This window comes from Colwellia sp. NW0002-52-1, from assembly GCF_057550865.1.
On sequence record NZ_BAAJLU010000008.1, the window covers coordinates 1 to 115,343 of the forward strand.

The window sequence follows — 115,343 nt, forward strand, 5'->3', positions numbered from 1 at the left end:
CAAGTATCAAAAATTTATGCTGTTTTAAGACGCTTAACTAAACCTTCACTAGCATCTTCTACTAAATCTAACACATATTGAAAACCTTTTGCGCCTCCATAGTAGGGATCAGGCACTTCTGTATCATCAAAGTTTTCAGCATAATCCAAAAACAACTGCATTTTATATTGCAGATCTTGCGGCGCTACCTTCATTAAATCTTGAATATTTTTCTCATCCATAGCCAAAATTAAATCGAATTTTTCAAAATCTTCGCTAGTGACTTTTCGAGCTTTAATTTTATCAAAAGAATACCCTCGAGCAATTCCAGCTTTTTGAGCGCGATGATCTGGCTTTTCACGCGCATGCGAACCAACAGTGCCTGCAGAATCAATAACAAGTGAAAGGCCTTGAGCTTTTTGACGAAATACCGCCTCTGCACTGGGCGACCTACATATATTACCCATGCAGACGAAGAGAACAGATTTAACGCTTTTTAAATCAGCTTGATTGATCACAGAAAAACACCTATTTTTATTTTAAAGTTTCGGTTTATAAAATAGTCATAACACATGAAACTTATTGTATTAGTTAAATTATAATTAACTGACCTAGAGAAGTAATACAACTCATCCTGATTTATTCATCAGGACTCCATCTCGAACACTGCTGTAACATAATTTAATCATAAAACTAGCAAGTGTTAAATTCAAATATATAACGGCACAAACACACACGCAATAACTGTCTTTAATAATATCGTTAACACTCTCTTTCAGATGTCGTAACCGTTATTAAGGTAATAATTAATCTTAATTAATTGCCCAAGTGCCCTGTTTTAATCCAGAATAAGGTATCTTGCTTTACATAGGCTTGATGAATACTTGAATGTGGACTTCTGATCCAAGTACCCGCAGGGTAATGCCCTAATTCATCAATAAGCTCGCCACTAATGATATAAATTTCCTCGCCAATATAATCATCATGTGAAACATATTTTTCTCCTGCCGGCAAAAAAATTAAAGCAACTTTTTCGTTTTCAAACGTATGCAAGGGTTTGATCTTTAAATTACCGCAGCCTGGCAACCATGCTTGCTGAGTTGTATCGATACAAATGCGCTGACTATCTTTAGGTGACATTTGATGTAACTTAACCAACAGTTCACAACCATTGCTGCTAAATGGCGCGTGTTCAAATCCTTTTGGGTTGCGAAAATAAGTGCCTGCTGGGTAGTCCCCTGTTTCATCAGAAAATACTCCTGAAAGCACGAAAATTTCTTCGCCTAAAGGATGACCATGTGAATTAAATTTTGCGCCCGCTTCATATTTAACAATACTGGTTGCATGACCACTTTCACGATTTTCACGCGCAAGTGGTTTTCTTAACACGCCTGGCGATGGGCTTTTCTCCCATGATTTTTTTGATGTATCGATAACAACACGTTGTTTGAAATCCATATTAAACATAGTAATTATTCTCGATTAGAGTTTAAGTATTGACAGATATAATACAAAAAATAGTTAAAGCTAAGGTTAACAAATTCAACAATAATATGGTGAAAATATAGAACATGATTTAGTTTAAAGTTAATAAGTGCCAATATTAAAGTTATGACTAGCATCAACTATTTCTGCTACATTATTATTACTGATGTATAAATATTGATAAAATTAAAAAGTCGATGAACTTTCAGTAACTTTTAAGCTATTATTTTCTTGGATATTTAAGTATTAACGTTAGATATTATATCTATTTAATTACTTACCAAGTATAAACTAAAGAAGAAGCTATATATAATTGCCTAAACGCTTACAGGCACTTTTATACGCTAAACTCGAAAAATGCCTAAAACTGTAGAGATACCCCTGATTATTATTCACTTATAAGAGTATTTAATTTTTGATATTTTCCCAATTAAGTAAAAGAATTTCTACTGCGGTCATTGCCCTAGTTTTACTGGTAATGACCTTTAGCTTTGCGGGTTTAATTCATGATATTGACAAAAAAAATATTAATAGCTTCAACAGCCCTTTTACTATCAACACTAGTTATTACATTGATAAAAGTAATAATGCTTACATTAATTCAGTAATAAGCAATACAGAATTTATCGATAGTAACTTGAGCAGTATTCCTTATGAGCTTGCACAACAAACATACTGGATTAAAATTTCCCTTCATTATCCTATTGGTACGCCAACGTTAACCGCAAAGCAGCAAACAGAAAAACATCAAGAACGAGAGCATGAACAACTTGTATTAATGGCTGAACATAGCATGTTAGAGACTTTTGTTGTTTATGAATTAGGCCCGCTTAATGCGCCGAAAGAGCTCTATTTCAAATCATCAAGTGATCAAAGAACTAGCCAATATGTATACCCTTCTGTAAATCTGCAGCTTAATCACTTTGGATATAGCGAATACTTAATAAAACTAAAAAGCTCGGGGCCACCTAATATACCCTTACAATTATTTAAACCCGATGATTTTGAGCAAAGACTGCTTTTATCTCAGCTAGTTTATGGTGCATTTATCGGCATATTGCTCATTATTGCTATTTATAATTTAGTGTTATTTTTTGCCGGCAAAGATAAAGTTTATTTATTGTATATCGGATATTTAATATCAGCTTTTGCCGTACTTTCATCCTTAACTGGCTTTGGTTACTTTCTGTTTTCAAAGCAGATAATGCATTTCCTTAATCAATACTTGATCTTTAACGACTTTATATTAATTATATTTCTCCTACTCTTTACGCTTTATTTTTTACGGTACGACAAATTAAATCATTGGGCCTTTAAAGCATCGATTGGCTTTGCCGCTATTGTTAGCGTAATTGGTTTATATTCATTATTACTTGATGAATTAACACAAACTAAACTGTTTTTTTCATTACAGCCGCTTTTCTACATTGTGGCGCTTTTTTTGATTTTTAATCGTTTAAAAGAAGATTTTTCTTGGGCGCGTTTTTACTTTTTGTCTTGGTTACCTTTATTAGTTGGCGCGGTTATTCAACCCATGGTGTTGCTAAACCAGCTTGAATATAGTTTTTTAACTGGCCATGCATTTCTTTTTGCCATTATGATTGAAGTTACTTTTATGGCTTTTGCATTAGCTGAACGTATTCGTCGCAGCGAACAAGAAAAATTAACCATCATTGCTTATCATCAAAGTAATCATTTACCCAGACAAACAAACCTAGAGCATAAAATTAATCAACTTTTAACAGAAAACTTTCAAGACTTTACTGTTATTGTGATAAAGCCTGAACAATTTCAACGTATTGAACTTTATATAGATGACCAAACTAAAGTTAAGTTTATTCAACACTTAAATCATAAACTCTCTTCTTTGTTTCGCTTCAATGATGCTGTACTGGATGTTACCGACCAGTTTGAAAAACTGTGTTACTTAGAAAACTGTAGTTTAGCCATGGTGGTTAACAATAAAGAAAACGATCAACATATAAACCTCTTCGTACGATCTATACAACAAGCAGTTCAAGATGTTTACTTAATAAAGAACCTTAAGCTTCCTTTGTCAGCATCCGTTGGTTTAGCTACGTTTTCTCAGCATGGTAGTACAAGTGCTAGTTTAATCAGTAATGCCTCAATTGCTGCTAGTAATGCAGAAATTAGCCAAAGCAAATGGGCATATTATGCTGAAAAAGACAGTAAAAATAGCCCGTCTTCAATAGAGCTTGCCATTGATTTAGAACGCGCTATTACTAATAAAGGTTTTGAATTATTTCATCAGCCGCAGATCGACTTAAAAACCAATAAAGTTTGTAGCAGTGAATGTTTAATACGATGGAATCACCCCGTATTAGGGCCTATTCTCCCCGATACCTTTATTGCTATTGCTGAAGATTTTGGTTTAATGCCTTCGTTAACATTATGGGTCGTCGAAACCGCACTGACTCAACAAGCTGAGTTAACAGAACATACGGGGTTAAACCATATGGTATCAATTAATATCAGTGGTAAAGATCTTATTCAAATTAACTTTATTGATGATATTACAAATATAATCGAACGGTGTGATATAAAAGCTGAAAAAATTATTTTCGAATTAACTGAGTCGATATCATTTGCACAAAATAGTATTGCCATCAATACAATAGAAAAACTTATTGAACTCGGCATTACCATTAGTATTGATGATTTTGGTACAGGTTATTCATCGCTATCTCAAATTAATCAACTCCCCTTTCAAGAGTTAAAAATAGACCGAGAGTTTGTTGAAGACGTTTGTAGCGACATAAAACGTAAAGTTATCGCTGAAACCGCAGTAAAAATGGCAAAAGGCTTAGGTTTAGAGGTCGTTGCAGAAGGCATAAACAGTGCCCAAGATGAAGAAGCACTGAAAGATTTTGGCTGCGATATTGGTCAAGGCTATTATTACGCTAGACCTATGCCTCATGAGCAGTACCTTGACTGGCTAAGCAAGCTTACAAACGGACAAATACCAGCCAGTTTAGAAGGTGAATATATTCCTGCAGAAAAATAGCTAAAAGGCGAATTTATGAAGCTTTAAAACAATTGATTCTCTAGGGTTTTACCATTAACAATATGGCTATAAAGCCAATTGTTTTTGATGAGAATTTTCAACAGATCAATTTCTACATTATTGGCACTTAATGCACTGTTAATTGTTAATAAATATTCTTTATCTTGAGTAATTTCTATCTTTTCGACACTCGGTATTATTGAAAGCTTTGGTATCAGATCTTGATATGCTTGTTTAACTCTTAAGGTAATGTAGCGCGTGTTAACATTGTTATCCTGGGTTTGGTGCTGCTTTAAATACCCACTTTCTAAATATAATACCCGATCACACAAACGTTCCAGTTCATTAAGATCATGCGAGCTTAAGATAAAGTTAACGTTATCTGCATGTTCAGCTACAATGGCCCGAATTTCTTTCGCATTTGCAGGATCTAGGCCTGCAGTGGCTTCATCTAGCATAACAATTTCGGGGCTACCTAATAAAGCTTGTGCTATTGTTGCTCGTTTACGCATGCCATGCGATAACTCAGCTGGCAAACTTTTAGTCGCATCTTGTAATCCCACCATATCTAAAACGCGTAATGTATCAATTTTAGCTTGCTTTGAGCTCATACCCTGTAAACGCGCATAGAAATTCAATTGCATCGCAATAGAAAACCTAGGATCTAACTGAGCATCTTGAGGCAGCGCTGATAAACGTCCAAATAAAGCAGAGTTACCTGGTGAATGTCCCAAAATATTAATGTTGCCTGATGTAGGTTGAATATAGCCACACAACAGACTAAACAAGGTGGTTTTTCCTGCGCCATTTGGCCCTACTAAAGCAACAGGTGCACCGCTTTCTAGCGAAAATTCAACATTATTAAGTGCCGTATTATTGCCATATTTTTTTGTTACTTGCTGAACATCGATAATTAAACTCATAATGAAGCTCGTTTCATAATTAAATGGCTACTAATGAGTAACACAACTGTTTGCACTAAAGGTAATAAGTACTGATTGGCAAAGTCACTACTTTGCGCTAAAACATGACTTATTTGGCCACCTGGAAATATTAAATTCAGGTAAAAATTTTGACCGAATTGATACTCAATGAACACAATCAACAATGGTCCTAAAGCAAAAAATAAAGTAACAAATACAATAGCAAGCCGTGCTGATGATACTAAAGTATTGAGTAAAGTCATGAGTGCAATAAAGGGTAATACTACAATAATTAATTGTATTGATAACTTAATACCAAGCACAACGCTTTCACTCAGCAGCGTAATATCTCGTAAACTTGCTAATAACGTTGTAGCAGCAGCCGTTAACAATATTAATATCGACATGATTAATAGTTGCCCAAAAAATCGGCCAATAATCAGCTCAGCACGTGTGGCACGCAATGTAATAAATCTTAATGTGCCGCGATGTTTGTCTGAACAAAATTGGTCGCTGCAGACCAACAAGGCAAAACTTGGAAAAAAGTATATCGCCACTAACCAATAAATGGTGTATTCAGCAACCGGCCATGCTAATAAAGCAGACAGCCCTAGCGCACCAAATAATTGATTTGCCATACTTTCAAATGAATGCGAGGTAACAATCGATGCAGCTGAACCCACAAAATAGTAAAGAATAATAAACCAGATAGCTGAAAAAGCTAATAACGCCAGTAAGCCGCGTTTAGTTTTAAATAAACGAACTATTTCAAAGGTAATAATATTAAAGAGTCTAGAAAGGTTAAAGTTCAATCGGCACCACTATTTTATAGGTTTAGTAAGTTAATAATGTCTTAAGCAATTAAGCGCAGTAAAGGGTTAGTGAAAGTACCAACCCTATACGCTTTACAAAATAACAATATAGCGAGTAAGTTAAATAACAAACTTAATACGTGGTTTTGCCTCTTTTGAGGTATCTATTTGTGGTTTACAAAATAAAAGCCTCGCTGATGGCACATTAAGCTTCTCCACTAAATGAGCCTTAAACAAATTAACACGTTGTTGTGATATTTTACTTAATAGCGCAATGTTTTCAGGTAAATGAGCTTGTGATGCATCTGTTAACGATAAATCACTCGCCGTTGCTACCGCACAAAGCTTAACATTGATGTTATCTCTATCAGCCAACATCACTGACATTTGTCGGCTAAAATCAAGTTGCTTTTCATTTAATTCAATAGCGGTTGCAGGATAAATTAAATCATTAATTCTGAGTTTAAGCGCAAACTCGCCAGCAGCCATGGCTACTTTCATAACACTGGCATAAGGCACAAAGGTGGTAATTAGGTAGTCTTTGGCGGCCGACATCGTTGCTTGCTTAACCAGTAAGGTTAATAAGCCTGACAAACCAAAAGATGGTGAGCTCGTATCACCTTTAAGTGGTAAAGACAGTTCAACATTACCATCTGAATCTTTTAACATCCCTAAAGCAACATTAAATGGCACACTTAAGCCATCTGTTATTGCACCTCTTTCATTATCATCAGCAGCTGTAAACTCTACACCTCGCAGTAAAACATCAACATCGCCATTAATTTTATTACCCGTTAAACCAGCGTCGATAGTAAGATCGAGTTGACCACTGTCAATTTCGTATTTTAATGCTTGTTTAATATAAGTAGAAATACCTGGTAAGCTCAGCTCTTTAACTTTTGCGTTTAAATTAAATTTTTGCTCTTCAGCAAAAGGCATACCGCGGCCTTTTATATCAAAGCTAGCATAAGTATCACTTTTACCTTTAATATCTAGTACTACTTCTTGCTCTGGCTTACCGGTATCAACATCTGACAGTAATAAATGGGTAATATTGACATTGCGTTCGTAATTTGGCGTAACGCTAGTGTCTTTAAAATCTATTTGGGCATCATCAACTAAGGTAAATTTGCCTAACTTAAATACTTGTTTAACGTTTGTAGCTTCCGGATTTACTACAGAAGTTTCTTTATGAGCTACTTCGACACTATCGTCTACAACGCTATTATCAATAGATTTATTATCTGTTTTTTCATTGCTACTTGGACTAGCTAGCGCAACAAGCGTCGCTAATTGTTTGTCTTTATCGAGTAAAACATTAGCCGCTAGTCCAGACAAACTTACATCGTTAATAGCGATAAACTCCGGGCTATAGTCAATATTATTGATTGATAGACCATTAAATGATGCTAAAGATGGCATATTCTGTTGATGTTTTTTCGAAAATTCACTTGCGGCAACATCTACACTTTCAACTTTTACTTTTGCTTTATTTTCTTGAAAGTTCAAAGCAATATTATTAATTGATACCTGGGTTATATCAGCTAATAAGGCTTCATTTTCAATAGTATTGGCCTTAACATCGTCGATTACTACATTAATCAAGGCATCAATGCTTATTGCCTTATTGGCTGGCATTATAAACGCTAAGTTATGCGTTTGAACCTTTTGGCTTTCAATCGACATGGTAATATTATTTTGATTAATATTAAGCTGCTCTATATTTACCAGCGCATCTTGCATATTAACTGCTGTTTGCTCTTTACTCATCGCAATAGCCAGTGGCGGGCTAAGCTCTACTTTACTATCAGCGTTCACATTTAATGCTTTAGGTAAGGTTTGAAGCGCTAACGTTTGCTGTTTAATTGCAACGGCTAAGTTTTCTTGTTCTAAATGTAATTCGTCTACCGCTATTAACAGTTGTTCAACGTTAATCAATGTTTCTGCATCTTTAAGTAAAACTTTAAACTTACTGCTATGACTCGCCTTGCCTGTTAGCGCTAAAATTTCAGGCGGTAGAAATGCTTTAAGGGTATTTAATTCAATATCTTTTGCGTCAAGTTCAACACTGATAACACCTTGTTGTTGCAACAAGCTTCCATCAACATCTAGCTTAATGGGTGAACCATTTAAATGGCTGAGCAAATTCAATTTAATATCTTGCTCATTTTGTGACAATAAAATGTTCTGTAATGAAAATGAGTCGAGTGCAATATTATGCTTGTGGGAAAAATACAACAATTCTATATTCGCATCAGACAAGTCAAAGCTCGGGACAATAATTTGATAAGGAAAGTTAGCCTTGCTCGACTCTTCTTTAGGCTCAGCTTGATCTGGTGCAGTTTCTTCGCCCATTAATTCAAATCCAGCAATATTGAGCGACGACTCGTTCATTGTCACCGGAATAAATATGCCATTAAGCGAAAATTCTGCGATATAAATTTTATCAAACAGTAGTTGATATAAATGTACCTCAGCGTTGAGACTTTGTAGCTTTAACCTTGTGTTATTTTCATCTGCTTTTACGGCTAAATCATTAATAGTTAAATGTGCAGTAAAGGGGTTATAGCGAATACTTGAGGTATCGGTTAGATACAAAGGCTTAGGTAAACCATAAGCATTAATCGCATACCTTATTATCGTTGGTGACAACAACCAAATCAGCGCATAAATAACAATAAGGCTGATCACTAAAACTTGAACTAGGCGTTTGAAATAACGACCCATACTAAATTCCTATATTTAACAAATAATATCGTAGTAAAAAAATGTTGCGTTTAACCTTAATATCACAATGTTTACATGGTTCAAAAACAAAAAAAGACTATCGTAATATTAGTACGATAGTCTATATTAATGTCCCCGAACAACTTATTCGGCTTTTAACAAATCTATAAACTGTTGTGATTGCTCTATAGCCTGACTCATTTCAGCAACTAAAGATTCAACATCACGTTTTATGGTTTTATATTCGCCTTGCAATGCTCCAATTGCTTGGGCATTTAAATTATGCTTAAGATATAAACTGTTATCTTTTAATGCCGATAAAACAGGAGACATTCTGTCTTTAGCTCGGTGCATAGACTTAATTAATCTTTGGTATGTACGCTCAGTTTCACGTAATTTTTGTTGGCTTTGTTGTTTCAAGCTATTACTTGAGTATTGTTGAATTTCATCATTCCATTCATCAAATAAAGCATCCGCAACACTTTCTATTGCGTCTATACGAGAAGTTACTTCGTCAGCTGAAGCTTGACTTGCTAAGTACTGATCGTTAACTAATTCATACTGCGCTGCTAAATCACCACCATCGTAACTTATCAATTGTGTTAATTGCTCTAAGGCTGATTTAAATTGCACTTGTGCATCTTCTTGTGATGTTTGTGCATCTTCAACTCTGTCGAGCATAATGTCGCGCTTATGTACGCCAACTTTTTCCATGGCAGAATAATAAGCTGACTGACAACCCGCTAATAGCACAAGTGAAACAACAAGAAATGAGAACTTTGAAAACACACTGTTTTGTCTTGTTAAGTTACTCATAAATTATTTCCACTGCTAAATCTTGCGGCGTCAATTATTGCCCATAAATGTGTAATTGCAGCGAAGGCAATCGGGAAAATTAACCACGAAAGACCCCAAAAAATACTCGCAAAAACAAAAAACAATAATGCTGGCAATATACGCCCTTGCACTAATTGTCCTAAGCCGGGAATAAAAAGACTGCAAATCGCGGCTAATACGTTACCGCCAGAACCTTGCTGTGCCATAAAAATCTCCTATTTGTAAAAATACTGTTCAATTTACCGAAAAGTATAGCATTAGATTAAATTGTAAGCTGCTGTTATTAGGTCTTAATATTGTAAAAAAATAAGACACTCTTTTTATTAAGTCGCTATTTACTCTCTAATATCTTTATAAATCGCTTTCGAATGTTTAAGGTTAAAACTAAGTAAATTATTTTTGCCAAATACCTGGCTCAACTTTACCCTGTAGTTGAATATCCTCAGCTTTAAATGCCATGTCTTCGTCAGTTACATTAACAATTTTTCTTTTGTTATTATAGTCTTTGGTTAATGCGACTATCGTCGGTGTTAATTGTACAATTGCAATTACATTAACTAAAGTCATTAGCCCTAAAGCGACATCAGCCATACTCCATACTTGCTTTAAGCTAGCACTTGAGCCCCAAAGCACCATGGCTAAATACATGGTGGTATATAAAGTGCGGCCAATTTTATTATCAAGCTTGAAAAAGTGTAAGTTACTTTCTGCATAGGCATAATTTGCCACAACCGATGTAAATGCGAACAAACTAATCGCCGCTGAAACAAAATACACGCCATTCTCACCTAAATGATGAGTAATCGCACTTTGTGTTACGCGAATACCCTCCATTTCGCCGGTAAAGTTTATATCTGCCAGTAAAATAATAAACGCAGTACAAGTACAAAGTACCATAGTATCTAAAAACACCCCCAACATTTGCACATAACCCTGTGTAACTGGATGGTTAGGTACTGGTCTAGCACTAGCGGCAGCATGTGGCACACTACCTGCACCCGCTTCATTAGAGTATAAACCGCGCTGAATACCATTTTTAATGGCAGCACCTAGCATACCCGCACCCGCTTCTTGTAAACCAAAAGCTGAGGTAATAATGTCGAAAAGCATCGCAGGCACGGCAGTAATATTCATTAAAGTAATAACTATGGCGATTAAAATAAAAGCAATCCCCATAAAAGGGACAATTAACTCGGCAAAACGCGCAATACGCTTAAGCCCACCCAAAACAATAGCGCCGGCCAGTATGGTAATAACCATTCCTGAATATAGGCTTGGAATATTAAACGCATGATTTAAAGAGTCGGCAATTGTATTAGCCTGCATCGCACTGAAACTAAAGCCATAGCCCAAAAATAAACACAATGAAAACAGTATGGCTAACCAACGTTGATTTAGGCCCTTTTGAATATAATAAGCTGGCCCTCCTCGGTATTCTTTATGATCATCACTTACTTTATAAAGTTGCCCTAAAACACTTTCAGCAAAGCCAGTTGCCATGCCCAATAGGGCAATTACCCACATCCAAAATATAGCGCCACTACCACCCAGTGATATAGCAACGGCAACTCCGGCCAAATTACCAGTGCCTACTCGGGCCGACAAACCTATAAACAATGCTTGTAGCGAACTAATACCCGAATTACCGTTGGTATTGTTATCTTTCTTTCCACTTTTTGTTATTACAGAAAACATATGACGAAAGTTGAGGATCTGAATTAACTTCAGCTTATAAGAAAACCAAAAGCCAGCGAATAACAATACATAAATAAGTACTTGCCCTTCACCCCATAAAACATTGTTAATACTCGATACAATTTGTTCGAAATTCATAAATACCGATCCTCATTACTTTTGCCACAGTACAAAAGAAATTTATTGGTTAATTTTTATATAAAAAGGGGAATATTTTATTAAGCTATAAACAGTATAATTAACAGCACACTAAATACAGTTATTTTTCAAATTATCACATTTTAAATAATCGAATAAACAATAGTGACACGGTATTGAAGAAAGACGTACGCAAAGTACGATAAAAGAAAAGTTGGGCATTCAACAAGGCGAACACCCAGAGTTTATTTATTAATTAATAATTATTGTTAAAGCTTTATCCCAAGTGGTTTTAATTTGTAGTTGTTGTGTTGTCTTGTCAAACCAAGCTACATTCACTTGATCAGCTAATTCTTGATGAGTTGCCACTAATTTTACCGTGTTGCCATTAGCACTAACCTTTGTCAAAGCATTTACGAAATAGTGAACCACCATATGCAACTCTCGAGTTTCGGGCATTCCAGAGAAACTACCCTCTTGTTGCAAGTTAAATAACATTTCTTTATTGCTTTGCGTCGCTTTGAAAGTCAATGTTTCAATACTACCATTACTCAAAGAATTCGGATCTTTACCATCGTCATTATACATAACCGCTGTTGATGCTTTAATTGAAGTGTCTGCGTAATAATGCAAGGTTAAGTTGTTAGTATTGTAATCTTTAGTCGATTGCACAGCATCGACCATAGGAATAAATGCTCCTCCTCGCACTAATACCGCTGTTTGCTCTAAAGGTGTCGCTATCGATACCTTTGTATTACCTTGATAGCGCTTATCGTTCCAAAAGTTAAACCACACACCTGCGGGTAAGTTTATATCAAGTTTACGTGCACCTTTATTAGTAACCGGCGTTACCAGTAAAGCATCACCATAAAAATAACTATTTTTTTCATCGATTAAACTTAGGTTATCTTCATCTTCAAAAAACATAGGTCGCATCATTGGCATGCCAGTTAAGCTGTTTTCAATGCTAAGGGAGTATATATAAGGCAATAGCTGATAACGTAACTTAACGTATTCACGTAAAATATCTTTCGTCTCAGTATCATGAAAAACAGGCTCTGGTTTGGCATTTTCTTGGGCATGAGGACGATAAATAGGTTGAAAAACCCCATACTGTAGCCAGCGAATATAAAGCTCTTTATCTATAGCACCATCGCCAGCAAAACCACCTAAATCTGAATGAATATAGCTTAAGCCAAACAGGCTCATTTGTAGGGCTAATTCTACTTGCGGTTTAAAGCCGCCCCAACTTCTATTTACATCACCTGTCCACGGCACCATGCCATAACGTTGTGAGCCAATAAAACCTGAGCGCATTAAAATAAATGGTCGTGTATCAGGTTGAAATTTTTGTAAGCGTTTAAAAACCATTTCAGCCCATTGATGACCATAAACATTATGCACTTCATCACCGGTAACGTTTTCACCATCTAAACGATGTAACCCCTTAGCTGGATGAACTTCTGGCTCGCCTAAGTCGCCCCACCAACCAGCAACACCTTGTTCCGCAAGTTTTTGGTAATATTGCCAAAACCAGTTTTGGCTTTTCTCATCAAACACATCAACTAAACCTGTATTACCGAAATAAAAATCAAATTTTTCAGGCTGTCCTTCGTTATTTTTCATTAAAGCATTATTTTCTAACGCACTTTGCCATTGGCTTGAAGTAGTTAAAATAAAGGGCTCGGTGATCATTATGGTATTAACACCTTCGGCTTTAAAATCTTTGATCATGTCAACTGGCGTTGGAAATGCCTTTTTGTCCCAAGTTAAATTACCCATGTGACCTTTAATATCAGGGCCGAACCAATATAAATCAAACACGATAGCATCAAGCGGAAAGTCTTCATCATGATACTTTTGTACAACGCCACGAGCTTCTTTTTCAGTATGATAACCAAAGCGACTAGCAATATTGCCTAAGCTCCAACGAGGTGGTAAGGGTTGTTTGCCGCTAACGTCAACCAGGTTTTCGATCAAGTTAGGATAGCTGTCACCAGCAATAATTAAATATGACGTGCGACCACCAATGGCGCTAAATTGCAATATATCTGCTTCGTCATGTGCTATATCAAGCTCACCCTTTGTTGAGTTATCAAAAACAATAATATATTTATTACTCGACATAATTGCTGGCAAACCATAATACATTTGGTTTGACTCGGTTTCATAACCATAATGTGCACGGTTATATAAAGGCATTTTTTGTCCGCGACGATCCATACCCAACACTCGCTGACCACCACCTAATATTTTTTCCTGTGGCTGTAACTTAAAACGAAAACCAAGTGTAAATCCTGCTGCGAGCTCATCATTTTTATCTTCGTCTTCAACACTAGCACTAATATTTACCTCTGAAGTTACCCCTGTCTTTACTTTAGAAATTGATGCGAGCGCTGAAGCAAGTGTTGAGCTAGAAGTAGAATCAGCAACGGGCTCTACTTTTACATTAGAAGCTATCACCTGTTGCTGCTTATTAAAAAAGCCAATTTCTTCAGCAGCGATATAATCACCATTAGGTTTTGTATAATGAATATTAAAAGGAGATTTATTGATAATTGCCACTAACGACTGGCTACTTAGCGCTAACTGTTTAGCCGACTCAACCAGCGTTAAATTTATCTTGTGTTCTGTATTTGCTACGTTAGATTTATCAATAGCAAAAGACGGTAATTGTTTAACACCCATTGGCTGATAAACCACCTCAAAAACAGACGACTTAAGCGCATTAATTTCAAGCGTAACGTCATCAGTTGTTATTTTTAAAGTATTTCCAACTAACTGATGATCAACATAATTGCGCGCTAAACTCTGCCAGCTGCAAAAAACCATGAGTAAAGCTAAACAATAAGCAACCTTAGACGCTTGTGTTGGTTTACATACGAAAATATAGTTTTTCATTATGGGTTACCCGCCTGTAGTTGAAAAACAAACGAGCCAAGTGGTGCAATATTAATGTTAATTTCAGCGCTATTATCAAGGTTGACTTTAAATGTATTTTTATTGTCATAAAGTAAATCAACTAATGGGTATTCACCTTGAGGTAATTGCCACTGTTTTACTATATCGGCGGGTAAATGCAGCGTATATTGATAGTTATTTCTTTCATCAAAATTACTAACAATAATCAACTGCTCTTGGCCTTGCCATCGTACAAAAGAAAATTGCTTATGATTGTAGTTAGTTAACAGCTGTCGGTTATGAGCATGTATGCTTTTGTAACTGCCTAGCATGGCACTGTTTTGTGCTGAAATGGTCATTAATCGCTGATAAAAATCCCTTAAACTCAACTCACTTTCAGTTAATTTTCCGCCATCAAAAAGCCCGCCATTCATCCAACGTTGATGTGCAGGTACACCAGCATAATCAAAAATACTCGTGCGACTTGGGTCGCCAAAACCTGTTTCTTCACTGCCGTCTTCACCAACTTCTTGACCAAAATATATCATGGTTGGTGAACGACTGATTAACGCAGAAGCCACCATGGCAGGTTTAGCTTTTTCAGCACTACCGGCAAAGCCTGGGCTGGCAATTCTTTGTTCGTCATGATTTTCTAAAAAGTGCAATAAATGTTGTTCTATATCACGGTATCTTTGCTGAATATTCGCTAAATCGTCAGTATTGCCATGACCTTGCATTATGTCTTTTAAACGATCATAAAAATCCACTTTATCGTATAGATAATCCATTTTTCCGAGCTGAATATAATCTCGATATTGTTTGGGGTTATAAACTTCAGCTAATATAAATGCATCTTGATTAGTCATTTTTATCGCAGAATTTAAATAACTCCAAAACTCTACCGGCACCATTTCAGCCATATCATAGCGAAAACCATCAACCCCTTTTGCTAACCAAAATTGTGTAATATCTCGAAATTTTACCCATGAATTAGGCACGTTTTTATTTTGCCAAAATTCACTATGAGCTTGCACGTTTTTAAATCGGTAAGATTCTGGTAATTTTGCAAAGCTATAACTACCGTCAGGCTTAACACCATAATTAACTTTAACCGTTTCATACCAATCATTAATATTAGGTTGGGCAGCTCTTGAACCATTACCGGTCCATTTTGCCGGTGACTCTTCAAAATTGCCATCAGCCAAAGGATGATTTTCACCGCCAAGTGGCGCGTATCCGTTAGCAGAGGTTGGCACCTTAAAGTCTTGGCCAACCACATAATAGAAGTCATTACTTGCAGAATACTCAAGCGTTTTATCATCATCTTGACCAAAATCTCGAACGCCAGCAGGTTTACCTAAAGATTGATAGTCACGAGCAATATGGTTTGGCACAATATCAATTATCACTTTCATGCCGTGTTGATGAGTTCTAGCAATTAACGCTTCAAATTCTTGCATGCGTTGGGCCGGATTATCGGCCAAATCAGGATTCACACTATAATAATCTTTTACAGAATAAGGTGATCCCGCACGACCTTTCACTACATCGGGATCATCATTTTTAATACCAAAAGCAGTATAGTCACCAATCAAGGCATGGTGCGGCACGCCGGTGTACCAAATATGGCTAACACCTAACTCTTTTATTCCCAATAGTGCCGTATCAGTAAAATCACTAAATTTACCGACACCATTCTCAGCAATAGTCCCCCAAGGCTTATTTGTAGTATTTGTATTACCAAACAACCGAGTGAATACTTGATAAACAACAGGCTTACCTGTTGAAACAGGTGTAATCACTGTCGTACATGGTGTATTAACATTGACTTTATTTGCCCTGTTCGATTCTTCGCTATCAAAAGAGCAAGCCGCGAGCAGGCTAGTAAGTATTACACTTGAAGTTGTTATCTTTAAAGTTGATGCCGGTAACAATTTATATAACCAATGAGCCATTTCAAAATCCCAAACATTAAAGCTGCCGGTTTAAATTCAACATTAAAGTGTTGGCAGCAACATAGACAATATTTCGAGAGTACACATTAAATTGCCTGCTGACCAACTGCATACGAATTCATAAAGTAATTATTTTTTTCTTGCTCGTATCATTATTTGATCAATGTTAAGTGCTGATATTAAGCTTATAAAATAAAGTTTTAGATGCATTGCATAAAATTCCAGACAAAAAAAAGCCAGTGTGATGTTTATCACACTGGCTTTTTCAAAATAATATATTTATTCGTAAGAGCGTTCTAACCAAGCAATTTGCATTTTTAGATCGTCAATTTCAGCGTTGGCGGCTATTAACTGTTGATCAATAGTTTTTGACATGCCATTAGCAGTCTCGCTAGGCTCTATTACATTTACTGTTTCTTCATGAGCCATAATGCTCTCCTCGATTACGTTGCAACACATGTATTATTACATAACAAGTTTCATTTTACTTGTAATATTTCAAAATAAATTTCATAACGAAAGAAATGCAAATAAATAAACGACAAAACGAAAGGTTAAATAGCGAAAATGAAACAAATATTTGATGAGGTTTATAGGTGTCGGTTACTTATAAGCCGATATGACGAATCTTACGATAACTTTCACAATGGCTTTCACAACAACTTTTTATATAACGTTTATGAAACTTTTATATTCGCGTTTAAAATTAATTTTTGTAATATCCCTGGTAACTATTTTATGCTCTGAACTAAGCAACAATTGATTTAAGCATCAACAGTCCCCATAAAAGTAAAACAATTTTCAGTACAAATTCTTATGCGCTTATTAAAATCAACTCAAGTTACAAATTTACACTCCAATATTGCTAATAGCTTCACTCGCAAAGCAACGCGTGCAATTGTGCTAAATGGTGAAAGTATCCTACTGCTTTATACTCAGCGATATCACGACTACAGTTTACCCGGCGGAGGTATTGATGAAGGCGAAGACAATATTACGGGGTTAATTCGTGAACTACGTGAAGAAACCGGCGCGCAAAATGTTACCAATATAAAAGCATTTGGCTGTTATGAGGAGTACCGCAATTGGTATAAAGCAGATTATGACGTTATGCACATGCTTTCTTATTGTTATACCTGCGACATAGATCAAGAGCTTTTGACACCCGAATTTGAAGCTCATGAATTACAAAATGGTATGCAACCGTTATGGATGAATATTCATAAAGCTATTGAGCACAATGAGTTGGTGATAAAAAGTAGTGACAAAAAAGGCTTGTCAATTGAGCGAGAAACTTATTTATTAAAACGTATTGTTGCAGAGTTACTTTAATTCAAAACTATCTAAACTAAGATAAAACCAGTTTACACAGTATTTAAATGTTTAAATTTGAAAATACATTAACCCCACCGCTAGCTAACGAGTTATGTAGGCAATATTAAGCCTCTATTAAAGCGTTAATGACTATGCATTCTCTTTATGTTCAAAGCCTGAAGCAAATTTAAAAACCTACCACTAAAGTTTTAAATTGCCCTACTTTGTTTTATATAGACCTAAAAAAACCAGTTAACGAATTAACTGGTTTTATATTCTACAAAGCCACTTATTTTAGGAAAGTCAGTTTAGCCAGAGTGAGCAAAAAATACTTAAGCTAAGACATTTTAAATCTCATATGACTTAAAAAAAAATTACCTAACTAATAGCTTACTTATCAGCGCGGCCCATAAACTTGCGTTCTTCGGTATTCACTTTAATCTTATCACCTGTAGAAATGTGCTCAGGTACTTGTACTGTTAAGCCAGTAGATAAAATAGCAGGCTTAGTTCTAGCTGTAGCCGAACCACCTTTAATTGACGGGTCTGTTTCGCTAATAACCAACTCAACACTTGAAGGTAAATCAATTGCTACCGGTACACCATCAACAATAATTACTTGTAAACCTTGAGTTTCTTCATTAATGAACAAAACTTCTTCAGCAATTGTCGATTGATTTAAGTTATAAGGTGTATAGTCTTCATTATCCATGAAAACATACTCTTCGCCATCAACATAAGAAAACATTGCTGCACGACGAGTTAAATCAGCAAAGCTAAGCATGTCTTCAGCTTTAAATGTTTCATCAACTTTGCCGCCAGTAACAACATCGTACATGCGCATTCTGTATAAGCTACCACCTGCGCGACCTTGCGGTACTGAACGCTCAATATCTCTAACAATCATTACTTTACCGTTATACTCGATCGCGGCATTCTTTTTTATATCACTAGCTTTTGGCATTAAAACCATCCTCATTTAATTTATGCAGGAAAAATAACATGAATAACTTATTATGCAAGATAATATCGGCTAATTTCACAGTTTATAGGGCCATTAAGTAATTTAATGCACCAGTAATAACCGCAACTTGAGCAAGTATACATATTTCATCATTTGTACTTGGGCTGTCTGGATAAACTTCTGTTGTTGTTACATAAGGTGCATTAGTTAAGCCCATACATAACCCTAATTCACGCGCAGCATAATTTATTACGCCCACTTGCGATAAAGGTACGCCAATCAATTTACCGTCATCGTCTGCAGGTGCAATATGAGTTACTTTTTCAACTGAATTAATAATAGCTTTTTGAAAATCATTTTGCGGCTTAGTGCTATCACCCACTAAATAAAAACCATCGGGAATATTCCAGTTTTTTTGCTCTATAGCATCTCTAGCCGCTAGTGCTGGTCTAAACTCACTGTTATCAGTATCTGTAGTTTCATGTAAATCAATGTGCGCTAAAAAATCAATATCTAAAGTTTTAATATATTGAAAAACCGCAGAAGACTCTTGTGCAGGGCTGTTTTCATAAAAAGAGCGATTAGGATCTACTGTTAACGGGTTCCAACGATTTATGGTTTCAAATCCCCATGGGCTAATACAAGGCAATACGACAAAATTAAAGTCAGCTTGAAATGGCTTAGCAGCTGTTTGAAGGAAACGAATAGTGCCTAAAACACCACTGGTTTCGTAACCATGAACACCGCCGGTTATCAAAATAGTGGGTTTATCGTCTTTCCATTCTAGTGATTTAAGCGCATATAAAGGATAATTTTCAGCGTCATACAGCAAACTACCATATTGCTCAATAACATAATCCTCATTTAAGCTATCTAACTGTGTAACAACAAGTTCAAAGTAACTGCGTTTTTTCTTCTGCTGCTGAAACCATATTTCTTTATCGCCTTCTGTCCACTTTTTTCCTAACTCACCAATCGGATATGCCGCTTCTGTATTCATATAACTACCTAAATAAGTATTTCGTTTTGTACAATTATAAATTCTATTATAGCGCTGAAGTATAACAATCAAATAGCTCTAATAAGATAAATATATACATGCTTAATAAATGAATAACGATGTTAAAAATAAATAAGACATCGTTTTTAAAAACGTAGCTGAATAGTTACACTTTCTTTCATCCGTAAATACAATCTTAAAAAGGGTTAATATTTTATAAACAATTCAATTTATAGCATTAAATAATCATCAAATTGCATATAAATGCTGCAATTACAATTGATTTACCCTAAAATGCTCGTTATGAAACAATTTATTAACAAATAACTCAAAAGGAACTTTATTGTGCACTTACAAAAAAAAACAGCACTACTCATAACAAGTATAGCTTTAGCCCTGGGAGTTAATGCTCAAGAGCAACCAAAAGCTGAAGATCTTGTTGGTAAAACTTATGTCGGTATTCACGGCACAAGAATGAACACTGACGATGATAGACTTACTTCAAATGGTGTTGATTTTATTAAACACGCTAATGGTATGGGTGCTGAAATAGGTTACCGTTACAGTGAAAGATCTGAATATAGACTTTCTTATACGCACCTAAACCTAACACGAGTAGGTTGGGCACCAAGTACCCCTTCTGGTTCAAATATCGCATTAAATTACCTTTTGTTTCCTAACGAAGAGAACTTTTACTTAATGGCAGGTGCAAGTGCTTTAGAAGTACTTGAAACTAAACTATCTGTTAACGTTGGTGCAGGTTACCGTCATTATATTAGTGACCGTAGTGCTATCTATTTTGAAGGTAATGGCCATTACCAATTAGATGAAGCCTATACAGATTTAAGCGCTCAAATTGGTTTTATTTACTTTTTTGGCGACACACAACAGAAAATTGTCCGCTCTGAGCCTAAAGTTGCACCAGCAAAAGCAGCACCCGTTATGGCTAAGCCACTAGATTCTGATAATGACGGTGTTATTGATAGCAAAGATCAATGTAAATCAACACCTGCTGACAATAAAGTAGACAGCAACGGTTGTACCATTTTTACTGAAGAAAATGATGCAATGCACTTACACGTTAAGTTTGATAACTCTAAAGCAGTTGTTAAGCCTGAATATTATGACAACATTAAAGCTGCTGCTGACTTTCTAAAAGCATATCCACATGTAAACTTAGAAATCAAAGGTCATACTTCTACTACTGGTCCTGCTGCTTTTAATAAAAAACTATCACAACAGCGTGCTGATGCCATTACTGTAGTATTAACTGATGAGTTTGGTATTAAAGCTTCAAGGTTAACCGCTACTGGCATGGGTGAAGAAGAACTAATTAACCCAGCAAATAACGCGCAAGCACATAAAGAAAACAGACGTATAGAAGCGAAAGTGGTTGTTAATAAAAAAGTACCTGTTAAACGCTAATAAGCTAATTAACTTACTTTAAAAATATAAAGCGCTGTATTCATTAATTGAATACAGCGCTTTTTCATTTTATCACCTAATTACATTTAAAGTTAACACTGGGCTAACACCAGGGGTTAACACTACATTGTTCAATAAACACGTTTATCAAAGCCTTCAAGCATTTAACTTACTCTACGCTTTTAACGCTTAGTGTAGATTAGAGGGCAAAAGTTCTCGCTTGCCCTCCTTTAAACTTCGCATAGAAGCTACACTTTTTTCATTTAACGTTTTAGCAGTAAATCATTATTTTTAATTAAATAATTTAGTTCCTACCCTAACTTTTATGCTAATTTAAGCTATAACAACTTATTATAAAATAAGGGTGGCATTAACAATGCCAGAAAATTTGCAAATCACTGAAATATATCAAACGCAGCTCCAGTGTTACGAATGTGCACTAACTGTAAATATGCCTATTTTAAAAGAAAAACAAAAAGCACAGTGCCCTCGCTGCGGATATACCCTGAGCGCTATTCATCGCAATGCTAACCAAAGAATTATTGCGTTTTCCATAACTGCCCTAATTTTTTTAATCGCTTCTTTACCTTTTAAGTTTCTGTCTTTTAGCGCTAACGGCTTAGAAAATCATTTTGACGCTATTACAAGCTTCTTTGTCTTAATCGAAAATGATTATCAGCTACTTGCACTGATTGAGTTTATAACTATTTTTGCCATCCCTACCGTGGTGCTATTGTCTTTAATTTATTTACTTATTCCAATGAACAAAGGGCAGCACCCCAAGTACGCACGCAAAATTTTATCCATGGTATTTGCATTAATTCCTTGGAGCATGGTTGAAATTTTTCTTATTGGTGCATTGGTCAGTTTAATTAAAATTATTTCAATGGCTGAAATTGAACTAGGTTTATCATTTTATGCGTTTATATTATTTGCTTTATCAATGACAATTGTCATTTTACATATTGATAAACGGGAACTATATCAACTGTTAGATCAAGTTGAGCAGGCTCATGAAATTAAAACGATTAAAAGCCCAATAAATACCAACAAAGATGATCCTATTTCGCATGCATTAAGTGTACAAAAAACTTGGGCACTACTGCTAACCGCAGTTATTTTATATATTCCTGCAAATATGTTCCCGATAATGACAACACACTTTTTTGGCCAAGATCAGCCTAGTACCATTATTGGCGGCGTTATATTGTTGTGGAAAAGTGGTTCGTACCCTATTGCCGTTATTGTATTTGTTGCCAGTGTTATTATTCCTGTAGCAAAAATCATAGTGTTAGCTTGGTTAAATTATAGTGTTCAAAAACAAAGTGATAGATTAAGCTTACAAAGAGTTAAACTATATCGTATGGCTGAGTTTGTAGGTCGTTGGTCAATGATCGATGTTTTTGTGGTGATTATTCTTGCCAGTTTAATTCAGCTTGGGCCAACCATGAGCATTACCCCTGGCACAGCAACATTAGCGTTTTCGGGCTTGGTTATTGTAACTATGTTGGCCGCCATGAGTTTTGAGCCGCAATTAATTTGGAATGATAGAAAAAAATATGAATGATTCACAAACATCAGACGCGACAATTAAACCGATAAAAACCGTCTCTACCATTTGGTTTATTCCATTAATTGCCATTTTTATTGGTTGTTGGATGATCTACTATCAATGGAGCAATGCTGGCCCAGAAATCACCATTAACTTTGCAACTGCTGAAGGCATGGAAGCAGGAAAAACTAAAATTAAATCCCGTAATGTTGATATTGGAGAAGTTAGCCAAATTGAATTAAATAAAAATGGTAATGGTGTTGTTGTTACCGCAAGAATAAAAAAATCAGCTGAACAGTTTTTAGTCAGCGACAGCATGTTTTGGGTGGTTTCACCGCAAATATCGCATGCAGGAATATCGGGCCTTAGTACATTAATTTCAGGCGTATACATTGAAATATCACCAGGAAAAAGTCAGAACGAGCGTTATCTATTTGACGCGCTAAATTCTCCCCCGCTTACACCAGCAGGCACACCTGGCTTGCACATAACTCTTAACAGTAACGACCAATTTGCCTACAAAAAAGGCGATCCTATTATTTATAAAGGCTTAACCGTAGGCCAGTTTGAAGACATCTACTTTAATTTTGAAGAACGTATTGTTTATTATAATGTTTTTATTAAATCTCCCTATCATCAACTCATCACCAGTAATACCAAATTTTGGGACGTTAGTGGTTTACAGTTAGATTTAAATTCTGATGGTATAACCGTTAAAACAGGCAATTTTGAAACTATGTTAACTAACGGTGTAACATTCGGCATTCCTGACGGCATGAGTTTAGGGGAAAAAATAGGTGAACGTTCATATTACGACATTTACGCGAACTATGAAGAAGCTGACGACGAACGTTATCGCCGTTCAATAGAATTTGTTGTTCTGGTTAACGACTCAATAAGAGGCCTTTCGGTTGGCGCACCAGTAGAATATAAAGGTGTTCAAATTGGTAAGGTACGCTCTACCAATTTAATTCATTCATTACCACAAGAAAAAATAATAGAAGAAGACTTTAAAATTCCTGTTCTCATTAGTTTGCAACCAGGCAGAGTTGGCATGCCCGATAATCAAAAAGGTGAGAATCTAATGAAAGCACAAAATATTCACTGGATTAAGCATGGTTTAAAAGCTGTTTTACGTACAGGTAATATTCTAACCGGAAGCCTCTTCGTAGATTTACAACACAAAAAAGAGCAAAAAGTAACCGCTATTGAAATGTATGGTGAATACCCTATTATTCCAAATAACGGAGATGAGTTTTCGCAACTTACGGCTAAAGCTGAACAATTTATTGATAATCTCAACAATATTCCACTTAAAAGTATGAGTGCTAATGCCAACACACTCATGGTAGAAGTAACCCAAACCGCCCAAGAATTACAAGAAGTAAGCCAAAGTCTCGATAATATATTAAGTCAGGCTGAACATGCACAAGTAAGTGCCGAACTCAGTAGAACATTACAAGGCATCACCGCATTAACTAAAGATTTATCTTCCGGTTCAACAGGTTATGAAGATTTACGAACTACTTTACACACATTAACCGCCACCATGAACGAGTTAAAACCTCTGTTGAATCAACTAAAACATAAACCTAATAGTTTAATTTTTAATAACGGTGAAACTACAGAGCCAACACCAACCAAATTTAACGGAGCGCAACAATGAAACAAGCATCAATAGTCACTATTTTTATAATAATACTGTTAACGGCTTGTAGTTCGGATCCACAACAAAAAACGCAGTATTATTTACTCAACAGTCCAACAAACACAAATACTGTAGATCACAGTAATGAAGATCAGCAAAATATAGTTGTTGAATTACTAGAGTTACCTGAGTACTTAAAACAACCAAGTTTGGTTTTACAACTTTCAAGTCATCAATTGCACTACTCTCATTTTCATATGTGGGCTGAGCCTTTACAAAAGAGTATTGCACAAGCCTTATTACAAGAGTTGAACCAACAAGATAGACGTTTTCATTATGTAGCTAACACAAACGTCAGTCCAAAAGCGTTAGAAAATAAGATTACCGTCGACATAACCGCATTTCATGCAACCCATCAATCACAAGCTATACTAAAAGGTACTTTTTCGATACATGATAACAATATAACCATAACCGAAAAGAACCGTACCAGTAACTTCGCGATTACATTACCGCTTAATAAAAATGGCTATGAGCACGCTGTAGAACAAATGCGTAGTAGCATTAAGCAACTAGCTGAACAAATCATTAATCAAAAAATAAAATAGATTTTTAAATGACTAACCGCGAGTTAATTACATGACACCGGCAATTAACCAACTAAAAAAGCTAAATTTAGCTTATAAGGTACATCAATATACCCACGAGACTAGTGCAAAATCTTATGGCCTTGAAGCAGCAGAGAAACTTGATGTAGATGCAGAGTTTGTTTTTAAAACTCTAGTGGTTGAAGTGGATAACAATTATTTAGCTGTAGCAGTAATACCCGTTGCAAAACAGCTCAACTTAAAAAAACTCGCCAAAACATTAAAAGCAAAAAAAATTAAAATGGCTGAAGTTAGTAAAGTACAAAATTCAACAGGTTATTTGCTTGGCGGTGTAAGTCCATTAGGTCAAAAAAAAGCCTTAAGCACGGTTTTAGATAAAAGTGCAGAAACGCTAAAGACCATATTTGTTAGTGGTGGAAAGCGTGGTTTAGAGATAGAATTAGCACCACAGTACTTAATACTATCTTTGCAAGCTAGCTATGCTGATATTATCAGTGAATAAATACGAATAAATACGAATAAATACGAATAAATACGAATAAATTTCTATAAACGCGTTTTTAGGTGGCTATGAAAACACATATTATTTTATGTATCATTATCTTTATATTTTCAGCAGAAAGTACAGCTAAGCAACCGTTTAAAGTTGTTGTCGGCCTATCTAAGCCACCTTATGTCATTCAAAAAAACACCACTGGTTTTGAGCTTGAATTAATTCAGCAGTTGTTAACTACCATAAACAAAGAGCCTGAATTTATTTTTATTCCATATGGTCGCTCTGAAAAAATGCTCGCCCTCCCCGATATTGATGCGGTAATGACAATAAATCAAAATACCTTCAAAAATAGTTTATTTATCAGCGATACCTACATAAACTATCAAAATGTGGCAATATCGTTAAAAGCACAAGAAATACAACTAAATAACATTACAGATATAGGAAATTATTCTGTCGCCTCATTTCAATCAGCCCATAAATTATTAGGTAATAAATTTGCTTTAGCCGTTGCTAAAAGCCCATTGTACTTGCAGGTTGCCGATCAAGAAAAGCAATTGGAATTACTTCAGCTAGGGCGAGTACAAGTGCTTATAATGGATATTAAAATATTTTTACATTACTTAGCAAAGCAGAAGGAAAACATTCAACTCAATGAAATAGATATTCATGCCGTTTTTCCATTAAGCCCCTACAGCGTAGCCTTTAAAAATAAAACTGATGTAAAGGCTTTTAACCAAACGTTAAAAGCCTTTAAATCGACCAGTGAATATCAAACTCTTCTTAAAAAATATAACTTTTAACGCTTTAATTTGCAGATTTCAGACTCAATAATTCAATTAAAAAGTTTGGTATGACAGTCAACTAAATGCATAAACAAGATTAATCTGAGAAAACATTGTGGGGATTTCTTGGTTAAATGTAGGGTTTATGGGGTAAATATAAGGTTAGTGTCATGTTAATTACTTAGGTTGGGTGTCATGTTAAATTATTGCTGTGTTAGTAACGTGCCTTTGTGCAAGCGGTGCCAGCGCTCAATCACTTCATTTATGCTCCATTGCTTGGCTTTTTCTTCATCAATAAATAACACCACATGATAATGATTACTCATTACCGCATAAGCACAAACGTCGATGGCAAACACTTGGCTGAGAAAGTGTAACTTCTCTTCTATCCATTCTCGGCGATGCTCAAAGCTTTGTCCTGATAAGGTATCTTCACCGCATAAAAAAGCGCGTCGAACACAACGCGCCACATTATTTGTTAGAACTAATTTACACAAAACTAGATTGCTACTAGCTCTGAAATTTTTTCCGCAATCTCTGCCATTGAATCTTCTGAAGTATCTAGCCCTGATCTGGAAGCCAGTAAAGGGCTTACATTTCGTAAAGCGTCGTATGTGGTGTTGTGCACAATAGGGATAAGTTGATTGCCAGCAAGGAGCGCTGATAACTCTTTATCTGCTACGCTTTCTTTGGGTAATCGCTCAAGCATGGCTGGAGTTACTAATACAAGTCCTATTTTAGAGTTTGCTAAGCCTTTGTCGATGGCTCGCATCATTGGTACACCAAGCCCAAGATCTTTTTCACTAAACCATACTTTAACTCCTGCTGCTTCAAGCAAGTCGTGTAGCTCTTTGGCGGATTCTTTACGGTCGCCCCACGCATGACACAAGAAAGCATCACGAAGCTCAGGTTGAGCTGCGGCACGAATTTCAACAGCATTCCGTACAGGGGTGAGAGATTGAATTTGAGCTGAAGTGTAAGATACGGAAGACCCTGACTTTGACCAACGTGGTTTTGAACTACCTCTAGAACTGCCTCCTCCGCTACTTGTATAACTACGGCCACTGCCGTACGAGGGATAAGAAGAACTATAACCACCACCGCCATAACCACGACTTTTATAGCGGCATGCAGGACAGGCTGCTGATGCGGCGGCTGAACTATGCCCTCTTACTGGTGCGGTACATCTTGCCATGAAAATTTACTCCTTAGTTGATTATTAGTTCTAACAGCTTATTAGACAGATCAAATCCGCCTTTCCACAAGCGACAAACCCATCTAATGAATATTTATTCAAATCAATATACATAACTTAATATTTACATTCAATTACTTATTATTAACCATTGAATAAACAGATGTAGAAAGGCAGATTAAATCTGCCTTTCTACAATAAAGCGGGAAATACTGAAAAACTGTATAAATACACAGTTCACTATTTAAAACAATTTTGCACTTATCAAAGCTATTTTACTCTTAAGCTAAAAATATAAATTTAGCTACGAATAAAGCCGTTAATGCCCATACACCGTTTGAGATTTCTTTATGTTTTCCGGCGCCTAACTTAAGTACGGTATAAGTTATAAAACCAAATGCAATGCCGTTGGCTATTGAGAAAGTAAACGCCATCATCACGGTTGTGGCAACTGCTGGGGCGTATTCGGTTAAGTCATCCCAATCTAAGCCTCTTAATGAGCTCATCATTAGCATGGCGACATAAATTAAGGCACCGTCAACCGCGAAGCCGGGTAGCATTTGTGCCAATGGCAAGAAGAACATACCCAAAGCAAATAGTAAGCCTACAGTCACGGCTGTTAAGCCTGTTCTTCCGCCTACAGCAACGCCAGCAGCAGACTCAACATATGAGGTAACGGGTGGGCAACCAAAAGCGGTGCCAATAACTGAAGAAATAGAGTCTGCTTTTAGTGATTTACTTAAACCAATAATTTTGCCATTTTTATCTTGTAATTTAGCGCGCTCTGCAACGCCCATTAATGTGCCTGCGGTATCAAAAATATTGACAAATAAGAAGGTAACAATAACCGGGATTAAAGCGACTTGAAACGCGCCTGCTATATCTGCTTTCCACAGAATAGGCTCTAGTGCTGAAAAGTTTGGTATAGCTAACATGCCGTTATAGCTAACAAAACCAGAGGCTGGAGCGAATGATTTAGCCGCTTCTGCTACAACAAAAAATTCTGTGGGTAGTACCCATGTCATGATAAAAGCGATTAGTGTTGTTATGGCTATACCAATGATTACTGCACCAAATACATTACGATAACTTAGTACGGTTATCAGTAAAAAGCTTAAAAAACCAAGTGCCGGTGCTTCTGGGCCGAATTCGCCAAAGCCAAAGTGTGTTAGGTCGGCGAGTGCTACAATATTATCTGGGTTAGCAACTACAATACCAGTAAAACGTAAGCCAATGAAGCCAAGAAATAAACCTACCCCAGCGGTCATCGCTAAGCGTAAACTTAACGGAATACTATCGAGCATCCATTCTCGCAGCCGAGTAACGCTCATGAGTACGAAAATAACACCTGAAAGGAAAACCGCACCTAGGGCAATTTCCCAACTATAGCCCATAGCGCCAACAACAGAAAAAGTAAAAAATGCGTTTAAGCCCATACCTGGCGCAAGCCCTACCGGCCAGTTTGCATATAGGCCCATCATAATGGTGGCTATTGCTGCACCTAAACACGTTGCTAAAAATAAGCCATCGAATGGCATGCCCGTTTTAGACATAATAATAGGATTTAAAAACATAATGTATGACATAGTTACAAAGGTAGTTAACCCTGCCATCAGTTCTGTTCTTACGTTGGTATTGTGCGAGCTTAGTTTAAAGAATCGCTCTAAAAAGTTTAGATCACGAGTTGCTGTACTGCTGGTAACGCCGACTTGATCATCCATAATATTTAATCTCTAGTTATTTAGAACTTGGTTTTTACTTTGTTATAAATAAAACCTATTTAAGGAAATTAATTAACCACTTTATGTTTAATTGTTTGCGATTAATGACTTTTTTGCTAACGATTAATTTAGCTGTTTTGTTTTAGTCGTCACTTCATCCTAAACTTAAAATAGAAAACCTGTCAATAGTGTCAAGAAGTAAGTTTTTTTGACATATTTCTTGTATAATCTGCGCGAAGCTCTTCTAGAGCTTACAATACTGGGTGATCTCTTTTCTATTTCAATACTAACATTATTAAAGTGCCGCTCAGCCTTCATCGAATTTTTAATTATTGAGTTGTTATGCTTCAACTAACACATTTTAATCGTCACACCATTAAAGGTGATATTTTTGGTGCGCTTACCTCTACCATAGTTGCACTACCTTTTGCTTTAGCTTTTGGCGTAACGTCAGGCGCGGGTGCTAGCGCGGGGATATATTGTGCCATTATTACGGGTTTGTTTGCTTCTATATTTGGTGGTACAAATCAGCAAATATCTGGGCCGAATACCGGGTTAACTATTGCAATGGTGGCCATTTTAACCAGTTTTATAGCAAAATCGCCTGAACATGGTATGGCGATGGCTTTTACTGTGGTTAGTATGGCTGGTGTATTTCAAATGCTTTTTGGTTTTTTTAAACTGGGTAAGTATTTTACGCTGATATCTTATCCGGTTATTTCAGGCTTTACTTCAGGTATTGGTATTTTGATAATTTTATCGCAAATACCGGTTTTATTTGGCAAACCATTTGCTGAGTTGTCTTTATCGACATCAACGTTAACAAGTACAAACACCTTAGTTGGTTTGGTATGTTTAGCCGTTCTTTTTGTTTGGCCTCAGAAGTTTAAGCAAATAATTCCAGCAAGTATTATTGCAGTATTAGGAGCAACAATATTTTATATATTTTCAGGTAGTGATATTCCTGTTGTTGGTGCAATTTCAAGTGAATTACCTACGTTTAACTTTCCTACTTGGCAACATGACCTAATCGGCGAGATGATAAAGTCTGCTTTGCTTATTGCCACCTTGAGCACACTAGATTCTTTAATGACTTCGCTTACCGTTGATAGTATCAGTAAAGATTTACATAACTCTGATCAAGAATTAGTTGGCCAAGGCATAGGTAATGTTATTGCTGGCTTCTTTGGTGCACTTCCTGGTGGCGGTGCAACCATGCGCACGGTAACTAACTTAAGAGCTGGCGGCACAACACCTTTGTCAGGCATTTTACATGCGCTATTTATTCTGGCTATTGTATTATGGGCAGGAGAATACACCGCTTATATTCCTGTCGCTGCACTGGCGGCAATTCTAACGCATGTAGGCATTAGTATTATTGATTGGAACTTTCTTAAACGCGTGCATCAAATTCCGTTATTTAGTGTTGCCTTAATGGTTTCAACTATGGTGATGGCGGTTATATTTGATTTAATTACTGCGGTGTTAATTTCAGCATTTATCGCTAATTTAGTTACTATTCGCCGATTATCAGAAATTCAATTGGATAACATTAAGCTCTTAACTGCAAAAGAAGCTGTGCACTTACCGGTTTATGAAAAAGCGTTATTCACTGAGTTAGATAACCAAGTGCTTTTGTTGAATATTTCTGGCCCTATTGGTTTTGGCGTAGCCAGAGGATTAAAGCAAAGTGTTTCAAAATTAGATCAGGACAAAGCCTTGCTAATTGACTTTACTGATGCGCGTTTTGTCGGCATTACGAGCACAATAGCCATTGAAGAAATTATTATGAGTTATCAAACCGAAGGGAAAAAAATATTGTTATCTAATATTTGCCAACGAGTACGTAACGACTTTAACAAATTACATTTATTTGAAAAAGTACCCCGCGAGCAAATATTTAAAAGTAGAATTGAAGCTTTGTATTATTTAAAAAACAATAGTACTTAATGCTAATTTAGCGCTATGCGAGTGTTATAAGTACTCGCATAGTTGCGATTAGGTTTTAACTGTTAAAAGTTCGATTAACGTTAGCGACTCAGTAATATGGGTGCTCAATAACTGCGTCACCCTTTTAAGATAAACACCTGTAAAATAAGTAACTTTAAAGTAAACAGCTTTAAATCAAACTGCTTTTAAGCTATCGAATACCACAGCCTTTAAGAATTATTTGCGTAAGTGAAGCGACTACAGCTTCGAAGTCGTCATCGTTCATTTCGTTTTTATCTAGTGCTGCCACAACTTGTACGTTAAAGTCGGCGTAGTGTTGGGTTGAGCTCCATATTAAAAACAACAAATGGTATGGGTTTATAGGGTCTATTAGTCCTTGCTCTACCCAAGTTTCAATCACCTTAACTTTAGTGTCTATCCAGACTTTAAAATCATTATTTAAGTAATCTTTAAGCACGGGTGCGCCGTGAATTAGCTCGCTTGCAAAAATTCTGGAGGCATCGGGGTCACTTTTGGCGTGCATAACTTTTGCTCTAATATAAGCACTGAGCACTTGCTTAGGATCGTTATCCAACGTTAGGGTGTCGTAATCCGTATTCCATACCGCGATAATATTACTGAGTAACTGTTGGTATAAGTCGGTTTTATCGGCAAAATAATAATGAATATTAGCGCGGGCAATATTGGCGCGTTCGGCTATACGTTTAATAGAAGCACCTTTGAAGCCATGTGTTACAAACTCTTTTTTAGCGGCCTCTAATATTATGGCTTTATTTTTTTGTCGAATAGTACCTTCGTTTACTTTTTCTTTACTCACTTAAATTCCTATTAACCGTTAACACTAGCACTAAATTAACGTGTAAAAATGGCAGATAACACCACCAATTAATGTTGAGGGTACTAGCTGCCACTTGATAATAAACACCGTTCGTTGACTGTTATAAAGTCTACCGTATTGTTATTTCGAATTTGCTAACCAAATAGCTAATTGCGTACGCTCTTCATCTGTCATTTCTGTTTTATTCATGAACGGCATATCTTTAGCGTCAATAACACGTGCTTTAATACGCGGTCCCCATTGTTTAATGGTATCAATATCAGAAAACACAAGCCCTGCCGGTGCTATGGTAAAAATATCATCGGTAGGGTTTTCTGCATGACAAGAACCACAACGTTGTTCAATAATTTTCGTAACTTGACTATCCGTTACTTCTTGCTTGAGTTGCTCGTCACTTATTTCCACTGAACGTGGTGCAATTGCCACAGCTAATACAACAGTAGCGACAACTGATGCCACTAAAATTAACGGTTTTTGCTTACCAAAATGGCGCAATACAAAATATTGACGAACAGCAGCTGTGATCAATACTATTGCCATTAACACTAACCAATTAGCACTATGGTTAAAGGTCATCGGGTAATGATTTGAAATCATGATAAAAATAATAGGTAACGTGGTGTAAGTGTTATGTGTAGAGCGCACTTTAGCATTTAATCCGTAAGCCGGATCTGGAGCTTTGCCCTCTTCTACTGCTTTAACAAGCGCCCGTTGCGATGGCATAATACCGAAAAATACATTACCGGCCATAATGGTGCCAATAATTGCGCCCATGTGCATATAAGCACCACGCGCACTAAATATTTGCGTTAAACCGTAAGATAATGCCGTTGCTACAACAAACAAAATCAAACCTAAAATAATGCCATGATTTCTGAGTTTTGTTCTTACCAGTAGCTCGTAAATACCTACACCAACCACAATAGAGCCAAGCCCTAATCCAATGGCTTGCCATTGCGTTAAATCAGCAACACGTTTATCAATTAAGTAAGATTGTGCGCCAACGTAAAACATTAACGACAATAACAAAAATCCGGTGATCCAAGTGGTGTAAGCTTCCCATTTAAACCAATGCAATGTGGCTGGCATTTTTGGTGGTGCAAGTTTATATTTCGCCACTTCATAAAAACCGCCACCGTGTATGGCCCATAAATCGCCGCCTATACCTTTGTCAGCTTTTTCTTGAGGTGGCGTTTCTAAATGGTTGTCTAACCATACAAAATAGAAAGATGCACCAACCCAAGCAATACCGGTAATAAGGTGGGCAAATCTAATAACTAAATTCAGCCATTCATTAATATACGGATCCATAAAATTCCTTAGTGTTCAGATTTTGTTATTGAATTATTATTGTGTTTATTAAACCCGCTCACCCATAATATGGGTTGCTTTAACATGACGTTCGTCACCTAACATGCTTAATATAAATAGTTTTTCTGACAACGTTTTACAATGTTGCATACGTCTGTCCATTAACGGTGTTGCATGATAATCCAAGAGAATAAAGTCGGCTTCTGCGCCTTTAACGAAATTACCAATAGTCCCTTCAAGATCTAAGGCAATTGCGCCGCCTAAAGTGGCTAAAAACATCGATTTAAACGGGCTAAGTTTATCGCCACGTAGTTGCTGGGTTTTATAACCTTCGTTAATGGTACTTAACATAGAAAACGTTGTGCCCGCGCCAATGTCGCTGCCTAAACCTACGTTTACATCAAATTTTTCTGCTTGTTGTAGGTTAAACAAACCACTGCCTAAAAACAGGTTAGAGCTTGGGCAAAACGCTACTGCTGAGTCTGTTTCACTTAAACGCTGACATTCACTATCGTGCAAATGCACGCCATGGGCAAAAACGCTTCTTCGGCTGAGTAAGTTACTTTTATCATAAACATCTAAATAACCATCGCTGTCTGGAAATAGTTCTTCTACCCAAGCAATTTCAGATTTATTTTCACTTAAATGGGTATGTAAATAAACACTTGGATTTTCTGCTAGTAACTGCCCTGCTTTGTTTAGTTGCTCGGTTGAACAAGTAGGGGCAAACCTTGGCGTTATGGCATATTGTAAACGGTCGGTGTTGTGCCATTTTTCAATTAATGCTTTGCTATCATCATAACCACTTTGTGCGGTGTCAGATAAATAATCAGGGCAGTTTTGGTCCATTAACACTTTGCCGCATATCATGCGTAATTTTTTCTGCTGGGCAATAGTGAAAAATGCATCGACAGATTCTTTGTGCACAGTGCCAAACACTAAAGCCGTTGTTGTGCCTGCTTCAAGTAATTGGGTTAAGAAGAATTCGGCAACTCTTTTACCGTGTTCTAGATCAGAAAATTGGCGTTCAAATGGAAAAGTATAGCTTTCTAACCATTCAAGCAGTTGTTCGCCGTATGAGGCGATCATTTCTGTTTGTGGGTAATGTACATGCGTATCAATAAAGCCAGGCATGATTAAACCATTTTCGTAATGAATAACGTCAACATCGTTATCTAGGGTGTTAAGTAACGCTTTTGCTTCGCCTACTTGTTCAACTAGGCCATCTTTAATAATGAGTAACCCGTCTTCAATATATTGATAACTGTCTTGCAAAGCTACTTTGGCTGGATCGGCCAAGAAATGCAGTAACTCTCCGCGATATACTTTCAACATTTTTTCTTACCTTATAATTTGGTTTTTAATTTATTAACTTATGCCGGTTATTCTGGCTTGTTCTAACTTTTTGCAATAACGATTGAACCATCGAGTTCTATCACATCACAGTTATCACCTTTACCGCCTCGATCGACTACTAAAAAGTCACTTTCTCCGCCCAATGCTAAACAGAAATGATGCCAAGTACCTTTATGATAATTTACACCTTGGTCAGCGTTGGCGATAAATACTTCTAGCTTGTTTATATCAAATTCGCCTGCGGGTGCAACTACCACTAAGTATGGGTTTTGGCCCATAGGAATAAACGCTTGGCTACCGTGGGGATGTCGTTCCATCATCTTAATAGCAATGGGTTGAGCTAATGGCGTTGAGCGAAATATGTTGATAATGGCGTGACCGGCATTATCACTAACATCAACTTTAGCCAGATCATGATAACGCTGAGTAAAGCCATTGTTTATTGCAAAAACATGCGCCTCAGCATTCGCTTCAATTACATCACCAAAAGCAGTAAAAGCGGCACGTGTTAATGGCTTTGGTGTAACGGTTTGAACATTTTTCGGCATAAAATTTCTCTGCTTATTTAGCTTAGCTACCACGATAAGTTGAATATCCAAAAGCGGTTAATAACAACGGAATGTGATAATGGCTGCCACTGCTGTCGAGTTCGAATACAATATCAACATATGGATAAAAGCCTTGTTCTTTATTGGCCACAAAATACGGTTTTGTTGAAAAATGCATACGATAAATACCTGCGGCTAGTACTACATCGTCAGCTAATAAGCCTGCAATTCGTCCATCAGCATTGGTAACGCCATAAGCTAATTCGGCCCAACCATCACTGGTTTGCGCAAATAGCGTAATAGGTAGGTTTTGTGCAGGTAAACCGCGAGTTGTGTCAAGTACATGGGTGGTTATTTGGCTCATAGTAATTTCTCTAAACGTAGATGGAATATTTTGCGCTGCTCTTCGGCGGCGTTCGCCAATTCAGTGCTTTTATTGTTAGGTAAACGCGCTTGTAATAACGCCAGCATTTGTGCCGCGCTTTTACCTGTTGCACACACAATAAAGATGAAACCAAACTTTGCTAAATAGTCAGCGTTACCTTTAGCAAGTGCTTCAAGTACTTCTTCTGTAGCTTCGCTAACTGAGCTTTGTTCTCCACTGGCTAGCGCTTTGGTGTTGGCATATTTAGCTCTTAAGGTAGCAACGTTTCCAATTTGTGGATGACCTTCGAATGCTTCTAAATAGTCAGCTTCTTCAAGCCCTTGCCACGCTTTATCTGCTTTACTCACCAAGTCTTGTTGATCCCTAAAAGGGCGTGCATTAACCATGCGCGCAACCCAAGTTGTAGCGGTACAACATTGCATAAAACTATGCGTGGCTTCTTCGACAGTTAAGTTATTTAATTGTGCTAAATCCATTGTTTTTCCTGTTAAATTTTTGCTGTGCATTATCATCAACTTTCTTACGTTAACGCAGGACAAAATCGCTCTTTACTATTCGTTACTCTGTTTCAAGCAGTTGCTTAAGCGCTTGCCAGTGAATACCTTGTTGCGTTTTAGGACGACTTTTATTTATTGCGTTAGCTGGAGTCTGCGGGTTTGACAGCTCAAGCTGTTGATTTAAGCGCTCGACTTTAGCTTGTTCAGCTTGATAGATATTAATAATTTCAGCCGACACAGATACCGCCACTTCCATCGGCAATTTACCACCTACTTGCGATAAACCTATTGGACAGTTCATTCTTGCTACTTGGTTTTCATCAATATCACGATGTTTATAACGCTGCTTAAATCTGCGCCATTTGGTATCAGAAGCGATTAAGCCTAAGTAATGAAAATCAGCACGTTTTAAAATAGCTTGTGATATTTCAAAATCCATTTGGTGGTTATGAGTCATCACTATAAAGTAGCTATTGGCTGGCATGCTCGCTACTTCTAGCTCGGGGGTATCACTCACCACTTTATGAACATTGTCGTATTGCTCAACATTGACAGGAAACTGCGCTTCACGGCTATCAACCCAAGTTACCTTGCAAGGTAGTTGCGCTAAAATTGGCACTAACGCTTTACCAACATGGCCAGCACCAAATAGCATAATATTAACGCCGGTAGCAGCAAAACATTCAAACAATACGCTAGTATTACCGCCACAACATTGACCTAAATTACTGCCCAATTGAAAGTGCTCAATATGTTGGCAGCTTTTACCGTTAAGCAGCATTTTTTTTGCTTGTTTAATGGCTTTATGTTCGAGGTGCCCGCCACCAATAGTGTCAAAAATGTCATCATTACTGATCACCATTTTTGTACCACTATTTCTAGGGGTTGAGCCTGAAACGCCTACCAAGGTAACTAATACATAGGCTTGGCCTTGTTTGCTCAACTTATAGCTGGCACTGCTCCAGTTTGTTGTCATCAGTAGTTACCTAAACCTGCTCACTGTCTTTCATCGCTTCAACCGCCCAAAGTACTCGCTCGGGTGTTGCTGGTGTATCTAGCGCTGGGCTTAATTTGTAATCTGACACGCTCGAAATGGCATCTTTAAGCGCAGACCATACCGAAATACCGAGCATAAATGGCGGTTCGCCTACGGCTTTCGAGTTATAAATGGTTTGCTCACGATTAGGATCGTCTGGCACTAAGTCAACGCGAAAATCGCTTGGGGTATCACTTATTGCCGGTATTTTGTAAGTTGCAGGGTTATTAGATAACAGTCTACCTTGGTCATTCCAAACCAATTCTTCGGTCGTTAACCAACCCATACCTTGAATAAATGCACCTTCAATTTGTCCAATATCTATTGCAGGATTTAACGAGTGCCCTACGTCATGCAAAATATCGGCACGTAATAATTTATATTCACCCGTTAGGGTATCAATTAATACTTCAGATACCGCCGCGCCAGTTGAATAATAAAAGAAAGGTCGACCTTTACCTGTTGCGCGATCAAAATGTATTTTTGGTGTTTTATAATAGCCTGTTGAAGATAACGATACTCGGCCCATATAGGCTTGCTGTACAAGCTCAGCAAATGAGAAGGTTTCTGCGCCTACTAACACTTGGTTGTTTTTAAAGCTAACCTCTGCTTCGCCAACATTATATTTTTCACAAGCAAAAGCAATTAAACGAGCTTTAAGGATTTTAGCCGCCGCTTGTGCCGCTTTACCGTTTAAATCAGTGCCTGACGAAGCTGCTGTTGGAGAGGTATTAGGCACTTTATCGGTACGTGTTGCCGAGACACCAACGGTATCAACATCGACTTGAAACTCTTCAGCAACAATTTGCGCTATTTTGGTAAATAAACCTTGGCCCATTTCGGTGCCGCCATGATTTAAATGAATAGTACCGTCGGTATAAATGTGAACTAAAGCCCCTGCTTGGTTTAAGTGTTGCACGGTAAATGAAATACCAAATTTAACCGGCGTTAACGCTATACCTTTCTTTAATATCGTATTTTCAATATTAAACTGGCTAATACTTTCTCTGCGGGCTTGGTAATCTGAGCTTTTCTCTAATGAAGAAATTAATTCCGCCATTTTGTTATGCTCTACCGTTTGGTGATAGTGCGTAACGTTGCGCTCGTCTTTGCCGTATAAATTAATTTTACGAATTTCTAACGGATCTTTTCTTAAATAACGGGCAATATCGTCCATGACCATTTCAATGGTCATCATACCTTGTGGGCCGCCAAAACCACGATAAGCGGTATGCGATACGGTATTTAATTTACAGCGATTTCCGGTAACTTTTGCTTGGTCTAAAAAGTAAGCGTTGTCAGAGTGGAACATGGCTCTGTCAACAATAGCATCGGACAAATCGGGTGAATAACCACAGTTGCCGTTGACTTCGATATTAATGCCTTTAATTTGACCGTTACTATCAAAACCCACGTGATAGTTATTTTCAAAAGGATGACGTTTACCTGTCATACACATATCGTCTGAGCGGCTTAACTTAAATTTAACCGGACGTTTTGTGTGGTTTGATAACAAGGCCGCTAAACATGCCCATGGCGCCGCTTGGGTTTCTTTACCACCAAAACCACCACCCATTCGACGGGTATCTACAATCACTTTATTTAATGGGATATCAAGCACTTCAGCCACTAGCTTTTGTACTTCACTTGGGTGTTGTGACGAAGAAAATATGGTCATGCCGCCATCTTCGGTGGGCTCGGCTGTTGATACTTGTCCTTCAAGATAAAAGTGCTCTTGGCCGCCAACAGAAATTTCACCTCGTAATTGATGTTCTGCTTGCTCAATGGCGCTTTCTGAGTCTCCACGCTGCATAGTAAAAGGTGGGCGGACAAAACTTTGTTTCTCCAACGCATCTTTTACGGTTAATACGGCTTCTAATTCTTCGTATTCTATTTTTGCTAATTTAACCGCGCGTCTGGCTAAGTCGTGACTGGTCGCTGCAACGGCAAATATAGGTTGGCCAATATAGTCAACTTGACCCATCGCCAATACCGGGTCGCCAGGAAATACTGGGCCAATATCGGTATGTCCGGGTACATCTTCCACCGTGATCACGGCGACAACCCCTTCGGCAGCTTTTACCGCTGATAAATCGATACTTTTAATTCGCCCGTGTGCAATAGTGCTTTGACCTGCAGCGGCATGTAATTGCCCTTGAAGGCTAGGCCTGTCATCAATATATAAAGCTTCGCCGCTAACGTGTTTATCGGCGCTTTCGTGCTTTTTAGAACGACCTACGCCACCTTGGCCGACAGCAGTAGATTCTTGGTTGATATTTTCGTTAGAGTGTTTGGTATTTATAAGACTACGCATAATTAACTACCCGAGTTTCAATCTGTTTACTTTGTAATTCTAAATAACACTTTTGAATTAAGTTTTGTGCGACTTTCAGGCGATATTTGTCAGAAGCACGTACGTCTGACATTGGCGTAAAGTCGAGTGCTAATGCTGCTTGTGCGGCCGTAACACTTTCACCATCGAAGGTTTTATTTAATAAAGCGGCTTCACATTGTTTGGCACGCATAGGAATACCCGCCATGCCACCAAAAGCGATACGAACACTGGTAATAATATTATCTTTAAGTTCGATGTTAAATGCCGCTAAAACCGCAGAAATGTCGTCATCAATGCGTTTAGATATTTTATAAACTTTCAGTACTTTATTAGCCGAAGACTTAGGAATATAAACATTTTTAATAAACTCAGACGGCGCTAATACTGTTTTTTTATAATCAACAAAGAAGTCTTCTAAAGCAATTTTTCGCTCTTGATCACCACGTTGTAAAGTAATTTCAGCACCTAAGGCGATTAAAGCTGGCGGCATATCACCAATTGGCGAGGCATTACCAATATTGCCACCTAAGGTGCCATTATTGCGAATTTGTCGTGAGCCTATTCGCTCGATCATCTCACCAAGGTCGTGATACTCCTGATGTAACATCGGGGTGAATTCACTATAAGGCACTGCAGAGCCAATAATAAATTCTTCAGCGTTATCTGAGATGGTTTTTAACTCTGCAACATCACCCAAATAAACTAGGTCATCAATGGTGGCTAAATTTTGTGTCACGGTTAAGGCTAAGTCAGTTGCGCCAGCTACCAAAGTTGCATCGGGGTTTTGCAGTAATTTATCGGCTAACTCTTTAGCGGTTTTTGGTGCAAAGTATTGATGACGACCATTTGATAACGCCGCTGACGGTAGTGTTTTAAATTCATTTAATTGCTGCACCGTTTGTTGATAGTGCTCGGCAAATGAGTCTGCTTCTGTATGTTCACTTGAGGCTATCGCCGCATCAATAATTGAACGATACCCCGTACAGCGGCATAAATTACCTGCTAATGCTTCAAGTACTTCTGCTCGATTAGGCTTGCTATTTTGTTTATGCAATGCAAATGAAGACATAACAAAACCTGGGGTACAAAAACCACATTGCGAGCCATGATTATCGACCATAGATTGTTGAACATGATGCAATTTCGCCCCTTGTTTTAGGTGTTCAACGGTAATTAATTGCTTGCCATGTAAACTGCCCACAAAACTAATGCAGGCATTGATTGATTTATAATCGAGTGCTTTGCTATCTTTCGCTAACTCAGCTACCACCACGGTACAAGCGCCACAGTCGCCAGAAGAACAGCCTTCTTTGGTGCCACTTTTAAATTGCTCTTCACGTAAATACTGAAGAACCGTTAAATTCGGATCTATGTTTTCTACGGTCACAACATCGTTGTTTAATAAAAAACGCACTGTACTTGTGGTCATATTGGGTTCCGCTTCTTGTTTTATGATTTTTTATTGTGCTTGTTTAGCATCAAATATATCAGAATAAAAACCTGACACAAGTGACAACTTATTATTTTATCTTTTAATGCTGATAATCACCATAAGCAATTACGACTTATAAGCTTTAATTCAACCGCTTAATAAGCGAAAGGCGTTCTGGCCTTTTCAATATAATAATAGGTCAAAATATCAATAAACTCTCAGATACTGCTTTAAACCAAATAAGAAAGAAGAGATTAAACGTTGAGGCTAGTACTATGGAACGAGTTTTGTCGTTAGATTTAACAGCAGAAGATTTTTGAATGCATAGGTTGGATGCAAAAGCTTTATTACTAACAATGGTTTGCTGATATAAGATGCGCACGTAATATCATGATAGCTGACGATTACATGCGCTTTAAATAACGCTTTTTAGCTAAGTAAAAAAGTAATAATTACCTTGCAGGACGTATAAAGGGCATATGTCTATTTACATCTTTATAAAGTAAATACCTAAAAGGTCCAGGGCCGCCAGCATAACAAGATTGTGGGCAAAATGCGCGTAGCCACATAAAGTCACCCGCTTCTACTTCAACCCACTCACCATTAAGGTGATAAACAGCCTTACCTTCTAATACATAAAGGCCATGTTCCATTACATGCGTTTCATCAAATGGGATAACACCACCGGGTTCAAATGTTACAATATTTACGTGCATGTCGTGACGCATATCTGATTGATCAGTAAAGCGAGTGGTTTTCCATACGCCGCCAGTGTTCGGCATTTCTATGCCTTCTACTTCGTTATCACTGGTAACAAATGGCTCGGGTGCATCAATACCTTCAACAAACTGATAGGCTTTGCGGATCCAATGAAACTTAACGTTAGCACTGCTGTTGTTTTTTAATGTCCATTTACAGCCAGGTGGTAAATACGCATAGCCACCAGTGTCTAAGTGATGATTGGTGCCTTCAATGTTTACATCCATTTCGCCTTCAACAACAAAAAGTACCCCTTCTGCCTTTTCGTCTAATTCTGGTTTTTCAGAGCCACCATTGGCGCCAACCTCAACTATATATTGAGAGAAAGTTTCTGAAAAACCACTTAATGGACGCGCGATAACCCACATACGCATGTTTTCCCAAAAAGGTAGGTAGCTAATAACAATATCTGTTAGTACGCGTTTTGGAATAATCGCATATGCTTCGGTAAAAATTGCTCGGTCTGAAATCAATTGTGTTTGTGGTGGTAATCCACCTGTTGGCGCATAGTAGGTGTGTTTAGCTGGCATGGTCTTTATTTCCTTGATGTCTGAGCGGCAATGAATTTTTTTCTGTATTCATGCAACAATGGTTCGGTATAGCCATTAGGCTGAGTTTTACCTTTAAATATTAAATCTAACGCTGCCTGAAAAGACAAACTATTGTCAAAATCGTCTGACATAGCCTGGTAAGCGCTATCGTGTGAGTTTTGTTGATCAACCACCCTTGCCATTTTTTCCAATGACGCCCTAACTTGCGTTGGTGTTAAAATGTTGTGCTCTAACCAATTACAAATATGTTGGCTGGAAATTCTTAAGGTGGCTCTGTCTTCCATTAAGCCAATATTGTTTATGTCAGGTACTTTTGACGCTCCCATGCCTAAATCAATCCATCGAACAACGTAACCAAGTAAACCTTGCGCATTGTTGTTTAATTCGTTTTCAATAACTTGTGGAGTCAAGCTGCTTATATCGCTTAGTAAGGGCACTGTTAATATATCATCAATGTTAGCGCGTGCTCTTTTGACAATTTCTTTTTGCTGTTCAAAAACGTTAACTTGATGGTAATGCATGGCATGTAAGGTTGCACCTGTAGGAGAAGGCACCCATGCGGTATTTGCACCCGATAATGGGTGAGCAACTTTAGCTTTCATCATGGCAGCCATTTCATCCGGTATTGCCCACATACCTTTACCTATTTGCGCTTTACCGGAAAAACCACAAGCTAAGCCTACATCTACATTCCAATCTTCGTAGGCGTTAATCCAAGCTTGTGCTTTCATGTTACCTTTTGGCACCATAGGACCTAATAACATACTGGTGTGTATTTCATCGCCTGTTCTATCTAAAAAGCCCGTGTTAATAAAAACCACACGGCTTTTAACCTCGCGAATACATGCCTTTAAATTTACCGTGGTGCGGCGCTCTTCATCCATTACACCAATTTTGATGGTATCTCTTTCTAAATGTAAAGCGTCTTCAACCGCATTAAAAAGCTTATTGGCAAAGGCGACTTCTTCTGGGCCATGCATTTTAGGTTTAACAATGTAGACATTGCCATTTCTGGAGTTACGGTGCAGATTGTTTTTTTGTAAATCATGCAGCGCAATTAAGGTGCTGATCATGGCATCCATGATGCCTTCTTGAATTTCCAATCCGTCTTTGTCAATCACCGCAGGGTTTGTCATTAAATGACCAACGTTGCGACAAAATAACAAGCTACGTCCGTGAAGAGTCAAACTGCCATCAGCAAGATCGTTATAGACTTTATCAGCCTTTAAAATACGTTGTGATACTTTACCCGATTTTTCAATGGTTTCGCTTAAATCGCCTTTCATTAAGCCTAGCCAGTTGCGATAGACTTGAATTTTTTCTAACGCGTCTACCGCCACTACAGAATCTTCAAAATCTTGTATCGTGGTAAGCGCCGACTCTAAGGCAATATCTTTAATACCCGCATCATCTGTTTTGCCAATGGCAGAGTTAGGGTCTATCTCAATCGCTACGCGTAAATCATGATGGGTTAATAAAATAGAGCTAGGACTGTTTTTTGCTCCTTGAAAGCCGATTAATTGTTCGCCATTTTTTAACTGGGTTGTGTTGCCGTTGCTTAATGTTACTTGAAGAGCTTTATTGTTAATCGAATAACCAATAGCTTGGTTATGAGAGCCTGAAAGTAGCGGGAAATTTTGGTCTAAAAACGCTTTGGCATAGGCAATAACTTTCTTTGCTCTGTTTGGGTTATGTGAATGCCCTTTTGTAGCGCCATCTTCCTCGCTGATAACATCGGTGCCATAAAGTGCATCATACAAGCTTCCCCATCGTGCGTTAGCCGCATTTAATGCAAAACGAGCATTAGCGGTAGGCACAACAAGTTGAGGCCCTGCTTGCAGGCACACTTCAGAGTCAGCATGTTGAGTCGTGATGGTAAAGTCTTCACCTTCTGGTACTAAGTAACCAATTTCTGTTAGGAACTTTTTATAGCTTGGCAGATCAAATTTGCCTTGATGCTTTATGTTCCACTGATCTATTTGTGCCTGCATAACATCGCGCTTTACTAATAATGCTCTATTTTCTGGCCCTAGTTCATGGGTAATATCTGATAAAGCCTGCCAAAAATCTGGCTCTGAGATATTCAAACCAGGTATTACGTCTTCTTTGATAAAGCTTGCTAGGTCATTGTTAACCTGTAACAACCCTTTTTGTAGATATTTTGTCATATGGTGAGATACTCGTTACGCTATATGTTTAAAGTTGTAGTGCCGATAATGTAAAACTAATCCTGTAAAACCAATAAATACTCTGTGATATCTATCGGTACTGGCTTTGGCAGTTACTTTAATGCCATATTAATTTGACAGTAAGTTACTATTTATTGTGAAAGCATTATTATGAAAAAATTGAGTTAACAGAGCTTATGAAGCGCCGTGGTGTTTAATCCAATGCTTTGCTATATCTTGCCTTGTGCACAGCCATACATCGTTAAACTGTTCAATGTAATCTAGAAAACGTACTAAACTTGCAAACCTACCCGGGCGTCCGATAATGCGGCAATGTAAGCCAATTGACATCATTTTCGGTGCATCAGTGCCTTCAGCATATAAGGTATCAAAAGTGTCTTTTAAATAATTAAAGAATTGGTCACCAGCATTAAAACCTTGTGGGCTTGCAAAGCGCATGTCATTTACATCAAGTGTGTAAGGTACAATTAAATGCGGCTTGTTTATGCCTTCAACAAAGTAAGGTAAGTCATCAGCGTAGCTGTCGGCGTCATATAAAAAAGAGCCTTCTTGCATCACCAGTTGTCGGGTGTTTTCGCTCATTCGACCTAAATACCAACCTTTAGGTTTTTCTCCGGTCATTTTTTGATGAATTTCAATGGCTTTTTTTAAGTGTTCACGCTCTGTTTCAATAGGCACTTTTTGATAATCAATCCAACGATAACCATGACTAGCAATTTCCCAATTAGCGTCTAGCATCGCTTGTATTGCTTCGGGGTTTCTTTGCATAGCCATGGCAACAGCGAACACAGTAACGGGCACCTTTCGCCGGGTAAATAAACGGTGTAATCGCCAGAACCCTGCTCGGCTGCCAAATTCATAAAATGATTCCATATTCATATGGCGCTCATTTTCAAAAGGCAATGCTCCAATTATTTCAGAGAGAAACGTTTCAGAGGCTTTATCTCCATGCAAGATGCAATTCTCTGCACCTTCTTCATAGTTAATAACAAATTGAACGGCTACTTTAGCTTTATTTGGCCAATTGGCCTGTGGCACTTTTTGGCCATAACCTTTCATATCTCGAGGATAGTTATTTATATTTTCTGCACTCATATATTTGTCTACTTAATCGTGTTTTTTATCATGACTGTGGAGTTTAAATACCTTGCACTTTTTAATTTATAAAATAAAACCAATATCTTACAGGAATTCCTTAGGTTATAACTTTCAAATTAAAAAATGTTAATGCTAAGCTTTTATATCTGTGCATCTACAGCTGATTTTAAAAGTTAATGGCAATATTCAATGTTTTCCCAATACCCTTGAAGGTATTTTATTGTTCGCTAGTGATAGAGCATTGCCGATAAGTAACAGGCAATGCATAAATTATTTTGGTGAGGTGATATCACTTAGCATATTGAACAAAAATTTGAGTGTCAACAATATAACACAGAAAAGTTGACACAATAGTCAGCATTATTCTAAGGACAAAATTTATTAAATAATAGCTTTTTATTATGATTTTATTATTAACTGTTTAGTCTGGTAGGCAGACAAATTAGCCATTGCTGCTAAACTTTATTTAACCTAAAAACTAACAACCCACTAACGTGGAATAGGAAAATTTAACATGGCATATGTAGATGGTTTCGTTTTGGCCGTTCCCACCGCCAATAAAGCAAGTTATTTAGCCTTGGCAAAAACAATGGCTGTTATGTTTAAAGAGCATGGTGCGTTAACTGTGGTGGAAAATTGGGGAGATGATGTTCCAGACGGTGAGACAACCTCTTTCCCTATCGCCGTAAAATGCCAGCCTGATGAGACAGTGGTATTTTCTTGGATCACTTGGTTGTCAAAAGAAGCAAGAGATTCAGGGATGAAAAAAGTAATGGCTGATCCACGCATGAGCGAAGAAAACATGACAATGCCTTTTGATGGCAAACGGATGATTTTTGGCGGCTTTGAAACTATTTTAACCTGAACTCTGGATAATGAGTACTTGATACTCAAGTGAAACAAAAGCTTAGGTGGCAAAGTAAATGCTATAGCAAGGTGAACATCACGAATAGACACCATCAATGCTTCATTTTATGCCATTTCCAAGGCAAAACGTTTATGAATAGCGCGCTATTTATCGACGTTTTAACGCAGATAATGGCTTAAAAGCGAGGATTGAGCAAGTGCTGCTTATCCAGAGCTCAGGTTATTTTAACACAATAATAAGCATAAAATGCTCAAACGCCCGTTCAAGTTACTGGGGTTTGAGCATTTAATTGATTGAGTATTTATGTGTTTAAATGAGCGGCATGAAAACGCACATGCTCTTCAATAAACGATGCTATAAAATAATAGCTGTGATCATAACCTTCATGAATTGCCAAGGTTAACGGGTAGTTGTTAATTTTAGCTGCAGCTTCAAGTGTCTCAGGCTTTAATTGCTGTTCAAGAAAGTCATCAGCCCCACCTTGATCAACCTTAGCAGGAATAAAGTTACTGGCTTTTCGCATCAACTCACTAGCATCATGGTTTTGCCATGTTGCTTGGTCTTTACCCAAATAGGCGGTAAATGCTTTTTTACCCCACGGCACATTAATTGGGTTACAAATTGGGCTAAATGCCGACATTGAGCTGTAACGCTCTGGGTTTAATAAACCAATCGTTAAAGCACCGTGTCCGCCCATTGAATGACCACTGATCGCACGTTTATTAGAAACCGGAAAAGAAGCTTCAATAATCGCAGGCAATTCATTTACTACATAATCGTACATTTGGTAATGACGATTCCAAGGCGCTTGCGTAGCATTAACATAAAAACCTGCACCTTGACCTAAATCGTAACCTTCGTCATTGGCAACATCTTCACCACGAGGGCTGGTATCTGGCGCAACAATAGCAATGCCAAGTTCTGCAGCAATACGCTGTACGCCAGCTTTATGCATAAAGTTTTCATCAGTACAGGTTAAGCCTGAAAGCCAGTAAAGCACGGGAACTTTTACGCCGCTTGATACTTGTGGAGGTAAATAAATAGCAAAACGCATAGCACAATTTAGTACGGTAGATTGATGACTATATTGTTTTTGCCAACCACCAAAACTTTTATTTACACTGACGTTTTCGATTAAATGATCAATTGTCATAAGACACCTCAAAACGTTACTCCTTTTAGCAATTTTGCCTTAGGCAAGTCTTATAAAAATAAGTTATCCGCTAAAAGGGGCAATACAAACTGTTTATAATAGTTTGTGATTATTTAGAAAAATATTACTTAACCTAAACTCTGGATAATGAGAGTTTGATACTCAAGTGAATCAAAAGTTTAGGTGGTAAAGTAAATGCTATAGCAAGTGAACATCACGAATAGACACCATCAATGTTTCATTTCATGCCATTTTCCAAGCAAAACGTTGATGAATAGCGAGCTATTTATCAACGTTTTAACGCAGAGAATGGGTTAAAATGTAGCATTGAGCAAGTGCTGCTTATCCCGAGTTCAGGTTACTTATCAAAGTGAATAACGGTGCGAATACTTTCGCCTTTATGCATTAGTTCAAACGACTCATTAATGTCTTCAAGCGCCATTGTATGGGTAATAAAGTCACTTAATTTAAATTCACCAGCTAAATAACGCTCTACGTAATCAGGTAACTCTGTACGGCCTTTTACACCACCAAATGCTGAACCGCGCCATACACGACCAGTAACCAGTTGGAACGGGCGGGTTGAAATTTCTTGCCCTGCACCAGCAACACCTATGACTACTGACTCACCCCAACCTTTATGACAACATTCTAAAGCAGAGCGCATTAAATTCACGTTACCCACACATTCGAATGAATAGTCAACACCACCGTCTGTTAGTTCAACAATCACGTCTTGAATTGGCTTATCATAATCTTTCGGGTTAATACAATCAGTAGCGCCTAACTTTCTGGCTAACTCAAATTTACTTTCGTTAATATCAATCGCGATAATACGGCCGGCTTTAGCCATAGTTGCACCAATAACCGCTGACAAACCAATACCGCCAAGACCAAAGATAGCAACGGTTGCGCCCTCTTCAACTTTTGCTGTATTCATTACAGCGCCCATGCCGGTAGTAACGCCACAACCTAATAAACACACTTCCTCTAACGGCGCATCTTTATTTACTTTCGCTAGTGATATTTCTGGCAATACTGTGTATTCAGAAAATGTTGAACAACCCATATAGTGAAATATTGGCTGACCATCTTTATAAAAACGTGTTGTGCCATCTGGCATTAAACCTTTACCTTGAGTTTCACGAATTTGTTGACACAGATTGGTTTTACCCGATAAACAAAATTTACATTCACCACATTCTGGTGTGTATAAAGGAATAACATGGTCGCCTACTTTTACGCTGGTAACGCCTTCGCCCACTTGCTCAACAATACCACCACCTTCGTGGCCTAAAATTACGGGAAAAATACCTTCTGGGTCTTCACCTGATAAAGTAAAAGCATCGGTATGACATACGCCTGAGGCAATAACTTTTACTAACACTTCACCTTTTCTTGGCAACATTACATCAACTTCTTCGATAGATAATGGCTGCTTAGGACCCCAAGCAATAGCGGCTTTAGATTTAATAAATTTATCTGACATATTCATTCTCACTTTTAAATTGAAATATTTTATTGTTAAAACACAAACATAAGATGCTTGTTATGAAACAAGTTTACTACATTAATAAAATTATAATAATGTAGCTAAAATACAATTCACTTTTACTGACAAGTAACAATGACAGTAAAAGAATTGTTTTTATTGGGTTAATTATATTAATTTCTTAGCGAATGATAATATGCTAATTTGTAATTCACTTGTACATATAGGTAATAATCATGCAATGGGAAGGTATTAGCGAATTTGTTTTTGTCGCTGAAAATGAAAGCTTTACGCTCGCTTCAAAAAAAATGGCTATATCAACGGCGCAAGTGAGTCGGCAAATTAGCGCATTAGAAAACCGACTCAACATTAAGTTATTTTATCGCACTACTCGCAAAGTATCTTTAACTGAAGAAGGTAAAGTTTTTTATCAACATTGTCGTAGTGTGCTTGATGGTTTAGATGCTGCTGAGCGTGCTGTTACCAATTTAAAATCTAAACCCCAAGGAAAAATAAAACTAACGGCACCCGTAACTTATGGTGAAAAGCAAATACTCCCATTAGTAAATAATTTTGTAAAACAATATAATGATGTTGAAGTGTCAGCGTATTTAAGCAATCGGCAAATCGATTTAGCTGAAGATGGTTACGACCTAGCCATTCGTGTTGGTAAACTCAGCGACTCGTCGATGATGGCGAAAAAACTCGGTAAGCGTGCCAATTATGTTTGTGCTGCGCCAAGCTACTTAGAAAATCATGGTATTCCACATTCTATTGCTGAACTCAGTCAGCACAGCTGCTTATTAGGCTCTTCAGATTATTGGCATTTTATTGAATTAGACAAAGAAAAAAGTATCCGTTTAAAAGCACGTTTACGCTACAACAACGGTCATTGCTTAACCGATGCAGCATTAAAAGGTTTAGGTATAGTACAACTTCCTGATTATTATGTTGAACAACATCTCAATAGTGGTGAGCTTGTTTCTTTATTAGATAATTACCGAGCGCCTGATGAAAGTATTTGGGCGGTATACCCACAAAATAGACACCTTTCACCAAGAATAAGACTGCTTGTTGATTACTTGGCTGAGCAACTGGCTTGATTCTGTATACGTTGTTTATTGGCTATTCGGTGCACTTAAAGCCTACCTAAGTACAATTGACTACAAACTAGATTAAAACGATATAATGTCAGTGCTTTTAAGGTTTACATATTTGAGTTTATTAAACAAATTTAACTAATATCTTTAGAGATAAAATTCATTATAAATTTAATTTAACTATTCATTATCAAAGAGCTACAGCAAAGGTTGTTTTTAACTTTAATTGCACGAACGTAAAAAACATAAAAAGTTTCACTCTATAATACCTACAAATAGTGTTATCCGGCATTACCACATTTAGCTTTAAAATTGGTCAAATTTAGGGTGACTGCTCGTATACCTCCGGTGTTATAATAATCGAATTACTTAACCATTATTTGCAACGTTTACGCTAGTACTCTTTTTAAAATCGTTTTTAAATATTACTTTTAGGACAATATTATGAGCATTACCACACCTACAATCGTCATAATTGGCGGAGGTGCAGGCGGACTAGAATTAGCAACACAATTAGGTCATAAACTCGGTAAAAAAAATCAAGCTGATATTTTACTTGTTGATAAAAATCGTACTCACATATGGAAGCCTTTGCTTCATGAAGTCGCCACTGGCTCTATTGACCCAGATTTAGACGGTGTTGTTTACTCTGCGCATGCCGCTAAACATTATTATCGTTTTCAACTTGGCACTTTCTGCAATATTGACCAAAGCGATAAAACAATTACGCTTGCAGCACTTCATGACGAGCTTGAACATATTATTTTGCCAGAGCGCAAAGTGAAATATGACCATCTCGTTATTGCTATTGGCAGTGTCAGTAATGACTTTAATACGCCAGGTATCAAAGAGCATTGCTATTTTTTAGATTCAAACCAACAAGCTGAACGCTTTCAACATACTTTACTCGACAGTTTTACTCGCCTTCACCAAGATGATAATCAACAGCAATCGCTCAATATTGCAATTGTAGGAGGTGGCGCAACAGGTGTTGAGCTTTCAGCTGAGCTGTACCATGTATCTGACTTACTAAAGCTATATGGTTTAACAAACATGACAGCTAAACGTCTGCATATTCATTTAATTGAAGCTGGACCACGTATTTTACCTGCCCTGCCTGAACGAATTGCTTCCAGCGCTAAACGTGAGCTATTAAAGTTAGGTGTTAACGTGCGTGAAAACACGCAAGTAAAAGCAGCGACTGAAAATGGCTTTATAACTAAAGATGATGAACATATTGATGCCAATATAATGTTATGGGCAGCAGGTGTAAAAGCGCCAGACTTTATTAAAGCAATAGGAATATTTGAATTAACTCGCAGTAATCAGATTCAAGTGAACCAGTTCTTACAAAGTAGTGTTGATGAAAATATTTTCGTTTTAGGTGATTGCTGTTCCTTTACCCAACCCGATGGTATACAAGTTCCACCGCGTGCTCAATCTGCTCACCAAATGGCGCAATGTGTAGAAAAAAACCTTATTGCGACACTAAAACAGCAACCCCTTAGCAAGTTTATTTATAGCGATCACGGTTCTTTAGTTAACCTTTCTCGTTATAGTACGGTTGGTAATTTAATGGGGAATCTAACAAGCAGCAGTTTTTTTGTTGAAGGAAAAATAGCGCGCTTTGTTTACTTATCACTCTATCGAATGCACCAACAAGCTATACACGGTAGCGCTAAAACATTGGTTTTGTGGATAAGCGAAAAAATACTGCGCGTTGTACGCCCAAAAATGAAATTACATTAGTATAAAAACAAACTTCACCTTACTTAGGTTTCATTATTAAAAAAGGTTAGTAAAGGTAAATTTACTCACCTTTTTTATATGATTGAATATAAGTAATTTATATATTATAACAATAGGTTAACATCACTTTTGTTTACAATAAAATCATTAAATTGATTAGTAAATACGGCACTTAAACCACTAAATGTGGAAATAAGCCAATAACTTGTTTGATCACATCTGTTTTTTGGCTTTTCGCTAAATACACAGCAAATATTTCTCTTTGATAAACAGGTGCACTTTCGACAATAAATAATTTACCCGCCTCAACGTGTTCAAAAGTCATTTGCCTTGGTAGGTGTGCACTGCCACCTGCTTGTAAGATATAATTTAAGGCAATACGCGGTTGACTCATAAAGTGTTTAGCTGGTGCTGCATCTTGAGATTCTCGCAAGTGTAAGGAGTTTACCGATTCACCATAATCTACCATGATATAATCTTCAGCTTGTGCATCTTCTAGGTAATCCGGATCGGTAGTGACTAAATGTAAAGGCACAGTTGATACTTTTTCTGTCACTAAATCTTCGATAAATGGCGGTTCGAATAAAAACGCAATATCTACAGTACGGTTAATCACGCTTTTTCTTAATTCCATAGGAGAATAAGTGCTGGTAAATAAACTCACCGTGTCTAAATTACGATGAATTTTTTGTAACCAGCCCTGTAAAACAATATCCCATATAGAGTTCATTGAACCGATAGCAAGCTGCATGGCATCGTGCTCAGCTACACCCACATCATGTTTAGTCTTTTGCCACATGAAGAGTAATTCATTGGCATGTTTAATTAATCGATGGCCTTCTCTGGTTAATTTTAAATGCTTATGAGTACGATCAAAAAGTAGTACGCCTAAGTCATCTTCTAGTAGCTTAATTCTGGCACTTACCGCTGACTGAGTAATAAAAAGATTTTCAGAGGCAACCCTAAAGTGTAATGTTCGACTCACTTCTAAAAACGTTGTTAATAATTCAAATTTCATAAAAACCCTCTCTAATCATTTTTTTTGATTAAACCAGTCAAAATATTGCGTTTTATTATTTTAAAGTTTGACTATACACTTTACTTACACATTTACCTCACTTTATTTATAAAAGTGAAAATAATCGGACAAATAAATATGAAAGTTGCAATTTTATCAAGAAATAAAAACCTTTACTCAACTAAACGCTTAAAAGAAGCCGGCGAAGCAATGGGCCATGAAGTTGATGTTATTGACACTTTACATTGTTATATGGATATCACTAGCAGTAACTCTAAAGTACGTTATCACGGTAAAGAGTTACCTATGTACGATGCCATTATTCCACGTATTGGTGCTTCGGTTACCTTTTACGGTACTGCTGTTGCTCGCCAATTTGAAATGATGGGGACATTCAACATTAATGAATCTGTGGCGATCAGCCGCTCACGCGATAAATTGCGCTCATTACAGTTATTGTCTCGCAAAGGTATAGGTATGCCACGTACGGGTTTTGCTAGCAAGCCTGATAACGCGAAAGACTTAATTAAAAACGTTGGTGGCGCACCTGTTGTTATTAAACTATTAGAAGGTACTCAAGGTATTGGCGTAGTTTTGGCTGATACAGCAAAAGCTGCAGAAGCGATTATCGAAGCGTTTATGGGTTTAAAAGCCAACATTTTAGTACAAGAGTTTATTAAAGAAGCTGGTGGTGCTGATATTCGTTGTTTAGTTATTGGCGGTAAAGTTGTTGCTGCAATGAAACGCCAAGGCGCTGAAGGCGAGTTCCGTTCTAATTTGCATCGCGGTGGTAGTGCTGAAGTGGTTAAATTATCAAAAGCAGAGCGTGACACGGCAATTATGGCAGCAAAAGCAATGGGTCTAAATATGTGTGGTGTTGATTTATTACGCTCACAAAATGGCCCAATGGTAATGGAAGTTAACTCTTCACCAGGCTTAGAAGGCATTGAAAAAGCAACAGGTAAAAATGTTGCCGGTATGGTTTTTGAGTTTTTAGAGAAGAATGCTAAACCACACAGCAACAAAACTCGTGGTAAAGGATAATAGGCATGAAAGATATTTTAAAAATAGGTGAGTTTGAAATATTACCCGGCGAACAGCGCAAAATTGACTTGCCTGTAGCCAAGTTATATACCGATGCTAATGTATCATTACCTGTTCATATTATTCGAGCAAAAAAGCCGGGGCCAACAATTTTTATTAGCGCCGCGGTGCATGGCGATGAATTAAATGGTATTGAAATTATTCGTCGATTAATCAGCGAGAAAAAGTTTAAGATCACTCGAGGAACTGTAATAGCGGTGCCTATGGTAAATGTTTACGGTGTTGTAAACCAAAGCCGTTACATGCCTGATCGTCGTGACTTAAACCGTTGCTTTCCTGGTTCTGCAAAAGGTTCTTTAGCAGGTCGTGTAGCACATATTTTTCTTAATGAAATAGTAAAGCATTGTGATTACGGTATTGATCTACACACAGGTGCAATTCATCGCTCAAATTTACCGCAAATTCGTGCAGATTTGTCTTGTGAAGAAACAAAAGAATTAGCTTTAGTTTTTGGTGTACCGGTAGTGTTGAATTCAAACATTATTGATGGCTCATTAAGAGAAGCAGCTGTAAAACATAAAACTAAAGTACTACTTTACGAAGCCGGCGAAGCTCTGCGTTTTGATGAATTTTCAATTCGTGCAGGCATGAAAGGCATTACAAACGTTTTGAAACATTTAGGCATGCGTAAATCTTCAACATCGCGTAAAAAGGCAGTAGAACCCTTTGTTGCTAATAGTAGTCAATGGCTAAGAGCTAATGCCAGTGGTATTGTAAATCATCGTGTTAAGTTAGGTGACCAAATTAAAAAAGGCGATGTTTTAGCTGAAATTGGTAGCCCTTATGGTGATATTTTAGACGTAGTTAAAGCGAGTAGATCAGGCATATTAATTGGTCAACAGAATATACCTTTGGTACAAGAAGGCGAAGCTATGTTTCATGTTGCGTACTTTGAAGAAGATGATAAGCATATCTCTGCGCAAATAGAGAGTGTTCAAGACAACCTTCTTCCGCAAAGTAGTATGTAAAAAGGTAACCTAATATGACAACAAAACAGAAAGCCATCATTGGACGTTTAGAAACAATTTCGCTACCTGAGTTAGCAATATCAGACATACAGGTACGAGTAGACACCGGAGCGAAAACGTCTTCGCTCCACGTTGACAATATTGTTAAATTCAAAAAAAATGGCAAAATAATGGTCAAGTTTGACTTGCACCCTGATGTTTACAATGTAGAAGAAATTGTCTCTTGTGAGTCACCAATACATGATATCAGAAGGGTGAAATCTTCAAACGGTACCTCAGAACAACGTTATGTTATCTTAACGGAAGTGCAATTGGGTGATATTAATTGGTCAATTGAAATAACCTTAACTGACCGTTCAGACATGAGCTACTTAATGTTATTTGGTAGAGAAGCTATCGGTAAAAGGTTTCTGGTTGATCCATCAAAAGTATTTGTAAGTTCTTAACTTATTACAATTTATTGAGGTGTAAATATGACATTTGAAGAAATATTAGAGCACATAACTGCATTACTAACTTTCAATGTAATTAAAGTATCGGATCAACAAATTACATTGGGTGACATACTTTTTATTCCTTTGTTAATCATTACAGGTTTGTTATTAAGTAAGTGGCTAATTAAGTTAATTAGTAAGCGTCTAAGAAAGAAAAAAACCGATCCAAATGTCATTCATTTAGTCGAGCGAATTTTATTCGTTATAGCGATAGCGGTTATTATTATTAGCATACTCGATTTTATGAATGTGCCCATTGCTGCTTTTGCGTTTTTATCTGGCGCTATTGCGATTGGTTTTGGTTTTGGTGCCCAAAATATTATCAATAACTTTATCAGTGGTTGGATATTAATGTGGGAACGCCCTATTCGTATAGGTGATTTTTTAGAAGTTGAAGATACGAAGGGTTTAGTAGAAGAAATTAACACTCGCTCAACCCGCATTAAGCGTATTGATGGTGTTCATTTATTAATTCCTAATAGTAAACTTCTTGAAAATACGGTGGTGAATTGGACCTTAGTCGACCAATTTGTTCGATGTTCAGTCAGCGTTGGTGTTGCTTATGGCTCGCCTGCGAAAAAAGTAGCAGATTTAATTATGCAAGCCACTACTGAACAAGAGGAAGCACTTACCGATCCTAAACCTTTAGTTACTTTTGACGATTTTGGCGACAATGCATTAATGTTTCAAGTAACCTTTTGGATAAGTTCACGTGCAGAAACAGGTTTAAGAGTTGCAAAAAGTAATGTCAGATTTCGTTTAGAAGAGTTATTTGAACAAAACGATATTGTAGTAGCCTACCCTCAACGCGATATTCATATTGATGGTTCATTACAATTACTAAAAGCAGAACGAAAAACAGATTGATTTATTAATTCGACAAAAAATGCCCCTGTAACAAAAAACTGTTACAGGGGCATTTTTATATTGTGTTTGATTACAGATGTTGATTAGAACAGCCCTAATGCACTTGAACCTAGTAAAGGGAAATACGTATATTTAGCACTTAATTTTACTTTTCACTTTTACTTCTACTTCTACTTCTACTTTTAAAAAAATTCAACTAATTAAACACTCTTATCACTTGATATCAATTAGTTAGCATTTAATTGCACAGCTATTTTAAAGCATCACTCGCCCGATTTTTTATTGTCGAACCACAGCTTCATAAAATCAGCTGTTAGTTTTTGTTCTATACCTAAGGCCTTTTCTGTTGGGCAAAAAATAGAAAACTCGATTTGAGTATCACCCAGATCAGACGTTGATATTTGAATATGAGGCTCTGGTCCTGCAATTTTAATATCTAATCTATTTTCTATTAATTGATTATACCTAACCGCAACTTCTTTAAACTCAATACAATACATATTGGCTTTTTCATGCAAGGTATCAATAAACACAAATGGGTTAACACTGTCATCGCGCACTATTGTAAAATGATGCATAGCATAGCGTTTTAAAAAGTTTAAGTTCTTAATAACCGTAGTAATTAACTGGCTGTTAGGTACATACAAAGTTTTACCTGTATATTGGTAATCATGTTTATTTACCTCTAGTAGGGTTAGTTTTGCCCAGTCATTTGAATGGACTTCGCCATAATGCTTACCAACCTGCACCCAATCCCCAATACGAAATGGTCGGCTTGTTAAAATATAAACAAAGCCAATGAAGCATTGAATAAACTCTCTCGTTGCCAACACAATTGCGACAATAAACGCGGCGATTGAAAAAGCAAATTTTTGTATTTCAACTGACCAAAGATTAAAAATAAAAATAATGACTAATAAAGTAAATACATTATTAACCATGTTAATTTTTAATCTTTTGCTCTTTTTAGATTTTCTTTTTATTACCTTGATTGTTAGCGCCTTAAAGCTATAAAAGGCGATAATAAACAATAGTGTAAGAATAAATTTATACTCAAGTAAAAATTTAACAACTGTATCAATGTAAAAAATAATAATAACCTTATGTTAGTTTGGCTGATATTAACTTTGGTATCGAAATACCGATTAGTTCAGTTAAGCCCATTTCTACTCTTCAAGCACTTTTTGATTAATTTTTTGTAAGTGGGATAAAGTTCCTTCAACACCTAATTTAGTAAAGCTGGCATTTATTTCTGCTTGCTTTGTTTGCAATAAACTTATGCCTTCAACTTCAATATCAAAAAAAAGCCAATTACTATCATTTGACAACATAAGTTTAACCACGGCTTTATTGGTTTTGCTCTTGCCTACAATAGTAATATCTACCATGGCCATTTTACCGCTTTTAGACAGTGTACTTTGGCCAATATTTATCACTTCATTATTATAAGCAGTTAAAAGATTACTATAGGTATTAATAAGTTGAAGAGTTAACTCTGAAACAAAAGCGGCTTTCAATTCATCTGGCACTTTAGCCATATTTTTATTGAGTACTTTGTAGGTAAAATAGCGTGTATCAACCTCAGGCAATAAATATTGACTTAAAACACCTCTGATATTGGCCTTAGTTAAAGTGCCTGTTGTTTTAAGTTTAATTAACGATGACTCAATAGCAGTAAAAACACTTTTAACTTTAACTTTCGCATTGTCTTCTGATGCAAAAACCGTTGCTGAAATTAATAATACCATCGTAATTATGACAACACTCAGTAAATTGGTGTTGAACGCCTTTTTGGTTTTCATTTTTGTGCTCAATTAATAAAATATAGTGATAATTATAATGATTAGTTTCAAGCTAGCAAACGCTTTAATTTATTTAAGTTAATCAAATTAATTCATTAATCATCGTGAGATAAATAATTTTACTGTTTATTTCAATCTGAAAAATATTCACAATAAAGTATTGGGTATCTTGCCTTACATTATTTAGCTATTTTAACGGCCATGCTCATGATAAATTTATAAATTTTTTAACCGGTTTGATCCTTGTTTCTTATGTGTTCGTATATTACGTTTAAGTAAATTAAAATAAAACAAGTACATTACCTGTACATTTTTCAAACGAAAAAAACACAATTAGTACTCTTAAACTACAATTAGAATCAAAACCTTAGGAAAAATAATATTTTTATATTATCTTAATGATATAGTTAGTTTAATTACCATTAAAAACCATCGCGGCCTGTTTATGTTTTTTATCAGGAGTAGATTGATTTATTAAATGTTTAACCACTACCTTTAGAGATTTTTAATGAACAATGAAACAACTGAAGCCACACATGCCGACATTGAACGACAAAAGTTAATTGATTCTAGCCGTTTTCATGGTGTTCATTGGCTAATCTTAGCGCTTTCATCAATATTAACCGTTGGTGCATGGTACATTGCATCAGAACAAGTTAATAAAAGAATATCTGAACGTTTTGAACGCGAATCTTTGCAAGTTGTTGAGCTTGTTAAGGAAAGAATGCAATTATACGAACACGCATTGTGGGGTGCGGTTGCATATATAGATGCCAGCGACGATGAAATAAATAATCAACAATGGCAGAACTATGCGAACAGTTTACGCATTGATAAAACCTACCCTGGTATTAATGGTTTAGGTATTATTTATAATATAACCAAAGAACAAAGATTAAGTTTTATAGAAAAACATAAAAAAGATCGCCCTGACTTTATCGTACACCCATCACATAATACCTCTGAACTTTGGCCTATTACTTTTATAGAGCCTCTGGTATCTAACAAGCAAGCTGTTGGACTTGATGTGGCGTTTGAAGGTAACAGGTATCTTGGCGTTAAAAAAGCAAGAGACACTGGCATTGCCCAGTTAACTGGCCCTATTACGTTAGTACAAGATGCTAAAAAAACGCCTGGTTTTCTTTTTTACGCACCCTTTTATAAAAAAGGTATGAGTCATAATACAGTGAGTGAACGCCAAGCTGCGATCGAAGGTGTAGCTTATGCCCCTTTTATTATGTCGAAGCTTATCTCTGGAACACTTGCAGTAGATCGACGCCATGTAAGTTTGAAAATTACCGATGCTGGCCAATCTCTCTATAGCGATATGAATAACACTCTGGCTGACAGAATTGACCCCCAACCACTATTTACTAAAATAATCGATGTAGATTTTTATGGTAGAATATGGCACGTAACCATTAACTCAAACTTAAATTTTCGACATGCTTCGGGCGCTAATCAGCCCTACTTTATCTTGGCTGGTGGTGTTGTTATTGATCTTTTATTACTCGCGCTATTTATTGTGCTGTCAAGATCTAACAAACAAGCGCTTATCTATGCTGACGAAATCACACGTGAATTAAAAATTAAAACAACCCGATTACTCAAGTCAAATCAAGATCTTGAACAATTTGCCTATGTAGCTTCTCACGACTTAAAATCACCATTAAACGCCATGAGAAAACTAGTCAGCTGGATAAGCGAGGATTGTGAAAGCATATTACCTGATAGCTCTAAAGAACATTTAAAGTTGTTGAATAATCGCAGTGAACGGATGAATAAATTATTAGACGATTTACTCGACTATGCTCGAATTGGTCGACACGAATTCAAGGCTACCCCCCTAGATTTACAATCAATCTCGAATGATATATTTAATTTATTAGATCACCCTGAAACTTTTAAACTTTCCGTTGAGAAGCAAGTTTTGCTGTTACCTAGAACACCAATAGAAGTCGTATTTCGTAATTTAATTTCAAATGCAATTAAACATCACGACAAACCTGATGGCCATATTCAAATACACTATGAAGCGGTGGACGATATGCATAAAATTAGTGTTCAAGACGACGGGCCAGGTATTCCTCGCGAACTGTTTGATAAAGCCGTTGAAATGTTTCAAACCCTACGCCCACGAGATAAAGTAGAAGGCAGCGGCATGGGGCTATCTTTATCGAAGAAAACTGTAGAGCATTACGGTGGTAGTTTAACCATAGAATCTGATGGTGTACGTGGCACTACCATAATTATTTTATGGCCAATTACATCAGAAATTAAAAATTAATTGCAAGGTAAGTGAACAAGATGAGTGAAAAGCAAAAGGAAGTAACACTACTTCTCATTGAAGATGATGACATTGATGCAATGTCAATAACTCGCGCTTTTAAAAAAATGTATATAAGCAATAAAATTATTAGAGCTAACGACGGACTTGAAGGCCTAGAGCTTTTAAGAAGTGGTGCTGTACCTTCACCCTATATTATTTTACTCGATTTACAAATGCCCCGACTCAATGGCATAGAGTTCTTAGAAGAAATAAGAGAAGATCCCAAACTTGCACAAAGTACGGTATTTGTATTAACCACCTCTAAATCCGATGAAGACATAACAGCAAGTTATAAAAAAAATATTGCAGGCTATTTTATTAAAGAGCAAGTGGGTGAAGGCTTTTTAGATATAGTAAAAATGCTTAAAGGTTACTGGAAAATAGTACACTTCCCGGAAAATTAAGTTTAAACGTTACATAAAAGGCATTAACAAGGAATTTAACACGTGAATATTTTGATAGTTGATGATGATATTGTTGATAGAGAGAGTATCAAACGCACATTAAATCAATCAACTAGCCATTTTAATTTTGTTGAAACCGAATCAGTAGACCAGGCATTAATTGTACTCTCGGAGCATACGTTTGATGTCATTTTGCTTGATTATCGCATGCCTAAACGCGATGGTATCGAACTTTTATTAGAGCTGCGTAATGTGTCGTCAGACATAAATGTTGCTGTAATAATGTTAAGTAACTCTGAAGAAACTGAATTAGCCTTAGAATGTGTTAAAGCAGGCGCTCAAGATTTTCTTTTGAAAAATGAAGTTTCAACCTCCAGATTAAAGCGCGCAATCGTTCAAGCACAAGCACGATTCGAATTAGAAAAAAAGCTGCACATTAGTTATCAAGAAACAAAAAAATTAGCCGAACATGACACATTAACAGGCTTGTATAACCGCTATTCATTTGAAGAAGCATTACAATTAAATATATTACAAAAAGCTCGAGATAATACTAAGTTAGCCTTGACACTTTTTGATTTAGATAACTTCAAATTTATTAACGACAATTACGGCCATCATGTTGGTGATGAAATATTAATACAAGTATCTCAAAGAGTTAGTGATTGTTTGCGAGGAAATGAAGTTTTTGCACGTTTAGGTGGCGACGAATTTGCAATTATTTTAAGTAACTTGCAAACCATTGATAACGCCACTCGGGTAACTAAAAGAATTCTCAACAGTCTTGACGAGCCCTTTAACATTTCAGGGGTCGTAATAAATATGACCGCGAGTATCGGCATCGCTATTTATCCCGATAGTACCTTGAATGCTAATGAATTACTTAAACATGCAGACATTGCAATGTATCGCTCTAAAAAGCTGGGTAGAAATCAGATTTGTTATTTTGAAGATGAAATGCAAGAGCAGTTTCTTCAACGTTATCAAGTAGAAGCTAATTTAATTGGCGCAGTTGTACGCAATGAGTTTGTCTTGCACTATCAACCTATATTTGAAACCGCAACATCAAATATTACGGGTTTTGAGGCCCTAATAAGATGGGAATTTCAAGACGAACTACTTTACCCTGACGACTTTATAACTATTGCAGAATGTTCTCGTGTCATTATTGACATTGGACGTTGGGTTATTGAACAAGCAATATATCAATTATCAATTTGGAATTTACGCGAAAGAAAAAACTATATAATAGCGATAAACTTATCTAGCGTGCAATTATCAGATAGAAATTTAGTGCAATTTATCAAAGATGCCCTAAGAAAGTACCATGTAAACCCAAAACTTATTGAGTTTGAACTTACCGAAACTACCTTGCTTGAAAACAGCAAACAAGCGATTACAACTTTAGAGTCTATTAGCGAGTTGGGCTGTAGTATCGCGCTAGATGATTTTGGTAGTGGGTTTTCCTCCGTTTCGCATTTACAAAACTTTCCAATTAGTACAGTGAAAATTGATAAGTCATTAATCATGGCTGCTAGAGAGGAAAAAACACAGGCATTAATTAAAGGCCTAGCTGCAATGCTTCATTCTTTAACGCTCAATATCGTAGCAGAAGGTATAGAGAACGAACAAGCTCTACAGCTTTGTCAGCAACTTAATATTCACCGGGCACAAGGTTACTATTTTTCAAAACCGTTAGATGTTAAAGGTATCGAACAACATTATTTTAAGTCTACAGCTTAACCAATAACTGATTAGGTTTTGTTGCTGCAACATTAAGTGACTTTATATTTGCATTAAGTGTTATAAAATCATAATCTGAACGTAAGCTAAAATCACATATAAACTATGCTAAGCAATTGATTTAATGTTCCAATAAGTATAAAGAAATTACTTATTTAAACTTCAATAAATAGTTATTTAAAGGAAATTATGAAAAATCGCTTTTTGAAAACTTCGGCATTGGCACTTTCTTTATTTACACTAAGCGCGCAATCATTTGCCGACTCATATTTGGTGCTTGATCAACAAGGTTTACCGGTTAAAAATGCTGTTTTAGAATTTATTAATCCGACACCAAAGCCAATATCAAAGCCAGGTGCTAAGCCTAATACGTTAATTATGGATCAGGTTGATAAACTCTTTAAGCCGGATGTTTTAGTTGTTCAACAAGGTGACTTTGTTGACTTCCCTAATAGCGATAATATTAGACATCATGTTTATTCATTCTCTTCAGTAAACCCCTTCGAATTAAAACTATACTCTGGTCGCCCTGAAGCACCATTACAATTTAACAAAGCTGGTGTAGCCGTTTTAGGCTGTAACATTCATGACTCTATGGTTGGCTATATCTACATTGCGGCTTCAAAATACGTACTAATGACCGATGAGCAAGGTAAAGCGACTTTAGAAGATGGTATTAAATACGAAAGTGTTAATGTTTGGCATTCTAGCTCAGTAACCAGTGTAAAAAATATTGCGTACGATAACTTATCTAGAAAAACAAACAGTACCGACTCGTTTGTAATTAACCTAGTTGTGGAGTTACCTGAGCCTCGTAATACATTCCAAACAATATTTAAGCCCAATAATGGCGAGTAAAGCTTCTCTACGCCAACAAATTACGCTATTAGGCGTGTCACTTGTTATCTTAACGGTAACAAGTTTACTGGCTGTTTTTATTTGGAAATCTATTTCCGCTCACAGCGAACAAATAGATCAAAGAACAACCAGCGCTGAAAATGTTCTTATAGAGTATTTAAAAGCGAAAGAAGAGTTACTTTTTACTGCATCAAAAGTATTAACAGCAGACTTTGGTTTTAAGCAAGCCGTAGCCACGCGAGATAAGGCAACCATTTCAAGTGTGTTAGAAAACCACAGCTCCCGAATTAATGCGAGTTTGATGATATTAAGTGATTTAAACGGCAGCATTATTTCATCTAGCAATCGTCAAATTAACCTTGATTCTACTATTATAGAAAATTTAACCACAACTAAACAAAATTTAAATAAAACACAATTAATGTTGCTTGATAATAAACTCTATCAACTCATAATTTTGCCTGTACAGGCACCAAGAACCATAGCTTATTCCATTATTGGTTTTCAAATAGATCAAGCTTTTGTTAACGAATTAAAGAGGCTTATGGCCATTGAGGTAAGTTTTCTCTATCAAGACGAACTTATTATTTCAACATTACAGCATCCTGACTCAGCTCATAGTAAACATTTTAAAGAAACCGATAAAAGCTGGTTATTTTTTGAAAGAAAAATTTACGAGAATAAACTCATTGTGTTTACGAATACTCAAGGAAGTGAATATATTGCCCAACTTTCTGTTGATTTAACGCCAAGCTATAATGAGCTCGATAAGTTGGTACTGATTACATTATTAATATCACTATTAATTATTAGCATTACAGCCATCGCTTGTAGTTTTATTGCTCGAAACCTTACTAAACCGTTATATCAGTTAACACGTTTAACACGTAAGTTTTCTCAAGGTAATTATGAGCACAAAGAAATGCTTTCTCAGGGCAGTTTAGAAGTTACCCACGTGTATAACAGCTTTATTAAAATGGGCCAAAAAATAGAACAACGTGAAAGTGAAATTAATTATCAAGCTAAACATGATGTTTTAACCGATGTTTATAATCGTTCAACATTACTTGATTTACTTGCAAAACAAATTGCCGGTCATGATAACTCTACCTATTCATCTTTGGTGGTTATGGTAATAAATGTTCGACATTTTAAGCGTATAAATGACAGTTTAGGCTCTGGTATTGGCGATGGCGCACTTAAGGCTATTGCTCAGCGCACTAAAAGTATTTACCCCGATAAGACATTAATGGTCGGTCGTTTTTCTGGCACTGAGTTTTGTTTGGTCATTAAACTAGCTCATGACGATAGCTATGAAGATTTAGTTGAGCACTTTTTAACTCAGTTACGTGCACCGTTACAAGTTAACAACTTGTGGTTAAATTTAAATTATCGTATTGGTACCTGTTCTTTCCCGGAACAAAGCAGTAATGCGAAAGAGGTTGTTAGAAGAACAGCAATAGCCTTGGAAGCTGCAAGATCAGAAAACACTTCTATTAGGGCTTATAAAGAAGGTGAAGATGAAGCTTACCTAGAAAGGTTGAATTTACTTGAAGAACTTAGGGAGACAATGAAACGTGATAGCGATGAGTTGTTTATGGTCTATCAACCTAAGTTAAATTTAGAAAACGGTAAAATAGAAAAAGTAGAGTCATTAATTCGTTGGATAAAGTCTGACGGCCAGTTTGTTTCGCCTGAACTGTTTATTCATTTAGCCGAGCAATCAGGACTTATTATAAAACTCACCCATTGGGTTATTAATACTGTGCTTAAGCAACAACAAGCCTGGCTTGCAAACAATATAAGGTTGAAAGTAGCAATTAATATATCAGCACAAGATATTTCTCATCCAGACTTTATCGATTATGTGTTCGAAAAAATTTCGCAATATAATATTGACCCTGACCTAATCACATTAGAAATAACAGAGCGTGATATTATGACTAATGAAGATTTAGTGGTCAGTAGACTTAAGCATTTAAAAAAAACCGGTATACAAATCTCTGTTGATGATTACGGTATAGGTCAATCTTCATTAGGTAAATTAAAACAATTACCTATTGATGAATTAAAAATTGATAAGGCATTTATACTTGAACTCGATACATCAGAAAAAGATCAATTTATTGTAAAGTCTACTATCGAGTTAAGTCATCAACTCGGCTTAAGTGTAGTAGCAGAAGGTGTTGAAAATAAAGCCTCTTTAGATATGCTTAAAACCATGAAATGTAATCACATTCAGGGTTACTTTCTTTCGCGGCCAGTTAAATCTGCAGACTTACTTCTATGGTTAAATGATTATGAATAAATTTACCTCAATATTTTACGCATGTTTTTTTACAGTTTTCTCGGTTAATTGTTTAGCTGAAGGAAAAATTCTTGCCACACCGGGAGTGTTTCAAATTGAAGGCTCGGGCGGTGGCGGTATTGTACCTTGGGCACAATTAGCCGGTTATGCTACTGAAGAAAGTATCTCAGCAAGTGCCGCTTGTAGTCGGGTAACGGTTAAAGATTTCTCTTTAGATAGTTGTGGTGTTCAAGCAAATTTTTATGACAGAATTGAATTGTCTTATGCCAAGCAAACCTTTGAGGTTAATCCTCTTAAACTAGACTTAAAACAAACTATTATTGGTGCGAAAATTAATTTATTTGGTGATTTGGTGTATACCTCAATGCCGCAAATTAGCCTAGGCATTCAATCAAAAAGTTTAAAAACAAGCGATGTTGCTTTTGCACTTGGCGCAGAAAAAGATTCTGGTACTGATGTATATATTGCCGCCAGCAAGTTGCATTTAGGTTTTATTAACGGCTATAACTGGTTGTGGAACATTACTGCAAGGCACACTAAAGCTAACCAAATAGGTTTGCTAGGCTTTGGCGGTGCTAATGAAAAAGCTAAGATTCAATTAGAAGCATCAACGGCAATTTTATTAGATAGACATTTAGCAATCGGGGTTGAATATAGGCAAAAGCCCGATAACTTAGGTTTAGGTGAAAACCATTGGAAAGATATTTTTGTTGCCTGGTTTCCAAATAAACATTTGAGCGTTACTTTAGCTTATGTTGACTTGGGAAGTATAGCCGCCATTGACAAACAAACTGGCTGGTATTTATCGACTATGTGGTATCTATAATGAAGCGTAAAATAAATAATAAAATCAAAGCTGATGTGGAAATGGGCATGCGAAAAGTAACTCAATATCTCATGTTACTGATATTACTCGGCTGTGCCGCATGCGCGTCACCTGAAAGTAGTAAAAATAATAGTAGCAATGCCAGTCTCTATCAAAAAATAGGCCAAAAGCCTGCTATTGATAACATTATCAATAATTTAGTAAATATCATAGGACAAGATAATGTTGTTTTTTCACACTTTGCTCAAAGTAATGTAACTCATTTTAAAGAAAAATTGTCGATATATTTATGTAACATAACAGACGGGCCATGCAAGTATAATGGCGATACTATGCAAGATATACATAAAGGCATGCATATCGATACTAACCAATTTAATCACTTTGTAGAGTTGTTTATCGCCGCAATGGAAGCATCAAATATTAGTTACCCAATACAAAACCAATTATTAGCAAGGCTCGCCCCGCTCAGGGAAAGCATCATAAAGATGTAAAGTGAGTCATACCAACTGAAATAAATAATCGATCATTTCTCGCTTAAAATTGGTCAGTAACTTATTACATTTGGTATTAGATATAGTGCTTTAGAATGTCATTCAATTTATCGCTAGCTTGGGTTAGCTCATGCTATCTGGCCTAACGCCAAACACAAGCTAGCGAATCAACGAATAATTCTATTATCCATCACTAACAGTATCTAGCTGACATTTTTAAATTTTTTGCTCATCATCATTCTTTTCAGCAGCATTGTTTTCAGCAACATGAGTATTTAAAGGCTTATTATCACCACTCACCATAGTCGATAATGGAAATGGTGCTGTTGCGGCTCCTGCATATAAGCTCACATGCGGAAATGGAATTTCAATGCCTTGTTGATCAAAGGCAATTTTAATCTCGGTATACATACTGTTTTTCAATGCTAGAAAGTTCTCTCGCCTCGACCAAACTGAAAATTGAATATCAATTGACGAGCTACCAAAGCCGGTTAAGATAAAAACAGGCGCTGGCTCTTCAAGGCAAATTAAATTTTTTGACGCTATATCAATTAATATTTTACGTACTTTCTCTATATCTTCTTTATAAGCAATACCAATTTTTAAATCAGCTCGACGTATTGGGTATTTGGTTAAGGTTGTTACCGCGCTTTTGATCATGCTTTCATTTGGAATACGAACAAACAAATTGTCAAAGGTACGTAACTTAACGGACAGTAAATCGATCGAAATGACCTCTCCGGTGATGTCATTTACTTTAATGACATCAGTAATAGAAAATGGGCGCTCGATCATCAAAAATAAGCCACTAATAAGATTAGAAGCCGAGGTTTGAGAAGCAAAACCAAGTGCCACAGTAAAAATACCTGCCGCGCCTAATAAAATACTAAGATCAATACCAATATTATCTAATGCTGAAACAGTCACTAAGACTAAAATGCTATAAAAAATCGACCTTTTTAAAAATAACTGCCCATGTGCGGTCATTTTATGTTTTGCTACTCTAACCACGGCTGAACTGATTAATCTTGCAATTATAAAACCTATAATAAACAGCAAAAGCGCCTTACATAGGGCAAATAATGGTGAGGCTTTAAGAAGTTCAATAAACGCTATAATATCATTCACAATATTTCTCTTTATTAAGCAAATAAACTACTAATACTTCGTATTAATATACTTTTGTCACTCGCTACTCTTGGACTGCTAACCAAAATTGACGATACCGCCTCAATTGGTGCATGTTTATCTAGGTGTAACTCAACATTATCTATATGACTACCACGATGTACCGATATTCCAGTTGTCCAGAGCTGATTTTCTTCATCGGCATATAAGTGTAATAAGGTAACGGGGACGTTAATACGCTCTATAGTTAACGATTCACTATGATTGTTAATAACGCTAATAGGTGTGATCGCTCTATGCGCCCTTTTATCTATATTTGAGAGCTGAATACGCGCCGCTGTATATTTTGCATAGCAAATTTGCCCTACTCGGGTTGACGGGCCAAACCATGAATCTGATGGTCGCCAAAAAGGTAAATCTAGCAGTTTTTCACCTTTAGGTAATAGCTTAGCCGAAAACCAAACAGGTGTACTTACATACAAACGCGCTTTTTCGCCAGCAAGTAACGTTAACGGTGTATCGGGCCTAGCCACAACAGAGCGATCGGCAAGTAAAGGTAAAACTTGTACCTTTTCTGAAGTGTTCTGTTGTAAATACCGACCAAATTTAGCTTGCTCAAAGCAACAGTTTTCTTCCAACTCACCAAAAAACATAGCTTCGTCATTTTCAATATCTGATTCTAAATTCCAGCTATTCCACTCGTTTTCAAACCGTTGTAATACTATTGACCTTTCACCCAGTCGCCAACAACGTTGTTGTTTGAGGCTGAATGAAAATTCCCCCCACCAAGCATTATCTGCCATTTTACACTTCTCTACTTTAAAGTTTTGTTAGTTTACTGACACTTATAGTGCCTGGAAACGAGGATTATTAACGAACTAGGTAAAAACACGACTTTCAATATCACAGACGTTAATAATTTAGCCCTGAGAATAAATTTAGTGGTTATAACAATCGCTTTCTATATTGATAGATTATGCTATCTTAAGTCACTTGTGTATATACCCAACACCGCTTATTAACTGGCCTTTATCGCTATTAATCTTTTATTTCTTCAAAGGAAAATTTCATGACAACTTTGCATATTGTTTTGTCAGACTTAGAAATTACTCACGCAACGCTTTCGAAAGTAACTGCGCTTCAGAATAAACTTTCAGCAAATGTTGTTTGGTATTTACATCATCATCAAAAGTTATTTGATCGACGTTATTTTACAGATGAGCTTGCTAATATCTCTAGCGGTATACAAGCAAGCCATGATGATAAAGTTCAACAAATAAAACTGAAAATCAGAAAGCACTTCCCCACCAGTAGTATTTATCACTGTAGAGAAAAGTATTGGTCAAAAGAGGTTAAAAGCAACTCACATAAACTTGACCCAATCGTTATTATTCGCTCTAAATCTGGCCTTACGTCTGCTGATAATCAACATATCAGTAAAAATAAAAGTACCGTATTTATCATCAATCAAGAAAGATGGTTTTCAGACGGAAAAGCCCTTGGTGCCATTGACCCTTTTCATGAAGATGATGAAGAAAACAAGTCTGATATTAAAGTGGTTGATTTTATGCGACGTTGGAATACGCCGGCAGAACAAGATGCCCCTTACCTGCTGCATGTTATTCATATACCCCCATTAGCGATCGAATACGAAAGACAAATAGAAGCATTGCATAAAGAGCAAATATATAGTTTTGCTAAAACAATAAACTGCCCAAAGAGTTCATTAACATTTGTTAGAGGCACCCCTGAAGATGCACTGTTAGCTTATGCAGACGAAAACAAGGTCGATTTAATCGTATTGGGTTGTAGAGAGCATAGTTTGTTTGATAAATGGCTTAATGGTTCAACTATATCAGCTTTACTTAGCCACCAAACCTGTGATTTAGTATTAATTAATACTCCGTAAATATATTGCTTTTGTGTCTAACGATTAATTTTGCATGCATTAGATTGCGCAATTAACGTTAGACTTTTTGACTTTATAAGATGCTTGTTTGGCTTATTGCTAGGTATTTAGTTTGGTATCTTCCCAGTTAATCATTATGTTATTTTTATCTATTCACAATAAAAAATAAATCGCCAAAGCCCCATAATAAGGTACCAGTTATAAGCAATGAAACTTCAAGAATACCAAGCTGCAACCGAACGGCTTGAAGTATTTTTTCCGTTTTTTCTTCGAAGTCATCTTCAATACTTTGTATTTCGCTTTCCATATTCTCACTTGATACTTTCAATCTTCGTAACTTCCTTTTAGCACGCGCAAGTGTAATTCGATGTTGAAAATTAAGTCGACCAATTAAAACCCTTTCTTGTATTATGCCGCCTAACCCTGACCAAACACCCAACACAGCAATCAAACAACCACTGCGAGTAAGCCATTCAAGTCCGGCATATTCTATAATAGAAAGGTATACGCCAAGCACTACAAGTAAAATGGCTAATAACCAACTGATTAAAGGGTGGCGTTTGGAAATACTCACCGTTGCTGTTAAAACTTCTGAAGTAGACTCATCTAATTTTGTTATACCTTCGGACATAAATACCTTATTTTTTATTTAGTTATTCTTGCTCTTTTGGATCTTTGTTATCTTTTTGAGTACTTTTATCTTTTGTTGAAGAAAACTGTTTTTTGTAGTTAATATTAGCACTTATTTCTTCTCCACTTATCGCTTCAAAAGAGATATTTGGCGAGAGCTTGTACTCTATACTCCAACCGGCTTGTACGCCACTTTCAGCGTCGATATTTGTACCATAGCCAACATTCAAACGATCATTGATTTTAGCCGCAATATCAACACGCGTGCCATTGCCATTAGTGCCACTTTTGCTGGTAAAGGCGATATCTTTCAAGCCAAGCTTGCTGCCTATTTTTTGTACTAGTTTATTTGCACTATCTACACCTAAACTGATGGCCGCACTTGTTAAGGCATTGCCTTCTTGCTGTGATAAAGAATCTAAATTTCTGCCTGTGATCAATAACGATAAAACATTTTCTTCCGCCATTGTTGGCTCTGAAAACAATGTTAAACGCGGCTTTTGTATTGTACCGTCAGCAATTATACCCACTTTAATGTCGTCAACCATTCGAATAGCACGAAACTGAATGCTCGGATTTGCAGCTGTCCCTAAAAATAACAGTTGTCCTTGCTCTATGGTTAACGTTTGTTTGTAAGCTTCAAATTTACCATCTTTTAAATCTAAGCGGCCATTGAGTGTTAATGCTTGCCCGGTTTTTAACGTTGAAGACAATTTACCTTGTATTTCACTTGATAAGCCAAAACCGCTGACTTTAACATTATCGCCAGCAGATAAAGTCAGCGATATATCATAGTCGAACGGTGAATCTTTCGTTATTTGCTCTTTTTCATCAATAATAATTTGGTCTTCTGAAACACTGATGGCAGGTTTTGGTAAAGAAGCTACTTTGATATCTGCTTGATCAACCACCAAGTTACCGGTAACACTTAAGTGATTATTCAAATACTTGGCTGATAATTGAGGCGATACAATTAATTTATTCTCATTATTATTAACTAGCGTAACTTGTTGCCCTTCAATGCTTAAATTAGCTTTCATCGGCGTAGATAATTTAGCATCACCTGCAATGATGAGCGAACCCTGAGGATTTTGTAATTCACCTATCAATATAATACTGTCCTGCTGGCTCGTTATTTTAATATTGCTGTTACGAATGTCTAAGCCATACTCATCAATAATTAAATGCTTTATAGCAAGCGCTCCTGAACCTTCAATTACCGGTATTTGTAGAGTTCCTGCTACGGTAAAATTTTGTTCTAAATTAAGGTCAATTTTATCTAAACCTTTTTGCCATTGCTTGAGCCAGCCAAACTCTTTCATGTTGAGTGCTAAGTCACCATTTATCTTGGCAGAATCTATTAATGGCCAATCACTATTTAATTTAGCTTTAATTTCATCATCGCCAGGTAAACGAATATGTAATTGTGAATTAAGCTTATTTTGCTGCCACTGGCCTTGCAGTTTAAACTTAGACACCGTGATTAAGTGTTTGGAGAATTGGCTATCAGCTTTGATTTTGCTATCTGGAATGTTTAATGCAATATCCGTTTGTTCCAGATCGTAATCAACCTTAAAATCAGGTGTTATTGTTAGCAAAACCTGCCCCTCGGGCATAACAACTTCCGTTTGCGATTGCGGCAAAATTATCTGTGTATTAATGCTGTTCCATTGAGTAACAAGTGCAATATCTTGCTTTTTCATTTTGGTATTAATGGTAAAGTTATCTGCTTGTACTTGTGCTTGTGCTGACTGCCACTTAATGTTTGGTATGGTTATATCTGCAGCAATATTTTTAAGATTTTTTGCTTGCCCTGTAACTGACAAAGTACCATTAACCGTACCTTCAAGATTTTGTAATGTTTGATTAGAGCTGGTAAGTAATATTGATTGCCAAGCTTTAATTTGCTTAAAAACTGGCGACATTTTCCATTGCTCGAAGAATAAATTGGCCGACCATTGCTGGGCGCTATTTTCGGCATTAATACACATTTTACCGTCACCACTGAGGCATAAATTTTTAATCCGTTGTTTATCTTTGCTTAACTGTAATTGTTCGGTGGCGATTAAAAGTTTCTCTTGCTGATTTATAGCTTGAAATTCGAGCTGATTAATCTGCCAAACGGCGTTCGAAAAATCACTATCAAGGTTTAAGTTTTGGCTATTGTTTTGTAAAAGTTCACCGTTAAAATTTAAATTTACCGCGGTATTTTCTGCTAAGTTAGCACTTAGTCGCATCAGGTGTTTTTCTGGTAAACCTGAGAAGTTTAATGAGGCAAGTTCAATAGTATTGTCATTAACCTTTAGTGAATCTGCTGTGAATTTGGCCAACCAATTTTTGCCAAAATCTAAGGACCACTCAATATTTTTACCGTCAAAATTTTCGACAGCCAGTTGCTCAACTTTACCTTTACTGGCAATAAGCCAGTTAGCATTTTGTTTTTTTATTTGCCAATCGGCTTTGATGTTAGCCACTTGTAGCATGTTATTTAGGTCTAATGAACGACCTTCAACTTTACCATTAAACCATAAGTTATTAGCGGTTGGATTATCAATACTTAACTCGCCCTGCACTTTCGCAGTCAATTCAGCTAATTTAATGTTATTACTCTTAAAAGTTAACAAGCCTTGATTAACGTTCATTTCAAGATTGGCAGATACTGGCCATGATGGCTTTTCGCTTACTTCTTGGTTATTAATTGCATCAGGAAAAACTTGCTGTAGTGATGCCGCTATTTGCGCGTCTTTAAGCTCACTTTTTATTGCCAGTTTAGCATTGGCGTTCGTGCTCCATTTAAGCACATCTTCAAGTTGCGTATTAACGGTAATGCTAATCGGCTCTAATGCTTGCCAAGTAGCTTTTGATTGCACATTAGCGTTAAATTTTGGCCAAGTTAGTGCGAAATCGCCCTTTATATAATCGATAGCAATATTTTCGTTAGATAATGCAACTTGCTGCTTCTCTGCCGTTATATTGCCATTTTTTAAAAATAGTCCTTGATCGTAATACCACTCGGCAGAAACTAACAACTGATTAGGTACTTTTAATTGTATGGCTAATGTTGACGAAGCAGTTAGGTGCCCTTTTGATTTTGCACTCGCTGAAAGTTTTGGTCCTTGTATATTGATAGCAAGTTGATGTTGCCATTTTTTTCGCATATCGATATTGCCCGCTACCGATACAAGGTGTTCGTCATAATTGAGAGCCAAGGCACCAACACTTGCTTTGCTACCCGCTAAGGCTATTTTTTTAATATTAAGCTGATTAACAACATATTGCGGTTGCTCAGAAGGCGATTGATTGTTGCTTTGGCTTATTTCAGCTGAATTTGCGCTATAAACAATTTTTGCAATACTAACTTGCTTAATGTTTACATCAATGGGAAATTCTACCGCATTAAGTACCGGTAAGTTTACATCAGACTTTGCTGTTTTTTCTTCAGTGGCGTTCATTACATCTAGGCGAGTAGTGCTGATGTTATCGCAAGTAAGGGCGCGATCAAGTAAATATAACCACTGACAATCTACAGCAATATCTTCAACTTGTATTTTTGTTTTTTCTGCTTGCCATTCGAGCTCAGTTAAATAAACTGTCGAGCTAAGTGTGCCACTAACCTTACCTATTTTCAGTGCTGGCGGATGAAATTGTGCTGTACGATTAACTAACCACTGTAAACCTGATTCTGTGGTATAGAACCAGGTTAGTGCCATTAACAATATACTAACGAGTAACGTTACTGCTAGGCTAAACCCTCTCAATATGGCTTTCTTGTTAAATTGCTTCATAGATCTGGGCCTATGGTGATATGAAAGCGCCATGCTTTATTGCCATCAAGTGCCTTAGCTATATCAAGTCGAATAGCACCTATCGGCGTTACCCATCTTAAACCTGTGCCAACTGACTTTTGTATCTCAAAGTCTTTCCAATCATTGAAGGCATTACCTTGGTCGGTAAATATTGCCCAACGAAAACTTTCATAAAACAAATAATCAACCTCTAACCCAGAGCTTAATATATGCTTACCCCCGATAGATACTTCATTATCTGTAGGAGATAGGCTTTGATGCTTATAACCTCTTACAGATACATCACCACCGGCAAAAAAACGATAAGTAGATGGCATTGAGCGATTAAAGTCTTCAGTATCCATTAATGTTGTGCCAACACGAGCGCGCAGCAATAACCGCCAATCATCATTTAATGACCAGATACGTTTTACCTTTTGATCGGTTTGTAAAAAGCTGATGTCAGGATCACTAAGTTGCTCGCTGCTAAAGCGCATAGTACTTTGCCAACGCCAACCTTCAACTGCCGTAAAGGGGTCGGTAACACTGTAATAAGTAAGCTGCCATGACGGTACGATATATTTTAAGCTTTGATTAACATCAGCCTCAGACTCTAATTTTTCTTGAGCCATAGCGACAGACCATTGACTTGTCCAGTGCGGATTAAGTTTATTGATGACTACTGACTCTAAAGTAAAAATTTTACTGCGACCAATTTCCTCGTCTTTTTCCTGATAACTTACTTGATTTATCCACTGGCTACTGGCCTTTTCTAATGGTATTTGATACTGAAATGCAGCATTAAAGTCAGCATCATCTAACTTGATTCTATTAAAGTCGATTGAAGCAACATATTGATGCGCTTTACTATTTACTCTTCTATTACGCCAACTAACACCTAATTTTCCTCCAGTGTCAGTGCCATAACCTAATAAGGTTTTGAGCTCATATTTTTCGGTATCGAGTATTGACAGATTAACATCAACAGTTTTGGTTACATGATCCACAGTTTGGTCAACAACCACAGACTTAAAAAAGCCTGAACGATTGAGTGCCTGCTGACTAGCGATAATATCTAACTGGTTATAGGCATCGCCTTGGTGAATGGTTGAATAACTATTAACCAAATCATGAGATAAAACGGTCCCTTCAATGGTAATATTTTTAATAGTATAACGAGCACCACAGTTAATCCCCCAATCAACATTCGCTTGTTGGTTAGCTATATCAACATTTAAAGCACTTTTGGTGAAGGTAGTATCTAATAAACCTAATTCTTGTGCTTGACGTTGTACCTTTGATTTAAACTGACTGTAATCACTATGATTTACAATTTTTCCTTTAATAAACGGGTGTTTGGTAATAAGCTGAGACATGACTTCATTTTCATTTTCGCACTTAAGCACAATACTACTGCTATGCCAAAGCACAGGTTGCTTAAGATCAATGGTTAAGGTTTTGCCTTTTTGATCTTCTATTAGGGTTAAAGCCGGTTGGTAATAGCCCAAAGCCTGCAATGCATTTCGTGCCTTATTTAAAATATAATTGTCTGATTGAGGAAACCCAAGTAAAGATAAAGGGATAATGTTTTCGTTACTACTTAAACTACGAAATATATTCGTTTTATAAGCGGTTTCAACACCAATAATATTGAGCGGCGTGCCTAGCTTATCAGCAGAGTCTGCAGACCATGCTTTTGTGGGTAGCACCAGAAAAAGTAAGGCTAACAAAGAATAAATAAGTTGGTTTTTGTATGGATAGTTCAGATATTTCAATATTTTTCCATGCTTAATTAACTGCTGATAACGAAAAACGGAGATAATTATGACGACTTTATCTCATGAGATCATTAATTAATTAACATTTAGCCCGAATCCAATAAATTCACGATGTAATAAAATAAAGTAGTTTACACTAACGTTAAAACAACACTTTTTCTATTTTGTTTTATCAATACTTTATAAATTTCAAGTAACAATATATTGTTTACATTTTCACTTAGTTTTATGTCATATCTTTAAAAGGTTAACAACTATGCATATGGACCCATTTTTACCTCAAGCGGTGGGCGCTATTTTCTTTATATTATTGTTGGGTTTTATCCTAAAATTTTTTCGTCAACCTCATGTGGTAGCTTACTTAATCGCTGGTATTTTTATTGGCCCATGGGGCTTTGGTTTAGTAACCGACACGGAAAGTATTTCACGTTTAGGCACTGCAGGCGTAGTGCTGCTACTATTTTTCGTTGGTATGGAAACCGATATTCATAAACTGGTACAAAACTGGAAATTAATAATTTTCGGAACGTTAATGCAAATTTTACTAAGTGTGGGTTGCGTATGGCTGTTAGGCCACTGGTTTGACTGGAGCTTAGCTAGAATAGTTTTAATAGGGTTTGTTATTAGTCTTAGTAGCACCGCAATTGTTATCAAATTATTACAAGATAATGGCATGCTTTCATCTCGCTTAGGACAAAGTGCACTTGGAATATTACTAGCTCAAGATTTAGCTATTATTCCCATGTTAATTATTATTGGCTTGCTTGGTGCCGGTAATATCGACAATGTACAATTGGTAAAACAAGGCGTTGGTACCCTATTCGCAATCGCACTGTTCGCCTTTGTTATCACTCGAAAACAAGTGCATTTACCGCTGTCAAAGTGGTTAAAGGGAGATCATGAATTACAGTTATTCGCTGCTTTAGGTGTTTGTTTTGGCTTAGCAATGATCACCGCTTGGTTTGAACTTTCAACCGCTTTGGGAGCATTTATTGGTGGTATGCTTGTCGGTGCAGCTAAAGAAACACTATGGGTACATCGCACTTTAGATTCATTTAGAGTGCTATTTGTTGCGCTGTTTTTTGTTTCGGTTGGTATGTTGCTAGACGTTAGCTTTTTAATTAGCCATTGGCAACAAACCGCAATGTTAGTTATGGCAGCATTAATTACTAACATATTTATCAATGCCATTATTTTAAAGCTGTCAAAATTTAGTTGGAAAGAAAGTCTTTATGCTGGCGTGTTGTTGTCTCAAATTGGTGAGTTTAGTTTTGTGCTTGCAGCCGTTGGTCATCAAGCAAGTATTATCAATGAATATGGCTACCAATTAGCCTTATGTGTTATATCGCTGTCATTACTCACAAGTCCAATTTGGATAAGCATGAGTAATAAATGGTTGAAATTCGATGACAATGCGACAAAAACTTCAGTTTAAATTATCACTTTCTGCGCTAAGAACGTTAGGAAAACATACCAACTTGATTGATTAGTGTTCTACTTTTTCATTTGAACCCTTAAAAGTGAACAACCAATTAATCAAGTTGGTAATATACTCAGTTGCTTAGTACATCTCCTTCGCAACCTTCAATCTATTGTTTTGTATTACTACTTGCTATAACCAGCGTTTTTTCTTGAATACAATAAGTAATACCACCGAAACCACTGCCATTACACCCAATAAAATGAAGTAACCATTATCGGCTTTTAGCTCAGGAATATACTCAAAGTTCATTCCATAAATACCGGCAAGAAATGTTAAAGGTACAAATAATGCTGTGATAACCGTTAATACTCGCATAGTTGCATTCAGTTGATGTGATGTTACTGACATATAACCATTAATTAAATCACCACAAATATCGTAATACATTTGCGACAAACTTTGCAGGCGATCTAAACGTTCACGTAAATCAGTAACGGTATGGGTTTCTTTATCGGTAATTAAGTCGGTATCATCGTCATCAACATAAGCCTTTAACGTTTCTCCCATGTTAACGTGATAATTGAACGTGCGCCTTATTTTAACCAGTTGTGATCTGTATGAAGTAATTTGCTTCATCATTTGGTCGTTACCACTTAATTGAAAATCATCTTCAATTTTCTCGAGTTCAGCTTCGAAACTAAACATCTCTTTAAGGTAGTAACCACAACTGCTATGGAAAAGCCTAAGTGCTAAATGAATAGGACTGCGCTTAAGATACTTTTCACCAGTTTCACTAAATAGCTCGTTAATCGCTAATGAGCTTTGAGGGTGTCGGGTTATTAAAACTCGCTTCCCAATGAATAAACTAATTTGTAAGTGATTGAATTTCAGGCTGTCATCGTTTGCAACCATACCGCGATATAGCATAAAAATATAATCTTTAAATAATTCGATTTTAGGCGGATGGCGATCGCGAAGTGCATCACTGATGGCTAAAGGGTGGCAATTAAAGTCTGTTAATATTTTTTGTTCTTCTTTTGCATCAACGTTGTCAAGATCAATCCATAACGTTGTATCGTTATTCTCTTGCCATTGACTTATCAACTCACTACTACCGATAACAGTTTTTTGTGTCGGTGAAATCAACATACATTTTATCATTATATACTCTCAATATGCCCTGCAAATAACAGGATAATTTGTTAACTCTATTCTTTGATTCTAAAAATACCTAAGAACAAGCAACAAAAGACAAAAAAACAGTAAAATAAACTTAGCTAATTTGTTATTAAAGCTAACTTATTTACGCCTGATTGTAATACAATTAGCTATAAATACGAATAAAATTAACATCATAATAGTTTAGCTATAAGTGTTATACCCGAACTTACACCATAAAGATCATATCCCGTTAGTAAAACGGTTTTAAGGATTCAACAATGTTAGAAAATACTATTGATAAATTATCCTTAGTTATCGACGACATTCTTATCGCAGAGCATGAACAAGACATAGCTCAAATTATGCTTGGCGCAAATGAAACGCTAGTGGCAGAGCAATTCGCGCTTTTAATCGAAGCTTTGCCACAAGACAAACGTTTAAGTGTATGGGCAACCTTTTCAGAAGATATTCAAAAAGATGCTTTTGTCGATATGGGACAAGGCACAAGAACAAGCTTAATTCAGGCTTTAAGTGATGATGAATGCTTCGAATTACTCGCGCAACTAGATGTTGATGATGTTATTGAGATTGCTGAAGAAATACCTAGCAGGTTATTGAAGTACGCGATAAAAAACTTAGACGACTCGCAACGTAAACTCTATCAACAAGCACAACAATATACCGTTGACGAAGTTGGTCATTGGTTAGATTATAACTATGTTCGTATTTCTGAAAAACTTAAAATAACCAGTGCTCAGTTATTATTACAAAAAGGCTTGTCGCCTTACACAGAGGATTTCTATGCCGTAAATAAAGAAGGTATTCTCACGGGTACTGTCGATATTAATAGCTTGATACAAAGTGATGGTGAAAATACTTTAAAAACCCTTTTTGCGCCTGAAACTATTCGCCTTAGTGCGAATGAGGAATTAACCTCGGCTGCAGAAGCAGTGATTTTATCCGGCAAAATGTCTCTACCAGTCGTTGATGAAAACGAACGTTTTCTTGGCCGCTTTACTGTAGAAACGGCTTACCAAGTAAAACAGGAAACGCAAACAGAGCAAATTAACAGTGCAGCGGGTTTAACAACCGATGAAGATTTATTTTCAAGTGTAAGAACGAGTGCGAAAAACCGTGGTATTTGGCTTGGTATTAATTTGCTGACCGCATTTTTAGCTTCATGGTTTATCGGCTTTTTTGAAGCTACACTGCAACAAGTTGTGGCTTTGGCGGTATTAATGCCAGTAGTTGCTTCAATGGGTGGCGTTTCTGGAAGTCAAACCTTAACCGTTATCGTGCGAGGTATGGCGTTAGGTCAAATAACAGAACAAAATAGAAAAGTGCTACTGCGCAAAGAATTAAAAGTGGGTGGACTAAATGGCATAATTTGGTCTGTTGTTATTGGTACTATTACCTATTTTTGGTTTAATAGCGCAGAACTAAGTTTAGTCATTGCTTTAGCAATTTTATTAAACTTATTAACAGCATCAGCGTCAGGCGTTGTTATTCCTGCCATATTAAACAAGTTAAATATTGACCCTGCCCTTTCTGGCTCGGTAATTTTAACCACAGTAACCGATATTGTTGGTTTTGTGGTATTTTTAGGATTAGGTAGCTTACTGCTACTATAAGAAAAGTAAACAGAGGATTTAAGTAATGCCCGTAGAAACTATTACCTGGATTGCCATTGTGTTTTGTATTTCACAATCGGCCATTTTTTCAGGATTAAATTTAGCCTTTTTCTCACTGAGCAGATTACAGCTAGAAGTAGAAGCAAATAAAGGCAATAAAGCTGCACAAGTTGTACTCAAGTTAAGAAATGATTCTAACTTTTTACTCGCCACTATTTTGTGGGGCAATGTTGGTATTAATGTATTACTAACTATGTTGTCAGACTCAGTATTAGCTGGCGTTGGTGCATTCTTATTTTCTACTATTGCCATTACGATTATTGGTGAGATAACGCCTCAGGCCTATTTTTCTCGTAATGCATTAAAAATGGGCAGTCTGTTAGCACCTGTTATTCGCTTCTATCAAATTATTCTTTACCCTGTAGCCCGCCCTAGTGCGTTAATTCTTGATGCTTGGCTAGGTAAAGAAGGTATTACCTACCTCGGGGAGAGTGAGTTAGGTAATATTATTAAAGAACATATTCGTGCTGAAGAAGCTGATTTAAACCATGTAGAAGGTATTGGCGCATTAAACTTTTTTGCGCTAGATGAAATTAAAGTAACTGAAGAAGGTGAAATAATAGACCCTAACTCTATTATTGCTTTACCAACGAAACTTGATTTACCTATATTACCTGATACTTATTCAGGCGCTGATGATCCTTTCTTAACGATGTTGAATCAATCAGGTTATAGTTGGGTTGTTATCACGAATCTAGAAGGCGCACCATTATTGGTTATTGATGCAGATGGTTTCTTACGAAGTGCGCTTTTTCAAGCAGAAAACTTTGACCCTTACAGCTTTTGCCACCGCCCAGTGGTAATTACAGACGAAACAACTTCATTAAATGAAGCAATTTTACAAATGAAAGTAAATACTTCTATTGATAAGAACTTTGATGGTGTTATTGAACACGATGTATTGTTGGTTTGGGGTGAAACTAAACGAATTATTACCGGTGCTGATATATTCGGCCGATTACTTAAAGGTATGTTGCCGTTAGTGCAGCAGAACGAAAAAGTAGCCGAATTAATTAACGCTGAAAAAGTTTAATTATTGATTAACGTGCATTTAACATAAAACGTCGGCTAAAAAGTTAGCCGACGTTTTGTTTGATACGATCCTGTAACAAAACCTGTGTAAGTACCGTATTAAAAAAATTGCAGATCTGAGTTAAGCTACTTAGCTACTCAGGCTTTAATGCAAGTACATCTGACTTTAACAAGTTTAAAATTTTCTCTGCGGTATTACCAAGCACCTTAGCGTTGAGACCTTTACGTCCAACCGTGCCTATGACAACTAATCCAGCCTTTTGTTTCGCAGCAATACTTGGAATAACCTTTTCTGGCTCGCCCGCTTTAATAGTGAAATTTGCCAAGGGTATGTCGTATTCAGCCGCCAATTTTTCAATTTTAGGTTTTAAAGTTTTAGCTGCCCCATTTTCTAACTCGTCTTTAAAGTGAATACCTAAATCACGTAATACTTTAGAAAATGGTACGGTATAGCAAACGAATAACTCTGACTCATTGGTTTGAGAAAATGCTTTAGCTGCTTTCAATATTTGATGATTCAACGCTTGTTTACTTTTACTTTTAGTTTCTAAATCAATAGCTGCCAATACATTGGGTGATTTTCGCCATTTGTTATCGCTAACAATAAACACTGGCGCTGAACATTCTCTTAGTAACTGCCAATCAGTTGAGGTGTATAAAAACGTTTCACTTCTATGTGCAGTTTTAACTACCATGCTTGGGCTATGTTCTTTGGCGTAAGTATTTATCCATTGGTAAATGTGTTTTTCCCAAACGACTTCAAAACTGTAATTTACTTCCTCTGGGACCATTTTATCGAGAGAGGTTTCAGCTTCAAGGGTAATGGTATCTATTAATGTTTGTTTTATATTTTGTGAGTCATCTTGTATAAACCGTAAACTTTGATAACAAAAATAAACTACATGTAATTCACTGTTTGTTTTTTTGGCAAGTTCACAAGCGCGCGTTATTGCCACTTGTTTATTATCCGATAAATCGGCGACTACAAATATTTTGCTCATAGAACCCTCTAATTACTTGATGTATATAGAATGAATGTAACATTTGTAATATAGCTGTTCTTTGATTTAGAACAAGGTTTAGTGATAAATAAAGTGAGACTAAATGAGGGTTAAAACTGCAAGTGTGAAGATAAATGAGCGTTCAAATTAGCATTAAGGCAATTAATAAGCGCCTATCGACTAAGCTTTTCTTTATGTTTTTTATTCGCATAGAGATACAATAAACAGGCAATAACAATATTAACACTGCAACGCAAAATTTCAGCCCATTGAAAGTTCGAGGTAGATAAATCATAAATTAAATCTATCGCAGAGCCCACTCCCAAGATAATAGCCAAAATCATAAATATTTTTTCTAAAGCCATTGAATTCGACATAAAATCTCTTTTAATAAACTAAAATATGTAAAGTAAGTAAAATCAGTAATAGTAAAGCCTATTTTTCTTTAGGCATTATCAAGTATGTTGTTGATCAGCGGTGATAACTTTGTCATGTTAACGTCCATATAAACAGGTATGTTAACATTTCCTTTAATTGAATTTTCAAGCACGCCTTGCCAAGTTGGTAGAACTTCCATACCGATAACCACACAGTTCTTTTTACTTATTAGTTGAAAAAAACTTACTATCTCATTTACTGCCTCAGGGGTTAACCCTGCAGAATCATCAGGGTGTGCCATTAAAGCCCAAGGTGCCTCGTCAGGCGCAATCAACAGTACTTCATCGTTCAACTGTTTTACTCCTTGCTCATTAAACCCACCTGACGGGTAAATATGAACTATATTTTCACGAAGTTCTATTTTGTAATTACCATGCGACTCCATGATAGCTCCTAAATGCAATTAGCCAATAAATACTCTATCAAACTATTGATGCTAAACACGAATATAAATAGCTAATACACAATATTAAATCTAAACATAAAAATACAATGCCCTATGACAGTTAAAGTAATATCGGCTATATAGTGTCAATACTACGATTTTATATTACAGGTTTTTTACCTTTATACTATTAGCTTTTTAAAACATTCGGCATGTTTTAACGGCATAACAACAATCTAGATTAAATTAACTGACCAACTTACTGACAACCTTCACATTATTGTGCAAAGTTTTATGTACTGGGCATTTGTCTGCTATTTCTAAAAACCGAGATTGTTGTGCAGCATCTAATTCGCCAATAAAGCTAATTTCTCGCACAATAGCTTCAATCCCTTGGCTTTGCTCTTCGCACGATTCACAGTCTTCTAGATAATTTCGGCTATGTTTTAACTCCACTTTAATCTGTTTTACAGCAAGTTTTTTTCGCGTAGCATACATACGCAATGTCATGGCAGTACATGCACCTAAACCAGCAAGCAAGTGTTCATAAGGATCAGGTCCCATATTATCGCCTCCAACACTTACTGGTTCATCAGCAAGCCAATAATGACTAGCCGTGCTTATATGTTGGGTAAATTTATGATTTTTCTCTTCAACAACAACATGGCCTTGCGTTACTTTGGTTTGCTCAGCGTTTGAGTTTTTATCAACCGTATTAATTGTTGAGTGTTGCTTATTACTTTCACGAGTAATAAGGTCTTCATGGTTTATATATCGACCTGACCAAGCGGCAATTACGTCAGCTGCATATTCAGCGTCATGTTTATTCGTTAGTAAATGATCAGCGCTATCTAAACTAACAAAACTTTTTGGATGTACAGCAGCTTGATATATCTTTTCTGCTTCACTAATATTTACGGTGCCATCGACCGGCGAGTGCATGACTAATAATGCTTTTTTCATTTTGGCAATATGGCTGCTATCGTAGCTTTTGATGTCGTCCAAAAATTGCTTTTCTATTGTAAATACCCGCCCTGCCAAATTAACTGCTGCTTTGCCATTTTTTTCAATATCATCAAGCTGTAAAGCAAAGTTATGCGCAACATGTGCAGCATCTGAAGGCGCACCTATAGTAACAATAGCCATGGTTTCATCGACATACTGAGCAGCATTAAGTACTGCAGCGCCTCCTAAGCTATGACCAATAAGTAACCTAGGCGCTTGATAGCTCGTACGGAGAAAATCTGCAGCGGCGATTAAATCTTTGATATTGGATGAGAAATTACTATTAGCAAAATCACCATCACTGTTACCTAAACCTGTAAAATCAAATCTGAGCACTGCAATTCCTTTGCGTACTAACGCTCGACTGATACGCGATGCGGCGGCAATGTCTTTGCCACATGTAAAACAATGTGCAAACAAAGCATAAAATTTTACATCAGTTTCTGGTGTTTCTAGTAGGCCGCTTAGTTTGTGTTTTCCGCTAATAAACTCTACTTTTTTACGCATAGGTAATCCTTAGTTAATTTTAATTTATTGCTAGTTGTCATAATTGACCGTCCAAACCAGTTATTAATTTTTATTCAGCTATAAATTACCTCAATATTGACGATACATAGCTAAGTATTTTGTATAAAATATAACGAAATTATAAATACAAAGGATCAAAGATGACGATAGGTGTCGGCGGCTCTAACGCCAAAATTGAGCTTGAAAAATTAGTTGATATGACCAGCGAAGTGAAAGCAATTTCTGAGGCTGAATTTAAACAACGCATTACAAAAGCCCAAGCATTAATGGCTAAACATAACATTGCGGCGACCTATATTGATGCAGGAACAAATTTATACTACTTTACTGGTACTCGTTGGTATGCCAGTGAGCGTGTAGTAGGCGCTATTATTCCTCAAAAAGGTAAAATACATTATATTGCCCCTTACTTTGAAGTTAACACGCTTAATCAATACATGACAATTAAAGGCGAAATAAAAGGCTGGCAAGAGCATGAAAGCCCTTATCAACTTGTCGCCCAAACCTTAAAAGACCTTGGCATTACCACTGGTCAGTTAGCCATTGATGAATCTACAGCGTTTTTTATTGCTGACGGTATAAAAAAAGCTGCTCCTGAGCTAACGCTTATCGATGCGAAAGCAATCACAGCAGGTTGTCGTGCTGAGAAATCCACTAAAGAAATTGCTTTATTACAACAAGCAAAGAATATGACCCTTGAAGTTCACAAAGCTGTTGCGCGCATATTACGTATAGGAATTTCAGTTGAAGAAGTGACTAACTTTATTGATCAAGCACACCGCAAAGTAGGCGCTAAAGCGGGATCATACTTCTGTATTGTTTTATTCGGTGAAGACTCTTCATACCCACATGGCGTTAAAACACCAAAAGCGCTCGCAGAAAATGACATTGTGCTTATAGATACCGGTTGCCAGCTTGAAGGATATAATTCAGATATTACCCGTACATATGTTTTTGGTGAAGCAAATCAACGTCAACGAGAGATGTGGTTAATTGAAAAACTCGCACAAAAAGCAGCCTTTGACGCCGCTAAAATAGGTGTTGCCTGTGGGGATGTAGATACCGCTGCAAGAGAATATTTAGCAAGTCAACAGTTAGGTCCTGACTATCAAACACCTGGATGCCCACATAGAACAGGCCATGGTGTTGGTTTAGATATTCATGAATGGCCTTATTTAGTTCGTAGCGATAGAACACCTTTAGCCAAAGGTATGTGTTTTTCTAATGAACCTATGTTGGTTTTGCCTAACGAATTTGGTATTCGTTTAGAAGACCATTTCTACATGACAGAAACGGGGGCAAAATGGTTTACTGAGCCTTCATATTCTATAGACGACCCGTTTGGGTACAAACAAATTTAAACACAGTAATAGAATTAACTAGACTAACTTAAAAGCTTGGGCCTAAACCGATTTTATGCCCAAGCTTTAAAAATATTACATTTTAACCGACTAAATAGAGTGGCGTATGCCTTTCGCTTTAAGTAGAATCGATACATTGTTACTTTTGATACCATATTTATGCACGCATTTTTAGAATATATTCCACTGATTATTTTTTTCGTTTTTTATAAGTTTGCAGACATTTATTGGGCTACAGGCTCATTAATTGTTGCTTCAGCGATTCAGATTGCTTATTTTTTAATTAAGAAACAGCCAATTCCTAAAAGAAATTTGATCTTTTTCGGTTTAATTGCCATTTTCGGTGGCTTAACTATTTATATGCATGACGATACTTTCTTAAAATGGAAAGTCACTATTATTCAAGGTATTTTCGCTATTGCACTTATTGTTAGTCAAAAAGTATTTAATAAAAATATCATCAAAGAGTTTTTAGGAGAAGCGCTTACATTACCCGAGCATATTTGGAATAGATTAAACTTAGCGTGGGCATTGTTCTTTGCCTTATGCGGTTTTTTAAATTGGTACATAGCCTTTAACTATAGTTTAGAAACTTGGGTTAATTTTAAAGTGTTTGGCTTAACGGCTATGACCTTTATATTTGCTATTGGCTCAGTATTTTCTTTATATAAATATATGCCTGAAGAACAAGAAGAATCAGAACAAAAAATAGAAAAACAAGAGTAGAACACTCTTATTCACGCTTTAATTTTAACTTAATTTATTGGAAGCAAAATGTATTATCTTATCTATAGTGAAGATGTTGAAAATAGCTTATCGCTGCGTATGAGTGTTAGAGAAAATCATTTAGACCGACTTCGCACATTACAAAACCAAGGCAGACTTCTTGTCGCTGGACCTTGTCCTGCTATTGATAGCGAAAACCCAGGTGATGCAGGCTTTACAGGCTCGCTTATTATTGCAAAATTTGACAGTTTAATAGCTGCTCAAGCGTGGGCAGACCAAGACCCTTATATCGCTGCAGGCGTTTATAAAAATGTTACTGTGAAGCCGTACAAAAAAGTCCTTCCAGCATAAGTAATCGCTTTAACTATGAATAATAAGACACTTAGTATCTACCTATTAGTAAACGCCCTACTGTTCTCAGTCTCGGTAATGGCTAACAATAATGTTCAAAACTGCGAAAGCACTATGGACAGCAATACCGAAGTGTCTCGTTGCTTAGATGGCGTTAGAGAAAAGAAAGACCGTGAATTGCAAACCTGGATAAATAACCAAACGTTTATTTTAGAAGAGTTATCACTGATTAATGGCCGAAGTACTTCGCTAGATATGTTTAAGCGCTCACAACAAAACTTTATTACCTACCGAGAAAATAACTGCCGCTGGCAATATTTAGTACTAACCCCTGATGAAAGCGCGGCTATCGCTTATAAAAAATGCTATATCACGTTAACACAAGATCGTATTGAAGAATTAACACGCCTAAACAAGCATAACTAAATATTTTAGCTCTAATGTATACTCATAATTGAGTAAATATAGTGAGAGTAAATTTGCACTCAAATACTTTAAAACTCTGTATTGAATTCATCACCACGATAACGAGTCACCTTAAACTAAGCTCATTTATTGCTGTTTCTAAGGCGTTTTACTTGATAATAACTTAGCGCAGTATCGGCTCCCCAAGCTATCAATAAAGCAACGGCTAAAAGCTGTGCGGCAATAGCTGAGAAAATATCAGGGGCTTTCATAAGCGTTGCCATTAAAGAGTCGCGATAATAAAAAAACCATTGATGCTCTGCCGGAAATATTACCGTGTGCAAATAATAAAAAACCTCGGTAAAGCCCCAAATACCTAAAACCACCACCAGTAAAACAGTAAAACTTAAAAGTGAAATAATTTTTTGCTTACCTGTTGGCATTTTCCTTATCGAGTTAACATTTATTTTATCTATATTTAAGCCATATAAAAATAACACCCCAAATAACAATATCAAGCTTCCCCACCATAATTTTTCAACTGCGTTTAATAACTTGGCAACATCTTTAAGATGTAGTACCTCAGCATTGGTTAACAAACGTTTAGATACCGCGTGATTATTTACATAATTGATGTTAGCTAAACCATGGCCTTGTTGATGAATCGCTTGAACAATATCGGCAAATTTCGTTTCATGTAGCTGGATATTATCAATAGGGAAATCTCGTTTACCTTGAGTATTCTTCGGAACATTTTTTATGACTACGTCATTAATATGTAAGGTTTGATACCAAAAACTATACAAGAAATTTGTAGTTTTACTTATCTGCCAGCTAATACCCAAAGAGAAAACCAACAATATTAGAGCAAATATACACCAAATAAATTGCCTCAAAACAGCACCTTTTTTCATAAAAATATACATAACCTTATTAATTAAATACGCTACAGCCTGCTTTAGTTTATCGCTTATTAGTTTGAAACTAATTAATAGTTGTACATTAACATATAGTTAAGCGTTTAAGTTTAAGGTCAGGTATAAGAAAGATAAATGAACGCTTTTATATTAACTTAAAAGAATAAATCTAACCCAATCACATCAAAGTCATTGTTGACAAATTTTTTCAAAAAACTTTTATTTCAGTTTGTATTTCCACTTGAATTTTCATTTAGCATCTCGCCAGTTACTACCCAAAAAAATATGCTAAAAAAGATGACATAAAAATAAATTCAATAATACTTGATCTTACCTTTAGAACGATATACTGTACATACATACAGTATACCGAGGTAGGCAATATGATCAACGTTAACAAAATAGATTTAGATTTTAATATCAATAACTTAAAGTCAATCACCACATTAACAAACCCAGTTAAAACAGAGTTAACTACTGCTTGGTGTAACGTAGTGCATGTGAATAACGCCATTGATTTAACTGAAAAATACCAAGATATTTGCCAGAAACATTACGACAATAGCAAGTGGATTTTAATGATTAATCCCGAAAATGACTCGCTAGAGCAACTCTCTACTATGGGGAAAATTAACCCTGAAAAAATATTGAAAGTAAATACGAATAAGGTCAATGTTAGCTTAGAAAATATTAAAAGCACTTTATTAAAAGGTACTTGCTCTGCAATGATATTGAATGATGCGAGTTATAATGAAGACGAATTAAATGACATAGCACACTGTGCAGCTATAGGGAAAACGCAATGCATATTATTGCAACATCACCAGAATTGCCAAGCACAAAAATTACATTAAACCAGACTTAGCTTTCAAGCCGAGTCAGAAAACTTAACCTGAAAAAATAATTCAGACGCTTATTTAAATACATCGCTTTATTTATAAAGACTGACTTATTTAGGCTGTTCATAGGGCTTAAATTAAGCCGGCTTAACCGACAGTAAGCTCAAAATATTGCCATATATGAACTTACATAAATAGCTCAACGACTTTGCAATGTCATGATAAACTCTTAATAATTTAATTTAGAAGAATATCTCCATGCAATGTCCATGTGGCTTAGAACTTACCTTTGCACAATGTTGCCAACCTTTAATAACGGCGACAAAGTTAGCAAACTCCCCAGAGCAATTAATGCGCTCTCGTTACTCTGCTTATGCAACAAATAATGCTGAGTACATTTACCTTACCTATGCAAGTTCTAGCAGGCTTGAACAATCTATTGCTGATATAGAGCAATCGGCCATACAAACAAAGTGGTTAAAGCTTGTTGTTCATAGTGCTAGTGAGTTCCAAACAAGCAGCAATAATAATGACAGTGCACAAGTTATGTTTTCAGCATTTTATCAACATCTTGGGAAAATATGGCAAATGCAAGAAAACTCAAATTTTATTATTGAAGATAGTGTTTGGCGATATCTAGATGGTGATGTCTCAGAAAGTAAAGTACTAAAAAAACCGAAAAGAAACGAAGCGTGCTTTTGCCTGAGTAATAAAAAATTTAAACAGTGTTGTGCTAACGCACTTTAAGCAACAGCCTCAACAATAGCTGACTTCTCAAGGGTATTTTTTATGCCAGATAACCATGCCTCAGCGTTAAACGCTAAATTGGGCTGAGGTCGCTCTAATGCTTTATTTTTATATTTTTGCTGACAATACAAGCTTGTGTTACTCATTACTTGCTGGTTTATAAAGCGAGCATCGTCACGAAAGGCTAAAGGATTAGGGCTTAATGCATTCATCAAACGTAGGTGTTCTAAACGTTTAGACTCAATTAAATCAGCTTGATTAAAAAGTTGCGTATCCTCAATATCCTTTAAAGCAATTGGTGCTTCATTAGGGAGTTGGAAACGCTTTCGTAATAGCTCTGATGTAGTGACATTGGTAGGCGTAACGGTTTGTGGTAGTTTGAACTGGCTATGAGCTCGAACATCATCGGTTAGCATAGCGAGTAACAACGAAAAATCAGCACGACGTTCGCTATGAACACTTTCGTTAAGCTGCTCGCCTAATTGAAGTTCATGAACAAGAATGTCGTTTGATATGTTTACTATTGTCAAAATAATCTACTATTTTACTGCCGATATTTATTTATCGGCAGTTAAGTAAATTACTTTATGGTTGGATTGAATTAATTAGCTATTTTTATAATATTTACAGGATATTGTACAATTACTATACATTAAATTACAATGTGCTTAATTGGCCAACTAAGAATAAAACTCGCACCACCGTTTTCACTATCAACAACAGAAGCACTACCACCGTGCCATTCCATAATACGGCAAACTATCGCTAAGCCTAAACCAAAACCACCCGTTTCACGATTGCGTGAAATGTCACCACGAGAAAACGCATCAAAAATTGTGCATTTAAAGTCGTCACAAACACCTTCTCCGTTATCCGTCACTTTTATCTGACATTGATCGGCATTTTTTGAAATAGTGATATCTATTTCACCATTGCCGTATTTTATTGCGTTAGAAATGTAGTTGTTCAAAGCTCGTGCGATAAATTGTTTATCAAGGTCAACTTTATCTTCGCCGAGTAAGTTATTCACCGTAAAGTTTTGTTCAAATTGCTGGAAATTACCGACTTGGTTTTTAACAATATCCACTACTGCTTCGTTGGTAAACTTTAGCTCCGGCTTTTCATTATCAAAACTGGCATAAATTAGCATTTCACTGATCAGCTGTTCTAGCTCACAAATATCTTTACTAATAGCCTTACGGTATTTTTCTTGCTTCACTTTATCATCAGTACACTCTAACATTTGTAAAGCAAATTTTGTGCGTGCTAAAGGGGTGCGTAATTCATGAGCTACTGCGGTAGATAATTCTTTATGAGCATCAATTAAACGTTTAATACGACTCGCCATAGTATTAAAAGCCGTCACCATAGGTTCAGTCATTGTTGATCTTGCTTTTGGGGCTACCATATCAAAACTTTCTTGACCAAAAGCTACGGCTGTTTTTCGTAACTGATCTAAATCACGAGAAAGAGGCCGTAACCAAAAAAACAATAAACATGCTAAACTTGCCAGTAAAACAACACGAACTAAAGCCTCAACTCTTGGCCTGGTTGGCATTTTTGCTGGGCCAAGTACAATCACAGCACCTGTACTCTTAATGCGGTGATGAATTTCTACGGCGTCATTATCATAAAATATATGGGTGTTATCTTCTTTAATAACATCATGGCGTTGATGACTAATTTTTTCTGCTTGCTGTTCTGACATTAGCTTTAATGACAGCTTCCATTCTTTAGAAGCACCCGACAAAATATCTTGCCATTCGTTTTCAGGGTGTTTTTCTAAATAATTAGAAAGCGAGAGCAGCATACTTTTATAACCAGTATATGACTCTATATCTTGTTCTAAATAAGAGCTCCACACTTCATCTAACATCCAAGAAAAGATGATAAAGATAGAGATTATTAGAAAGTATAAGCTAAAAAATGAGCGACCTAGTTTCATCAAAGTGCCTAAATAGAGGAAAGAAATTCTGATGAGTTGGCGTAGCAACCCATCAGTTTACACATTGAAATAATGTTTAGCTCCATGCGTCAGGAACAAATAAGTAGCCTTGACCCCAAATGGTTTTAATTCTGAAAGGTGTTTCATTACTATCTTGCAGTTTTTTACGTAAACGTGAAATACGTACATCGACACTTCTGTCCATACCATCGTATTCACGACCAACAACGGCTTTATAGATGTAATCGCGATTTTGCACTTCGCCTGCACGGCTAGCTAACAACCAAAGTAAATCGAATTCTTGACTGGTCAGATCGACATTTTTACCATGTAATAACACTTGTCTTGAACCACGACTAATGTGGAGTTCTCCGCAATCAATTTCCGCACTTTCTTTACCTTCGTTAGGTAATTGTCCACGACGTAATAACGCATTAACTCGTGCTAATAATACTCTTGGCTCAACAGGCTTAATAACATAGTCGTCAGCCCCTATCTCTAAACCTAACACTTGATCAAAATCAGTGCCTTTTGCGGTTAGCATTAAAATGGGACCTTTGAAGTTAGGACGTAACTCTTTACAAACGGTAAAACCATCTTTGCCTGGTAGCATAATGTCTAAAATAATTAAATCAGGTACAAATTTATCCACACGTTTTTCGACGGTATCACCTCTAAACTCTTGTTTAACATGATAACCTTCGTTTTCTAAAAACTCTGTGACTAAATCTGATAACTGGCGGTCATCCTCAACGAGCAATATCTTCTTTACTGACAATTTATTATCTGACATTAATTTGGCCCTACTTTATTACACTGAACTAACAGTCTTTTTCATGGATGTATTATCAACACGGTTCAATGTTTATTTTAGCGTTTTACCGCTAATCAATAAATAACAACCATTGAAAGTATGAATGACTCTAATTTTTAATAATCATAAAATGTTTATAATTAATTAACAACGCTATGTACAAGGTGTTACGGCAATAGTACAACTTATTACCGCGAGTTAACACTTAATTACACTTTTCCAACCACCTGATTTTAAATGGTTTTTAATAAAATAAACTCTCAAGTTATATTCATTATACTTTTGAGTGAAGTTTACTTAATTACTAATGACATTTATTATGTTCGAACAAATCTATGTTAATAATTGCTGTTAAGTACGCTATGACAATTCACTTACCCCAAGCACAAAAGTCGACAGAGAGTACCTCTAACGCCGAAACATTAGTAGCCAAAAAAACGCTATTTTCTGTCATGCTTGTTGTGCTTTTCAGTTGCGCCGGTATCGCCCTACCTTATCCTGTGTTAGCACCTATTTTTTTAAATGAAATTAGTCCTCTCACTACCTTTGCAGATTTACCCAGCAAAATTTTGTTAGGCATAATATTAGCAATCTATCCATTAGGGGTTATTTTAGGTAGCTCAGTGTTGGGTGCCGCTTCAGGGGTTTATGGTCGAAAGAAAACTTTAATTATTACATTAATGTTAACGGTTGTGGGTTATGTACTCTCAGCATTAGCCGTGATGGCTGAAAGCTTTTTATTGTTAATCTTCGCTCGTTTTATTACTGGCGTATTTTCCGGAAACATCAGTATCGCAAAAGCTATTGCGATAGATTTGTCGCCTACGCTAGATAAAACCCATACATTTAATTTGGTTAATGCTACAGGTTATATTGGTTGGTTGTTAGGTCCTTTAGCAGGAGGTTTGCTGGCAATATATGGTTTAGATACTGTTTTTTATTTTGCGGCCTTAGCTCTAGTCATAGCGCTGTTCAGTGTCACCTTGGTTTTACAGCCCGACAAAACTAACCTCAATAAAACTCAGGTTAAATTTTCTCAGCTTTTTAGTAAACAAAACTCATTTGCTTTACTCGCTAATACTAAGATTAGACGCATATTTTTAATTTATTTATTGGCGACTCTAGGTCTTAATGCTTATTATGAATTTTATCCAGTTTGGTTAGTTGAGAACTTTAATTTTTCTAGCCTTAATATTGGATATATTACCGTTGTATTAACCTTTTTTATGACAATAACCAGTGTTTTTTTTGTTAAAAAGTTAAAGTTAATTATGGGTCTTAAGTTTGGTGCAATATTCGGTATGCTATCACTGGCATTGCTTTTAGGTTTACATATGGTGCTATCTTTATCTAGCCTATGGCCAGTTTATGCCATAACCGGTATTTCAATCGCCATATTTAATGGCTTATTACCGGTTTATATTTCTGAGCAATATGCCGATATTGAGCAAGGTCAACTGATGGGGCTAATAACCACAACTTTTAGTCTAGCAAATGTGCTGATGGCGCTTATTGGTAGTGTGCTAGCGTTGCTGGGTGCGCATTGGGCGATCTTATTTGGCGCTGTGTTACTTATTATTGCCTCGGTTGACTTTCACTTTAGTCAGGAAGATATTCGATAATGATAATGCATGGACATACGTCTAACCTTAGCCCATATGAAGCTAAAAGCGCTAAACACTGTTTTGTATAAATTGCATAGTATTAGCTTTGCTTGTAGGTTATTGCTTCGGGCTAGTCCTTTCGGACTCATGTTTCGATATAAATTAAAAGTACATAATTAAAGTATATAACTGAAGTGCTTAACTGAAGTGCCTAACTACTTCGCCATTTTTGTTCAATCCATAATACGATTAGCGATATAAACATAATTAACCATAATAAAAATTTATTTACTGGCTGATATGCAGAAGATAAGTGAGCGGTTTTACTTTCCAACGCTACAACATTCGAAGGAATAATATTGTTCAAATCCCCCGACTCTAATTGATGTTCACTAGCTTGATGCTTAATAGCTTGCTGCCAAGCTGGAAAGTCTCTTTCGCTATAATAATAACGATGTTGTTCACTAAGAATGGCTTGTTTATCATTCAATACTTTAAAAGAGTGCCAACCTTTAATAGCGGCTATAAACTGGCCACATTGCTTATGTGTTGAAAGCGGATATGTCGTTAGTTTCATGTTCGGAACATCAAGTTTTTCTAGTGAAGATATTAAACAAATATTTTCAAAGTTTTTTACTTTAGCAACAGACTTTGGCGATGGAATTAACCAGCGGGTATTATTTTCCGCACGCGATAGGTTCAATAATAAGTACTGCCAATAAGCGCTATAGTACGCTGGTGTAATTTGCGACGACCATTGATATGTCTCGTTTAATGTCGTGAGTGAAACAGCTCCTAAACCTAAGGGTTGCTTCACGACTAAAGCTTGGCCAGTTGCTGACTCCACCAGCGATTGGCCCTGTTTAACATTCATATTTATTGTAATTGCTTGCGGTGAAATAACTTCGCCCTTTGCTAAGGAAGGTTGATTAGGCCAGTTAGCTGCAACCTGATTAAGAGACGGGTCAATTGGCGTTAATTGAAAAAATCGTAACAGTTTACTTAATTTGTCCCAGTTATTATTTTCAGTTGATAGCAAAGCACCATCGGCATTAATTAATAGTCCTAGCCCTTGTTTTATAGCCTGATAAAGCGCATCAAGTTCGCTTTCTTTTAATGCTAACAACATTCTGCTATCCACTATCAAAAGATCATAATTATCAAGTATTGCTTTAGTTAATTCGGTTGGTTGAGCTTTATTTATTTCTTGGGAAGTATTCACTCGCTGTTGCGACCATTTACTTTTACTTATTTGACTAATAACCGTAACTTCACTGCCCGTTTCACTAAGCCATTGTTTCAAGCGTCTTGTTTCAAAAGACGGTGCTGATTGTTTTATTAACACCCTTGGTTGGTTGCCATTTATAACGCTAAAAGCAATATCTTCATTTATGTTTATTAGGCGTTTATTGCTATTTTTTACATTAACAGCTACAAGCTTGTTTATATCGTTTTTCGGTAACTCTTGCAGTACCAGTTGATAATTAAATAAACCTGTTATCTTGCTCGTCGAACTTAATGAAAAAGTATGATTACTCTGCACGATCACACTATCTTGAATACGCCCATTACTTACTAAGCTCAGCTCGAACTTAGTATTACTATCTAATAGATGCTGAAAGCGCCCTGTTACTGTTAATGATTGTCCTAAAATCAACTGTTTCGGCCACTGTAAAAAACTTAAACCGGTTATTGGTTTACTTTTATAGAAGGTAAATTTAATAGGGTTTTGTGCAGGTGTACTTATGTTTAACGGTTTTGAAGCTTCAACGTTAGGAATTTTTGTAATTAAGTCTGTTGTGTCGAGTTTATTCGCATGCAACTGGTTAAAGGCATTTAATTGTTGCCACTGTATTTTACTTAGACCATCACCAAAAACTTGCAATAAGGTGGGTATGGTATAATTTTCTATATCGGTATTTGAATAAGTTAGCTTACTTAGCGACCAAATATCGACAAGCTCTTCAATGGCAGTAATTACCACTACCTTATCTTGATAATTATGAGCTAGCCACTTTTTTAATAATTGATTATCTTTAGATTTTTCTGATGGCGTTGTTAGTAACCAGATACGATTAGCAGACTTTAGCACCTTATCTATTTTACTTTTATCAATGCCAATAATATTAAAATCTTCATTATATGATGATTGTTTAAAGCCATTAGTAATTAAAACGTCATAAGTAGATGTGGGTGCTTTTACCTGAAAAGGTAAAAGAAACAGTAATACACTGATAAAAGCAATAACATTGCCAAGTATTAATAATGAAAGATGGGTGTATTTATTTAATCCACCGGCTTTTTGTGTTGTTAAACTGCTTTGAGCTTCATGTGTAAAGCGTCGATAAATTAAGCCACAGCTGACCAAAAAGCCTAATAATGCGATAAATATGATTGCCCAATGAAATGGTGTATTTACCATTAAACGTAAGCTACCAAAATCAATGTGGGTTACTGAAGTCATCACAAGTTAGCCTCTAAAAATTGACTATATTGTTCAACCAAAGGTTGTTGGTTTTCAAAGTCTTGTATTTTACGATTCGGACTAGAAGTTGGGCTTGGTAATAACTGCGCAATTTTACCTGCTAATAAGTTAATACATTGCTCGCATTGTGATAAATTTAACCTTTGTTCCAGTAATATTTGCTCAATAACCACTAAGACATCGACTAAAGCAGGCCGATCGTCAATAAGTTCTTCTATTGCTAATTTTGCTTGTTTAACAAGCGCTAATTCGTCAACAGATAATGGTACGCTTTTCGTCAATTCACTTTCATTTTCAACATAGCTAGTGTTTTGAAGTATCACTGTTTTTGGTCGCTTACTGACAACTACAAGCTGTTGATTAACATTATTCAATAGTTGCAAGAATTGGCGAAATACGAGCCGCGTTTGATCAGATAATTGCTCAGGTTTAAAGCGTGAAATTTGCACCGAGTTCGCTAGAATATCGCTTTGTTCGCCTTGATAGCGGCGCTGCTCGGTTACCGGTGGTGGCTCAAAACCCAGGCGCTTTACATAAATACGTTCCGCTTTTCTCGCTAAATTTAGTAATTTAAGTGCTTGTTGTTCAAAAGGTAAAGCCAGTTCGGGCTCAGACAGCATCAAGTGCAACTCGGCCTGCCACATATTCGCTAAACTTTTTTTCATTAGGGCTCGCGGATCTTGACTTGTCATTACCCCAACATCACTATCTTCATGGTTATGTCCGTATTTATTAATAAGCTCCATACGGGCTGAACCTTGGCTATTATTTTTCGTAGTGTGGTTTTCATGTTCGTGAGCCGAATTGCCACTAGGGCTTACCGTTTTATTCGCAGAAATAACAGCATTAGCGCTACCGCCTAGCTCATCGTGTATATGTATTTTCGGTTTAATATGCTCTTTGTCATGATTGTCATGATGACTATCATCAGACTCTGTGGCTTCATTTTCCTCCCGCTCAACTTCATCCCCTAGGTACTGACCATATTTTTCTTTCAGTGTACTTTGTGCCACACCTAACAGTTCTGACTTCTGATTAAAGCTTTTGCGATCAAGGTCAAGCTTATCTTCAATTAACGCTAGGGTTTCAATAATAATTTGTCGTTGGCTTTTAAAATATTTAGGCATGAAGTCAATCAGTATTCCATCAGCATTAATACCTGTTTGCTCTTCGTCTAACCAACGTATAATTTTAGTTTCTGAGCGAGTCTGTTGATGCTCAGGTTCACGATTATCTGTTGCAACAATACTAAAATAGAGTTCGTCCCCAGGCTCCATAGCTAGCTCTTCTATCGACCACCTTTTGTAATAATGTTGTTTAGCGTTAACCATAGTATTGCTGTCGAATGTAAAGTTTTCATCTCTAAACTTGACGCCTTCACCAGAGCCTTTGGCTATTGAAGCCTTTATGTGAATATCGGTTAGTGCAAAGTCATCTGATATTTGTACTTCAGCAAAGAGTGCAGGCTCTGTATTTTTTCCGTACTCGGTTATGGTACTTTTAGGATTAATAAAGCGAATTTTTGGCGCGTTATCTGGAGTTAAGTTTATCCGAAAAACATCTGAAATAGCTTCGACAACTTCGCTAGCTTGATCCTTAGTTGCGATATGGTAAACCATGCTTTTGTGCTGTGTTAATTCAACCTGAAATGTACCATCAGTTTGTATAATTAATTGATGCTGCTCGCCATTAGAAAAAATCAGAAAGACGTTTGCGCTTTGTTCAGAGATTGTTAACTGCCAGCGCACTTTACTGCCCACTAACGTATCAACATCTAACGCCTGAGAGGTAAATTCAGTTGGCTGCCCTTCTGCTACGCTATAGCTTGGTGGCGTTACAGTAACGTTTGTAGATAATAGCTGAACAACCGTATTATTTTGTTCGTTTTGGTTTTGGTTTTGGTTTTGGTTTTTATCGTAAATTTCATGAATGTTGTTATCTGCAGAACCCAGCAAAAATAACGCTTTATCAATTAAGTTGAACTGAGTGAAAATCAAAAAAATTATGAGCGAAAAAAACAGTGATACATTGCGAAAGATGAATTTTCTCTTGTCAAATTCAGGTGTAATTTCAGCATTATTTATTTGAGATTGTTGTAGAATATCATTTAAACGGACTAACACTTTGCTCTGTTGTAGTTTCTCTAAATTAGACAGTTTATCTTGTTCTAGTAATAGCAATTGAGCACTTTGTTCGAGTGATTCAAAGCGACTATTTAGATGAGCGATCAGGTTTTTCAATGTAATGTTATGATAATTTTTACTACGCTTTATTAACACCAGCTTAGTCATTATGCCGAAAATAAATAACATCACGCCAGCTACCGCAAGCTCATTTTCAGTAATATTACCAACAACATTAGCAGCAACATCACCAACTATATTTAAACCGCTTAAAGAAAGGCAAAATGAAAACACCACTAACACAATTAACCAAAGCGGCAAAAATAATAACAAATGCTGCTGCAGGTGCTTACGTCGCCATTGTTGTAGTATTTGATCTAGCGAGCTAAGAGTTAGTTGTTGATCATTCTTAATATCGCTTTTAAGCGCCGGATTGTTTTTATCTAGCATGTTATTCAACATTAAACATCAACCTTAGTAGGAGATACGGTTGATGTACTATAAGTTTTGATATTATCAATGTTACTAGCACCATCAAAAGCTAATGTTGATGTTTTGCTGCGGTTTCTTCTACGATAATACTCACTAGCTATTCGCTCAAGGCTCAATAATATAATAATCAGTAGCGATAAGAATTCAGTCCAATAATTTTCATTACTTTGTTGTTTAACGATTATATCTTCAGCACTTTTTAAACGTGGAGTAACACTGTTATTTTTAGCTTTATCTTCAAAACTCACCGTTTCATGCTCATCTAAAACTCGATCTTCATTGCTAGAAACTAATTGAGTTATTTGTGTATGTGTTAATGTTTGCTGATCAACAAACCTGTTAATTTGCCATTGCTGAAATAGTATTGATTGTAATAACAACGGAAATTGTTTTGATACTATTAAGTTACTCCAAGACGCTGAAAACCTTGAATACAGCTGGTAAACATTACTTTCGTTAACTGTACTTTCATGAGCATTACTTTCGTTAACTGTGCTTTCTTTAGCACTATTTTCGGTGCTTCTACTTTGATAAGAATGAGTCGTTTTCGTTAACATATCAGCGCTAGCGCCATCGGGTTGATTAAGCTGCCAAAGTGTTTCTTTATATACACTTGTAGGCTTTGGACTTAATTGTTTTGTAACATCTAACGGCAAAGCGCGTTGATAAAACCTAGCCTCGGTACCTAGCAAAGTTGAGTTATTATTGATTTCGCTAGCAGTACTCAATAATGAGTTCTCTTGCGGATTTTGTGCATCAACAAAAAGGTTTGTGCCTGTCGATAACGCCTGCATTATTTTATGATTAAGTTTTTGGCTGCTTAAATAAAATATCCAGTTAGGCTTATTATTCATTGCTTGTTGATACGGCTCTGATTTTTCAAGGCTGTTGTGGCTAAAGTAGCTAACAGATAATTGTGCTGCCGTTTCTTGTTTAATTAATGCAAAGGCTTTCTGAATATATTTAACATCTTCGAAACGATCTTGATCGTAAATCAACACCACATTCATTGCATCAACATATTGTGCGTCGGCTTGATAACTCGTATTAAGAATATGCCATTCAAGGGTGTTATTAATATTATATTGGCCCCCTTGTTGCGATAATTTATATTGCGCAGCACGATCAGTAACAAAAAATTTAATGTCGGTTTCTGGTGCTAATAATTCACTAAACGATACCAGGTTTTTAAGTATATTTTCAGTTTGAAGGATATTTTGCGTTTGAACATTGGGCTTTGGCTGCCATTGTAATATTTCATTATCAGTTATTAATTTAGTTTTACGGTTTAAAAGATAAATGGGTTGCTTTAGCGCCTGTTCGATTAACTGTTGTCGCTGTGTCGTTGAACTTTGATTTAACCAATCAGCACTCACAAGATAAATTTCTTCATTTTTAATCAAAGGTTTAGTTAAAAATAGTTGTGCTAACAGTAATATAGAAAACAGCAATAATAACAGTCGTAATAACAATAACCAGAATTCGGTTAAACGCACCTTTCTCATACTTTTCGGCTGTTGAGTGTCGATTAGTGCAATATTAGAAAACTTAATCTGTATTGGTTGGCTTTTACTGATCAAGTGCAACACTATTGGCACAACTAAGCCTAATAATGCAATAAAACCCCATGGGTTCTGCACGACAAACGAAGCAAAGAAATTTAAACTCACCTGCGATTACCTTTATGCCTGATAACGAGGAAATCAACTAAAGCTTGATCTAACGCTTGGTCGATATTTGCGTGAAAATATTGGATGTTTTGTTGGGCTAATTTCACCTTCAGTGCATCGTTCAAGCGCTGTTTGTTTTTAAAGTATCCCGCCCGCACTTCTTTCGCTGATACTTGACGGTACTGATGAGTTTCTAAGTCTTGAAAATTAACGAGCCCCTGATAAGGGAAGTTAATTTCATCATCGCTGTCTAAGTGAAAAGCAACCACATCGGTTTGTTTATTACTGAGTTTTGAGGCTATCTCGAGTAACTCTGCATTTACCTGATGAAAGTCACTAATAATGATCACTAAGCCATTTTTACGTACAGCCTCAAGGTGAGTTAAAATCGCTTGTGCATTGGGCACACCCCCACTGACCTTTGATTGCGTTAAGGCATGTAATATTTTTTGCCAATGACGTTCGCCTGACAAGGCGGGTATTTGTTTTTGCTCAGCTGCGCCCAATGTTAACAAACCAACCGAATCACCTTGTTTTTGTGCTAAATAGGCAATAGATGCAGCTAAGTATTGCGCATAAGTTATTTTATTCCATTGCCCTATTGTTGAAGCTTTATTCTCGCCTTGAGCAGATTGTTGCAGCATAGACTCACTGCAATCAACGACTAACCAAACATTGATATTACTTTCTCGTTCTGCTTCTCGAACAAAATATTTATCTGAACGAGCAAATAGTTTCCAATCTATTTTGCTTAGTTCATCGCCAGGCTCATAAGCTCGGAACTGGCTAAATTCGATACCAACACCTCGTTGCATACTGGCATGGTTGCCGTGTAAAAAACCTTGCGCTAAGGCTTTAATCGCTAACGGTAAATCTTTAACGCGTAATAAGGTTTTGGCATCAAAATAAGGCTTTTGCACGTGTATTACCTGCTTACTGCAATGGACTGTTTGGCAAACGTACAAAAGCTAATAAGTCTTCAATGACCATATCAGGCGTAATGTTTAAGGCCTCCGCTTGAAAATTCACTAAAATTCGATGCCGTAATACTGCCGGGGCAACAAACTGAATATCGGCCAGCGAAATTGCATATCGACCTGCCATTAAGGCTTTTGCTTTTGCACATAATATTAAAGCTTGTCCGGCTCTTGGTCCTGCTCCCCAACGCACATGCTCTACAACACTTGGGCAGTAATCTTGTGATTGCTTTGCCTCTTTATCGTTAAGCTCGTTAGCAGCTGCAGGCCTTGTCGAACGAGCCAAGTTTGCTGCATAAGCCAATAACTCATCTGAGACAGTGACATTTCGAACAAGCGCTTGTAAGGCAATAATATCATCACCTGTTAGTACTTGGGTTAATTCGGAGTGACGTCTACCCGTTGTACGTTTTAGAATTTCAATTTCTTCTTGCTCTGTTGGGTAGCCAACACGTACAAACATTAAAAATCGGTCTAACTGTGCTTCAGGTAAAGGATAAGTGCCTGCTTGTTCAACCGGGTTTTGAGTGGCTAAAACAAAAAATGGTTTGGGTAAGTCATAACTTGTACCGGCATAACTTATTCGACGCTCTTGCATCGCTTCTAATAATGCAGCTTGGGTTTTAGGCGGCGTACGGTTTATTTCATCAGCCAATAAAATTTGGGTAAATACCGGACCTTTTTGAAATTTAAAAAAACGTTCGCCACTTTCATGATCGGTTTCTAATATTTCAGTACCGACAATATCGCTAGGCATTAAATCTGGCGTAAATTGCACACGATTAAAGTTCAAGGCTAATGTTTGTGCTAACGAACTTACCATTAAGGTTTTCGCTAATCCTGGCACACCTTCTAATAAACAATGTCCGCCAGCTAATATACTAATTAATAGTTCATCAATAACGTCTTGTTGACCCACAATAACTTTGGCTATTTCGTCACTAACTTGATTAAGCTTGCCCAGTAATTCGGTTATCTGTTGCTCTTGCATGTATATTCCATTTTATAAATTTTTAATCTTTAGCTATTCATAGCGTACATAACAATATTGACAGCGAAGCGGGTATTATCTTCCTTTAACCAACGTTTATTTCTAAAATCATAATCCCATTCACAACCTAAGTCTTTATTACTATATAACACCGCAATTCGACCATCGATTTCTATGGCTTTTAAATAGTTATGTACTAAATTATCACCCCAACCATTAAGTTCTATTGACGTTCTTGGTGGGCCTTCAAACTTAAAAAATGAAGAATATATAGCGTGGTCATTGGGAATTTTTTTTAATGCACCTTCACCAAAAATTTCACGCATTTGTCGCTCAAAGCTGCGTGCAAACATACCATCTATATCATGGTTACAGTCATCAACAAAAACAAAGCCACCGTTTTCAACATATTGTTGGAAGTTTTGTTTTTCTTCGCGATTAAATTGCACTAAGCGATGCCCTGCTAAATAGCAAAATGGTGCCGTCAGCATTTGTGGATCAGATAAAGGAATGATTCGCTCTTTAATATCCACGCGTAAACTGGTGTATTCTATTAATGAGTTCAAGACATTGGCAGGCATTCTTTCGTCAACTTCCCAATCACCTGATTCATAGCTCAAGCGTGTAAAAAAGAAGTCAATTTGCTCTTGGGCACTCAATTGTAAAAACGGTATGGCACAGGTACCTACCGTAAATAGTGACAGAGTACGGATAAAGTTACGTCGATTCATATAAACTCAAGAAAATTAAGGGTAAACAATGATGATTGATTTACCCTTACTAACCTTCTTATTTTTGCTCCTGTATTATCACTAAACAGCTTATCACTAAACAGCGTCAGACAAACTGCTGAAGGTAAAGTCACGTATTTTCATCGGCGGTATCATACTGCCATTAACACGTTGGGGTTTACCTAATGCTTCGATATTATTTAACATAACAATTGGGCTTTCATTAAAACGGAAGTTTTTAATTGGAAACTTAATTTTACCGTTCTCAATATAAAAAGTGCCGTCGCGCGTTAAGCCGGTATACAGCAAGGTTTGTGGATCTAACGGCCTAATATACCAAAGACGAGTAACAATAATGCCACGACGAGTGTCTTTGATCATATCTTCAAGACTATCACTACCACCTGCCATAATAATTTGTGAAGGCCCGCCAAATAAACCAGAACCAGCATATGCTGTTGGGGTATATTCCACGCCAGTTTTGCTAGCCCAATAAGGAGAATTAGGCATATTGACTATTTTGCCATCTTTGATCCAATCGGTTTTTGTAACGCGATGTCCGTCACCTGCAAAAGGTGCCGTTGGTGCTTCAGGGTGCATAGGATCTGAATAAATATGAACACGTTCATCAAACAGCTTTTCGCCTAACTTATTGGTTGGTCCGCCTTCTTTACCTTCTTCTTGCTGTTTACTTAAAAAGCTACGACCTTCATCAGCGGTTCGCTGATTCATACTACCAAACATATTATTTAATAATTGCACGCTAGCAGCAGGTTCTAATATAACCGTATATTTGCCCGGTTCTAACTCTTTGGCGCCAGAAGAACCAATAGATTTTTCAATGGCAACTTGTGACGCTGTTTTCGTGTTCAACTTTTTAAAGTCACTATAATCACGAGTAACCCAGCCAGAGCCTTTACCGTCTTCAGTTCTAATAGTTACGGTGAAGTCGACATTAGTAGACTTATTATAAGCGAACAAACCTTTATTATTCATAATCGCAATAAATGTTGTCGCATCTTGTAAAAATCCCGAAGAAACCAGTTTATTTTCTTTAGATGGCTTAATACTATTTTCTGCAGCTAACGCTCGGTCATCAGGGGTTATGTTGGTTGTTGAGTCAAATGCGCTTTTGGGTGCCTCATATTTTTGCTTACTAAACAGTGGCATGCTTTCTGGATTTTCAGGCGCTAACTTTGCTAACTCTTCTGAACGTTTAACCACTTTCATTAATGAGGCGTCGTCAAATTCATTGATCGTGGCAACACCCGTTTTCTTACCAAAAGTAGACTGCACAGACAAAGTTAAATCGCTTTGCTCGCCAGCAGTTGAAACGGTATTACGTGCGGTTCGAATATTGCCGCCAACTTCACCACCTAAATTACACTCACATTCGTCAGCTTTTGAAAATGAAAGTACTTTTTCTAATAACGCTTTCGCGTGTTGTTCTGTTAATATTGTCATGACGCTATGCTTCCTTTTATACTTTATTTTTATCGTCAAATATCAGTAAAATTAAACTTTACGAGCGGTATTGATCACGTTGATATTGTTAAAACGTGTGGTTGGACAACCGTGTGAAACCGCACTAACTTGTGAAGGTTGGCCTTTACCATCAAAAAATGACCCGCCTATGCGATAGTCAGATTTACCCGCCATTTGTGTACAGCTATTCCAAAACTGTTGGGTGTTTGATTGATAAGCCACATCTTCAATCTGCTCAGTAATTTTACCGTTCTTAATTTCAAAAAATAATTGCCCGCCAAATTGAAAGTTATAACGTTGTTGGTCAATCGAAAATGAGCCTCGACCAGCAATATAAATTCCATTTTCAACATCTTTGATAACATCATCAGCCGATATATCTTTATCATTAGGTTTTAAAGAAACATTAGGCATACGTTGAAATTGCACATCTCGCCAGCTTTGTGAATAACAACAGCCATGCGATTCTTTTTGATCGATCATATGCACTTGGTCACGAATTGCTTGGTAATTAACTAACGTACCTTTTTTAACTAAATCCCACTCTTTAGTTTTAACACCTTCGTCATCATAACCCACATTACCTAATGAATAAGGCTGGGTTTTATCAGCAAATAAGTTAACGATATCTGAACCGTAATTAAACTTGCCACTCTTCCACTTATCTAAAGTCGCAAAGCTCGTACCGGCAAAATTAGCTTCATAACCCAATACACGGTCAAGCTCTAAAGGATGCCCTACCGACTCATGAATAGTTAACATTAAGTGGGCTGGGTCTAGTACTAAGTCATATTTACCTGGCTCAACCGATTTTGCTTTTAATTTAGCTTGTAACTGTTTACCCGCAGCAACCGCATCTTCTACTATATCGTAAGAGTTTTTATAACCAACGTTAGCGCCCGAAATACGAATTTTGTCTTCTTCTTTACCATCTAAATATTCAAAGCCCATACCAACAGGGTTGCCCAAGCCAGTACGTTGCTTAAAGCCTTCTTTACCCACTGCGGTTGCAAAAAATGGTGCCCACAAGCGATGTACATCTTGATCAATATATGAACCGTCAGTAGAGGCAAAATATTTTTGTTCGTTCACTAAAAATAAAACCGAGGTAATGTAATTAGCACCATTAGACATAGCCGCATCGTTTACCGACAACAATAAATCTACTTTATCTTTAATAGGAATTTCTAGCGCATTCTTTTTAATGGGCGTATTCCAACTAACATCGCCAACGCCTTTTACTGGTGCAAGTTGTACGGGAACCGTTTGAAATTTAGAATTTGCCATTGCAACAGCTACCGCTTTTTCGGCAGTTTTAGCAATACTGTCTGGTGTCATATTCGACGTGGAAGCAAAGCCCCAAGTGCCATTAGCAATAACTCGAATACCAATACCGGCAGATTCCGTATTAACGATATTGTCTACGCGTGTTTCTTGTGTGGTAACAAACTGATTAAGGTAACGTCCAATACGCGCATCAGCATAAGAAGCGCCCTTTGCTTTTGCGGCGTTTAAGGCAATATCAGCTAGTTTTTTCTTATAAGCGACATCCATGGGTTTATCTAACAATTGATCTGCTGATACCGCGAAGCCTGACATCGGCAACATTAACCCACCAGCACCAACGCCGGTAAGTTTAATAAAATCACGTCTTTGCATTTCCAATCCCTCTTTGTTTTTATTTTAACTTCTTGTTATATTTTATGTTTTTTAAACTAGCTACAAAAAATCCCAAACACACTTAAAAGAAACAACTCGTACCAACATGAGTAGAAAAGCTTCAAGCGGATAAATAACATCCATCAAATATAGCGTAATGTTTGATTCGATAAAAGCGGTTAAAACAATATACGACGATATTTATTAACAATTAAGTTACAAAATATTTACGGCCAAAAAAGTAAGCTCATTATCAGTTTACATAATTCATTTAAAGGGAATTTCAGCGTAACAATATTTAAACCTTTTTTTGGCAAACTCAGAAGACAAGCGTACTGGTATTATCTGATAAGCATAAATATCCATTGAAGCTATTTCTAATGCCGAGTTTTCACTAAATTTCAACTCAATATGACTACTGCTAATAGGCAAGTTCTGGTAGCATAAGCGAAAAATAATTATCGAGTTTCAAAATGAAAATCATCTCTTTTAATATTAATGGTCTACGTGCACGTTTACATCAATTGCAGGCGATTATCGACAAACATCAACCTGATATTATTGGCCTACAGGAAATTAAGGTTCATGATGAGGTTTTTCCGCTAGCTGATGTTGAAGCTATGGGTTATCAGGTTTATTTTCATGGCCAAAAGGCGCACTACGGTGTTGCTATGCTGTGTAAAAAACCTGCAGACGTTGTTACTAAAGGTTTTCCAACTGACGATGATGAAGCTCAAAAGCGTATGATCATGGTACAAACGACCGATGAAAACGGCGAGAAAGTCACGGTATTAAATGGTTACTTCCCTCAAGGTGATAATATTGCCCATGAAACAAAGTACCCTTATAAGCGACAGTTTTACAAAGATTTAATGCAATATTTAAATGAAAATCATACCCCTGATGAAAATATTGTTGTAATGGGAGATATTAATATTTCTCCTACCGATTTAGATATAGGTATTGGTGAGCCAAATAAAAAACGTTGGCTTAAAACCGGTAAATGTAGTTTTCAGCCAGAAGAAAGAGAATGGTTAGCTACCCTGATGAACTGGGGATTTACTGATACTTTTAGAGCACTACATCCAACAAGAGAAGAACGCTATTCGTGGTTTGATTATCGCTCACGTGGCTTTGACGATAACCGTGGACTTCGTATTGATGTGGTACTTGCTACCGAAAAACTTGCAAAGCGCTGTGTAGAGTCAGATGTGGATTATGAATTACGAGGTATAGAAAAGCCTTCTGATCATGCCCCTATTTGGTCTACTTTTAGCAAATAAAATTATAAATAATGATATCTATGACTCCCACGTATTATGCTTGCCCTTTGTGTAGTTTACCCTTGCTCGATCAAGTAGGGGTATTTCGCTGTGAAAACAACCATAGCTTTGATCTTGCCAAAGAAAACTATTTAAATTTATTGCCAGTTCAGTTTAAGCATTCTAAAAACCCGGGTGATAATAAAGCAATGGTTAATGCTCGTCGTGCCTTTTTAGAGCAAGGTTATTATCAACCTCTGATGAACAGACTGTTAGCTTTATATAATGAAAAAGTAACAGCTAATAGCGATAAAGCCACCATGGTTCTCGATGCAGGTTGTGGTGAAGGATTCTATACTCATCAGCATAAAAATGACCAAAATAGCGTTTACGGTGTCGATATTGCCAAAGAAGCCATAAAAAAAGCCGGTAAAAAATATCAACAGTGTCACTTTAGTGTCGCAACGTTATCAAAACTGCCTTTTGCAGAGAGCCTATTTTCTTGGATAGTATCGGTTTATGCGCCAATACTAGAAAAAGAATTTACCCGTGTATTATCACCAGGTGGTTTTTTGTTAACCGTAACTCCGGCTAAGCAACATTTAATGCAATTAAAACAGTGTATTTATGATGACGCTAAAGAGCATGATGTGGAAAAGTTACCCATTGAAAATTTATCACTTGTACATCAAGAAAATGTTTCTTATCAAATGCAGTTAAAGTCGGGACAAGACACCTTAAATTTATTGTCGATGACCCCTTTTGCATTTAAGGCCAGTGAAGAAGTTAAGCAAAACTTGTTAAATCAAGACAACTTTACTTGTCAGGCTGACTTCCTCATTCGTCTTTACCAAAAGTCATAATAAAAAAGCGATACGTTCATGACATATCGCTTCGTTCAAATGCTTAATAACTTATTGTACTTGCTAAGAATTTTTGTAGCGATTTTGAAAAGTTAAATTCAATAACTGAGCAAGGTCTAAGTAACGTGGGCGCTTTGAAGAAAGCTTAACATCCCCGCCACTTTGATTAACACGAGCTACACTTTCTTTGTACCAACCTTCTAATCCTGGCGGTAAAAATTTATCGGCTTTAATGCCCATAAAGATCAAGGCTTGTAACGGAAAGCTCAAAATACATAGAGTGTATAAAAGTGCTTGAGGTAAAACCGCCCAAGAACCAAAATATACTTGCATGATTAAACAAAACAAGGCTAATCCTGGCATTATTTTACACACCAAACGACTCATTCTAACCGCTTGATAATCAGAAAAATATTCGCCAAGTTCTGTGCGCGATGGCCATAAATTAATGTACTTTCGGCCGAGAACTATAATTTCTAAAATAGATAATTTCATAAATTACACACTACATTAGCGGTTGATTAAAAGATAGTACTAACTTGTTACCCCAATAAAATGCAATTAAGGCACAGTCATACTGATATAAGATTATTTTATTATACTTGGCTTAGATCAGGTATATATTATTTAGTATAGCGTGGTGATAATCAATGTTGTTAATTAATGTCGTTAGTCAGAATGTCAAATCCGCTGCTTATAGGATAAATACATTGGTTATGCCACCCAAGTACATTAGAACTGCTGATCATGAACATTCACTACTCCCCATTAAATATTAAGTAGCATTGACTTTGGCCCTCTTATTACACTTAGGTTAGTCATTATTTTTAATAAGTAAATCATTATAATTTTAGGAAGGTAGTCTTTAAGACTAATTTTTAAAATGGCAACTTTTCCGACAAAACGGTCATTAGCTTTGTTAACTCATGAACATATTTAGGGAGAATTTTAACCAGAAATCATTCTATGATTCATGGGCTGATGTAAGGTAATAGCGGTCAGTGCTTTTTCAACTCAGAACGCTAATGTTACTTGTTGTCCACCTCAGGGTGTGTTGTTAGCTAGCAACTTAGCCAACAACCTGATAAGTAATACTATTATTAAACTCCATAATAAAAGCTATAACAATTAATAAAATTCCACCTCCCATAAATATGCGATTAACAAACTTATATTTATGCTCGTTGTTACGTTTATCGTAATGATCAAGCACAACAACAAATAAGCTTAATGAGCCTAGAACCATAGACGTAATTATTAAATTTAATGTTACGCCTGTAAATGTCGTTCCATCGGATGAGCCTTTACCAGGAAGGTACAATTCACCGTGTTGATAACCGTAAACGGCATAACACAATAATCCAAGTCCCCATACTATATTAAAGACTCGCTCTGGTTTTGGGATAGAATTCGGAATATGTACGAACCTTAAAATTGCTAGCTAACGAGCCTGTAGAATTACTCGTTTTTTATATAATTTTTAATCAAAGTACTTTAACTGGATTATTTTCTTTTAACCATCAAAAAAATTTTAGAAAAAAATTTTAGAATGACACTCATTTAAAATACTGGCTTTTAAGTGGATAAGAATATTATTTCGGTGCTGGAAAACAAAGACAGCGTATGATGAATCAAAATTTAATAATGACACTCATCCTATGCCCATAAAGATCAAGGCTTGTAACGGAAAGCTCAAAATACATAGAGTATATAACAGTGCTTGAGGTAAAACCGCCCAAGAACCAAAATATACTTGCATGATTAAACAAAACAAGGCTAATCCTGGCATTATTTTACACACCAAACGACTCATTCTAACCGCTTGATAATCAGCAAAATATTCGCCAAGTTCTGTGCGCGATGGCCATAAATTAATGTACTTTCGGCCGAGAACAATAATTTCTAAAATAGATAATTTCATAAATTACACACTACATTAGCGGTTGATTAAAAGATAGCACTAACTTGTTACCCCAATAAAATGCAATTAAGGCACAGTCATGCTGATATAAGATTATTTTAATATACTTAGCTTAGAACAGGTATATATTATTTAGTATAGCGTGGTGATAATCAATGTTGTTAATTAATGACGTTAGTCAGAATGTCAAATCCGCTGTTTAATGGGTAATTACATTGGTTATGCCACCTAAGTACATTAGAACTGCTGAAGATGAACATTCACTACTCCCCATTAAATATTAAGTAGCATTGACTTTGGCCCTCTTACTAGCACTTAGGTTAGTCATTATTTTTAATAAGTAAATCATTATAATTTTAGGAAGGTAGTCTTTAAGACTAATTTTTAAAATGGCAACTTTTCCGACAAAACGGTCATTAACTTTGTTAACTCATGAACATATTTAAGGAGAATTTTAACCAGAAATCACTCTATGATTCATGGGCTGATGTAAGGTAATAGCGGTCAGTGCTTTTTCATCTCAGAACGCTAATGTTACTTGTTGTCCACCTCAGGGCGTGTTGTTATGTGTAATTTACCGCTTAAAAGGGCCATACATTTTAAGGGTGTCGTCTAATCCATTGATTATGGCAATAAAGTTAAAATCTTCACCGCCTTTATACAAAGTAAATGATAAGCCATCCATCATTAGTTGATTTTTAACTACACAAATATATTTATGATCTATTTTAAACATAATATTTGAAGAATTCTTATCTGTTAACTCATTAGAATTAAATAACTGACGAATATAATTCTCATCACTTTCCGAGCACGATTGAAATCCAACAGCAAATAAATTCGCTGAAAATAAGATGGTTAAAAGTGACAGAATTCTAATTAGTTTCATTTACACAATCGTGGTAGAGCGACCTATTACTAGGCAGACCCCACACAGATCCGGACGTGCGGAACTACCGCATCCGGCTCTTCAGTTATATATTCACTCGTGTAAAACACGACCCTAGTACCAATCGACAAGAATATATCGCTTGCTGACTTTGATACTCTCAATATTGAAATACTCTAACATCTTCTTGAAATTACGCCAGTTATAACTTCGTCGACCACTACGCCTGTTCAACCATTTGTACAAGTTATGTAATACATAGTCATATAAACACGCTAAACTTCGACTATTGTCGGGGAGCCCAAAGTAATTTCTAAACCCTATCAGTTTACGTTTTAATTGTGGCAGCCAATCCCTCAACTTAAATGAGCGTTTCGCTTTGATCCATTGGTAATATTCACTTAGCGTTGCCTTTTGCTTCTTCGCGCCAGTGCGCCGCCGCAGTCTTGGTTTACCCGTTGAATCTGTGCCCCAGTAAAACTCAAACCCTAGAAAGACAAAATGACGTTTTCGACCAACGTGAAATCGGCTGAAGCGCATTAACGATGTTTTGTCTTCTGCAACGTCTAAGTTGAATTTCTTTAATCGCTTCGGTAGTACCTTATAAAAGCGCTCGGCATCATTTGCGAATTGAAACGCACAAACAAAATCATCTGCATAACGTATCATCATTGCTCTGCCGCGCATCTTGGGCTTTACCTTCTTTTCAAACCACAGGTCTAACGCATAATGTAGATAAATATTGGCGAGCACAGGACTGATAATTCCGCCCTGTGGGCTGCCACTCGATGGTTTCGTAAAGACACCATCGGGGGATTTTATCCGCGCCTTTAACCACTGGTTAATTAAGTTAAGTATCGCCTTATCATCGATGCGTTGTTTGAGCATGTTCATCAACCATTCATGGTCAAGGTTGTCGAAGAAGCCTTTAATATCAGCCTCTACAATATAACCATAACCTTGAAACTGTAGATTAAGTGTCAAACTATGCACCGCTTGATGCGCACTTTTATTCGGTCGATAACCATAACTATTGCGCATAAAGTCTTGCTCCCAGATACTTTGCAGGATCTGGCTAACACTTTGTTGCACAAGTTTGTCATCAACCGTTGGCAGACCTAAGGGCCGTTGTTTACCGTTCGATTTAGGGATGAAAATTCGTTTAATATCATTAACTCGGTAGCATTTCTGCTTAAGTTGCTGACCTAAACGATCGATATTTTCGATTAGCTTAGCCTTGTACATAGGCATAGTAATGCCATCAATACCGGGTTTAGCTAATTTATTGAGTTGACCCCAACTTTGATACAAACTATCAGTATTTAGCAGTCCATATAAATTCTGAAATCTGTGCTTGGGGTGGGTATGTGCTTTAAATGCGATGGTATTAAGTGTAGTTGTCATAGTGGTTCCAGCCCTACTTTGTCTGGACTATGTGGCGGCTTAATACCGAATATAACTGTCAGCTCCTTCGCCATGTACAAGGCTTTCCCCTGCGCAGACTACTATGGGCTGATCTGACTTCCAAAGGGTCATCGTTGGCTTTGCTTTTGGCTAAGCTTCCCTACCACTGTCCTTGTGGAACGCCTTTGGATCTCTCAAGTTCTCAATACATCTCTTTATACATGCCACGGCTTAATAACTCCGCTGACTCGCCACAACCTCACCTTTCATTTACTATGAATAACGGCTGCTTTGCATGGACTTCGATGGCGTTACAAACCTCGTCAGTCAGACCTAAAATTTATCGGAGCGATACCAGCACTTCAGGGCCACGACAGCCCCTATGGCCTATATAATTCTCTGTGTACGCTTCACCAATATTGTTCGTGTGATGCAGTCCTCACTGCTGAAAAGCACTTGCTAATCTCACACTCCGCCAAAGGCGCAACACTCGATACAGGTGGTTGGTTAAACCTTACCTGACAGGGACTTTCACCCTGCAAGATGCATCAAGCTTAGCTTGACGCACTAACGCCCAAATAACAGGCTAAGTAATGGTTGGCTAAAATTGTGTAGCGAAACGTAGCCAACTGTTACGTGTCCTTGTTAATTTTCTTGTTAGGTTTTATTTCTAAAACTTCAGCCTTAGCATAATTATTATCAATAATCTTAACCCCTACAACTAACTCGATTACTTCTTCATTTGTTAATGAATTAGCTAATAAAGCTAAATCACCATCTTTAGTATGGCCTTTAAAAAGCTTAGCCATAAGTTTTCGGTTTTGTTTTAGATCAGTTATTCCAACAGAGTAATGATTGTCATACCCCCTTAATGAGGTAACTTGAAATTCACTTTCTAGGACATCCTTTTCGTATTTGTTTTTATCTTTTTCTGCAATTTTATTGATTTCATGCTTACCCAATCTTATGTCACCAAGTTGAATTGAGTCCGCATCGGAAGCCGCAGATATAATTTTTCTAAAAGTGCCATGTAATTGGCCTGATGTATCTTTTAATTGCGGAAGTGCTTCAATAGCTTTTTGCAGAGTCTTTTGTTTTTCAATTTCAATTTCTTTAATATTATCCATATGTGTACCAAGTACAAATGCACCTGAAATGGCTAATGAAATAAAACAAAGAGTAATAGCTGTGATTTTTTGCGTACTAGGTTTGGCCATTGATTCACCAAGTTTATTCAATAAGCCGGTAGCATCTGCTTTTATGTCTGTACTACCTTTTACAATGGTATAAACAAGCTCAATTTCATGTTTGTCAGCTTTTTTTAAAAATCTAGCATCTCCGCCATAAACAGTTTCACCATAAAAACTATTTAAGTTTCTCTGAATAAATGAAAGTTTTTCTAATAAGCCTGCAGGTAAAGTAGAGGAGTACCTTTCACCTTTTATGTTAATAGATATATTTGGCCAATTTTGAAATTCCAAATAATCATCGTATTCCTTAGAATTTAGAATCTTATCTAGTAGCTTCCAAGCATCTTCTTCATTTTTAATTACAACTGATTGCATCAGATATCCTATGTGGGTAACTCTAAAAACCTAACAGCTTATTATGAGGAAAAATTCCTTGTTTAAACAAAGAAAAAATCCTTCTTTCACATTTTAACATAATCAAAACATACCTTATTTATTCAATATCTACAATAAGTTACTAATAAAACATTTCGTTATGTTAAAGACATAAAC

The 115,343-nt window shown here is 36.6% G+C and carries 96 protein-coding genes and 1 pseudogene; 36 read left to right on the forward strand and 61 right to left on the reverse strand.

Annotation, left to right across the window (positions count from 1 at the left end; genetic code table 11):
- Window positions 1-14 precede the first annotated feature (14 nt).
- Together AC27H3_RS09575 and AC27H3_RS09580 are read right to left on the reverse strand one after the other, a co-directional pair.
- Window positions 15-497, reverse strand: coding sequence for a low molecular weight protein-tyrosine-phosphatase (locus tag AC27H3_RS09575; protein ID WP_487105705.1), 483 nt, complete (start codon window positions 495-497; stop codon window positions 15-17).
- A 298-nt stretch (window positions 498-795) separates the two neighbouring features.
- Window positions 796-1,446, reverse strand: a complete 651-nt coding sequence (locus tag AC27H3_RS09580; RefSeq protein WP_487105707.1) for a cupin domain-containing protein — start codon at window positions 1,444-1,446, stop codon at window positions 796-798.
- A gap of 433 nt (window positions 1,447-1,879) precedes the next feature.
- On the opposite strand from AC27H3_RS09580, the gene AC27H3_RS09585 reads away from it, so the two are divergent.
- On the forward strand, window positions 1,880-4,489 hold the full coding sequence (locus AC27H3_RS09585; protein ID WP_487105709.1) for an EAL domain-containing protein: 2,610 nt from the start codon (window positions 1,880-1,882) through the stop codon (window positions 4,487-4,489).
- 23 nt (window positions 4,490-4,512) lie between these two features.
- On the opposite strand, the gene AC27H3_RS09590 is transcribed toward AC27H3_RS09585, so the two are convergent.
- The 9 genes from AC27H3_RS09590 to AC27H3_RS09630 all read right to left on the reverse strand — a co-directional run bounded on the left by AC27H3_RS09590 (window position 4,513) and on the right by AC27H3_RS09630 (window position 16,906).
- Window positions 4,513-5,412, reverse strand: a complete 900-nt coding sequence (locus tag AC27H3_RS09590) for an ABC transporter ATP-binding protein (RefSeq protein ID WP_487105711.1) — start codon at window positions 5,410-5,412, stop codon at window positions 4,513-4,515.
- Window positions 5,409-6,224, reverse strand: coding sequence for a hypothetical protein (locus tag AC27H3_RS09595; protein WP_487105713.1), 816 nt, complete (start codon window positions 6,222-6,224; stop codon window positions 5,409-5,411). Before AC27H3_RS09595 ends, AC27H3_RS09590 begins: the two co-directional genes overlap by 4 nt.
- 120 nt (window positions 6,225-6,344) lie before the next feature.
- Window positions 6,345-8,951: a DUF748 domain-containing protein gene (locus AC27H3_RS09600; RefSeq protein WP_487105715.1), complete on the reverse strand. Its 2,607-nt coding sequence runs from the start codon at window positions 8,949-8,951 to the stop codon at window positions 6,345-6,347.
- Window positions 8,952-9,095: 144 nt separating this feature from the next.
- Window positions 9,096-9,767 carry a DUF2959 domain-containing protein gene (locus AC27H3_RS09605; RefSeq protein ID WP_487105717.1) on the reverse strand — a complete coding sequence of 224 codons (672 nt, stop codon included), beginning with the start codon at window positions 9,765-9,767 and terminating at the stop codon, window positions 9,096-9,098.
- The gene (locus AC27H3_RS09610; protein ID WP_085306241.1) at window positions 9,764-9,994 is read right to left on the reverse strand and encodes a hypothetical protein; all 231 of its coding nucleotides are present in this window, start codon (window positions 9,992-9,994) and stop codon (window positions 9,764-9,766) included. Before AC27H3_RS09610 ends, AC27H3_RS09605 begins: the two co-directional genes overlap by 4 nt.
- A gap of 187 nt (window positions 9,995-10,181) precedes the next feature.
- A complete protein-coding gene (locus AC27H3_RS09615) occupies window positions 10,182-11,621 on the reverse strand; it encodes an alanine/glycine:cation symporter family protein (protein WP_487105719.1) in 1,440 nt (479 codons plus the stop codon).
- A 252-nt stretch (window positions 11,622-11,873) separates the two neighbouring features.
- Window positions 11,874-14,522 carry a glycoside hydrolase family 31 protein gene (locus tag AC27H3_RS09620; protein ID WP_487105721.1) on the reverse strand — a complete coding sequence of 883 codons (2,649 nt, stop codon included), beginning with the start codon at window positions 14,520-14,522 and terminating at the stop codon, window positions 11,874-11,876.
- Window positions 14,522-16,477 (reverse strand): alpha-amylase family glycosyl hydrolase, encoded by a 1,956-nt coding sequence (locus AC27H3_RS09625; RefSeq protein ID WP_487105723.1) that lies wholly within the window; start codon window positions 16,475-16,477, stop codon window positions 14,522-14,524. The genes AC27H3_RS09620 and AC27H3_RS09625 overlap by 1 nt, the downstream gene beginning before the upstream one ends.
- Before the next feature lie 279 nt (window positions 16,478-16,756).
- Window positions 16,757-16,906, reverse strand: a complete 150-nt coding sequence (locus AC27H3_RS09630; RefSeq protein WP_198946950.1) for a hypothetical protein — start codon at window positions 16,904-16,906, stop codon at window positions 16,757-16,759.
- Window positions 16,907-17,293: 387 nt separating this feature from the next.
- Here AC27H3_RS09630 and AC27H3_RS09635 point away from each other — a divergent pair, with 387 nt between their 5' ends.
- Window positions 17,294-17,809, forward strand: coding sequence for an NUDIX hydrolase (locus AC27H3_RS09635; protein WP_487105725.1), 516 nt, complete (start codon window positions 17,294-17,296; stop codon window positions 17,807-17,809).
- 372 nt (window positions 17,810-18,181) lie between these two features.
- Here AC27H3_RS09635 and efpL read toward each other — a convergent pair whose 3' ends face one another.
- Window positions 18,182-18,754: an elongation factor P-like protein EfpL gene (efpL, locus tag AC27H3_RS09640; protein WP_273312518.1), complete on the reverse strand. Its 573-nt coding sequence runs from the start codon at window positions 18,752-18,754 to the stop codon at window positions 18,182-18,184.
- Between the two features lie 82 nt (window positions 18,755-18,836).
- Complete coding sequence (locus AC27H3_RS09645; RefSeq protein ID WP_487105727.1) at window positions 18,837-19,754, reverse strand: M14 family metallopeptidase; 918 nt, start codon at window positions 19,752-19,754, stop codon at window positions 18,837-18,839.
- A gap of 345 nt (window positions 19,755-20,099) precedes the next feature.
- Between AC27H3_RS09645 and AC27H3_RS09650 the strand changes: the two genes are divergently transcribed.
- From AC27H3_RS09650 to AC27H3_RS09675, 6 genes are all read left to right on the forward strand, one after another.
- On the forward strand, window positions 20,100-21,179 hold the full coding sequence (locus AC27H3_RS09650) for an OmpA family protein (protein WP_487105729.1): 1,080 nt from the start codon (window positions 20,100-20,102) through the stop codon (window positions 21,177-21,179).
- Window positions 21,180-21,555: 376 nt separating this feature from the next.
- Entirely contained in the window at window positions 21,556-22,746 is a 1,191-nt protein-coding gene (locus tag AC27H3_RS09655; RefSeq protein WP_487105731.1) for a PqiA/YebS family transporter subunit, read from the forward strand.
- Window positions 22,739-24,397, forward strand: coding sequence for an intermembrane transport protein PqiB (pqiB, locus tag AC27H3_RS09660; RefSeq protein ID WP_487105733.1), 1,659 nt, complete (start codon window positions 22,739-22,741; stop codon window positions 24,395-24,397). The genes AC27H3_RS09655 and pqiB overlap by 8 nt, the downstream gene beginning before the upstream one ends.
- A complete protein-coding gene (locus AC27H3_RS09665; protein ID WP_487105735.1) occupies window positions 24,394-24,987 on the forward strand; it encodes a PqiC family protein in 594 nt (197 codons plus the stop codon). The genes pqiB and AC27H3_RS09665 overlap by 4 nt, the downstream gene beginning before the upstream one ends.
- A gap of 31 nt (window positions 24,988-25,018) precedes the next feature.
- On the forward strand, window positions 25,019-25,489 hold the full coding sequence (gene ybaK, locus AC27H3_RS09670) for a Cys-tRNA(Pro) deacylase (RefSeq protein ID WP_487105737.1): 471 nt from the start codon (window positions 25,019-25,021) through the stop codon (window positions 25,487-25,489).
- 68 nt (window positions 25,490-25,557) lie between these two features.
- The gene (locus AC27H3_RS09675; protein ID WP_487105739.1) at window positions 25,558-26,286 is read left to right on the forward strand and encodes a substrate-binding periplasmic protein; all 729 of its coding nucleotides are present in this window, start codon (window positions 25,558-25,560) and stop codon (window positions 26,284-26,286) included.
- Window positions 26,287-26,477: 191 nt separating this feature from the next.
- Here AC27H3_RS09675 and AC27H3_RS09680 read toward each other — a convergent pair.
- The 3 genes and pseudogenes from AC27H3_RS09680 to AC27H3_RS09690 form a co-directional block, all read right to left on the reverse strand.
- Window positions 26,478-26,765, reverse strand: a pseudogene (locus tag AC27H3_RS09680) (transposase); the annotation flags it as partial.
- A gap of 2 nt (window positions 26,766-26,767) precedes the next feature.
- Complete coding sequence (locus tag AC27H3_RS09685; protein WP_487105741.1) at window positions 26,768-27,463, reverse strand: toll/interleukin-1 receptor domain-containing protein; 696 nt, start codon at window positions 27,461-27,463, stop codon at window positions 26,768-26,770.
- Window positions 27,464-27,744: 281 nt separating this feature from the next.
- Complete coding sequence (locus tag AC27H3_RS09690; RefSeq protein WP_487105743.1) at window positions 27,745-29,184, reverse strand: NCS2 family permease; 1,440 nt, start codon at window positions 29,182-29,184, stop codon at window positions 27,745-27,747.
- A 342-nt stretch (window positions 29,185-29,526) separates the two neighbouring features.
- Here AC27H3_RS09690 and AC27H3_RS09695 point away from each other — a divergent pair, with 342 nt between their 5' ends.
- Window positions 29,527-31,134 carry a SulP family inorganic anion transporter gene (locus tag AC27H3_RS09695; RefSeq protein ID WP_487105745.1) on the forward strand — a complete coding sequence of 536 codons (1,608 nt, stop codon included), beginning with the start codon at window positions 29,527-29,529 and terminating at the stop codon, window positions 31,132-31,134.
- A 190-nt stretch (window positions 31,135-31,324) separates the two neighbouring features.
- Here the strand turns inward: AC27H3_RS09695 and AC27H3_RS09700 are convergent, their stop codons facing one another.
- From AC27H3_RS09700 to puuE, 12 genes are all read right to left on the reverse strand, one after another.
- A complete protein-coding gene (locus tag AC27H3_RS09700; RefSeq protein ID WP_487105747.1) occupies window positions 31,325-31,951 on the reverse strand; it encodes a TetR family transcriptional regulator C-terminal domain-containing protein in 627 nt (208 codons plus the stop codon).
- Between the two features lie 141 nt (window positions 31,952-32,092).
- Window positions 32,093-33,283 (reverse strand): urate hydroxylase PuuD, encoded by a 1,191-nt coding sequence (locus tag AC27H3_RS09705; RefSeq protein ID WP_487105749.1) that lies wholly within the window; start codon window positions 33,281-33,283, stop codon window positions 32,093-32,095.
- Between the two features lie 48 nt (window positions 33,284-33,331).
- Complete coding sequence (guaD, locus tag AC27H3_RS09710; RefSeq protein ID WP_487105751.1) at window positions 33,332-34,618, reverse strand: guanine deaminase; 1,287 nt, start codon at window positions 34,616-34,618, stop codon at window positions 33,332-33,334.
- Window positions 34,619-34,680: 62 nt separating this feature from the next.
- Window positions 34,681-35,187: an ureidoglycolate lyase gene (locus tag AC27H3_RS09715; RefSeq protein ID WP_085304712.1), complete on the reverse strand. Its 507-nt coding sequence runs from the start codon at window positions 35,185-35,187 to the stop codon at window positions 34,681-34,683.
- A gap of 22 nt (window positions 35,188-35,209) precedes the next feature.
- Window positions 35,210-35,551: a hydroxyisourate hydrolase gene (gene uraH, locus AC27H3_RS09720; protein WP_487105754.1), complete on the reverse strand. Its 342-nt coding sequence runs from the start codon at window positions 35,549-35,551 to the stop codon at window positions 35,210-35,212.
- Window positions 35,548-36,048, reverse strand: coding sequence for a 2-oxo-4-hydroxy-4-carboxy-5-ureidoimidazoline decarboxylase (gene uraD / locus AC27H3_RS09725; protein ID WP_487105756.1), 501 nt, complete (start codon window positions 36,046-36,048; stop codon window positions 35,548-35,550). Before uraD ends, uraH begins: the two co-directional genes overlap by 4 nt.
- 82 nt (window positions 36,049-36,130) lie before the next feature.
- Window positions 36,131-37,045 carry a xanthine dehydrogenase accessory protein XdhC gene (xdhC, locus tag AC27H3_RS09730; protein WP_085304718.1) on the reverse strand — a complete coding sequence of 305 codons (915 nt, stop codon included), beginning with the start codon at window positions 37,043-37,045 and terminating at the stop codon, window positions 36,131-36,133.
- Between the two features lie 10 nt (window positions 37,046-37,055).
- The gene (gene xdhB / locus AC27H3_RS09735) at window positions 37,056-39,419 is read right to left on the reverse strand and encodes a xanthine dehydrogenase molybdopterin binding subunit (RefSeq protein WP_487105759.1); all 2,364 of its coding nucleotides are present in this window, start codon (window positions 39,417-39,419) and stop codon (window positions 37,056-37,058) included.
- A complete protein-coding gene (xdhA, locus tag AC27H3_RS09740) occupies window positions 39,412-40,869 on the reverse strand; it encodes a xanthine dehydrogenase small subunit (RefSeq protein WP_487105761.1) in 1,458 nt (485 codons plus the stop codon). Before xdhA ends, xdhB begins: the two co-directional genes overlap by 8 nt.
- Before the next feature lie 455 nt (window positions 40,870-41,324).
- Complete coding sequence (locus AC27H3_RS09745; protein ID WP_487105763.1) at window positions 41,325-42,161, reverse strand: bifunctional allantoicase/(S)-ureidoglycine aminohydrolase; 837 nt, start codon at window positions 42,159-42,161, stop codon at window positions 41,325-41,327.
- Window positions 42,162-42,166: 5 nt separating this feature from the next.
- On the reverse strand, window positions 42,167-44,350 hold the full coding sequence (locus AC27H3_RS09750) for a malate synthase G (protein WP_487105765.1): 2,184 nt from the start codon (window positions 44,348-44,350) through the stop codon (window positions 42,167-42,169).
- Between the two features lie 195 nt (window positions 44,351-44,545).
- Complete coding sequence (puuE, locus tag AC27H3_RS09755) at window positions 44,546-45,466, reverse strand: allantoinase PuuE (RefSeq protein ID WP_487105767.1); 921 nt, start codon at window positions 45,464-45,466, stop codon at window positions 44,546-44,548.
- A 517-nt stretch (window positions 45,467-45,983) separates the two neighbouring features.
- On the opposite strand from puuE, the gene AC27H3_RS09760 reads away from it, so the two are divergent.
- Entirely contained in the window at window positions 45,984-46,334 is a 351-nt protein-coding gene (locus AC27H3_RS09760; protein ID WP_487105769.1) for a DUF1428 domain-containing protein, read from the forward strand.
- Window positions 46,335-46,638: 304 nt separating this feature from the next.
- On the opposite strand, the gene fghA is transcribed toward AC27H3_RS09760, so the two are convergent.
- Together fghA and AC27H3_RS09770 are read right to left on the reverse strand one after the other, a co-directional pair.
- Window positions 46,639-47,490: an S-formylglutathione hydrolase gene (fghA, locus tag AC27H3_RS09765; protein WP_487105771.1), complete on the reverse strand. Its 852-nt coding sequence runs from the start codon at window positions 47,488-47,490 to the stop codon at window positions 46,639-46,641.
- A 358-nt stretch (window positions 47,491-47,848) separates the two neighbouring features.
- On the reverse strand, window positions 47,849-48,979 hold the full coding sequence (locus AC27H3_RS09770) for an S-(hydroxymethyl)glutathione dehydrogenase/class III alcohol dehydrogenase (RefSeq protein ID WP_085304734.1): 1,131 nt from the start codon (window positions 48,977-48,979) through the stop codon (window positions 47,849-47,851).
- A gap of 239 nt (window positions 48,980-49,218) precedes the next feature.
- On the opposite strand from AC27H3_RS09770, the gene AC27H3_RS09775 reads away from it, so the two are divergent.
- Both AC27H3_RS09775 and AC27H3_RS09780 read left to right on the forward strand, forming a co-directional pair.
- The gene (locus AC27H3_RS09775) at window positions 49,219-50,085 is read left to right on the forward strand and encodes a LysR substrate-binding domain-containing protein (protein WP_487105773.1); all 867 of its coding nucleotides are present in this window, start codon (window positions 49,219-49,221) and stop codon (window positions 50,083-50,085) included.
- A gap of 441 nt (window positions 50,086-50,526) precedes the next feature.
- Entirely contained in the window at window positions 50,527-51,831 is a 1,305-nt protein-coding gene (locus tag AC27H3_RS09780) for an NAD(P)/FAD-dependent oxidoreductase (protein WP_487105775.1), read from the forward strand.
- 172 nt (window positions 51,832-52,003) lie between these two features.
- On the opposite strand, the gene AC27H3_RS09785 is transcribed toward AC27H3_RS09780, so the two are convergent.
- Window positions 52,004-52,849, reverse strand: a complete 846-nt coding sequence (locus tag AC27H3_RS09785; RefSeq protein WP_487105777.1) for a LysR family transcriptional regulator — start codon at window positions 52,847-52,849, stop codon at window positions 52,004-52,006.
- 138 nt (window positions 52,850-52,987) lie between these two features.
- On the opposite strand from AC27H3_RS09785, the gene rimK reads away from it, so the two are divergent.
- Genes rimK through AC27H3_RS09805 form a run of 4 tightly spaced genes read left to right on the forward strand, consistent with a single transcriptional unit; the run spans window position 52,988 to window position 56,282 of the window.
- A complete protein-coding gene (gene rimK / locus AC27H3_RS09790; protein WP_487105779.1) occupies window positions 52,988-53,893 on the forward strand; it encodes a 30S ribosomal protein S6--L-glutamate ligase in 906 nt (301 codons plus the stop codon).
- A gap of 5 nt (window positions 53,894-53,898) precedes the next feature.
- On the forward strand, window positions 53,899-54,921 hold the full coding sequence (locus AC27H3_RS09795) for a succinylglutamate desuccinylase/aspartoacylase family protein (RefSeq protein ID WP_487105781.1): 1,023 nt from the start codon (window positions 53,899-53,901) through the stop codon (window positions 54,919-54,921).
- Window positions 54,922-54,935: 14 nt separating this feature from the next.
- Window positions 54,936-55,367 (forward strand): ATP-dependent zinc protease family protein, encoded by a 432-nt coding sequence (locus AC27H3_RS09800; RefSeq protein WP_487105783.1) that lies wholly within the window; start codon window positions 54,936-54,938, stop codon window positions 55,365-55,367.
- Between the two features lie 27 nt (window positions 55,368-55,394).
- Window positions 55,395-56,282 (forward strand): mechanosensitive ion channel family protein, encoded by an 888-nt coding sequence (locus AC27H3_RS09805; protein WP_487105785.1) that lies wholly within the window; start codon window positions 55,395-55,397, stop codon window positions 56,280-56,282.
- Window positions 56,283-56,545: 263 nt separating this feature from the next.
- Here the strand turns inward: AC27H3_RS09805 and AC27H3_RS09810 are convergent, their stop codons facing one another.
- Window positions 56,546-57,223, reverse strand: a complete 678-nt coding sequence (locus AC27H3_RS09810; RefSeq protein WP_487105787.1) for a mechanosensitive ion channel family protein — start codon at window positions 57,221-57,223, stop codon at window positions 56,546-56,548.
- A gap of 225 nt (window positions 57,224-57,448) precedes the next feature.
- Window positions 57,449-58,084 (reverse strand): MlaC/ttg2D family ABC transporter substrate-binding protein, encoded by a 636-nt coding sequence (locus tag AC27H3_RS09815; protein ID WP_487105789.1) that lies wholly within the window; start codon window positions 58,082-58,084, stop codon window positions 57,449-57,451.
- 508 nt (window positions 58,085-58,592) lie between these two features.
- Here AC27H3_RS09815 and AC27H3_RS09820 point away from each other — a divergent pair.
- From AC27H3_RS09820 to AC27H3_RS09850, 7 genes are all read left to right on the forward strand, one after another.
- The gene (locus AC27H3_RS09820; protein ID WP_487105791.1) at window positions 58,593-60,371 is read left to right on the forward strand and encodes a CHASE domain-containing protein; all 1,779 of its coding nucleotides are present in this window, start codon (window positions 58,593-58,595) and stop codon (window positions 60,369-60,371) included.
- A gap of 20 nt (window positions 60,372-60,391) precedes the next feature.
- Window positions 60,392-60,817 carry a response regulator gene (locus AC27H3_RS09825; RefSeq protein WP_487105793.1) on the forward strand — a complete coding sequence of 142 codons (426 nt, stop codon included), beginning with the start codon at window positions 60,392-60,394 and terminating at the stop codon, window positions 60,815-60,817.
- 42 nt (window positions 60,818-60,859) lie between these two features.
- Window positions 60,860-62,560 carry a putative bifunctional diguanylate cyclase/phosphodiesterase gene (locus tag AC27H3_RS09830; RefSeq protein WP_487105795.1) on the forward strand — a complete coding sequence of 567 codons (1,701 nt, stop codon included), beginning with the start codon at window positions 60,860-60,862 and terminating at the stop codon, window positions 62,558-62,560.
- A 189-nt stretch (window positions 62,561-62,749) separates the two neighbouring features.
- On the forward strand, window positions 62,750-63,418 hold the full coding sequence (locus AC27H3_RS09835) for a methylamine utilization protein (RefSeq protein WP_487105797.1): 669 nt from the start codon (window positions 62,750-62,752) through the stop codon (window positions 63,416-63,418).
- Window positions 63,408-65,726 (forward strand): putative bifunctional diguanylate cyclase/phosphodiesterase, encoded by a 2,319-nt coding sequence (locus AC27H3_RS09840; RefSeq protein WP_487105799.1) that lies wholly within the window; start codon window positions 63,408-63,410, stop codon window positions 65,724-65,726. Before AC27H3_RS09835 ends, AC27H3_RS09840 begins: the two co-directional genes overlap by 11 nt.
- On the forward strand, window positions 65,719-66,552 hold the full coding sequence (locus AC27H3_RS09845) for a DUF3034 family protein (protein ID WP_487105801.1): 834 nt from the start codon (window positions 65,719-65,721) through the stop codon (window positions 66,550-66,552). The genes AC27H3_RS09840 and AC27H3_RS09845 overlap by 8 nt, the downstream gene beginning before the upstream one ends.
- Window positions 66,552-67,046 carry a group I truncated hemoglobin gene (locus tag AC27H3_RS09850; protein WP_487105803.1) on the forward strand — a complete coding sequence of 165 codons (495 nt, stop codon included), beginning with the start codon at window positions 66,552-66,554 and terminating at the stop codon, window positions 67,044-67,046. The genes AC27H3_RS09845 and AC27H3_RS09850 overlap by 1 nt, the downstream gene beginning before the upstream one ends.
- A 216-nt stretch (window positions 67,047-67,262) precedes the next feature.
- Here the strand turns inward: AC27H3_RS09850 and AC27H3_RS09855 are convergent, their stop codons facing one another.
- Both AC27H3_RS09855 and AC27H3_RS09860 read right to left on the reverse strand, forming a co-directional pair.
- The gene (locus AC27H3_RS09855) at window positions 67,263-68,174 is read right to left on the reverse strand and encodes a mechanosensitive ion channel family protein (protein WP_487105805.1); all 912 of its coding nucleotides are present in this window, start codon (window positions 68,172-68,174) and stop codon (window positions 67,263-67,265) included.
- A 14-nt stretch (window positions 68,175-68,188) separates the two neighbouring features.
- Entirely contained in the window at window positions 68,189-68,977 is a 789-nt protein-coding gene (locus AC27H3_RS09860) for a DUF432 domain-containing protein (protein WP_487105807.1), read from the reverse strand.
- Window positions 68,978-69,243: 266 nt separating this feature from the next.
- Between AC27H3_RS09860 and AC27H3_RS09865 the strand changes: the two genes are divergently transcribed.
- Entirely contained in the window at window positions 69,244-70,083 is an 840-nt protein-coding gene (locus tag AC27H3_RS09865) for a universal stress protein (RefSeq protein ID WP_487105809.1), read from the forward strand.
- Window positions 70,084-70,228: 145 nt separating this feature from the next.
- Here the strand turns inward: AC27H3_RS09865 and AC27H3_RS09870 are convergent, their stop codons facing one another.
- From AC27H3_RS09870 to AC27H3_RS09880, 3 genes are read right to left on the reverse strand one after another with little or no spacing between them, the layout of a single operon-like run.
- Entirely contained in the window at window positions 70,229-70,714 is a 486-nt protein-coding gene (locus AC27H3_RS09870) for a hypothetical protein (RefSeq protein WP_487105811.1), read from the reverse strand.
- A 22-nt stretch (window positions 70,715-70,736) separates the two neighbouring features.
- Complete coding sequence (locus AC27H3_RS09875; RefSeq protein ID WP_487105813.1) at window positions 70,737-74,498, reverse strand: translocation/assembly module TamB domain-containing protein; 3,762 nt, start codon at window positions 74,496-74,498, stop codon at window positions 70,737-70,739.
- Complete coding sequence (locus tag AC27H3_RS09880) at window positions 74,495-76,273, reverse strand: autotransporter assembly complex protein TamA (protein WP_487105815.1); 1,779 nt, start codon at window positions 76,271-76,273, stop codon at window positions 74,495-74,497. Before AC27H3_RS09880 ends, AC27H3_RS09875 begins: the two co-directional genes overlap by 4 nt.
- A gap of 259 nt (window positions 76,274-76,532) precedes the next feature.
- Here AC27H3_RS09880 and AC27H3_RS09885 point away from each other — a divergent pair, with 259 nt between their 5' ends.
- Window positions 76,533-77,711, forward strand: a complete 1,179-nt coding sequence (locus AC27H3_RS09885) for a cation:proton antiporter (RefSeq protein WP_487105817.1) — start codon at window positions 76,533-76,535, stop codon at window positions 77,709-77,711.
- A gap of 177 nt (window positions 77,712-77,888) precedes the next feature.
- Here AC27H3_RS09885 and AC27H3_RS09890 read toward each other — a convergent pair whose 3' ends face one another.
- Window positions 77,889-78,860 (reverse strand): magnesium transporter CorA family protein, encoded by a 972-nt coding sequence (locus AC27H3_RS09890; RefSeq protein WP_273313557.1) that lies wholly within the window; start codon window positions 78,858-78,860, stop codon window positions 77,889-77,891.
- Between the two features lie 278 nt (window positions 78,861-79,138).
- Between AC27H3_RS09890 and AC27H3_RS09895 the strand changes: the two genes are divergently transcribed.
- Complete coding sequence (locus AC27H3_RS09895) at window positions 79,139-80,491, forward strand: magnesium transporter (RefSeq protein WP_487105819.1); 1,353 nt, start codon at window positions 79,139-79,141, stop codon at window positions 80,489-80,491.
- A 25-nt stretch (window positions 80,492-80,516) separates the two neighbouring features.
- On the forward strand, window positions 80,517-81,584 hold the full coding sequence (locus AC27H3_RS09900; RefSeq protein ID WP_487105821.1) for a DUF21 domain-containing protein: 1,068 nt from the start codon (window positions 80,517-80,519) through the stop codon (window positions 81,582-81,584).
- A 133-nt stretch (window positions 81,585-81,717) separates the two neighbouring features.
- Here the strand turns inward: AC27H3_RS09900 and AC27H3_RS09905 are convergent, their stop codons facing one another.
- The 4 genes from AC27H3_RS09905 to AC27H3_RS09920 all read right to left on the reverse strand — a co-directional run bounded on the left by AC27H3_RS09905 (window position 81,718) and on the right by AC27H3_RS09920 (window position 84,919).
- Window positions 81,718-82,584, reverse strand: coding sequence for a universal stress protein (locus AC27H3_RS09905; RefSeq protein WP_487105823.1), 867 nt, complete (start codon window positions 82,582-82,584; stop codon window positions 81,718-81,720).
- Between the two features lie 173 nt (window positions 82,585-82,757).
- Window positions 82,758-82,961: a hypothetical protein gene (locus AC27H3_RS09910; protein WP_085304789.1), complete on the reverse strand. Its 204-nt coding sequence runs from the start codon at window positions 82,959-82,961 to the stop codon at window positions 82,758-82,760.
- Window positions 82,962-83,029: 68 nt separating this feature from the next.
- A complete protein-coding gene (locus AC27H3_RS09915) occupies window positions 83,030-83,407 on the reverse strand; it encodes a hypothetical protein (protein ID WP_487105825.1) in 378 nt (125 codons plus the stop codon).
- Between the two features lie 246 nt (window positions 83,408-83,653).
- Window positions 83,654-84,919 (reverse strand): bifunctional alpha/beta hydrolase/OsmC family protein, encoded by a 1,266-nt coding sequence (locus AC27H3_RS09920; RefSeq protein WP_487105827.1) that lies wholly within the window; start codon window positions 84,917-84,919, stop codon window positions 83,654-83,656.
- Window positions 84,920-85,080: 161 nt separating this feature from the next.
- On the opposite strand from AC27H3_RS09920, the gene AC27H3_RS09925 reads away from it, so the two are divergent.
- From AC27H3_RS09925 to AC27H3_RS09940, 4 genes are all read left to right on the forward strand, one after another.
- Entirely contained in the window at window positions 85,081-86,301 is a 1,221-nt protein-coding gene (locus AC27H3_RS09925) for a M24 family metallopeptidase (RefSeq protein ID WP_487105829.1), read from the forward strand.
- A gap of 159 nt (window positions 86,302-86,460) precedes the next feature.
- Window positions 86,461-87,027, forward strand: coding sequence for a septation protein A (locus AC27H3_RS09930; protein ID WP_085304797.1), 567 nt, complete (start codon window positions 86,461-86,463; stop codon window positions 87,025-87,027).
- 48 nt (window positions 87,028-87,075) lie between these two features.
- Complete coding sequence (locus AC27H3_RS09935; RefSeq protein ID WP_487105832.1) at window positions 87,076-87,378, forward strand: YciI family protein; 303 nt, start codon at window positions 87,076-87,078, stop codon at window positions 87,376-87,378.
- A gap of 15 nt (window positions 87,379-87,393) precedes the next feature.
- Entirely contained in the window at window positions 87,394-87,804 is a 411-nt protein-coding gene (locus AC27H3_RS09940; RefSeq protein WP_487105834.1) for a lysozyme inhibitor LprI family protein, read from the forward strand.
- 122 nt (window positions 87,805-87,926) lie between these two features.
- On the opposite strand, the gene AC27H3_RS09945 is transcribed toward AC27H3_RS09940, so the two are convergent.
- Window positions 87,927-88,679, reverse strand: a complete 753-nt coding sequence (locus tag AC27H3_RS09945; protein ID WP_487105836.1) for a lipoprotein intramolecular transacylase Lit — start codon at window positions 88,677-88,679, stop codon at window positions 87,927-87,929.
- A 404-nt stretch (window positions 88,680-89,083) separates the two neighbouring features.
- On the opposite strand from AC27H3_RS09945, the gene AC27H3_RS09950 reads away from it, so the two are divergent.
- Together AC27H3_RS09950 and AC27H3_RS09955 are read left to right on the forward strand one after the other, a co-directional pair.
- A complete protein-coding gene (locus AC27H3_RS09950) occupies window positions 89,084-89,554 on the forward strand; it encodes a hypothetical protein (protein ID WP_487105838.1) in 471 nt (156 codons plus the stop codon).
- Between the two features lie 243 nt (window positions 89,555-89,797).
- Window positions 89,798-90,286, forward strand: coding sequence for a YchJ family protein (locus AC27H3_RS09955; RefSeq protein ID WP_487105840.1), 489 nt, complete (start codon window positions 89,798-89,800; stop codon window positions 90,284-90,286).
- Here the strand turns inward: AC27H3_RS09955 and AC27H3_RS09960 are convergent.
- The 3 genes from AC27H3_RS09960 to AC27H3_RS09970 form a co-directional block, all read right to left on the reverse strand.
- The gene (locus AC27H3_RS09960) at window positions 90,283-90,816 is read right to left on the reverse strand and encodes a VC2046/SO_2500 family protein (RefSeq protein WP_487105842.1); all 534 of its coding nucleotides are present in this window, start codon (window positions 90,814-90,816) and stop codon (window positions 90,283-90,285) included. The genes AC27H3_RS09955 and AC27H3_RS09960 overlap by 4 nt on opposite strands.
- 122 nt (window positions 90,817-90,938) lie before the next feature.
- Window positions 90,939-92,231: an ATP-binding protein gene (locus AC27H3_RS09965; protein WP_487105844.1), complete on the reverse strand. Its 1,293-nt coding sequence runs from the start codon at window positions 92,229-92,231 to the stop codon at window positions 90,939-90,941.
- A 76-nt stretch (window positions 92,232-92,307) separates the two neighbouring features.
- On the reverse strand, window positions 92,308-93,024 hold the full coding sequence (locus AC27H3_RS09970; protein WP_487105846.1) for a response regulator: 717 nt from the start codon (window positions 93,022-93,024) through the stop codon (window positions 92,308-92,310).
- 383 nt (window positions 93,025-93,407) lie between these two features.
- On the opposite strand from AC27H3_RS09970, the gene AC27H3_RS09975 reads away from it, so the two are divergent.
- A complete protein-coding gene (locus AC27H3_RS09975) occupies window positions 93,408-94,667 on the forward strand; it encodes an MFS transporter (protein ID WP_487105848.1) in 1,260 nt (419 codons plus the stop codon).
- Window positions 94,668-94,860: 193 nt separating this feature from the next.
- Here the strand turns inward: AC27H3_RS09975 and AC27H3_RS09980 are convergent, their stop codons facing one another.
- From AC27H3_RS09980 to AC27H3_RS10015, 8 genes are all read right to left on the reverse strand, one after another.
- On the reverse strand, window positions 94,861-97,113 hold the full coding sequence (locus AC27H3_RS09980; protein WP_487105849.1) for a hypothetical protein: 2,253 nt from the start codon (window positions 97,111-97,113) through the stop codon (window positions 94,861-94,863).
- A complete protein-coding gene (locus tag AC27H3_RS09985) occupies window positions 97,113-99,719 on the reverse strand; it encodes an Ig-like domain-containing protein (RefSeq protein WP_487105851.1) in 2,607 nt (868 codons plus the stop codon). Before AC27H3_RS09985 ends, AC27H3_RS09980 begins: the two co-directional genes overlap by 1 nt.
- Window positions 99,719-101,419 carry a BatA domain-containing protein gene (locus tag AC27H3_RS09990; RefSeq protein ID WP_487105853.1) on the reverse strand — a complete coding sequence of 567 codons (1,701 nt, stop codon included), beginning with the start codon at window positions 101,417-101,419 and terminating at the stop codon, window positions 99,719-99,721. The genes AC27H3_RS09985 and AC27H3_RS09990 overlap by 1 nt, the downstream gene beginning before the upstream one ends.
- On the reverse strand, window positions 101,416-102,339 hold the full coding sequence (locus AC27H3_RS09995; protein ID WP_487105855.1) for a DUF58 domain-containing protein: 924 nt from the start codon (window positions 102,337-102,339) through the stop codon (window positions 101,416-101,418). Before AC27H3_RS09995 ends, AC27H3_RS09990 begins: the two co-directional genes overlap by 4 nt.
- Before the next feature lie 13 nt (window positions 102,340-102,352).
- Window positions 102,353-103,387, reverse strand: coding sequence for an AAA family ATPase (locus tag AC27H3_RS10000; protein WP_487105857.1), 1,035 nt, complete (start codon window positions 103,385-103,387; stop codon window positions 102,353-102,355).
- A 29-nt stretch (window positions 103,388-103,416) separates the two neighbouring features.
- The gene (locus tag AC27H3_RS10005) at window positions 103,417-104,118 is read right to left on the reverse strand and encodes a DUF4159 domain-containing protein (protein ID WP_487105859.1); all 702 of its coding nucleotides are present in this window, start codon (window positions 104,116-104,118) and stop codon (window positions 103,417-103,419) included.
- Window positions 104,119-104,214: 96 nt separating this feature from the next.
- Window positions 104,215-105,582: a TldD/PmbA family protein gene (locus AC27H3_RS10010; RefSeq protein ID WP_487105861.1), complete on the reverse strand. Its 1,368-nt coding sequence runs from the start codon at window positions 105,580-105,582 to the stop codon at window positions 104,215-104,217.
- Window positions 105,583-105,633: 51 nt separating this feature from the next.
- Window positions 105,634-107,262 (reverse strand): TldD/PmbA family protein, encoded by a 1,629-nt coding sequence (locus AC27H3_RS10015; protein ID WP_487105863.1) that lies wholly within the window; start codon window positions 107,260-107,262, stop codon window positions 105,634-105,636.
- Between the two features lie 473 nt (window positions 107,263-107,735).
- On the opposite strand from AC27H3_RS10015, the gene xthA reads away from it, so the two are divergent.
- On the forward strand, window positions 107,736-108,545 hold the full coding sequence (gene xthA / locus AC27H3_RS10020; protein WP_487105865.1) for an exodeoxyribonuclease III: 810 nt from the start codon (window positions 107,736-107,738) through the stop codon (window positions 108,543-108,545).
- Between the two features lie 20 nt (window positions 108,546-108,565).
- Window positions 108,566-109,387 carry a 23S rRNA (guanine(745)-N(1))-methyltransferase gene (gene rlmA, locus AC27H3_RS10025; RefSeq protein WP_487105867.1) on the forward strand — a complete coding sequence of 274 codons (822 nt, stop codon included), beginning with the start codon at window positions 108,566-108,568 and terminating at the stop codon, window positions 109,385-109,387.
- 63 nt (window positions 109,388-109,450) lie between these two features.
- Here rlmA and yfbV read toward each other — a convergent pair whose 3' ends face one another.
- The 6 genes from yfbV to AC27H3_RS10055 all read right to left on the reverse strand — a co-directional run bounded on the left by yfbV (window position 109,451) and on the right by AC27H3_RS10055 (window position 115,166).
- Window positions 109,451-109,882, reverse strand: a complete 432-nt coding sequence (gene yfbV, locus AC27H3_RS10030) for a terminus macrodomain insulation protein YfbV (protein ID WP_487105869.1) — start codon at window positions 109,880-109,882, stop codon at window positions 109,451-109,453.
- 574 nt (window positions 109,883-110,456) lie between these two features.
- Window positions 110,457-110,744, reverse strand: a complete 288-nt coding sequence (locus AC27H3_RS10035) for a hypothetical protein (RefSeq protein ID WP_487105870.1) — start codon at window positions 110,742-110,744, stop codon at window positions 110,457-110,459.
- A 294-nt stretch (window positions 110,745-111,038) separates the two neighbouring features.
- Entirely contained in the window at window positions 111,039-111,308 is a 270-nt protein-coding gene (locus AC27H3_RS10040; protein WP_487105872.1) for a DUF412 family protein, read from the reverse strand.
- Between the two features lie 574 nt (window positions 111,309-111,882).
- A complete protein-coding gene (locus AC27H3_RS10045) occupies window positions 111,883-112,044 on the reverse strand; it encodes a hypothetical protein (RefSeq protein ID WP_487105874.1) in 162 nt (53 codons plus the stop codon).
- A 267-nt stretch (window positions 112,045-112,311) separates the two neighbouring features.
- A complete protein-coding gene (gene ltrA / locus AC27H3_RS10050; protein ID WP_487105875.1) occupies window positions 112,312-113,601 on the reverse strand; it encodes a group II intron reverse transcriptase/maturase in 1,290 nt (429 codons plus the stop codon).
- Window positions 113,602-114,233: 632 nt separating this feature from the next.
- Entirely contained in the window at window positions 114,234-115,166 is a 933-nt protein-coding gene (locus tag AC27H3_RS10055; protein WP_487105876.1) for a hypothetical protein, read from the reverse strand.
- Window positions 115,167-115,343 lie beyond the last annotated feature (177 nt).

Excerpts from the sequence above, each read along its gene's own strand:
- uraH (WP_487105754.1), bottom strand. The coding sequence starts at position 35,551 with ATGAGCCAAATAACCACCCATGTACTTGACACAACTCGCGGTTTACCT.
- xdhC (WP_085304718.1), bottom strand. The coding sequence starts at position 37,045 with ATGACAACAAACTGGAGCAGTGCCAGCTATAAGTTGAGCAAACAAGGC.
- AC27H3_RS09810 (WP_487105787.1), bottom strand. The coding sequence starts at position 57,223 with ATGGTTAATAATGTATTTACTTTATTAGTCATTATTTTTATTTTTAAT.
- AC27H3_RS09785 (WP_487105777.1), bottom strand. The coding sequence starts at position 52,849 with ATGAAATTTGAATTATTAACAACGTTTTTAGAAGTGAGTCGAACATTA.
- AC27H3_RS09780 (WP_487105775.1), top strand. The coding sequence starts at position 50,527 with ATGAGCATTACCACACCTACAATCGTCATAATTGGCGGAGGTGCAGGC.
- fghA (WP_487105771.1), bottom strand. The coding sequence starts at position 47,490 with ATGACAATTGATCATTTAATCGAAAACGTCAGTGTAAATAAAAGTTTT.
- ybaK (WP_487105737.1), top strand. The coding sequence starts at position 25,019 with ATGACACCGGCAATTAACCAACTAAAAAAGCTAAATTTAGCTTATAAG.
- AC27H3_RS09975 (WP_487105848.1), top strand. The coding sequence starts at position 93,408 with ATGACAATTCACTTACCCCAAGCACAAAAGTCGACAGAGAGTACCTCT.
- guaD (WP_487105751.1), bottom strand. The coding sequence starts at position 34,618 with ATGTTGAAAGTATATCGCGGAGAGTTACTGCATTTCTTGGCCGATCCA.
- AC27H3_RS09875 (WP_487105813.1), bottom strand. The coding sequence starts at position 74,498 with ATGAAGCAATTTAACAAGAAAGCCATATTGAGAGGGTTTAGCCTAGCA.
- AC27H3_RS09825 (WP_487105793.1), top strand. The coding sequence starts at position 60,392 with ATGAGTGAAAAGCAAAAGGAAGTAACACTACTTCTCATTGAAGATGAT.
- AC27H3_RS09940 (WP_487105834.1), top strand. The coding sequence starts at position 87,394 with ATGAATAATAAGACACTTAGTATCTACCTATTAGTAAACGCCCTACTG.
- AC27H3_RS09835 (WP_487105797.1), top strand. The coding sequence starts at position 62,750 with ATGAAAAATCGCTTTTTGAAAACTTCGGCATTGGCACTTTCTTTATTT.
- AC27H3_RS09600 (WP_487105715.1), bottom strand. The coding sequence starts at position 8,951 with ATGGGTCGTTATTTCAAACGCCTAGTTCAAGTTTTAGTGATCAGCCTT.
- xdhA (WP_487105761.1), bottom strand. The coding sequence starts at position 40,869 with ATGACCACAAGTACAGTGCGTTTTTTATTAAACAACGATGTTGTGACC.
- AC27H3_RS09950 (WP_487105838.1), top strand. The coding sequence starts at position 89,084 with ATGATCAACGTTAACAAAATAGATTTAGATTTTAATATCAATAACTTA.
- ltrA (WP_487105875.1), bottom strand. The coding sequence starts at position 113,601 with ATGACAACTACACTTAATACCATCGCATTTAAAGCACATACCCACCCC.
- AC27H3_RS09655 (WP_487105731.1), top strand. The coding sequence starts at position 21,556 with ATGCCAGAAAATTTGCAAATCACTGAAATATATCAAACGCAGCTCCAG.
- yfbV (WP_487105869.1), bottom strand. The coding sequence starts at position 109,882 with ATGAAATTATCTATTTTAGAAATTATAGTTCTCGGCCGAAAGTACATT.
- AC27H3_RS09820 (WP_487105791.1), top strand. The coding sequence starts at position 58,593 with ATGAACAATGAAACAACTGAAGCCACACATGCCGACATTGAACGACAA.
- AC27H3_RS10045 (WP_487105874.1), bottom strand. The coding sequence starts at position 112,044 with ATGTTTAAAATAGATCATAAATATATTTGTGTAGTTAAAAATCAACTA.
- AC27H3_RS09745 (WP_487105763.1), bottom strand. The coding sequence starts at position 42,161 with ATGCCAGCTAAACACACCTACTATGCGCCAACAGGTGGATTACCACCA.
- AC27H3_RS09985 (WP_487105851.1), bottom strand. The coding sequence starts at position 99,719 with ATGTTGAATAACATGCTAGATAAAAACAATCCGGCGCTTAAAAGCGAT.
- AC27H3_RS09715 (WP_085304712.1), bottom strand. The coding sequence starts at position 35,187 with ATGCCGAAAAATGTTCAAACCGTTACACCAAAGCCATTAACACGTGCC.
- AC27H3_RS09750 (WP_487105765.1), bottom strand. The coding sequence starts at position 44,350 with ATGACAAAATATCTACAAAAAGGGTTGTTACAGGTTAACAATGACCTA.
- AC27H3_RS09815 (WP_487105789.1), bottom strand. The coding sequence starts at position 58,084 with ATGAAAACCAAAAAGGCGTTCAACACCAATTTACTGAGTGTTGTCATA.
- AC27H3_RS10015 (WP_487105863.1), bottom strand. The coding sequence starts at position 107,262 with ATGCAAAGACGTGATTTTATTAAACTTACCGGCGTTGGTGCTGGTGGG.
- AC27H3_RS09970 (WP_487105846.1), bottom strand. The coding sequence starts at position 93,024 with ATGTCAGATAATAAATTGTCAGTAAAGAAGATATTGCTCGTTGAGGAT.
- AC27H3_RS09865 (WP_487105809.1), top strand. The coding sequence starts at position 69,244 with ATGACAACTTTGCATATTGTTTTGTCAGACTTAGAAATTACTCACGCA.
- AC27H3_RS09800 (WP_487105783.1), top strand. The coding sequence starts at position 54,936 with ATGACAACAAAACAGAAAGCCATCATTGGACGTTTAGAAACAATTTCG.
- AC27H3_RS09905 (WP_487105823.1), bottom strand. The coding sequence starts at position 82,584 with ATGAGCAAAATATTTGTAGTCGCCGATTTATCGGATAATAAACAAGTG.
- AC27H3_RS10055 (WP_487105876.1), bottom strand. The coding sequence starts at position 115,166 with ATGCAATCAGTTGTAATTAAAAATGAAGAAGATGCTTGGAAGCTACTA.
- AC27H3_RS09885 (WP_487105817.1), top strand. The coding sequence starts at position 76,533 with ATGCATATGGACCCATTTTTACCTCAAGCGGTGGGCGCTATTTTCTTT.
- AC27H3_RS10010 (WP_487105861.1), bottom strand. The coding sequence starts at position 105,582 with ATGACAATATTAACAGAACAACACGCGAAAGCGTTATTAGAAAAAGTA.
- AC27H3_RS09690 (WP_487105743.1), bottom strand. The coding sequence starts at position 29,184 with ATGGATGATCAAGTCGGCGTTACCAGCAGTACAGCAACTCGTGATCTA.
- AC27H3_RS09625 (WP_487105723.1), bottom strand. The coding sequence starts at position 16,477 with ATGGCTCATTGGTTATATAAATTGTTACCGGCATCAACTTTAAAGATA.
- AC27H3_RS09605 (WP_487105717.1), bottom strand. The coding sequence starts at position 9,767 with ATGAGTAACTTAACAAGACAAAACAGTGTGTTTTCAAAGTTCTCATTT.
- AC27H3_RS09915 (WP_487105825.1), bottom strand. The coding sequence starts at position 83,407 with ATGGAGTCGCATGGTAATTACAAAATAGAACTTCGTGAAAATATAGTT.
- uraD (WP_487105756.1), bottom strand. The coding sequence starts at position 36,048 with ATGGATTTAGCACAATTAAATAACTTAACTGTCGAAGAAGCCACGCAT.
- AC27H3_RS10000 (WP_487105857.1), bottom strand. The coding sequence starts at position 103,387 with ATGCAAGAGCAACAGATAACCGAATTACTGGGCAAGCTTAATCAAGTT.
- AC27H3_RS09840 (WP_487105799.1), top strand. The coding sequence starts at position 63,408 with ATGGCGAGTAAAGCTTCTCTACGCCAACAAATTACGCTATTAGGCGTG.
- AC27H3_RS09900 (WP_487105821.1), top strand. The coding sequence starts at position 80,517 with ATGCCCGTAGAAACTATTACCTGGATTGCCATTGTGTTTTGTATTTCA.
- AC27H3_RS09620 (WP_487105721.1), bottom strand. The coding sequence starts at position 14,522 with ATGAAAAACTATATTTTCGTATGTAAACCAACACAAGCGTCTAAGGTT.
- AC27H3_RS09705 (WP_487105749.1), bottom strand. The coding sequence starts at position 33,283 with ATGGATCCGTATATTAATGAATGGCTGAATTTAGTTATTAGATTTGCC.
- AC27H3_RS09930 (WP_085304797.1), top strand. The coding sequence starts at position 86,461 with ATGCACGCATTTTTAGAATATATTCCACTGATTATTTTTTTCGTTTTT.
- AC27H3_RS09760 (WP_487105769.1), top strand. The coding sequence starts at position 45,984 with ATGGCATATGTAGATGGTTTCGTTTTGGCCGTTCCCACCGCCAATAAA.
- AC27H3_RS09980 (WP_487105849.1), bottom strand. The coding sequence starts at position 97,113 with ATGACTTCAGTAACCCACATTGATTTTGGTAGCTTACGTTTAATGGTA.
- rimK (WP_487105779.1), top strand. The coding sequence starts at position 52,988 with ATGAAAGTTGCAATTTTATCAAGAAATAAAAACCTTTACTCAACTAAA.
- AC27H3_RS09615 (WP_487105719.1), bottom strand. The coding sequence starts at position 11,621 with ATGAATTTCGAACAAATTGTATCGAGTATTAACAATGTTTTATGGGGT.
- AC27H3_RS09675 (WP_487105739.1), top strand. The coding sequence starts at position 25,558 with ATGAAAACACATATTATTTTATGTATCATTATCTTTATATTTTCAGCA.
- AC27H3_RS09580 (WP_487105707.1), bottom strand. The coding sequence starts at position 1,446 with ATGTTTAATATGGATTTCAAACAACGTGTTGTTATCGATACATCAAAA.
- pqiB (WP_487105733.1), top strand. The coding sequence starts at position 22,739 with ATGAATGATTCACAAACATCAGACGCGACAATTAAACCGATAAAAACC.
- AC27H3_RS09935 (WP_487105832.1), top strand. The coding sequence starts at position 87,076 with ATGTATTATCTTATCTATAGTGAAGATGTTGAAAATAGCTTATCGCTG.
- AC27H3_RS10040 (WP_487105872.1), bottom strand. The coding sequence starts at position 111,308 with ATGAAATTATCTATTTTAGAAATTATTGTTCTCGGCCGAAAGTACATT.
- AC27H3_RS09895 (WP_487105819.1), top strand. The coding sequence starts at position 79,139 with ATGTTAGAAAATACTATTGATAAATTATCCTTAGTTATCGACGACATT.
- xdhB (WP_487105759.1), bottom strand. The coding sequence starts at position 39,419 with ATGCGTAGTCTTATAAATACCAAACACTCTAACGAAAATATCAACCAA.
- AC27H3_RS09955 (WP_487105840.1), top strand. The coding sequence starts at position 89,798 with ATGCAATGTCCATGTGGCTTAGAACTTACCTTTGCACAATGTTGCCAA.
- AC27H3_RS09910 (WP_085304789.1), bottom strand. The coding sequence starts at position 82,961 with ATGTCGAATTCAATGGCTTTAGAAAAAATATTTATGATTTTGGCTATT.
- AC27H3_RS09890 (WP_273313557.1), bottom strand. The coding sequence starts at position 78,860 with ATGATAAAATGTATGTTGATTTCACCGACACAAAAAACTGTTATCGGT.
- AC27H3_RS09685 (WP_487105741.1), bottom strand. The coding sequence starts at position 27,463 with ATGGCAAGATGTACCGCACCAGTAAGAGGGCATAGTTCAGCCGCCGCA.
- efpL (WP_273312518.1), bottom strand. The coding sequence starts at position 18,754 with ATGCCAAAAGCTAGTGATATAAAAAAGAATGCCGCGATCGAGTATAAC.
- xthA (WP_487105865.1), top strand. The coding sequence starts at position 107,736 with ATGAAAATCATCTCTTTTAATATTAATGGTCTACGTGCACGTTTACAT.
- AC27H3_RS09860 (WP_487105807.1), bottom strand. The coding sequence starts at position 68,977 with ATGGCAGATAATGCTTGGTGGGGGGAATTTTCATTCAGCCTCAAACAA.
- AC27H3_RS10005 (WP_487105859.1), bottom strand. The coding sequence starts at position 104,118 with ATGAATCGACGTAACTTTATCCGTACTCTGTCACTATTTACGGTAGGT.
- AC27H3_RS09925 (WP_487105829.1), top strand. The coding sequence starts at position 85,081 with ATGACGATAGGTGTCGGCGGCTCTAACGCCAAAATTGAGCTTGAAAAA.
- AC27H3_RS09850 (WP_487105803.1), top strand. The coding sequence starts at position 66,552 with ATGAAGCGTAAAATAAATAATAAAATCAAAGCTGATGTGGAAATGGGC.
- AC27H3_RS09590 (WP_487105711.1), bottom strand. The coding sequence starts at position 5,412 with ATGAGTTTAATTATCGATGTTCAGCAAGTAACAAAAAAATATGGCAAT.
- AC27H3_RS09610 (WP_085306241.1), bottom strand. The coding sequence starts at position 9,994 with ATGGCACAGCAAGGTTCTGGCGGTAACGTATTAGCCGCGATTTGCAGT.
- AC27H3_RS09870 (WP_487105811.1), bottom strand. The coding sequence starts at position 70,714 with ATGTCCGAAGGTATAACAAAATTAGATGAGTCTACTTCAGAAGTTTTA.
- AC27H3_RS09795 (WP_487105781.1), top strand. The coding sequence starts at position 53,899 with ATGAAAGATATTTTAAAAATAGGTGAGTTTGAAATATTACCCGGCGAA.
- AC27H3_RS09845 (WP_487105801.1), top strand. The coding sequence starts at position 65,719 with ATGAATAAATTTACCTCAATATTTTACGCATGTTTTTTTACAGTTTTC.
- AC27H3_RS09635 (WP_487105725.1), top strand. The coding sequence starts at position 17,294 with ATGCGCTTATTAAAATCAACTCAAGTTACAAATTTACACTCCAATATT.
- AC27H3_RS09965 (WP_487105844.1), bottom strand. The coding sequence starts at position 92,231 with ATGAAACTAGGTCGCTCATTTTTTAGCTTATACTTTCTAATAATCTCT.
- AC27H3_RS09665 (WP_487105735.1), top strand. The coding sequence starts at position 24,394 with ATGAAACAAGCATCAATAGTCACTATTTTTATAATAATACTGTTAACG.
- AC27H3_RS09775 (WP_487105773.1), top strand. The coding sequence starts at position 49,219 with ATGCAATGGGAAGGTATTAGCGAATTTGTTTTTGTCGCTGAAAATGAA.
- AC27H3_RS09770 (WP_085304734.1), bottom strand. The coding sequence starts at position 48,979 with ATGTCAGATAAATTTATTAAATCTAAAGCCGCTATTGCTTGGGGTCCT.
- AC27H3_RS09920 (WP_487105827.1), bottom strand. The coding sequence starts at position 84,919 with ATGCGTAAAAAAGTAGAGTTTATTAGCGGAAAACACAAACTAAGCGGC.
- AC27H3_RS09645 (WP_487105727.1), bottom strand. The coding sequence starts at position 19,754 with ATGAATACAGAAGCGGCATATCCGATTGGTGAGTTAGGAAAAAAGTGG.
- AC27H3_RS09630 (WP_198946950.1), bottom strand. The coding sequence starts at position 16,906 with ATGGCTCATGAAGAAACAGTAAATGTAATAGAGCCTAGCGAGACTGCT.
- puuE (WP_487105767.1), bottom strand. The coding sequence starts at position 45,466 with ATGAGTGCAGAAAATATAAATAACTATCCTCGAGATATGAAAGGTTAT.
- AC27H3_RS09805 (WP_487105785.1), top strand. The coding sequence starts at position 55,395 with ATGACATTTGAAGAAATATTAGAGCACATAACTGCATTACTAACTTTC.
- AC27H3_RS09695 (WP_487105745.1), top strand. The coding sequence starts at position 29,527 with ATGCTTCAACTAACACATTTTAATCGTCACACCATTAAAGGTGATATT.
- rlmA (WP_487105867.1), top strand. The coding sequence starts at position 108,566 with ATGACTCCCACGTATTATGCTTGCCCTTTGTGTAGTTTACCCTTGCTC.